Origin of the sequence: Enterococcus sp. DIV0806c, from assembly GCF_051710905.1 — a bacterium.
GTDB classification, from domain to species: domain Bacteria; phylum Bacillota; class Bacilli; order Lactobacillales; family Enterococcaceae; genus Enterococcus_B; species Enterococcus_B mundtii.
The window spans coordinates 1,248,015-1,363,357 of the sequence record NZ_JBIOLO010000001.1; the positions used below are offsets into that span (position 1 = coordinate 1,248,015).

A 115,343-nucleotide genomic window follows, 5' to 3' on the forward strand; every position below is an offset into this window, starting at 1 on the left:
AGGAGCGGCAGGTGCTATATCAATTGTCGAAGAACTAGATGGACCGCCGATTACAGATGAACAAGCTTGGAATAAGATCGCAGAGGCTTATCCGGATTCGCCTCAGTGTTTGAGAAATACTCTAGATAATGCTGTGTTTGGCAAAGCTAGCAAATCGCAGAAGCCAGTGGTGCCGCAGTTCGTGGCGGAATGGTTTGAGGAACGTAAAGGAGAGGCGTTAGAAAATAACTTATTTTATGAAATTGTGTATTTATTCAGCGAGCCTGATAAGAAGTTTACAGATTTCCAAGGCTGGTTATATGGCCATTCCTCCAAGTGTTTAAGCATCATTATTCGTATGAAAGACGGCTACGAGATAGAGAAAGAGCCGTTGTATTATGTGAAGTTGCCAGTTGCGTATCTTAATCATTGTGATTTAGAGACGTATCTAATGAAAGGTGATTGCGGAAATATAACAATTGCAGACAACAATGATTTTGATGATATGAAATTTACGGAATCAGAGATCAAAGCAATTGATGAAAGGTACTGGGCGTTTGCTGTGCCAGTGGAAGAGGTGTCAGAGAATCATGGAATGTAGAAAGAGACCAGCAATTGTAGAAGCAGTGCAGTTCAACTCTAGTTATTCGAAAAATTGGAAAGAGTGTCATGGTTTCATCGGTGGTTTTAGTGGCGAACGTAATTTTATTGATGAAACTTGGCGTGAAAAAAATAGAAGCGAAAGAACACCTTGGGTTTCCACAGATGATGGGATAAAACAACTTACTAATAGAGATTACATTGTAAAAGATGAGTTTGGGAACTTCCATATATATAAACCAGATGTATTTGAAAAAATGTATGAGGTGGTAGAAGGATGAGCAAGGCGTTGAAATGGCTAGAAGCAGAAGCAGATAGACTTGAAAAAGAGTGTAATGAAAACGATGACCCATTTAGAACAGTAAATCATAGTTTTTTAGACGGCTTCAATTATGCATTGGCAAATATTCAGTTGTCCGAAGAAATAGAACTCAATGAAAATCAAAAAATCGTGTTTGATTTTCTAAAAAATGAATTCAAAAGAGATGATCTTCAATATACGTTGTGGAGTTTCACAGAAGATATCTATGAAAGATTAGAAATAGGCGTTAGCTTGTTACCTCATGCAGAAGCATGGGACAAACTGAAAGAAAAACAAAAATTCGAAGTCCTAACTGTATTCGCTCAATGGGGATTGGAACAGGGGGAGAATCCCAATGGAATCAATTGAATTTTTAAAAGGATTACAGCAGAAGTATAAGCGAGGATGGTATAGAAAAGGAAACACTCATAGATTTTTATTGGCAATAGATCCTAGGGGAATGTTGCTCTATCAAACGAAAACAGCAGTGAAAAAGAACCCTAATCAAATTACAGGAGTTCATCCAGATTTTGATAAGTGGTTTGAAAAAGCTGAATATGTTGGGTTGAAGTTGGAGGAGGAAGAGTGATGAATCATATTGTGACTATCATATTTCTAGTATCATTCTTATTCCCGAGCATACGTTGCTATGACAAAAGTGGTAAAAATCGTTTCATGGCTGATGGAATACTAATATGTTTAATCAATTGTTATCTAGATAGTCGTGACAGGGAATGATTCGACGAAATAGCAGAAAGCGAGGAAGTACATGAGAATTGCATTCCATTTTCTTGATTTAACCGATCAATCATTTAAGAAAGTCTATTTTCGTGAATGGAATGGTCGAAACCCTGTATTTTGCGCTAGCAGGAAATTTGCTAAAGAATACTGGTCAGAAAAACTAGCAAATGAAGATATCAAAAAACTAAATAGAGCAGAATCGCCAAGAGCAAGGACTTTGGCGGTTAGATTGGAGGCCTGAATCATGAAAGTCGGAGAACTTAAAGTATTCCTAAAAGAATATCCAGACAATATGGATGTAGCAGTAATTGATTCTGATGGAACAATAGTATCCGCAACAATTGTCGAAGACGGCGATTCAGAATTAGATAATCCATATGGATTTTTAGTAGTGTGTTCTGCAATCGAAGAAGAAAGCGAGGAATGGATGTGAGTGAAATGAATGACTTCAGAGATTACGTTGAGGAACAACAGCATCTTTGCTATGGTGTAGAACTCGGAGGAACACCAGCAGTTGTAGGGAGTTTAGCAAGGCAATATGACTTTTTGCTTGAGACCATTGATACGTATCAAGAAATTAATCAACCGCAACTCAACGATAATCAGCAAAGCTTAATCATCTGGATGCAAGAAAACGAATGTGAAACGAATGATCCGCTAGAGTCGATATCAGATTTGTTTTTGAATGGCACACCAAGTAAGTATTTCCTTGATTTACCATTAAGTTGTTTGGAAGCAGCTTACCAAAGTTTAAACAATCAACAAAAAATGGAATTGGTAAGTGAGTATTTAAAACAGTATTCGGAACAGGAGGAGTAGGAATGGAAAAATATAAAAGTTTAATTATATGGAATAAAGACGGATCAACAATGAAATTTGAGAAAGTAACCAATTTTCGAGATGAATGGCAAAAAGAACAAATTTCTTTTGAATATTTTGGTGTTAGCACCCAAGTCCGTCGGAAGGCAGTATTCTACACTAATAATATTGCTGGCTATGCGTTAGAGCAGGAGGAAATCAAATGAAAGTAAATGAAGCTTTAGACTTATTAGAAGACATGCCAGGAGAAGCAATGTTGTATTTTTGGGTAATTTCAAATGGTAAAAAGTGTTTAATGACTCCATCGAAATTCAAATTAAATCCCGATGGTGATGGAGTTGGAATTGAAAGCGAGATAGTTATTGCGATGGATGCGGAGGAGACGTAATGAAACTAAAAGACGGATTTTACACTGATACTTATGGAATTGGTGGCTTGATGATGGATCTACCAACTAAAAATCCTATTAAGCAAGTGGAATCCGAAATTAAAGTCGGCGATATGGTTCGTTGCAAAGCGGAAGAGTTCATTTATCCAATTAGAGGGTATGTAGAACGTGTGTACAATCATTCAGCAGTTATTCGTATTGAGAATACGATGGACTGTGACAAAGAACTAGCGAAGAGCAAAGCGAATATTGCGGTTACTCGATTAGTGGATATGGAAGTTCTACGATAAATACAATATATAGTATGCGAAAATATGTTCCTACAATATATCGTGGATAAAGCTGTGGATACTGTGGATAACAAAAAAACCAACCCTTTCGGTTGGCTAATTACTTTCTTCTGTAAATGATTAAAAGAACAATTATGTAGAAGATAGATGTGATTATTAAACCTATTAAATAGAAATTGAACAAGTAAATAGGATCTGATAATGAATGATATACAATTTTTAAGATAAAGAAAATCGAAGGTAAAGAAGATAGAAGAACTATGGTGTCATATTTTTTCCAATTATGGAAGAATAGGAAAACAACAATAAAAATAAAAAAAGGAATCAAAAACAAAAACATACTCAAATTTATCAAACAACTCACTCCTGTTCCCCCACGATAAAGATAATAGCATTTTCCTTTTTTAGAAGAATGAAATTATAAGGATAAAACAGGAAAATATTTCAAATAAAACTTTGAAAAGATTTGTAAGCAAAAAAAGCCGGATTCCTCCGACTTTAATTAATAATTCTGACACAATTATTATATCATAAATGGAGGAATCAATGGATGGTACTTTTCGATGTAAAGAAGTATGAGACACCAGAGGCAAAAGATGTGGATATGGATCGCACAAAACATAATGTTGGTGTTTTTCTTTCAGCATATCTGTCAGCTAGATGTAGGATAGGTCAACCTCGGGAGCCTAAAGTAACAGCATCTTACTCCTTGGTTCCACCTTCTACAGCAAATAATACATTTGAAGCAGAACGAATGGTGATTGAAAAAGAGGAAGCGCAAGAAGAATTTGAGTATTTGCATAAACTGTTCATTCGTGGTTATTCCGCGATTCAGCATCCGCATAAACCTGATGTAACGGAAAGACGGAAAAAGATATTCTATGATCGTTATATCTACGGTATGTCGATTTATGTAACTGCTCAAAGAAATAATACGAGCGAGGAATCTGTAAAAGTAGAATCGAACAAAATCATCATTCAATTTGCTTCTTCCTTAGAACTGGTTGCTTTTAAGTAGCCAGTTTTTACACTTTTACTACCCATTTACTACCCAAATGCTTTCCTTTTTATACCTTTTTTATACCAATCAACTACCTAGAAAATGATTTATTATGATAGTGTCGAAAGATTAGGAAACAGGACATCGACAAAAAACTATTTGAAGGGAGGAAATCTCCCTCATCGTTGTATTTAAGCTTCGATAGACAGCAGCAAATAAACTAAAGGATGTGGGGTTCAGCTCCTACAGTTAGTTCATATGTTGTTGTCTATTTAAATTAAATCGTTAGTAAACAGACAACAGTTACAAGCAATTCGAAAACATTTCATTTTCTATATGATTGTCATTTTATCTTTTATATTAGAAAAATTAATTAATAATATTTTTTAATTTTGTAGTTATCTTTTATTTGAAAAAATGATTATTCATGATAGAATAAATAGAACATATGTTCGGTATAGACGTATACCTTTTAATTAAAAATAAGGGGGTTGAAAAGAATGGGGATTTGGCGTCTTCCGTTTGATGGCGTATTAAAACCGTATGAAGAAGGACAGCAATTTGGTCAAACTTCTTATCCCCGTGGACGAGGATATTTCCACGATGGTTATGACTTCGGTTCGGCAAAGTACTCCGGTAATTTTAAAGCAGTAAATGACGGGACAGTTATTTATGCGGGATATTATGGTTCAGGGATAGGATATGCAATCGTATTACAAATCGCCGATTACCAAGTAATGTACCAAGAGTTTGGTAGTACTTATTTTGTAAAAGTTGGTGATAAAGTAACTGCAGGACAGCCTTTAGGAACATTGACTAGTACTCACCTACATTTAGGTATTACGAAAAAGAACTGGCAAACTGCTCTTTCAAGCTGGGATATCGATGATGGAACATGGTTAAATCCAATTCCAATTTTAACGTCTGGTGATTCAACAGATGAAGGTTCGAAAAATAATGATAAAGGAATGATGAAAATGTTCGCATATAAGTTAGAAGGTAGACCAGAAGTTTATGGTGTATGGGGGAATAAAGTTTTCCATTTGACTACTCAGGAAATGTACAATGATTTTCAAAATATTGTTCTTGATCAAACTGGTAAGCCATGTAAAACATATAGTTGGAAATTACCTAATAATCAATCGACTGTAGATTTGATCGGTCTGATGGCTGAAAAGGCAAATCTATAATTATAATCCAAATTTTAGAGACCACTTTCTGAGTGGTCTTTTTATTTTGCACTGAAAGGGGGAACGATAATGTATAGACCACAATACTTAGAACAGAAGTATGAAGTAATCACTGTTTATGGTGGTAGCGACAGGATAGTCTGGGAGCATAGAAGACCATTAAAAACTGATACATATAAACGAAAGGAAAGTAATGAAGTTATTCCCTTTCGCAAAAGGAGAAAGGTCAAATGAGAAATTTTTGGTATGTGTCACTGTCAAATGTCTATCCATATCCGAGTGTAGATGATCCGGTTAGAGTCGTCCAGTCAGTTCAAATCAAAAAGAAGTACTCCATCGTTGAAATGACTAGAGAAGCTACACCGAAAGAAATTGATAAGTGCAAACTTGTTTATTGTGGTCATGGTTATTGGAAAGATGATTATATCCAACAAAATATATGGAGGTATTTATCATGAAGAATTTTTATGAAGCGGTTTTAAAAACTAATGTAAGCAAAGAGCTATCAAAAGCTTATAAGAAAGCATTGGAAATTGAGAATGGGCGTAAGTGGGTAGAAAATCCAATTACTATAAATGGAAAAACTACCACTAACGTGAAACCAGTTTGGGGTGGCTGTTATGCGAATGTAGATATCACAGAAAGCAAAGAAGAAGGTAAAGCGGAATTGATCCTCACTTTAGTATCAAGGACTCTGCCGAATTTAAAAGAGGCTGTCAAAAGCTATGAGCGAGATGGATTCGAAGTTATTCAGACTAATTACTAATTTTCAAACCACATGAATTTGGAAATAGTCATTAAGAAAAAGGCTTTTAGAAAGAAGGTGAGATTGCATGACAAAAAATGACAAATACAAACCTACTCCAGCTGAGAAAAAACTATTAGAAGTCTTATTAAATGCTGAAAATGTTGGCAAGTCTGTTCAAGAGTTATGTAATCTCGCTGGTGTAAGTAGAAATAAGTATTATGATGCGATGAAGAAACAAGAATTTGTTGATTTGGTAAATAAGACGACAATGGATCTTATTAAGGGGAAGGCTGCTAATGTCTTGAATGCGGCATATAACTTCGCGCTTACTGAAAAAGGTCACCAAGACAGAAAAATGATTCTTACAATAGCTGGTATCTATGCTGAGAAACAAGAAACTAAGATTACTGGTGATATGAAAGTCAGCAATCCATTTGCTAATCTTTCCGAAGAAGAATTGCGGAAGTTGGCGAGTCGTGATGGATAAAATCGCTTTAGGCGCCAAACTTGAGTTAGCAAAACGATATTTCTTTGATTATTGCCACTTGATTATGCCATCGTTTTATAAGCTAGACAGAGATTATCTTGTTTCTATATGCGGAGAGTTTCAGTCATTCCTTAATGACGATGAACACGATGTGCTTGTGCTTAATATGCCGCCTAGACACGGTAAGTCCTTAACACTTGGACGGTTTGTTGAATGGGTATTAGGGAATGATCATAGCAAGAAAATCATGACCGGCTCATATAACGAAACACTATCAACAGTGTTTTCCAAGAATGTGAGAAATACAATTCAAGAAGTAAAAGCCGATAAAGATATGATAGTTTACTCCGATATTTTTGATGCGAGAATCAAATATGGTGATGGAGCTATGAATCTTTGGAGTTTGGAAGATGGATACAATAACTATTTGGCTACATCGCCCACAGGTACGGCTACTGGTTTTGGTGCAGATATCATCATCATTGATGACGTTATCAAGAATGCGGATGAAGCTAACAATGCTGCGGTTTTGGATAAGCACTGGGAATGGTTTGTAAACACTATGCTATCCCGTCTTGAGAGCAAAGGTAAAATCATTATTAACATGACTAGATGGCATAGCAATGATTTGGCAGGTAGAGCGTTAAAGGAATTGCCACTTAGCGGGTATAAGGTTAAGCATATTAACTTTCAAGCGTATGATGAAAAAAACGATCGGATGCTTTGCGAAGATGTTCTTTCTTATGAGGATTACCTGCGTAAAGTTAAAACGATGGGTGCGGACATCGCTAGCGCCAACTACCAACAAGAGCCTATCGATATTAAAGGGAGATTGTACGGTGAGTTCAAGACTTATAGCAATAGATCCGCCTATAAGAAGATTTGGCATTATTGCGATACTGCGGATACTGGCAAGGACTACCTTTGTTCGATCGTTTGGGGAGAAACGCTAGATGGCTATCAGGACGTTTTAGACGTCATCTATACTCAACAGCCAATGGAATACACAGAGAGTGCAGTTGCAAATCAGTTGATTAACTTCAAAGTGAATACATCACGTATCGAGCGCAACAACGGCGGTCGGTCTTTTGCTCGTTCTGTAAGAGAGAAAGTAAAAGGAAAATGTGCAACTGCTATTTCCGACTTCTTTCAAAGCACCAATAAAGAAGCGAGAATCTATTCCAATAGCCACTGGATTGAACAATATGTACGAATGCCTAGTGACTGGAGAACAAGATTTCCTGATTACTATAAGGCGATGACTACTTATCAGAAAGAAGGAAAGAACAAACATGATGATGCTCCAGATGCTACAACAGGCATCGCCGAAACAATGAACACGAACACAACAGAAAAAATAGATGTCATGAAGACAATCGACACATTTAAAAAACTAGGATTGTAGAGGTGATACAGTGGGACAGAATATTCAGCTTTTAAGTGGCAAGCGATTTGATGATGAAGCGAACCTTATTTATAAAGTGCCGGTTAACCAATTACCGAAAAGAGAGATGCTGAATCAGCGTACTGGCGAAGTCGAACAGGTAATTGACTTTGAAAATGAAGACGTTTGGAAGATGATCGTTGAGTTCATCAAACACCATCGAGCCAAACAAGTGCCAAGGTTGCAGGAACTGAAACGCTATATGTTAGGAGACAACAACATCAATTATCGTCCGAACAAACCAGAAGGCAGATCGGACAATCGTATAGCAAGTGGCTTTGCAGATTTTATCGTCTCATTTAAGTTAGGCGTATTGCTAGGGAACCCATTGAAATATAGTGGGAACCAGGCGATTGCAGAAAAAATCAACACATTTGCTAGTCAATCGAATGAAGACTACCACAATCAGTTGGTGGGTCGAGATATGATTGGATTAGGTAGAGCGTATGAATGGATTGGGCGTGATGAGTACGGTAAGGAAACACTAGCTAAGTTTGACGCAGAACAAACATTCGTCATCTATGACAACACCAAAGATCGCAACTCATTATGCGGAGTTCATTACTATAAAGAAAAGTACCTAGATGAGTCGTGGACACGAGTTGAACTATATACAAACAGCGGATTCAATTATTATCTCATCGCAGAAAATGATGACTTAGAACATGTCAAAATTGAAGATGGTGAAAGTATTGAAAGTTACTTCGATTCGGTTCAAGTTAATGAATGGATCAACAACGAAGAACGTTTGAGCGACTTTGAGCGTGTACTAGATTCTATTGATGCCTATGATCTTTCACGTTCAGAGATGGCCAACTTCCAACAAGATTCATCAGAAGCTTACTTGGTGATTAAAGGAAACCCTGATACTGCAGATGATGAACAAGGTGAGAACAGCAAGTTAGATGTACTCCAAGCTATGATGCGAGCGAGAATGCTTGTTTTAGGCGATAAGAAGATATATGACGGTAATGTAGCAGGCGCTGAACCTGATGCGTATTATCTAAAGAAAGAGTATGACGTTGCCGGAATGGAAGCTAACGATAGTCGTACGGTTGCAGATATCCTTCGCTTCACATCTCTTATTGACTTTACAGATGAGAACATAGGGTCCAACCAGTCAGGCATCGGATTCCGTTTCAAGGGTTGGGGGTCAGACAACGATCGCAAGAATAAAGAGCGTATGGTCAAGAAAGCTATTATGCGCCGTCTACGATTGCTCACTCACTCATGGAGCATCAAAGATGAATTGAATAAACCTCAAGGCTTGATTGATACAGTCAAAGCCTTTTTTGTTTCTGATGAACAGCAACAAGAGCAACTATACAACAAAGTGAACGAAATCCAAATTCAATTTACACCGAATGTTCCGCAATCAGATGAAGAAATCATGAAAGTTATTGCAGGAATGGTTGGCATCGTATCAGATCAAACGTTGTGCGAAATGGCTGAACGATTGACTGGTGTTCCGTTTGAAGAAGAACTGAAACGATTGAAGGAACAAGCTGGTTCTGGTGTGTTTGATAGTGATAAAGAAACTGATGCGGAGGTTGAAGAAGATGAATCTCAAAGAACAGATGATGAATGAGTACCAAAAAGAAGATATTGAAAAGCTTAAAGAAGATACTGAAACACTTAAAGAGGCTATCGCTGCAACGATGAAAATTGGAAAAACTGAGATGCATTATAGAGCAGATCAAATCAGTGATGAGATTCGAAAAGAATTTCAAGAGGGTGGTTTTACTGTTGAAGACTATTCCGATGTACACTCAGAAAAAGCGGGTTTAAAGCTAGTTAGATTTGCTTGGTAAGGAGTGATTAAGTGAAATCACAAGATTACTTCATTAAGCGTGAAAAAGCTTGGCAAGAACAGCAGATTAAAGATGATAAGAAACGTATGAATGAGATTAAGAAACGCCTACAATACGCTCAGGATGCGATACAGAAAGAGATAGAGGCACAGTGGGACAGTTTTTCCAATGGACAGAAAATCACTCGTAGCGAAGCGATGAAGCGAGCTAACGAAATGGATGTAAAAGCATTTGCTCGAAAGGCTAAGAAGTATGTTAAAGAGAAAGACTTCTCACATACAGCAAACAAGGAATTGAAGCTATACAACCTTACGATGCGTGTCAATCGATTGGAATTGCTAAAGGCGAATATTGGACTTGAGCTGATAGCCACGTTTAACGACATGGATAAGTATTTTTCAGGGGAGCTTACCAGCGCTGGGATGAAAGAATTGCAACGCCAAGCAGGCATCCTAGAAATGACGATTGCTAAAAGTGGTTATGCCAAATTAGTGGAGCAAGTGATAAACAGTTCATTTCGAGCGGATGGATTTGCAACGTTTAGTGAACGGCTATGGATGTATCAAGCAGAATTAAAAGCAGATTTGGATAAGCTGCTTGTTCGAAGTGTGACGATGGGGCGTAATCCAAAGCAGTTAGCGCCAGAATTAAGCAAGTTCCTTACAGAAGAAGGACGAGAGAATACTAAGTTCAATACGCAACGTTTGATGGTAACCGAAACAACAAGAGTTCAAAGTGGTGTGCAGAAGGAAAGTTATCTCGATGCGGATATCGAGAAATATGGATGGGTAACAGAGCCAAACGCTTGTCGGCTATGTAAAAGCATTGCTGCGGGAGGTCCGTATTTAGTAAGCGAAATGGAAATCGGCGTAAACATGATGCCTGTTCATCCTTTCGATCGTTGTTCGACTTATCCAATCGTTGATCGTGCTGTTTTTGAGAAGTCGTTGAAGGAAAGAGGGTTATAGCACATGTGTTATATACATTGGAGCGAAGACGGCAAGACCTGTATTTTTTGTGGAGAACCTACACCAGAGAAGACAAAGAAAAAAGCGATGAATCAAAGGGAAGGGGAGTATAAAATGCATTTGGTCAAATTAAATAATGGGCTTTACATTGACGATAAAAGAATTGATTATTTAACAGATGTAGATATCAAGTCTAATGTAGATAACTTATCAGAGGTGACAATCAAGCTAATTTGTAAAGTTGATGGATTAGATAACATAGTCAATCCTAACCCATATATGTTCGAAGCGAAAGAACCTAAGAAACCTTACAAACCAAGTAGAAAATACCGAAGTCATTAGACGGAAGGAGTAACGAAATGGATAAAAAAACTTATTGTTTAAAAATAAAATTTAAGATCCCTTTTCATCGGTATCTTTTTAAATTTAAATTTCAAAGTCTTTTTAACATGAATCTAGCAACAAGGACGTTAGAATGGTTCAGTTCAGATTTTAAAGAAAACCAGAGTAAGTATGTGAAAGTAGTTCAATCTAAGCCTTAGTCTTCTAGTCAAAGTTTTTTTATTATCGGGGGCTTTGGTAGGTGACAGGCGGCACCTAGGTTCGATTCCTAGCGTTCTCGCCCATGTACACCAGAGATAACCGCCTAATTTTTTGAATATCAGGAAAAAATATATAATTTTAGATTAATTAAAGCCTTAGTTTGTTAACTAAAGGCTTTTTATTATGACCGAGAGGAGATGTGAATATGGAAAACGAAGAAGCAATTGTTAGAGCCGTCGCAAGCTTAAATCATATTCTACAAAACGAAAAAGTGCTAAGAGTATCCCTTGAAACTGATAGCGAATGGGAAGACGATATCAAATCGTTTGATATCAGCGTGAAATTTTTACCTTCAGACGGTGTAGGGGAACAATAACATCTTTTTATTATGCCCTCTACTGCTCGGGGCAATATAAATTGAGCTGTTCCGGCTGACTGGCGTAACTAGTTAAATTATCGGGTAGCGGCGTAACCGTGGAGGACTAAATCATGAAGAAAAAACGTTTATTAATGCCTATGAACCTACAATACTTTGCTGGAGAAGATGGCAATGACGGTGGCGATCAAGGTGCTGCTGATTCTGGACAAGGTCAGCACAAAGAAAATACCGACAATGATAATCAAGATGGAAAAAAAGAAGAAACTGGCAAAACATTTTCTCGTGACGATGTAGCAAAAATGATCGCTGCTGAAACAAAGAAGGCAGTCACTGCTGCTGAAGAAAAATGGCGTGCTGAAAAAGACGAAGCTGCAAAACTTGCCGAAATGGACGACAAGGAAAAAGCAGATTACGAGAAGCAACAACTTGAAGCAAAGTTGGCTGAGTACGAACGTAAAGAAGTGCTATCCAAGATGTCTGAACAAGCAAGTGAGATGCTGTCTGAGAAAGGCGCTAAGCCTACGAAAGAAATGCTTCGACTGATTGTGTCGGAAGACGCTGAAACTACGTCAAGCAACGTGAAGACGTATTTAGCATCTGTTGAAGCAGAACGTGAAGCAATCAAAGCGGAATACGAGCGCAAACTAGGTGGTCGAGTACCTTTAGATGGCGGAACCGGCGGATCGGTACAAGGTGAATACGGCAAGCAATTGGCGAAAAAAGCGACAGTGGAAACGCCAAAGCAAACTTATTTTAAAAATTAGGAGGAACTAACAAATGGAAAAACGAATTTTTGGTTCAAAAAATCAAATTTTAGCTGATGTAAGCAACTACAAGAGCTTATCAGTAGTAGTTGGAGCAACAGGTGTAACAGCAACAAACGGACAGGGTAAAAAGTATATCCCAGCTGGTACGCCAGTAGGCGGTGGCGACCCATTCGCTAACGAACAAGCAGTTGTGACGGTAACCAACACCGCAGAAGCAGCTGAAGGCACTAAAGGCGTGCTATTGCATGACGTCGTATTCGATGTAGACGCTACAACTGCCAACGGTACATTACTATACTTCGGTACGGTCAATGAATTCCGTTTAGAAGATACTTTAACAATTGTTGATGAAGCAAAAGCAGCGTTGGATGGCAAAGTTTACTTTGTTAAACGCAACAAATAAGGGGGAACCGAAGAATGAAAGTGAAAATCCACAAAGAAACATTGATGAAAATGAATTTACAGTACTTTGCAGCGCTTAACATCTTTGATCTAGTTCAGGCGCCAAACATTGCCACTTATTGGGCAGAACGAGTAAATGAGCAACAACCATACCTTGGTGAAGAGTTGTTCCCTGCTGATAAACAACTAGGCATGAAGTTGTCTTGGTTGAAAGGTAAGACTGGCTCTCCAGTAGCGTTGCGTCCTTCTGGATTAGATGCTGATGTTATTCCACGTGGACGTGCCGGATTTGAAGAATTGATTCAAAAAATGATTTTCTTCAAAGAATCTTACTACATTGATGAAGAGTTGCGCCAAGAGTTGAATATGATCAACCAGACAAATAACCCAGCGTATCGTGATGTAGTTGTAAATCGTGTATTTGATGATATTACAGACTTGTTGCGTGGTGCTGCAGTACGTCGTGAGATTATGCGTATGCAACTATTGACCACTGGAGCAATCACAATCCAAGAAAATGGACAAGATCATGTAATCAAATATGACTTACCTGAAAACCACAAGGGAAATGCTGATGTTGCATGGAGTGATGTGGCGAATGCTGATCCAGTAGAAGATATTGAAAAAGCTATTTCTGTATTAAAAGAAGAAGGTGTGAATCCGGCTCGTGCCATTTTAAACAGCAAGACTTTCCGCTATTTACGTCAAAATGCAGCAATCAAAGCGACTATTTTAGGGAACAACGCCAATGCTCAAGCGGCTAAATTATCGAAGCAAGCTTTGTTGGATTACATTTCAGAAGAGTTTAACTTAGAGATCGTTATTTACGATAAAGTGTACACTGATTCAAATGGCACGAATAAATTTATCCCAGATAATACGTTTGTTTTATTGCCAGCTCAAACATTGGGCAAAACATGGTTTGGTACTACTCCAGAAGAGTCCGACTTGATGTCTAGTCCGAATGTAGCAAATGTATCAGTTGTCGATACTGGTGTAGCTGTTACGACTATGAAGAAAGCTGATCCAGTAAATGTTGAGACAAAAGTTTCTATGATCTCTCTTCCTTCTTTTGAGCAAGCAAATGCTGTGTACATTCTTGAAACAATTCCAGAAGGGTGAGGTGATTTTGTATGGCCAAGTATAAAGTAGTTAAAGTTTTCAAAGACGTTCACACGAAAGAAACTTACAGATTGGACCAAGAAGTTGATTTGACGAAAGAGCGATTTGAGGAAATCGAGAAGAATCTTGAAGCTTCTGGCGGTGGATTCTTGGTACCGATTGAAACTGAGGATAAACAAGAAAAGAAATCAACGAAATCATCTAATAAGAAAGGTTAGTCACTTGACTAGCCTTTTTATTGTTGAAAGGAGGCAGTCATGAACGAAACCTTAGAAGAAGTGAAACGGTCGCTCGAAGTTGATAACGAAGAATTGGATGAGCAACTTGCTGACTTTATCAAGCGAATTTCAAGTCAGTTATGTGTGCGTTTGGGCTTCTTAGAGAGTGTTCCTGCAACTTTAAACTATATCGTAGTTGAATGTACGATCAAGCGATTTAACCGCAAAGGTAATGAAGGTATGAGCTCATATGGGCAAGAAGGTGAGTCAATCTCTTACGGAAAGCTTTTAGATGAGTTTGAAGATGATATATCAGCATACAAAGAGAAGCAAAGAGAGAATAGCATTCCTCGTAGAGGGGTGGCTAGGTTCTTATGAGATATGACACAGAAGTAACTTTTGTTATCGAAAAAGGTGGCTATTATGATCCTGAATTGGGCGAACATCTCGAACCGACATTAGCAAAAACAGTGAAACTTGCTAATGTTACTGATTTAGGAACTGATCGATCAAAGACTTTGTTTGGAGATATCAGACAAGGAGCTAAAGTCATTCGCTTGCTTAGACCTTATACAAAAGAATGGGATTACGTTTTAATCTTCAACAAGCTAAGAAGAAAAACGGAGAAATTCGAGATTATCACTGAGCGTAACCTTCGCTTGAAAAATACTTTTATTGTTCAGGAGGTGGCTTTTGGTGGTTAGGAAGAATGTATCTCTTAAAGGTGTTAGCGAGCTAACTAAAAAACTAAAGGCTAATACGAATTTAAAAGATGTAAAGCAGGTTGTTAAGCAGAACACAGCGGAATTGACACAAGGAGCGCAGCGTAAAGCGCCAGTTGATACCGGTAACTTGAGACGATCGATCAACATGGATTTGAGTGATGGTGGTTTAACAGGAAAGGTGAAGCCAACCGCTGATTATGCACCTTATCTGGAATACGGCACAAGGTTTCAGTCGGCTCAACCATTCATGCGACCAGCTTTCAATAAACAGAAGGCGAAGTTTAAATCAGATATGAATAAGTTGGTGGAGTAGATGAAGACAAGGGAACAATCGATCTTTGATGAAATGTTCAAACGCTCACTTGCGTTGGGTTACCCGACCTATGATTACAAGCCAGCAAGCTCTGCAAGCTATCCTTTTGTTGAATTCGAAGATACTCAAACGCTTCACTCTACTACCAAATCTCATGTCTTGGGAAATGTCGTGATTGTCATTTCTGTATGGGGTTTGCACACAAAGCGAAAACAGGTGTCTGAGGTGGCTTCTGCTTTGTTTGAACAAGCGATGCAAGTAAATACATCTGACGTTTATTCTTGGACGTTAGACACCAACGCAAGCGACATACAGACAGTAACAGATACAAGCACAAACACACCGCTCAAACGAGCGATTATTGAATTGAATTTTAGGTTAATAGGAGGAATTTAAATGGCATTAAAAAAAGGTATTGACGTCATTTTGGTCTATCGGGATTTTGAAAAACAAGCTGAAGAAGCTGCCAAAACTGTCACTTATCAAACCGAGCATACATTTGGTATGTCACGCAGTACAGATGCTACTGAAACTAAAGATGGCACTGCACAGACTGTAGGGGCAATTGAATATGATTTCAGTTCTACTGCTTTGTATGAACGTGGTAGCAAAACACTCAAAATGCTTTACGATGCGTTTATGAATAACAAATTAGTAGAAGCGTGGATCATCGACAAACTCGAACCACAAGAAGGAGACACAGGGAAATTTGCAGCTAAGTATATGCAAGTCTACATCTCAAGCTATGAAGAAACGGCTTCTGCTGAAGATAATGTAGAAGTTTCATTGGAATACGCTGTGCAAATGATCCATCAAGATGGTTATGCAACACTAACGACCGAACAACAAAATGAAGTTCAGTATGCATTTACAGACACAACCAAACAAACACCAGAAGGCTAGGCACTCTTAATTGAGTGCTTTTATTTTTAGGAGGATGAATAAATGGAATTAATGATTAACGACAAAGAGTATAGCTTTATTTTTGGATTTGGGTTTATCCGTGAAATGAACCGCAGATATTCCGTTGTAGAACAAGGAATGACAATGAAACTGGGTTTGGATTCAACACTCGTTAATTTCTTTAACGAAGAAATTGAAACATTGATTGAAATGTTAAAAGTAGCAAACGCAACAGAGTCACCACGAGTTGCTGAAAAAGATTTGATTGCCTTGGTTGATGAAATTGGCTCGGATAAACTCTTTGATTTGGTATTGGAAGAATTAAAAAAGTCGGAATTTACAAAGAAAAAAACACTAAAGATCGAAAACAAAATCAAAAACAGCAAATAGAAGAAGATTTTTACACAACTGTCCAAATAAATTGTCTACGTTATCTTGGGATTTCTGACTTTCTAGATATCGAACGAATGACAATGACGGAATATGAAACAAGGCTTATTGCCTATCGTCTTAAGAGGTTAGATGAACAAGAGCTTATACATTACCAAGCATGGGCGAATAGGCAAGTCAAAGCTACTAAAAAAAGGGGTAAATACGAGGTTCCTTTATTTGATACCTTTGAAAAATTCTTTAACAAAGAAAAACTTGAAAACAAAATCTTGGGCAAGGATGAAAAAACACCTAGATTTGTAAACTCCTGAGGAAAGGAGGAAAACTATGGAATCATACAGCCTCGAAGCAATTTTATCCGCTGTCGATAGAAATTTTACATCTACAATGAAGGACGCAGACAACTCGATGGTTGGCCTTAACGACAATACTAAGAAAACGAATACTTCCATCCTCGACATCGCAAAAGGTGTCGGGGTTTTTAAATTGGTCGATTCGGCAATAGGAATGGTTAAAAATTCTACAGATGGAGCCATTAAGCGATTTGATACCTTAAATCAGTACCCAGTCGTTATGAGAGCATTAGGCTATTCTACCGATGAAGTTGACAAATCTATGAACAAGCTTACTGATGGGATTGACGGTCTGCCTACCTCATTAGATGAAATTGTATCAAGCACTCAACAATTAGCAATTTCAACCGGAAGCTTAGATAAAGGAACAGATACTGCAATTGCATTAAATAATGCGATGCTAGCGAGTGGTTCTTCATCTGCTGATGCAGCTCGTGGGATTGAACAATATCGACAGATGCTTGCACGAGGAGAAGTAGATATGCAGTCATGGCGTTCGGTTCAGGATACTATGCCGGTAGCTATGGACAAGGTAGCCAAATCTTTTGAAGATAGAGGTGTAACCTCTGTTAATGAGTTATATGATGCTTTGAAAGCTGGCGAAATCACCTTCGATGAGTTTAATAGTAATTTGGTGGAATTATTTGGTCATATGACTGAAGGAGCCGACTTGGCTAAGAAAAACTCTGAGGGTATTCAAAATTCTTTTGACAATATCAAGACAGCGGTTGTAAAAGGTTTAACAAATGTTATAAGGGCAATTGATGACGGATTACAAAATGCTGGTCTAGGATCGATTGCGGAGAACTTTGACAAAATAAAAGATGCGGTAAATGTAGCTTTCAAAGCTATTACAGATAGCATACCACCAGCGATTGATGTTTTAACCAATCTATGGAACACGCTAGATCCTTTTATACCAACTATTTTGGCACTAATTGGATACTTCACAATATTCTCAACTGTCGTGTCCATTCAAAACAAAATTAATACGGTTGCGGATGCATACAAAAAGTGGACAAAGGCGACTGAAGGAGCTACCATAGCACAAAAAATTCTAAATGCAGTAATGAAAGCTAACTGGATTGCAATAACTATATCAGCTGTAATTGCATTAGTAGGAGCGTTTATTTACCTGTGGAATACGAGTGACGATTTCCGTAATTTTTGGATTGGTTTATGGGAAAGTATAAAGGAAATAGTTAGTTTTTCTGTAAAAGCAATCCAAAATATTTGGAATGGCATTTCAGAATGGTTCAAACAAGCATGGAACGGGACGACTGAATGGTTTAGTGATCTATGGAATGGGATTAAGGATGTTTCAGAAAAAGCATGGGCAACTATACAAAAAGCACCGGAAAACGCCGCAAATTTTGTCCGAGAAAAATGGAGTGAGCTAACTTCCTTTTTCACCAATTTATGGTCAGATATAACTCAATCGGCGTCTGAAGCATGGGAAAACATAAAACAAAGCACCTTAAATATAGTTGATGGGATGATTTCCAGCATCAATAAACAATGGGATAACTTAAAAAATACAGCATCAAGTATTTGGAAAGCAATAGCTGATCAAATTAAAAGCTCACTTGATTTTATATTGAAATATATAGGGCCTTTTGTCTCAAACTTTTCTAAGGTATTTTCTAATATCATCGATGCAGTAAAATCAATTTTTGCCGAAGTGAAAAATATTATCTTAAATGCTTTTGAAATTATCAAAGCATTGATTGCTGCACCATTGCTTTTCATTATCAATTTAATTACTGGTGACTTTCAGCAAATGAAAGATGACTTAGACATGATATGGGGAACACTGGTCGAATCGGTACAAAATATTTGGTTGTCGATAAAAAATATATTCACCGTATATATCGGGACCATCATAAATAGTGCATTACTATTGTGGGATGGATTCAAACAATCGGTGATTAACATCTGGACTGAGGTTTCTAATCAAGCAAATAATATCTGGAATCAAGTAAAGTCATTCTTCGCTAATTTATGGATAACCATAAAAGACAATGCCGTACAAATGTGGACAGGGCTTAAGCAATCGATTGTTCAAACATGGGAAGACACTAAAAATAGTGCAATTGAGATCTGGACAAATCTAAAAATATGGTTCTTTGAAACGATTGATGCAATCGTTCAGACGACTATTGATAGTTGGACAGGATTAAAACAAGGTACGATTGATTTATTCAATAATACAGTCCAAGGAGCAAAAGACATCTGGAGTTCCTTTAAAGAGTGGATAAGTAACTTAGTGACGCAGACAAAAGATGGTGTTGTGCAAGGTTGGGAAAATCTAAAACAAGGGACCATTAACATATTTAATCGTATGGTCAATGGTGCGCAAGAAATATGGGATAGACTTGTAAATGCCGTTAACGATACCGTTGGAAAAGTTACTGGATTGTTTGACACGCTTAAAGAAATTAATCTGTGGGAAGCTGGGAAAGCAATCATGGATAGCTTTCTAGAAGGGTTACAGAATACTTGGAAAGCAGTTCAAGATTTTGTTGGCGGAATTGGTGATTGGATTCGAGAAAACAAAGGACCGATACAGTATGATAGAAAACTTTTGATTCCGGCGGGTAATGCGATTATGGAGGGCTTAAACAAAGGTCTCACATCGGGATTTGATGAAGTTCAAAGTACCGTTGAAAGTATGGCTAGTATCATTACGGACACTTTTGATAATTCACCGGAGATTGACTTAGCTTCCAACTTACAAAAAGCCAATAGCAGTATTTCTACTCAGGTCGAACATAATGTGAATATGGGTGGTTCAACTAAACCGGCGATATTTAATGTTAATGTTGGGAAACAATCATTCCGTCTGCTTATCGATGATATCGCGCAAGCGATGGGCGAAGGTGCAGAAATTAATTTAGAATTTTAGGAGGGAAATATGGAGAAATGGGAGAATAAGATGTATGGATTTAATGATACAACGATTAACCGAGAAAATCCTAACCGCTTCCTTCCTACCTCTGCAATGATGTATGACGGAATGTACTTAGAAGATCTTGTGGAAGGGTATCAAACACTGAAGGTTGAAGGGAGAGAGATGTTGTCTCTAGAAATTGAGCAACAAGGAATCCAAATCGGCTCAATTATAACGAATCAATCATTACCGTCAAGGACAATCTCTGTTACGTATAAGTTAGAAGATAACAACCCAGAAAAGCTTCAATTCAAATTCAAAGATTTATTGAATTTTTTGTATCGAACAGAGGATGTAAAAATCAGATTTCGAGATGAAAGTGATTATTACTACTATGGTCGTTACGCAACGGCAGATAAAGTTGCAGGTGATTCTAATTCCATTATATCTACTTTTACCATCTATTGCGCAGATCCGTTAAAGTACACACGAGAAGTTGTAACGGATGGTTATATTGGAAATACGATGCGATTTCCAATAACGCCAACCAAGATAAAGGTTACTTTAGAAAAGAGTAATGCTATAAGAATTACAAATGGGGAACAAACAATTAGTGTGACTAATGCAGCGATAAAACCAGGAGATCAATTAGTATTTGATTTTGCGGATGAAAAACTAATGGTTAACGATGAAGACTGGACATCTGTCATTGATTTAGAATCTGATTTTGAGAATTTTGTTTTGCGACAAGGTCAAAAAGTTGTCTGCAACAATGGAAAACTTAGTGTTTTTTACAGGGGGGCGACAATTTGAGCGAAACAGTCTATTTTTTTGATCATCTACAAAAAATGATTAAAAGAAAAAACAAAAATAAACTAATTGAAGTCACTCAAGAAAAGGAAATAACGAAGGATCAAAGTGAGCTAATGAAAGACGTTCTATATGTAACAGTGGCTTACGATAAAGAAATTGAAGATGCTCGTTTTATGGCGGTTCGTGAAAGCGAATCGTCATTTTCGTTGTATCGAATAATTAAAACAAATGATCCAAAGGAAATGTTGGAATTTACGGGGATTGGCTTTGCGCCTGATGAGCTAGATGGCTATATTATCAGAGATATTAGGCCAAGTGGACAGCCAGTGTCCTTGTTGCTAAATCGGTTAATGGAATTTACCGATAATAATTGGCGTGTTGAATATGTAGCCCCTACATTACCAGCAATCACTACCAATTTTTATTACGTTTCTGTGCGAGAGGCTTTGAAAGAATTACAAACATTCGGTATGGAGTTTTCTTTTCGTTGTTCTCTAAGCTCAGACGGAATTAAAGATAAATGGATTGAAGCGCATAAACAAATAGGGAAGCATTCGAATATGCGGTTTACTTATGGAAGTAAAGCACTCTCTGTTGTAAAAGAAGTTGACAGAAGCTCAATTGCGACTTCTATTATTGGCAGAGGACGTGGTGAAGAAGTCGGCGATGGTTATGGTCGAAGAATCGAATTTGCGGACATAGAATGGAAAAAATCAAATGGCGCACATAGAATGGAAAAAATCAAATGGCGCACCTTTAGACAAACCGTTAGGAGAAAATTGGCTTGAAGATCCGGAAGCAACAGCAAAATTTGGTATTCCGCAACCTAATGGAACAATGAGGAAACGAGAAACAGTTGTGATTTTCGATGATATTGAAGATCCAACAGAGCTATTACAAAAAACTTATGAGACATTGGTGGATGCTTCCAGACCTTTAGCACAGTTTAAAGCTGAGGTGACAGGAAGTGACGTCATTGGAAATACAGTGACAATTCATAGACATAATCGTAATTATCACTATCGTACTAGAATCTTCAAAGTGAGAATTAACCGTTTAACTGGCCAGACTTCAATCGAGTTAGGTGACAATTTAACCAAAGATGCACGCAGACAATCAGCGCAGATTTCGAACAGTATTTCTAATCTGGAATCAAATAAGATGACCTTCTATGAATCAACCGAAATCGGTAAATTTCAAGATGACATCATGCGTGGCGCAGGAAAAAATGGTGGTTCGATCCTTTTGATGAATGGTCAAGAAACTGGTATTTCTGACGGCAGAGAGCCGTATCAGATGGTTTTTATGAATGGTAAAAGTATTGATACATCTGACCATTTTTTAGTCATGAACTCAGATGGAATTGGTTTTATCGAAGGTGATTTCTGGACTGATGAATTCAAAACTGCATGGACGATTGCGGGTGTGTTTAATGCCAATTTTATTCAAGCTGGAAAGATTAGGGCAGATATCTTTGAAACTTCGTTCAATGGCGCTGGCGATCAATTGAAAATGGCTAATGGCATTATCCAAGCCATCAACAATGGCGCAAAAATTATGGAGTTGACAAAAAATGGGATGGAATATTTTTATGAAGGCTCAAAAGTTGGAGGCATGTCCACTATCGGCAACCCTTTTCCAGAACTTATTCTTCCAGAAGGACAAAAAATTGAAGGGAATTCAATATTTTTAAGAACTGAAGGAAATAACCGATTTATTGGATTATCTGCGAGGAACGGAACAGGAATCATCGTTGGGATGAATCAACTATTTATGATTCAGAGAAGGCTAGATATGATAATCGATCAAGTTCAAGTGACTGGTAGATTAGATGTGAAAGAATTATATGTGAATGGTGTAAAGATAGACAGTAATGGCGGAGGTGGTAGTGGTGGCGGGAATGGCGGTAGTTGGAATGGTCAGTACCCACCAGAAATTACTTCAGATCGTGATAAACGCTATTGGCAAATTTGGGCGATGGCAATCGGCGCAGGTTTCACACAACAAGCGGCTGCTGCCCTTTTAGGAAACGCTCAAGGAGAATCTGATGCAAACCCTACTGCTGATGAAGGAAATGGTGCGCCAGGATTCGGTTATGGTGTATGGCAATGGACAGATAGTACAGGGGCGAGTAGTGGTCGTGTGTATATGATCAATTTAATGACTCAAGCCGGAATTACTGAGAATCCTGATACTATCACAGCGCAATTTCAATTGTTAATGTGGCATGCACCAAATGGCCAATGGATGGCAACCAACGCCTACCCTTATACATGGACACAATTTATGGGACTAACAGATATCGCTACCGCAACAAGAGCGTTCGAAAAGAACTTTGAACGACCATTAAATGATCACCCTGAAAGAGTCGGCTGGTCAACTAATTGGTATAACCGGTTTAAAGATTTATCTATCCCACAATCAGCTGGATATATTACGCCAATTAGCGCACCTGTTCGAGTGACTAGTGAATTTGGTTGGCGGGAAAGCCCTATCACCGGTGCCCAAGAATTCCATAATGGAATTGACTTAGTGAATAACAATCCGAATACGCCTATCTTTGCTTCAAGTGAGGGAGATGTCATTGTTGCAGGGGCAGAATATTTTAGTTGGTACGGTAATTATGTAGTCATCAGACACTCAGATGGTATTTACACGGGTTACGCTCATTTAAGTAGAGTAGACGTTTCTGTGGGGCAAAAGGTTTCGCAAGGGCAACAATTAGGATTGATGGGAACAACTGGTCCATCTACAGGAGAACATCTTCACTTTCAATTTATGGATGAATTTTATCCTTCTTCAAACGCTCGGTTCCATAATCCGCGTAATTATATAAATTTTTAGGAGGTAGGGTATGACACAAACACAACATAAAATTATCTTATCGACAACCGAACCTAATAATGGAATCAATCTAATTCGTATTAGGCAGGGTGATACGATGACGCAGAAATTTATCGTCGAAGTAGTCGAAAACGGCGAATTAAAACCATTTAGTGGGTTAGTTCCATTTTTTATTAACACGACAAAATTTCATGAAAAACAACCAGTCGAACAAAGAGTGCAAGAAGTTTCTCCAAGTCAAGGGAGATTGATCTATACATTAAGCGAACCAGATTGGCAATGGGGCGGTGAAAATACGGCCCATTTTAGCTTCCGATCACTAAACGGTGACGGAACTTGGAGCGAACAGTTCAGCACACAAGATTTTAATTATCGTGTGATTTCAGGGATTACACAAAGTGATATTAGAGATTCAGCTTACGTGTGGACCTTCGAAGATTTATTGCGAAAATTTAGAGAGTATATGACCAGTGGGCAAAACGACTGGGAACAGTGGATAAAAGATAATAAAGAATTATTAGATAGTGTGGACCCAGGTGGTGTGATTCTGAATATACTGAATGATGCGAAAGGAGATCATGCGACCTTAGCAGAGCGATTAAATGAATTTGAGTTTAATGAGTTTGATGTTGCTGTTGAAACGAGTCAGATTCAATATGGACTGACAAATAATTTTTTTGATACAGCAAACAACAGTTACGAAGAAGTAAAACCAAGAGATGCGGAAGCTGTCATTAATTCAATTGATGATAGCAAGTTTAACATGGCATTCATTACTGATATTCACGCTGATTCACATGTACCGACACCGGCAGGCGATTTGTGGGACAACGGACGCACAGAATTCGTTTCTACACGTCGTTGGAAAGCAATCACTCAATTCCAAGAATTAGGAAATGAATGTGACGTAATGGTGTACGGCGGAGATAATGTAGACGGACGAGATTCAGGTATTACCTTTACGCAAGAAGTGCCAGGTAATGGAGTAGTCAACCGATACAAAACGCTAAAAACTGTTGAAAGATTCGCTCGAGCAGCTACTTTTTTACAAAGTAAACCGGTGATGATCTGTTGGGGCAATCACGATCGTGGTGGTGTACCTCACAATGGCAATCGAACACAGTTCAATATGTTAGCACCTGCCGATTTAGCTAAGAACTTTGAAGGTGCTTACGGAGGGATAATTTTTCCTGAAAAGAATGTAGCAGTTTATCGATTAAATACAGATGATTTTAGCTCCCAAGTCGATGAAAATGGCAAATGGTTGGAGGCTTACGGTCAAGGTCCAGCTGGGGCTGGAAAACAAGGTAATTTTAACAAACAACAATTAGTTGATTTTGGTCGTTGGCTAGAAAAGCTCGATCGTAAGTATCATGTAGTGCTTGCAGGTCATTTCCCACTGCACAATGAAGAAACGATAGTTGCAAATAAAACTCAACTACAGATGCTAGTTGACGGTTTCAAACAAGGTGGGAATGTCACAATCGATTTTACAAATTGGGATTCAGTTGATGATTCAAATATTACAGGTGAGTACACGTTTTACATGAGCGCAAAAGGTCCAGGAGTCGTTGTAGGTTACTTCTGCGGACATTATCACGCATTTAGTCTGAGACAAATGGGAACAACAAGAGTTGTGATCGGTAACTGCTCAATGACAACAGAAGTGAATACACCAACTGAGACAGGTTTTTATAAAGTTGAAATTGATGTCACGAAACGTTTAGTTAATGCACGTGGCGTTGGTCGATGCAGTGACTTTACATTTTCTTATTAGGCGGAGGTGAAATGATGAATTTAGAGAAAAAACAAAGGGACAAGTCAATTGACTGGCTTTTGCGACAAGCAGCAATTCATTTTGATGGTGATGATCAAAACCCTCATTTATTAGCTACTGAATTCAATGCGGGACTTGCTACGCCTGAAACTGTTCGCTTGGCAAAAGGTCAATATCTTATAGATAATGACCTAGGTGCAAAGTACCCGAATATGTCAGACATTCCGCCTGGTAAATATTGGACACGTTGGGCTTGGGGAAGCAATGATATGCCGGGTGTAGATAATGGTAGTTTCATCAAGTTGCATATATATGCTGCGACAAGTTTTTACAAGTTGTACGTAGTGATTTCTGGCTATTTTGGGGATACTTACTACAAAAATACACATACTACGCCTAATGAAGGAAATAATGATGGGTACAACCCCCAAGGTTGGCGTAAACTAGTCACTGAGAGAACGTTATTCACTGGTTCTGCCTCAGATCCTGGACGAGTAATCCAGTTAAATGATGAAATCAGATATTATCGGAATTTGGAAATCACTATAAATGGTAATGGCGGACAGATTTTCAAAGTACCTGTTTTAAATCGAATGGCGTTCCAAGGATTGAACTTGAGCGACGGAAATTCTTCAACAACATATTTCTGGGAAATTGAGTTGGAGCAAACGGGATCGAATCAACTAACTATCCGGCGTAATGACGAAACATTCATAAATACTGCTGGCTTACAAGGAAAGGTCCCTGGCAGTGTGTCAATAGGTGTAATCAAAGGAATTAATTAAAAGTTAAAATAGAAAGTGTGAGAGAGGTGCGGAATGAGGAAAATAGCGAATATCGGTGTACCGACCCAACCTTTTAGCAGGGCCACAAAGCTTACTGGTTTCACCTTTAAGTCCTACGATAAGAATTCTGGTGTTTTAAGATTCGAAATTAAAAATCAAGACGGCAGTCCTACTGATTTACTCGGGGCGACTGTACGTCTTTTTATGTACATTTATAAAGGGGAAGAGAAACAACTATTCCCGATTTTTGATAATCAAATCATTACCGAAAGCTACATGCAAGGCATTGTTAAGTATCCTATCCCTGATATGTTATTAGCCTATGAAGGAAAAGTTGATGCTTTTATTTATATTGATTTTCCAGACGGTAGTCATACAGACAATTTAGCCTTCACATTCAACGTCGAAAAATCAGCAATTGATGGCGATGTTCAATTGAACGGTGAATACTATTTCAAAGATTTTCAGCAACTTATTGATACTATGTCGCAAGAAATAGATACAAAAATCGAAGTTATCGAGGACATGGTAAATGATTCAAAAAATCAGATGAATACTGTACAGCAAAATATCAATCGAGTTGAAGGAAAGGTCGACGAAGTCAATAAGCAAATCGGTGATCTTGGAAATCTGAAAAAAATGTACTCAAATAGTATTGATTTTGGGTATTATGACTATTCTGGTAATCCTAATCTGCTACCACCTGTTAGTGCAAACAACTTCACTCTAGGAACAGGTGGTACTGTTAAAGATGGTGAAGATGGAGAGATTATATTCACGTTAGATGGATCAAATACCTTTATCCGACATAACACTACTCTGAGAATGCCCGCGGTTTTACCAGGGGAAACCTATACTATTAGTGCAGAAATCAAGTTTGACTCTGATATCGTAGGTGATGTTAGCAACCTACGATTTACACTTAATTACCTACCTGGCGGAGCAGTGTCTTTAGAAACAGCAAGACCTATTGCAGATACTAGTCATGATAAGTGGATACAAATCTCACGTACTCAGATTCCCAATTTTTCAACAACACCTCCTACCCAATGGTATCTAGCACTGCAAGACGTTGTAACAGCAAATCGGATCACTGGCACGATTTCGCTTAGAAATTTAAAAATAGAAAAAGGTTCTACAGTTACACCGATACAACCTAATTTGTTACTATCACCTTATGAGGTTAGTAAAGTAACACTCAAACCTAATTTAGCAGACAAGTCAAAGATTTTTCCTATTACGAATAGTAACTACCTTATTTACGATAGCAGGCGAGAAGGGCGATGGGAACTTGGAAAAACTTACACAATAAGCATAAAAGGTACGAAACCTAATGTTCAACGTTTTGACATTTATCTTGGAGCTGGGACGATTAGAGTTGGTGATATGAAGCCAGTTGAAGGTTTGCCTGACATATGGCGAATAACATTTACTATAACAGAAGCAAATATCAATGCAGGAGCAGTTGATATTTTACGAGTCTATCAACATCCGTCTGCTTCGGTGGGGAACTGTGTAATTGAATGGCTAAAACTCGAAGAAGGCGCTACAGCAACACCAAATATTTTACAATACAAGTACTTTGGTGAAGGTTTGAAAGGCAGTAATAATCCATACGACTATAGCTGGGATGTTACACCTGAGTACACTGAAAAAAGGTTGAATGACAAAGTAAGTCTGACAAAGCCACAGTCTATTGAAGGAACAAAGGATTTTCTTGAACAGCCTTATATTGAAGGTGAACGTATATCAACTGAAAAGTTTGGAATTTCCTTAACTGGTGGACTTTTGGCAGGTGTCCCAATCGCTGAATGGACTGCACTAAACTGGGGAAGTATCTTTGCTTATGACAACGAGCGCTCTAAAACAAATGATGTATTTACGATATCACAAGACACTAAAACATTAACTATATTAAAAAACTGTACCTTGCAACTTGCGGGTAATTTTACTTGTCAAACCGACAATTCTAATTTCTATGCCTATTTAATTATCTTGGTGAATGGGGCCAATAGATATCGGTTGGCTGGTGTTGCAGGTGGATTGAATTGGCGCAATGATATCGGATGGATTGCAACGAGGCAATTTAAAGCTGGTGATGTTTTAACACTTGTAACATCAACAAATGTCAAGAGTGAGTCAATTTCGGCTTGGGGTGTTGACCAAGTATATATCAGAGAAGTTATTACAGCATAAAGGGATGAAACTATGAAAAAAATTTGGCAATATGGGCGAACAGGTGGCGTAGAACTTGAAGTCTCGGATAATTTTTTAGTACGAGTGCCATTTACGGAAGTTCCACCATTAGAAGGAGAAAGACCAGACGGTGAACCACTATCGATTAACGATCAAATGTTTGATCCTACAGAAAGCCGATGGATCGTTCTAGCGAATGTGTTAGATCACAATGATTTAAATAATCTAAAAGTAATGTATCAAAAGTTAAAGCAAGAAAATAGTGATTTGAAACAGCTCAATTCTAAATTAATGCTAAATGATGTAGCAATCAAACAAGAGAATGCTTCTTTAAAACAAAAAGCAGATAGTTTAGCTCAAATCAACTCAAAGACGATGCTAGTGTCGCTCCAGAACAGTCAAGAGATTGCAAAAATTAAAGAAGAGTTTACTGTGAATGAAGGAGGGGAAGAGAATGTTTAGTTTTTATGATGTAAAAACGATGTACGATTGGGGTTATTTCACCGATGAGCAAGTCCGGCAGTTCGTTCCACTGTGTATTACAGATGAAGAAGCAGACAGAATTGTAAATACAGAAAGTTAGAAAAGCGTACTCAAACGAGTGCGCTTTTTGTGTGTCCAAAAACAGAAAGAAGGGTGGAAACATGGTGATTATCGACAACTTAGTTTTGTTATCAGAGTTCAAAAACCTTGTAAGCAATATTTACATTCAGATTTTTGTTTGGATTGTTATTGCTGACATTGTAACAGGAGTATGTAAAGGGCTAGCTGGGAAAGAAGCGAACAGCACAAAGGGATTAATGGGTGTAGTGAAGCACTTATTAGTGGTTGGGCTTGTTCTGGTTGCTTATCCATATCTAAAAATAATGAATTTCGAAGGTGTCGCAACAGCATTCGTTCTATCTTATATAGCTGTTTATGGCATCTCTGTCATTGAAAACTTGGGGCAGTTAGGAATTCCAGTTCCTGATTTTGTAAAAGATCGATTCAGTAAATTAAAAGATTCTACTGAAAAGCAAGGAGGAAACGACGATGAGAAATAAAGAAAAATTTATTTCTGACTACAACGAAGTAGTTAAACCAGAATTACAAAATAATGAAACGGCGGTCGAAGATGCAGCGCATACGTTGAACCATTCTACTGATTCAATTTATACAGTGCCAGCGGAGTTTACCACAACTAACAAAGATGAAAAATTTGTTTTCGAACAAAAGGAACGAGAAAAAACAGATGATCCGAAAGAGAGTTTACTTGACTGGTTTTATATTGGAAGAGGTGATCAATAATGACTATTCGTTCAAATGGCGGCGGACACGGCGGACGACAAAGTGGAAGCAACTGGATGGACCCAGGAGCAGTTGGAAATGGTAGACGTGAAGCGGATGTAGTTCGTACGATTACACAAAAAATGCAAGCAATAGCATCTGTAGCTAGTACTAGTGACCAATCAGCAACTACTGTGAATCAAAATTTACAGAATCAAGTGAATGCAATGAATTCAGCCGGTAATGGGTGGGCGATCACAAATCATTTAAATGCGTTCAATGGACAAGCAACTGGTGCAGAAGTTTGGTATTGGGCAGGCAATGAAGAAGCTCGCAAGAAAGCCGCAGAAGTATCCGCAGCAATTGCCAAAGCGTTAGGCATTGTGGACAGAGGAGCGAAAGCAACGACTAGCTTATTTGTCCACAGGAACACGAATAGCGGTGTCAATGTACTATTAATCGAGTGGTGCTTTATCGATAATGCGAATGACATGCGCCGATTAGATCAGAACATGGACCAAGCAATTCATGCGGTGATGAATGTGCTTGGCTACAACACAAGCGGAAGTGGTAGTATTCAAGCGACACCACAGACACATGATCAAATTATCTTAGGGAGCCCACCAAAAACTGTTGGTAATTATGTAGGTAAGCTAGAAGTGTTTAATGAGCTATCTCTTGGTATTTTTCGAATTGGTGCTTGGTTAGTGCCAATCAATGGTGCAGCTCATTTAAATCAAGGATATGTCTTCTGGATGGATGCCGACAATCCGGATGTTGAAATTGGTCGTTGTAGGTCAGCGGGCATTATCAGAGATGATGTGAATGCAGCATATGGATTACCTAGTGGCCTACGATTTGGTTTGGATGGCACACTAGATATCCGTAAATTTGCAGGGAAAAGGGTCTTTCCGATGTTACGACGAACAAACGATCCGAACGGAAATACAATCAATGGACAAACAGTGGATATTCGTTTTCCTGAGTATGTTTTGACGATTCCTAAGCGATAAAAAACATAGCCTCTCACCTGATGAACATAACTTTAAATTAGAATTTAATTCTAATTTTTTTGGAATGCATATCAATTGAGGGGTGGTACATAGAAAATATAAATTATCTAAATACTTATTCAAGCTAGAAAATCTATGTTGAGTTTAAACATATGTTCCGTATTGTTAATAATGTTAAACAATATTATAATTTTTAATATAATATTGACAAGATGAAATCGGGTGAGTACAATACGAAAAGTTACGAATTATTTAGGGCGGATTCCAAATGGAGTAACACAACCTGTTCGAGTACAGGCTGATGATGGAAAAGTTTATGTAATGAAATATTTACATGACTTTTGCAGTGCTAAAATTTTATATAATGAGTTGATCGCTTACAGGCTTGGAAAATTGCTTGAAATTCCAATGCCTGATTGTATGGTTGCTGAATTATCTGAAGCCGTCATTTCTAAAACACCGCATTTGTTAGAAACGAATGCCCTCGCTTGTACTTGCTTTCTAAGCGAATATAGAGCTGGTACTCCAAAAATTTCACCTATTTTAGCACGAAACACTATTAATGGAGCAGATATTTCTAAGATTTTAGTTTTTGATCAAATAATTTTGAATAATGATAGAGCTAAAAATGATGGGAATTTGTATTATGATAAAAAAGAGAAAAAAGTTTTGGCAATTGATCATTCTCACATATTTATTAACGGAGAGATTTGGTCTGCAAACGAGCTTAGACAGTTAAAAGGAAAAAGTCCTATGGTGGTAGATAATTTACTTGGGAGAAATTATCGGGCATTTTCTTCACAGCTTACAGGTTACAACTGCTATAATAATACTAAAGATAAAATAAAAAATTTAAATAAAACAGATGTTCAATCTGTATTTCAAGATATTCCCGATGATTGGGGAATAAAACTAGAAGAAATAGAGAGTTCATTTGAGTTAATATGGGAACAAATGAAACAAATTGAAGGTATTACGATCCAGTTACAGAATGCGTACTCAAAAAGAAAAGGAGGGTAATAATTATGAATGACGCAATAAAAATAAATTATTCTATATGTAATTATATTCCCAGTATAATTCGACAAGAATCCGTAATTTTTGGTATTGTTATTCACTGCCCTTCTGAAGAGTATTCTAAATTTCATAGGACTAAGAATATTAATAGGCTTAAATCTTTTGATGACGAATTTGATAAAGATTATATGGAATTAATGAGTGAGACATTCTCTTACTACTTTGATTATCCTTCTTTGGAGTTAGAAGATTATGATGAGGAACGATTCGATAATATACATTCTGATAATTTTATTTCTAATATAACAAAATATTATGTTAATGAATTTAAATTTTCAGAAGTGAGAGAACTCGTTTCCTCTCGGGCTGCTTTATTAGAAGATATTAATGATTTAATAAGGACTTATCTGTATTACGATAGACCTAAGTCAGAGAGGATTACGACACCAGAAGTTAAACGATTATTGAGTAAAGAACTTAGAAACTTGAATTTAAAAGAGCATGTTAAAGTACCGAAGATACACGATTTGGCAGAACGAGAAGTAGTTGATTTTGAGTATAACACTACTTTAGTTAAGGTATTGAGCTTCGATTATAAAAGGAAAACTGATATAATTGATCAAATTAATAAATTTCAAATTGATATGTTAGAAAATCACGATTACTTTTATAAAAAAAACATCAAAGTTGTTATGGGGAATTCTGAATTTTATGATGAAGATTTTATGGACTCTGTTAAAAAAAAATTATGCTGTTTGGCCCCTAATATAGAAATTATTTCAATTGGGGAATATACTAATAATTTAATTTTTCAAGGATTAAATTAGAAATAAAATGTAAATTTGAGACTGTAAAAACTCAAAAATCGTTCTTGGTGTTGATTTTTACGTTATACAATTAATTGTATCAACTCGCCCATATTTCCATTCAAAACCTAACCAATGATAAGGATTTAATCATTTGCCCACTTTTCGAAGTGGGTCTTTTTTTATGTAATAAAAAGTCGGTATATAAAAATAAAAATGATCGTCTTTAATCATATTATTGCTTATAATAATATGGAGGTGATGTTGTGGATAAAATAGTTAGTCTTTTTAAAAATAATAATTTTCAATCTTTTTTATGTGGTATTTTGGGGAGTTTCATAGTTTTTATTCTATTTGGTATTGATTTTAGTCTGTCAGGGTTGCTTGCAGAATGGTTAAGTGCTGTTGGGACAATAGGTGCTGTATGGGTTTCGTTATGGATTGTTTTTGATGAAAAAAAGGTAAAAGTTGCAATAGTAGTTAAAAAATTACGTAAAGAAACAGTATCTCCAGAAGGAATTAATATGTATGGCCAATTTAGTAGTATTGAAGTATATGCGTATAATCATAGCGCAAAACCAATTGCGATTTCGTTTATGGGGATTAGACCTCAAGGTGCTGATAAAGATGATTATATTGAGGAAATTAGCCAACTTGTTGAAAATCCAAAACTTGAATTTATTCAACCTGGGATGGTAGGAAAAAAGTATTGTGAAGATATTAAGTATTTATCTGATGTAAGTAAAAGATATATAAGAGAGGATGGAACTTTACATCTTGAAGCAGTTTTTGTTGATATCAATGGTAAAGAACATTTAAAAGATATCGTAATAACTGATATTTTATAGATAGTAAAAACCTCAACCAATCATTCTTGGTTGAGGTCTTTTTTACGTTCTTCAATTAATTGTAGCAACTCGTTTTATTCCGAATCAAAGCCTAATATTAATAGCAAAAATAGTATACAATATATCATGAATACGCTTCAATTCGATTGATCAACATCAAGTTTTTTCTGATAAATTATCCAATCGGTTGTAAACATCGTGAAAGTTAAAAAAGTATAGAATAAAAATTAAGAAAAAAATCATCTCAAATAATATAACAATATTTTACAATTTATAGTTAAATTATCTCAAATTTCATATAAAATTCTTAAATCTATCATATTATTTGAATGTATAAGAGGAGGTGCGTGCTATTGAGTATTTTGAAATCAGCAGTGAAATATAAAGGTGCAAAAAAAGCTACAGATAAAGTAATGGGCGACGGTTTGTTATCAAGCGTTGTTGCTGCAAAAGCAGTGAAGAAAAGTAATCAGCGTAGTAAGCAAAGAACAAAAAAATAAAAATACTAGAAGTCCAGTCCTTAGTTAGACAGGAAATTTTTGTTTTTTAATCGATTGTAGTAACTCGCTCAAATCTTCAATCGGCACCTAACCATTATAAGAGAACAAGCGATAAGAAAAGCACATGACTTGAACAATAAATAAAATCATAGTAACCTTAAGTTATCCTTAATACTAAGAATTCGTTTTTTAATACCCGCCCACTCTCCGGAGTGGGTCTTTTTTTTATAGAAAAATCTTAAAAACATAAAAACAAAACGCTTGCATTAACATTAGGTTAACCTTAAACTAATTGTAGGCGTAATTATGAAAAGAGAGTATCGATGGCTAAAACTTTTGGGGAAGTCTACAGCGTGCATATCGATACTCTCTTTATTAATTATAACATACGTAATTTAGACAACAAAATGATTATATAAGTTGAATAATTGATAAAAAGATAGTAACCTTATTATATCAACCTAACAACAATGCTTTTTCACAAACCGCTCTTTGGAGCGGAGTACATAAAAGAACATATTATTTGAATCTAAATTAAAATGATAGTAAAGTTTAAGTATCCACATTCAGAACATTCTTTATCCTAAGTTAGCCTGCTCTTTTCGAGTGGGTGTTTTTTTAATTGAACAGGCAGCTACTCATGCCAACTCGACCAGCTCAGGATTTAAAAACAAACGTTTCTTAAAATCATACCTTCGATGCTGCAATTTTGTATTAGGAACATCTGTGACAATATCGAATAAAAAATATACTTTCATATTATTTTTCGTCTTAGAAGCAGGTAGCATAAAATAGTTTTTATCTGATTCGTATAAGTGGATTAACAGCTTATTTTCTACAAGTTTGAAATCAATTTCGGAATTCCAGTATTTATATAGTTCTTTTTCGAATTTTTTCTTTGGATCATGAAAGAACCACAACATTACCTCTTTATGGATTATCATTTCTCTCCCCCTTGTTCGATTTTACGAACTTACGTTCTTTTTGTAAAGCGAACAGAAGGTAAAGAAAAAAGCCTGTTGAACAGGCTCAAAGTTATTAACCTAACAATTCCTTTTTCTTTTCATCAAATTCTTCTTGAGTGATTATTCCGTCGTCAAGAAGGCCTTTGAATTTTCGTAACTCATCGGCATCGCTTCCAGAGGGAAAGGACTCTTTAGTATTTGAAGAAATGATTTGATCTAGTTTAGCTGCTATGTTGTTATAATCTTCCAATGTAGACTTTGTTAAGAAACTGTCTGTTTTAGATTCTGAAATAATAAGCATGTAGTTTTGAGAACGGTTTTCGGTAAGGTGAAGAATAAAACCTAATCGCTTAATAGTATCGAATTCTTTTCCACCAGTCCCAGCTCCAACAACAGCACCAACAGGACCAGCTATAACTCCACCAACTATTGCACGAGTAATGCCGTGATGTTTTTTTATTTTTCCACCTTCAAATATAGGAGTGTAGCTAATTAGTTCATCGTAATTGTATACAGCTTGTGATCTGTTCATTGTAAGAGATTTCTTTATAAAAATTTTACCATGTTTATCATCGAAATACATGTCGCCAACGTTGTAGTCACTATGGTTCTTAAAGTATTCTAGTATTTTTTCGTTTTCAGCTTTGCGATTTTCTTTTTCACGTTTCGCCTTTTCTTTATCTGCCTTGCTGCTAAACAAACCCATATCCATTCCTCTTTTCAATAATTTTATAAATTCATTGTATCAGAAATTAAATTTAGAACCTATCGGTATTGAATAATTTCATTTTTTATAAATAGTTCCAAAAATGATATTCATCTTAAATCAACTATTGTCAAGTGGAAAAAAGGGCAAGGAGTGTAAAAGGTTATACAATCATATTATGGAGATAACATACATAGAAAAAGCTAATTTACTACAGGTTCTATACCCTTATATGATGTTGGATTATTGATATAAACAATGCATATCATATAACAGTAGAAGAAAGTTCTGAGGAAATAAAAAAGTTCGCAAAGTTCGGACACTTTACGAACATAATTATATGCAGATGATGGGACTCGAACCCACACGAGCTTGCGCTCACATGACCCTCAATCATGCTTGTCTGCCAGTTCCAACACATCTGCTTTACAAGCCTACTATAGAATAGTGGCATGTCTGCCGTTCCATCACGTCTGCAAGAAACAACACTTTAATCATAGCGAGTAACGAAATAGATGTCAAGATATGAAAGAGGAAAATCATGAATAAATATGATGGAGAATTTTCCATTTTAGGAATGGTGGCAGGCATGATCATTGGATCAGCATTCGGACAATTGATCATGGGGATATTCTTAGGTGTGATCATTGGGATCGCTATGGATTGGGCAGCAAATCTTTGGAACAATCGACATGAAAGATAAAAGTAAAAAAAGTTGATTTTCATCTAGGATTTTTTTAAAACGGTGGCAAAAACCAGATGAATGGAGTATGATATGGAAATAAATAGGTATAATCAGAAATTTCTAACTTTTTTGAAACGAGGGATTGGATCACTATGAGAGAATTTGAAAAATCCAACAAATTAGAAGGCGTAAGTTACGATGTCCGGGGACCGGTTCTTGAAGAAGCAGAGCGAATGCAAGAAGAGGGCATCAGTATTTTAAAATTGAATACGGGAAATCCAGCACCATTTGGATTTGAGGCACCAAATGAAGTGATCCGTGATTTGATCATGAATGCTAGAGATTCAGAAGGCTATTCGGATTCAAAAGGGATTTTTTCTGCACGAAAAGCGATTGAACAGTATTGTCAATTGAAAAAATTTCCAAATGTGACGATCAATGATATCTATACTGGTAATGGGGTCAGTGAGCTGATCACGATGTGTATGCAAGGGCTACTGGACAATGGCGATGAAGTATTAGTGCCAATGCCAGATTATCCTTTATGGACAGCTTCTGTTTCTTTGGCTGGAGGAAAACCAGTTCATTATGTATGCGATGAACAAGCCGAATGGTATCCAGATATTGAGGATATCAAATCCAAAGTTACTAGCCGAACAAAGGCAATCGTGATCATCAATCCTAATAACCCAACAGGAGCTTTATATCCGAAAGAGTTATTAGAAGAAATCGTGAAAATCGCACGAGAACATCAATTGATCATTTATTCAGACGAAATCTATGATCGTTTAGTGATGGACGGCTTAGAGCATATCCCGATTGCGACTTTAGCACCTGATCTATTCGTTGTCACATTGAATGGCCTATCTAAATCACATCGTGTGGCGGGATTCCGTGTCGGCTGGATGGTGTTGAGTGGTGACAAATCAAATGTAAAAGGCTATATCGAAGGGTTGAATATGCTTTCCTCTATGCGTCTTTGTTCAAATGTCCTGTCACAACAAATCATCCAAACTGCATTAGGTGGCTACCAAAGTGTGGATGAATTGTTATTGCCAGGTGGACGGATCTACGAACAAAGAGAATACATCTATAATGCAATCAACGATATCCCTGGATTATCAGCAGTTAAACCGAAAGCAGCATTTTATATCTTTCCAAAAATCGATACGAAACGCTTTAATATTACCAATGATGAGCAATTCGTATTAGATTTTCTACACGAGCATAAGATTTTACTGGTTCACGGAGGCGGTTTTAACTGGCCTGATCCAGACCACTTTCGAATCGTTTACTTACCAAAATTAGACGATCTAAAAGTAACGGCGAAAAAAATGCGTGAATTCCTGACAACCTACCAACAAAGATAGGAAATGTCATATTTTGGCTGTTGTGCGTGTGTATTAAGTAGGTAGTTTTAAGCGCAAGCGAGTAACTGACGGGACAAATCAAGATTTTATGAAGTAAGTGAATCACTATAAAAATTGGAATCAACGATTCTTATAGGCGTTTGCTTACTTCACTAAATCAACCGTTTTTGTCTGGGGTTTATTCTCACTTAACACCTGCAATAACCATTTTCGAGTAATAGCCAACGAGTAGTAAAAACGATGTGATTGGCAAGTTTTTTTATAAAGTAAATACGACTTCACCTAAAAGCCGTCCGGATACCGAGGCGTTTTTTTAATGTCAATTTTTGAAAAATGATTCGTTGCTATTGGACTTTTCTTGAAGTTTACAAAGTAGTCAAGTACAATACATGTAGTCATGCGAATACGCATATTTTTTTTGAGAGGGGGATACTTATGGAAGCATTAGTCGATTCCTTTGGTACGATCATCAAAGAAATCCGAAAAGAACAAAAAATGACTCAACAAATGCTTTCACAAGGCATTTGTTCTCAAAGTGTGCTAAGTAGAATCGAAAATAACGAAGAGTTACCAAATGTATTAGTGATGGCCCAAATCTGTCACAGGCTTGGTGTAACGATCGATTATGTAATGAACTTATCCAAGGACAAGATGCGAGCAGCAACTAGACAGTTTGATCTTCTGGACCTTTACTTTTTAAAAAGAGATTATCGTAAATTAGAACAAGAACTAAAATCAGCGAAGGTGACAGAGAATCTCTATTCAGCTGAGGATTTTCAACGGTATTATTATTATTTAGGTGTTTGTGAATTTACATTAAGGAAAAACCTAGTAAAGGCACTTAGTTACTTGAAAGAAGCATTGACTTACTCTAGCCAAAAAGATCGGACACATGTCTGTGATATCGAGATCCAATTGATCAGCTGTATTGGTAAAGTCTATGGGGTTGCAGGGAGAAGTACAGAAGCAAGATATTATTTAAGTCGTAGTGTCCAACTCTTGCATGATACGATCAACGAGCACAACAAAAGCGAATTGACGCAGATTTTTTATAATTATGGTAGTTTTCTATTTCATCAAGGAGAACGCCAAGCAGCTCTTGAACAAGTGAATCAAGGGATTCGTTGGGCACAAGAAAAAAATAGCTATTATTATTTAAATGATTTATTTATTCTAAAAAGTTTGATCTACAAACAGCAAAATGAACTATCAAAAGCATTGTTTTATGAAGAATTAGCTCAAGCAGTAAAAAAGATTGCTAAAAGTATATAAATGGTGTAGACCATTCTTGACTTCTTTCGTAAATAAGAGTAATTTAAAGGTAGATCATCAAAGGAGAGAATAGAATGAGAACTTATATCTATGCTGACAAATTCTTTTTAGCATCTGGTGTGAAAAACACTGGATATCTTGAAATCACTGATGGGCTTTTTGGCGAATATCTTTCAGAAAAACCAACAGGTGAAGTAACGATCATTGATCAAAGCGGTAAATGGATCGCCCCTGGACTTGTAGACACACATATTCATGGGTTTATGAATCACGATGTTATGGATAATGACGCAGAAGGAATCAAAGCCATGTCAGAAGGCTTATTATCTTGTGGGGTAACTGCCTTTTTACCTACAACATTAACCTCTAGTAAAGAACGTCTAAAAGATGTGGCAGAGACGATTGGAAAAATGTACCATGAAGCTCCTGGCGCTAAAATCAAAGGGATCTATTTTGAAGGACCATTCTTTACAGAAGAGCATAAAGGCGCGCAAAACCCAAGTTATTTTGGCGACCCCGATCTGGCAGTCTTCAATGAATGGCAAGAAGCTTCAGGCGGATTGATCAAAAAAATCGCATTAGCACCAGAACGCGCGGGTGTGGAAGAATTTGTAAAACAAGTAACAGATGAAGGCGTTGTCGTTGCTTTAGGTCATAGTAATGCAACGATCAATGAAGCACAAGCAGCTGTTGAAGCAGGTGCAAGTGTATTTGTTCATGCGTTTAACGGGATGCGCGGCTTGAACCATCGTGAGCCAGGTATGGTCGGCGCGTTATTATCATTGGATCACGTATTTTCTGAGTTGATTTGTGACGGTCACCATGTCCACCCAAATGCAGCACAGATCCTGATGGAAAAAGCAGGACATGAACATGTGGCTTTGATCACGGATTGCATGATGGCTGGTGGGATGCCTGATGGTAACTACAATTTAGGTGAGTTCCCAGTAGTCGTAAAAGATGGAACGGCTCGCTTAGAATCTGGAAATCTAGCTGGAAGTATCCTAAGATTAAAAGAAGCAATCAAAAATGTCGTAGATTGGGGCTTAGCTACACCAGAACAAGCAATCATGATGGCTACGTACGTTCCTGCAGTTAGCTGTAAGATCGACGATACATGTGGAAAGATTGCTAAAGGAAGAGATGCTGATTTCATCGTCTTGAATCCTGACATGACCTTAGATGCCACCTATTTAGATGGTGTTGAACGTTATCATGCGTAAAAAAGCATAAATGAACAGCCAAAAGGAAGAAGCAACTCGTAGCTTTACTCTCTTTTGGCTGTTTTTTTGTGCTGTTTTTTAGATAAATAGTTGGTTACTGGATCAATACTTCTAAGCGTGTAATAAATTCATTCTGGTCATTGGTTTCATGGAAATCTACGAGATAGAGTTCATAAAATGGACTTTTTAATTCTAATTGATGTGTTTGTGCATATTTTTTTATTTCTTGAATGCCTGTGACTTGTTGCTCGTAGGCTCCTTGGTAAGTGTAGGTCAAGTATTTCCCGGATGGTAACGTGGACACCTCGTTGATCAAAGAGGCAGTTTCTGGATAGAAATAAAAGACTTGATAGGCAAAAGGATCTGACTCTTCATGTAAGATACTTCCAAATAAATTTTGATTGTTGGCACTGAGGTGTTTCTCATGCTTTTTATGCAGCTGTTTCAATGCGTAATCGACATCATCGCTAGTCGTCATTTCATCGTCTTTGATTACTTGACGTAACGGATGTTCCATCACGATCGGTTGATTGAATGGAGTATCTTCTACTTCATAGATCAACTGTAAGCGATCATCTAATAAGGAGATTTTTTCTTTTGATTCTGCAATCAAACGATGCAAGGAGTCAATTTCAAATCGTAAAAGTTTTTTTGTTCGATCGATATTTTTATTATTCAGGTATTCGACAATCTCAGGCAAAGAAACATCAAAATATCGCAGATCGCGAATCGTATTTAGTTGTTCTAATTCTTTGTACGAATAATTTCGATAACCGTTATCGTCATAATCTGGTTGGATCAAACCGATTTTTTCATAGTAACGTAAAGTATGTGGGGTAATATCATATAATTTTGCTAATTCATTGATTTTCAATCGATTCACTCCCGTTTGATTTTATTTATACTTTATATCTGTCCCTCATTTTACTATTAGTTGATTCAAAAAAGCGAGTATTTTTAAATTATTTACACGAAATCCTTGACCTTAGAGTTACTCTAACCTGTAAGCTGATTATAGATTAGTCAGTGTTGGAGGAGAAAAAGTATGGAATGGTATAACAAGTCAACGGAAGAAACAATCAAACAAGTTCAAGTCACAGAATATATCACAGAGAGTGATCGGCTGGAACGTCAACAAAAATATGGAAAAAATAAAATGGAAGAAAAAGATCAAACACCAGAATGGCAAAAATTCTTATCTTATTTCCATGATGCGTTGATGTACATCTTATTAGGGGCAGCGATATTGAAAGTAGCAACTGGTGCATTGATGGAAGGTGGCATGATCTTTTTAGTTGTTTTTCTAAATGCGATGATCGGGTACTTCCAAGAACGAAAAGCAGCTTCTTCTTTAGATAGTATCAAAGGATTATTGAGTGATAAAGCAGTGATTTTAGAAGATGGTAAAAAACGAGAGATCGATCCGGCAGACTTGGTTGTTGGCGATCAAGTCGTCTTGACTGCTGGAGATATCGTCCCAGCAGATGTTCGAATCATCGAGTCATTCAATTTACAAGTGGATGAGGCGATTTTAACAGGAGAAACACATTCTGTCAGCAAAACTGTTGAGAGCTTACCTGAAAATACAGAACTAGCTGAACAAGTAAATATGGCTTTTTCGGGCACAAAAGTTGAATCTGGCAATGGATTAGGTGTAGTTGTTGAAGTAGGTTCGAATACTCAAATCGGTAAAATCAGCCATTCTTTATCTACTGTTGAGGAACAAGAAACCCCATTATTGAAGAAAATCAAGGAAATGAATACAAGTATATTTAAAGGAATCAGTGCATTGATTTTGTTAATTGCTCTTGTTTCGTATTTTTATTACGGTATGACATGGGGCTATATTGCTACGGCGATCATTGCTTTGATCGTTTCTTCGATCCCAGAAGGCCTGCCGTCGATTTTAACGATCATTTTGTCGATCGGCGTGAATCGAATGGCAAAGAAGAATGCCATCGTAAAAACATTGCCTACAGTAGAAACCTTAGGTGCGATGACGGTTATTTGTTCAGATAAGACAGGAACATTGACAAAAAATGAAATGTCTTTAGTTCATATAGCGACATTAAATGATTGGTATACGCCTGAAACATTTGCGAAAGTATCGCATACAAAAGTTGAAGAATATTTGTTACAAGCGATGCATAATTGTCAAGAAACACAATTAGCAGATGGGGCTTGTCCTGCAACAGGAAATGCAACAGAACTTGCATTATTACGTTATACAAATACACAAAATGCGATAATCCATTCACCTATTGCCAAAATCCCTTTTGATTCAGCGTATAAATACATGGGGACTGTTCATGAGATCAATGGGAAGAATATCTTGTTCGTAAAAGGTGCACCGGATGTATTGATCGAAAAAGCGGGGCAACAAATGGACGCTAGAGGTATGAGCCAATCGATCGATAAAAAACGTTGGCATAAGAAAAATGAGGAATTAGCGAGTCAAGGGCAACGTGTGTTAGCTTTTGCGATGAAAGAAATCGGCGATAAAGACTTATCTCATGATTCACTAGATGAAGCATTGACGATGATTGGCTTATGCGGCGTGATCGACCCACCAAAAGAGTCAGCGATTGAAGCAGTGAAATCGATGCAACAGGCAGGAATACGTGTCAAAATGATCACAGGCGATCATCCACTGACAGCGAAAGCCATCGCAAAACAACTAGGATTGCAAAATCATCAAACAGCAATCACAGGAAAAGAGCTGAATCAACTGTCAGAGCAACAATGGCAACGAGCAGTAAGTGAAAACGATGTATTTGCGCGAACGACACCAGAACACAAATTGGCAATCGTTTCTTATCTACAAGCGCAAGGTGAAATTGTTGGGATGACCGGTGATGGTGTGAATGATGCACCAGCTTTGAAAAAAGCTGACGTCGGGATTGCTATGGGAATCAAAGGGAGCGATGTCAGTAAGCAAGCAGCAGATATGGTTTTAGTCGATGATAATTTTGAGACGATCGCTTATGCAGTCAAAGAAGGACGTCGGATATTCGACAACTTGAAGAAAACGATTCTCTTTTATTTACCAACATGTTTGGCGCAAGGATTATTGTTACTTTTCTCATTGATCGGAAACTACCCATTACCTTTGACGACTGTGCAAATCTTATGGTTGAATCTAGTTGCTTCGATCACCTTGTCCTATGCTTTAGGATTTGAACGGGCAGAAAAACAAGTGATGAGTCGACGACCACGACCATTGAATGAACGGATTTTGTCACGATATGCGTTGATGCGCATTTTATATGTAGGGATGATCTTAACGATCTTAGGCTTAACTGCGATGGAATATGTCTCAAACGATGCACGTCAGACCGTGTTGATCAATGCAATGGTGTTTGGTCAAGCCTTCTATATGATCAATTGTCGTAGGATTAGCGAATTTAGTTTAGATAGAGGATTATGGAAAAATACAGCATTGTTTTATTCAATTGGGATCATGATCTTGCTTCAAGCCGCGATGATCTGGTTCCCACCATTACGAATGGCTTTAGGAACAAACCTACTATCAAGTACGGAAGTCGTCATCAGTCTTTTACCTGGATTACTTTTATTCTTCTTAGTAGAAATTGAAAAATATGTTTTATCAGCTAGAAGTTACAGGGTAGGTGCTTGATCATTCATATTATTGAAATGAAACATATAAAGATAGCAAAGTAACTAGGTGCTTTTCATTCACACTAAACCCAAGTAACATTGGAAGAGACTAGTTTATAAAATAAGTTAGTAAAAACGAGAGTGGGACAATAATCAGAAGAAAAGCTGATTATCGTCCTACTTTTTTTGCATATTTTTGAATTTAAGGAACACAAAAAAGCACACAACCTTGTATGATTAAAGTGACTAAACCCAATCAAAAAGGAGTGTGCCTTATGTTCAAAAATTATACCATTAATCAAACCACTTCACCACTAGATATGGAACAGTTTATTCCTGAAACTGATGTTGCGTTTGCCGTCAATTCTTTAGTTGAAGCAATCCCTCCACACCTCTTCGATGAATTAGAACAACAACTTGGGCGTCCTGCCTATCATCCGAAAATGATGTTAAAGATTCTTCTTTATGCCTATACCCAACGTGTTTTTTCTGGTCGAAAGATTGAATTTCTTTTAGACGATAGCTACCGAATGCGTTGGTTAGCCAATCACGAACAAGTTAGCTACCGCACAATCAACCGATTTCGGAGTGATGAGACAACCGCTCAGCTGTTAACTGAAGCCTTTGTTCTATTTCGTCGTCAGTTGATTACGAATCAAGTCATCGATAATGAAGCGATTTTTATTGATGGCACGAAAATTGAAGCGGACGCCAATAAGTTCAGCTTTGTTTGGCGAAAAGCAACTACTCGATACGAATGCGCTTTAGATGAAAAATCTGAAGCATTCTACCAAACCCTCTATCAAGAAGAGATCCTTCCTTGTTTAAAAGAAGAAGGGCAATCCGATGGATTGTCGAGCGACCAACTAGAAGAAGTCGCTCATCATCTCGAAGCTGAACTCCATGAAAAAAATACACAATTAGCTCAAGAACAATCCCCAAAAAAGCAAAGTCAGTTAAAGAGAAAAAAACGAGTCTATAAAAAATACCTTCGACAAGTACAAGCGGATTACCTACCAAGAAAACAAAAATATGAACGATACCGTCGTCTCTTCCAAGAACGAAACAGCTTTTCTAAAACAGATACAGATGCCACTTTTATGCGAATGAAAGACGATTATATGCGTAATGGACAGCTAAAACCAGGGTATAATCTACAAATTGCGACAGAAAACCAGTATATCTTAGCCTATGACTTATTCCCAAACCCAACGGACACTAAAACCTTGGCGCCATTTTTAGACAGTTTTTTAGAACAACATAAAGAGCTACCAGAATATATTGTAGCTGATGCAGGTTATGGGAGCGAACAAAATTATATGTATATCCATGATGTTCTACATAAAACACCCTTGATCACCTACAGTACGTATTACAAAGAAAGCAAAAAGAAGAACAAGGAGAATCCGTTCAACGTAGAAAATTGGCGCTATCTGCAAGAACAAGATGAGTATATTTGCCCAGCAAAGCGACCTGTCCCGTTCAAAGGCTATAGTCGGAGAAAAGATAAAAGGGGCTTTGTCCGAGATTTCAAAGTGTATGAATGCGAGGATTGTCGAGCTTGTCCAGTCCGGAGTCAGTGTACCCGTTCGAAAGGGACACAAAAGCGGCAACTTCTAGTAAATAATTCTTGGCGCTATTTCAAAGCAGAATGCAAAAAGAAGCTTTTGGAGGAAAAAACCGGTTCGATTTATCGTCGGCGAAAAGTCGATGTCGAACCAGTGTTTGGTCATCTAAAGGCTCACTTAGCGTTCCATCGTTTTCACTTACGAGGAAAACAAGGAGCGACGATTGATGTGGGTTTGGCACTTATGGCATTAAATCTGAGAAAATTAGGGAAGTACATGGAGAGAAATGTGCGAATAAAAACAAAAACGAGTCCAATTTTGACAAAACACATCAAAATTGGACTCATTTCTATTTTTGAGAAAGGACTATTGTCCCACTCTCGTTTTTTTGTACGATATTTTGTTTCATAAACCTAAACATGCGCGATACGTTTTTTTGTTAAATGTTCAAATATAAGCCCCAGTCTGTCATTGTTAATGCGAGCAACCTTAGTTAGTAGAAAAGTTGAAAAATTCGACAATTGGTTTCGAAGAGTTTGCGTATCTTATTAGTAGATCGGCTAAACTCCCATTAAATCGCTGGATTTCTTCTTTTTGGTGAGAGCGGGGAAACAAACAAACCGTTTTTTCATTTGCTAAGAGATAATCACCATCGATCGTGCGAGCAACCAAGTGCAAGGATGAAAGGAGATTCGCAACATCCGCTTCATCCAGTGAGGTATAATCGATTGTTCGCAGAATACTAGCTTTGAAATGTTGGTAAGAAGGGAAAAACACAAGTTCCTCATAATCGAACAGCTCGTTTTCTTCCAGCCATGCGAGTGTTTCTTCTAATGTACGATGTTGCTTCAATTGTTCAAACAATCGTTTCACCTACTTTTTATTTGGTATCAATACCGTAAAATCAATCGTTGGATTATTGCCTGTTCCTTTTGCCTCTAACTCGACACTTTCAGGGATGAGTTCATCGCCAACATAATGTGGAGTAACACGATAGCGTACAGTTTCACCATGATTCAACGCCTTACGGATTTTTAGTTCATAGTAGTTCATGTAAGGATCGTTGACTGGAAATTGAAACAAAGTAACTAGATTTCTTTCGTCATCGCCACTACCACCGAACTGTTTAGCAATTAGATGTCCGCGAGAATGATCATATCTGGGTCCAGAAATAAATCCAGGAGGACGGATGTCACGGTTTGCGCTGGTTCCTGTATTGATCATTGATTTTTCCAATAAGGCATCCGCACCAGTGGGGCGTCCTAATCGATCAAGTTCATGATACTCGATCCAACCTTTGTTTGTTGAGAGTTCAGCCAAATCAAAGGAAGCTGTTCCTAATTCTTGTGGCCCAGGATTGTTTCCAGTCGGTGCTAAGTCTTCTTCTTGGGGTAAGCCGTTGTTTCTTGGTTCAGATGAGTCAGGTATACTACTTGTGGTAGTAGCTTCACTTTTGCTTGTACTTTCGACTGGTTTATCAGAAGATTCCATACTATATGTACGCATGTTTGATTGTTGGTCAGTAGAAACTTCCGGTTCACTATCGATTGAAGCAGTATAACTAGATTCACTGTAATCCCTTGAGATCGGTTGTTCTACATTCACTAGATCCATTCCGATAAAGCCAATTGCGCCAAAAACAACTATAGAGATCAATGTACCCCATAGTTTTTTTAAATTTTTCATTCGTTCACCTCCTTTGTTAGTATAATCCAAAACCAAGCGGACTAAAAGTGAAAACTTTATCCAAAGTAGGTTAATTATATAGGTTAGTATGATATGATAATCTTGTACACAAAGGAGGCGAATGAGATGATAGGAGGAATCGCAATCATCACGATTTACTGGTACGTTTTACTCATATGCGCTGGGGTTGCAGTGTTACTTGTTATTTTTGGAGATGTCTTTGATTTCGATGGACCTATTGATCCGATGCTGATCGTTCCCTGGTTGACTTTTACCAGTTTATTAGGTTATTTAGGTGAATCCTTGACCGAACAGTCCTCGTTAGTGATTTTCGTGATCAGCGCGATTATTGCAACCGTTTTAGTTTTTTTGTTGAATTTTTATATCTTGATGCCGATGAAGCACGCAGAATCGACGCTATCAACTTCTGAAAAAACATTAGAAGGTCAAATCGCGACAGTCGTGACCCCGATACCGATCCAAGGAATGGGAGAAATCCAATTAAAAAGTGTTACTGGTTCAATCAGTCGCCCTGCTTGTTTTTATACGCCCCAAGAGAAAATGATCGGACGTGGCGAAAAGGTTTTGATCATTGAAGTAAGAGACCGTGTTTGTTATGTTACACCGTACGAAAGTATGTTGAAAATGTAAAGGAGTGGAAGAAATGGAAATATCTGGAGTGTTTGTTGCAATTGTTTTAGCAGTGTTGATCGTTTTAATGTTATTGATCGTCTTTGTTGCTAAGTACCAAACGGCAAAGCCTGACGAAGCATTGATCATTAGTGGTAGTTACTTAGGAAGTAAAAATGTCCATGCCGACGAGAGTAACAATAAAATCAAAATCGTCCGCGGTGGAGGTGCATTCGTACTACCAGTTTTCCAACGTTCGAATCGTATCAGTTTATTATCAAGTAAATTAGACGTATCTACCCCAGAAGTTTATACAGAGCAGGGCGTGCCGGTGATGTGTGATGGTACTTCGATCATCAAGATCGGTTCTTCTGTCGAAGAAATTGCGACAGCAGCGGAACAATTTCTAGGAAAAACGCGAGAAGAACTTGAAAATGAAGCACGTGAAGTATTAGAAGGTCATTTGCGGTCGATCCTAGGTTCGATGACAGTAGAAGAAATTTACCAGAATCGTGACAAATTCAGCCAAAGTGTGCAAGAAGTTGCTTCGGTGGATCTAGCAAAAATGGGATTGATCATTGTTTCGTTCACGATCAAAGAAGTCCGTGATAAAAATGGTTATTTGGATTCTTTAGGGAAACCACGGATTGCTCAAGTCAAACGTGATGCAGATATTGCAGAAGCAGAAGCACTAAAAGAAACGCGTATCAAAAAAGCGGAAGCAGAGAAAGAATCTCAAGCCGCAGAATTACAACGCCAAACAGAGATCGCCGAATCTTTAAAAGAAAAAGAATTGAAATTAGCTGCCTATAAACAGGAACAAGATGTGGCACGAGCAAAAGCTGACCAAGCGTATAATTTAGAAAGTGCCAGAGAACAACAACAAGTAATCGAACAAGAGATGCAAGTAAAAGTCGTCGAACGTCAAAAACAAATCGAATTAGAAGAAAAAGAAATCATTCGTCGTGAAAAACAATACGATTCTGAAGTGAAGAAAAAAGCCGATGCGGATCGTTACGCCAAAGAACAAGAAGCCCAAGCGCAAAAAGTCAAAGAAGTGACTGAGGCAGAAGCAGAACAATTTAGAATCGAAGCCTTAGCCCAAGCCCAAGCCAACCAAACTCGTTTAGCTGGACAAGCCGAGGCAGAAGCCACCTTAGCAAAAGGGAAAGCGGAAGCAGAAGCAAAACAAAAAATTGCAGATGCGTTCAAAGAATACGGAGAAGCCGCTGTGCTTAGCATGGTGATCGAAATGTTGCCTCAACTGATGCGTGAAGCGGCACAACCGCTAGGCAATATCGAAAAAATCTCTGTTGTTGACACAGGTAATTCCTCAGGTGAAGCAGGTGGCGCCAATCGAGTGACAAGCTATGCGACAAACTTGTTGTCGACGACACAAGAAACGTTGAAAGAAACAACTGGATTGGACATCAAAGATATCATTGAGAATCTTTCCACTCATGGAAATTCTAGACAATTGAATGTCTACGAAGGAACAAATGAACCGAAAGAATAACTTAAGAAAGACTCAAAGGATCATGTCCTTTGAGTCTTTTATTGGTTCGCTATTTATTTTCATTTTGCTCACGGATCTGTGCCTTTACTTCTTCCAGATTTTCAAGTAAAGCCTGCTCTTTTTTTCTTAATTCTTCTAAGTCCTCGACAATCTCTTCTTTTTTTTCAACTTCTGGCGGACGCAAGCAAAAATTGATACCGATAGCAATAAATGTCCCGATAAATGTATCGAAAACCCGCTCAATCGCATAGAAGGCTGACTCTCCTTGAGGGATACTTAAAGAGATCAGCAATAATGTTGCAATAGCAGCTATGATCCCAGAATTATTATTGATACCGTCAGATAAGACAATCACAATGATCACTAAAAGTGGGAGAACGATCAGTTCAACTAAAAAATCATTGTGGAAGTAACTTTTTACAAAAAAATAGAAAATACCTAATCCGCCACCAAGTAGATTGCCAATAATACGCGAGCGACCAAAAGAAAAGGTCGTAGTCAAATCCTGGCGCAAGGAAAAAACAGCAGATAGGGCAGCAATCATTGGAATGCCACGATCAAAGAGATGAAAGATCAAAATACATAAGAAAACGGCTAAAGCACTCTTCATTGTACGCATACCAAGTCGAAAGCGTCCAAATTGCATAGTATACTCTCCTTTACGTTCTTTACAATATCATAACTAAACTTACCTTGGATTGCTAGTTTTTCATGAACGAATTTAGTATAATTCAATAAAAAGAAAGGAGCCGATCATGCGTATTGGAATGAGAACGGTAAAAACGGTCATCAGTGTATTTGCTTCCATGTTGGTTGCAAACTACTTTTCCTTATTATTCTGGCCATCTGCCGGTATTATTGCGTTGTTAAGCGTAGGGAATACTCGTCGCTCCACCTTGATGACTGGGATCTATCGAATCGCTGCATTTATTGTCGCTACACTTATTGCCTATATGTGTTTTACACTTTTGGGCTATCGAATCATCAGTTTCAGTGTCTTTCTATTATTTTTTATTCCAATCGCCGTGCGGTTCAAATTGACAGAAGGAATCGTTGTAAACTCAGTCTTGATCACTCATTATCTTAGTGAACAAAGTATGAGCTGGCAATTGATCACAAACGAAGCAGCCTTGATGATCATTGGTGTAGGCTTTGCTTTGTTATCTAATGTTTACATGCCAGATAGTAAAAAACGTTTAAAGGAAAATCAAATGATCATCGAAGAGCGATTTCGTCTTCTTTTGAAGAACATGGCAGACTTTTTGCTTTCTGGCGAAGCTTACGAAAATCAAGGGTTATGCAAAGAATTACAAGTTTATATTCGAGAAAGCCAAGCATATGCACGGAATCACCAAGAGAATAACTTGCTTAGACAAAATCAATACTATGAAACCTATTTTTCTATGCGACGGGCTCAGATCAATGTGATCCAAGATATGCAAGAAAATTTAGCTTATATCCAGGACCCAGTGCCTTATAGCGACCATATATACGGCTTGTTGATCTATACAGCTGAGACATTTTCTGAATCAAATGATGGCAAAGAAATATTGACACGGATCGAAGAGGTCTATGGGATGTATCGTCAAATGCCATTGCCGACTACTCGAAGTGAATTTGAGGATCGTGCGGAATTGTTTCAGTTTTTACAGTCATTCAAAAGTTTTATTGAAATAAAAGTAGAATTTTCTCAGCAGATGATAGTGGATGCGGAAAAGTGAACAAATAAGACGAAGCGATGAGGAGACCATTCTCGCTTCGTCTTATTTTTGTTTTGTTTATTTGTTATTCTTCCAATGCTCTTGCATATCATCTAAGAGTGCAATCACTTCGGTGGTTAAGTACAGGGAACGGTTTGGAAGTTCTCCTTCGATCATTTTTACCATATTTTCAATTTCATAATTCATTGCTTGCGCACGATGGCCACTTTCGATCAATTCTTTTGTACCGTCAGTATAAATGATTTCGGCTTGGTCAGCTCTAGGATAATCATTGATCGAGATATACCCATTTTCAAAAGCAACGATTCCGACTTTTGGCATTTTTGCTTGGAAGGTCAGGTTGATCGTAGCTAGTTCATTTTCTTTATTTTGCAAGATCGTTACAGATTGTTCATCGACACCTGTTTTAAATGGAATCATACGAGAGGCGATGACTTCCGGTTGTGAGCTCAAAAAGAATCGAGCAAATGAAACAGCATAGGTTCCAATGTCAAGTAATGCTCCACCTGCTAAATCAGGGTTGAAGAAGCGGTTGGTCGGATCAGGTTCTTTGTAACTGCCAAAAGGTGCTTGGATCATCTTTAATGCACCTAACTTGCCTGAATCGATCATTGAACGAAGTTGATGATACAAAGGCATGTTGAAAATCGTCATCGCTTCTGCCAAGATCAGCTGTTTTTGTTCGGCTAATTGGATGGCTTGTTGAAGTTCTGCCTTATTCATCGTGATGGCTTTTTCGCATAAGACATGTTTCCCAGCTTCCAAGGCAGGAAGGATATAGTCGATATGTTGACGATTCGGAACGGCGATATACACGATATCAACTTCAGCATCTTGCAACATTTCATGATAATCGCCATATGCTTTTTTGATAGAATGGCGTGTAGCAAAATCCTGTGCTTTTTCCAAAGTTCGTGATGCAACAGCAACCAATTCACTTGATGTTTGATTGAAGTTTTCTGCAAATTCGTTAGCGATCGATCCTAGACCGACAATGCCCCATTGGTATTTTTTCATTTTTCATCTCTCCTTGACGTGATATATTTAATATAAGGGTATTTAGTTGAATACTCTTGGTTTCGCTATTATTATATCAAAAAAAGGACATCCCATCGTTTTGAAGAATTGCTTTCTAAAAAAAGGTGAAAGAAATGTTCTAATAGATGATTTTTTAACTTAATTTAAGTAGAATAAGAAGGAGGAGGAGATTGCGATGCATCAAGTATACGTTGATCTTATTATGAGTGTTTTACTCGAACAATTTGAAACAGAAGAAAATTTCTTAGATACTTATCTATTGGTGGATGAAACAACTTGGCAAGCTTGGAAGCGTGGTGAACAAAACTTACCATCCGAGGCCATGCAAAAAGTGAAAAATCTTTTTACGGACTATGAATGGATGTTGACGCAAAAAATTCTACGTCAAACCATTATTTTCCCTGAAAAAAGAAACGTTGCAGTAGCCGAATATAAGCAAATCAAAACACGTATTGCTCAGAAATGGGTAAGTAGTGGCAGTGCGAATGTAGAGTTGCTCCCTTTAAAAAATGATCAAATTGTCAATGGATATCTTGACTTGAAATTCAGTATTCAATATGATGAGTGGGGTTATGATGACATTTTGAACTTTCGATTACCAGCAGAAGTTCAAAAGCAAATCGAAGGGGAGAAAATCGAGTTGTTAGATTGGGTAAATGAAAGTCTGGAAGAAACTTACGTGAGTGAGAAAGTGGAACCAGAAAGGGAATGAAAGGATTTTTTACGTGAATAAAATTTTAGGCGTTATCTCAGTCGTGATCATGATTGTTGCGATGGGCTATCTGGTTGTTAGTGAGAGTCGGACGGATACGAAAGCTCAAGCTGATAATTCAAAGACAGAACAAACAAACACGACGAGTGCGACAGAAGAAAGTACAGAAAAAGCAACAAAAAAACCAACCTCTAGTGATTTGCCAGATGTTAAGTTGGATGATTGGTCGCTGGTATTGGTCGGACCTGATCACAAAATCGAGACAGAAATCGATGAAGCTAACCAATTGGCTGCGCTAGATAATGGCTATTTGATCGACAAACGTATTAAGGCTGATTATGAAGAACTGGCTAACGCAGCTAAAGCTGCGGGCTTTCCTTTAGTTATGGTATCGGCTTACCGCTCCGTTGCGACACAACAAGAGGTGTTCGCTCAAAATGTCCAACAGGTGATGAGTAGTCAGGGAGTCACTGAAGAAGAGGCGACCGCGATTACGAAAAAAACTATGACAGAACCGGGTTACAGTGAACACCATACAGGTTTAGCTGTGGATGTGGTCGATGAAACATGGTATAACAATTATCCCAATACTGTATTGGATGAAAAATATGGTGACGAACCAGGTGCGAAATGGCTTGCGGACAATGCCTCTAAATATGGCTTTATTATCCGTTACCCAAAAGGTCGAGAAGATATTACAAAAATCACTTATGAACCTTGGCACTTACGTTATGTAGGCAAAGAAAGTGCAGAATATATCACATCAAACGATTTAACGATGGAGGAGTACTTGGACCAACTAAAAGAAAAGTAGGAATAAGAGATGGCAAAAAACAAATGGAAAAAACAAAGGCGTAAAAATAATCGCTGGTTTGCTGTAGTTTTAGGGAGTATGTTGATCATGATGGCTTTTGTTTTTTCTTTGAGAAGTTTGTCATCGCCCTACTCTACGGAAGCACAGCAACAAGAAACACTGACTCATCAAGAATTTATCAACGCATTAGTTCCACATGCGAAAGAACTACAACAAGGCTATGGCGTTTTGCCAAGTATCATTATCGGGCAAGCCATCCTTGAATCTGATTGGGGCAATAGTACGCTTGCCAGTAAATATAAGAACTTGTTTGGAATCAAAGCGTTCGGGAACGAAGAAAAAGTCAATCTGGAAACAAAAGAATATATCAATGAAGAATGGATCACCATCCAAGGAGACTTTCGAGTCTATTCTTCGTGGGAACAATCAATGGATGACCACACGGCTTTATTTGTCAATGGTGTCGATTGGAATCCTGCATTGTATGCGAATGTGATCACTGCGACCAATTATATTGAAGCAGCTCATGCGTTACAGGCGGCAGGATATGCGACAGATCCGACATATGCTGATAAAATCATACATGTGATTGAAACTTACCAGTTAAATCAATACGATCAATAATCAGAAAAGAACGGAAGTGGACGGATGGCAGATTTATTTGTTCCAGAAATAATGACAGAATTACGTAAGGATATCGTGAGAGTCCCAGAGGTCATTATGGGAGCAAGTGGTATTAAAATTTTTGGCAAGTTGATACGTTCGATTATCTTCACCACGGATATTGCGATCATTAGAAACACCAATGCAAATGCAGTGATCGCAGTTTATCCTTTTACACCCCATCCGGCGATTACGAAAAGCATCATTGAAGCAGCGGATATCCCTGTGTTTTCAGGTGTCGGTGGTGGCTTGACACAAGGGATGCGTTCGGCATATATGAGCCTTTTTGCAGAAGCGCAAGGATCATTAGGCGTAGTCTTGAATGGTCCAACACCAGTAGAGACTGTCCATGATGTCTGTCAAGTGGTTGATATACCGGTAATCAGTACAGTCACGTCTAAATACTCGGAAATCGACGAAAAATTGGCAGCAGGCATTACAATCATCAATATCAGTGCGGGAAAAGATACAGCAGACACTGTTCGCTTTTTCCGAGAAAAGTACCCAGAATTACCGATTATTGCGACTGGAGGTCCCACGGAAGAAAGCATCAAAGAAACGATTGAAGCTGGCGCCAATGCAATCACCTACACACCACCTAGTAGCGGAGAGTTATTCAGTCGTAAAATGGACAAGTATCGAAAAATCGAGAAAACCAATTGAGTACTAAACGAAAATAAATATCATTCAACCAACCATAGATAATAGTTATCGATATAAACTTGGCTTTAGCAACCTTTTCCTTTATGGGATAGGTTGCTTTATTTCATAAATACTATTTTGTTTGCTAGGATGAAACTATGCGGTTTATCAAGTCTAATCCAAAGATAAATCCTTTATGAGAAAAACAAGAAATATAGTTGTAAGTTTCAGAAACAAGTGTTAGACTGTTTTCATCGTTTAAAAATTAAACTATTTTGTTTCTAAAAATATCATTTATCAATCGAATATCGAACAACTTATATATCGTCATAATAAGGATGACAGTTTCTAGCCAGCACCGTAAATGTTGGACTATAAGTGAAAAAGTAGTGAAACATCTTTTTTGCTTATACATGAGCAGTAGAGATGTTTTTTTTCTATTTTGAGTGGCATGAATTTAGCAAGAAAAGGAGTAAATAAAGTGAGAGAATTAGTTGAACGTATCAATAAAGATGGACAAGTCTTGGGTGAAGGCGTGTTGAAAGTAGATAGTTTTGTTACCCATCAGGTAGATCCAGTGTTGATGGAACAAATGGGCCAACGTTTTGCGGAAGTATTTAAAGAACAAGGAATCACTAAAGTGGTGACAATTGAAGCTTCTGGTATCGCCCCTGCTTTATTTGCGGCTAAAGAGCTCGGTGTACCCATGATCTTTGCAAGAAAAGCCAAAAGTTTGACGATGGATGAAGAATTATTGACGGCATCCGTTTATTCATTTACGAAACAAGTAACAAGCACGATATCGATTTCTCGTAAATTCTTGTCTTCTGAAGATAAAGTATTGATCATTGATGACTTTTTAGCGAATGGTCAGGCGGCAAAAGGGTTGATCGAATTGTGCCAACAAGCAGGTGCGAGTGTGGAGGGAATCGGGATCGTCATTGAAAAATCCTTCCAAGACGGTCGTCAACTTCTTGAAGAAATGGGCTTAAAAGTGGTCTCACTTGCCCGCGTAGCATCACTTTCTGATGGTCAAGTAGATTTTCTTGAGGAGGATGCGTAAGCGTGGAGAAAGAAACTCAAAATGGAAAAGCAGCTGTCTTAGGGTTACAGCATTTATTAGCGATGTATGCGGGAGCAGTCGCTGTACCGTTATTGATCGGTACGGGTCTAGGATTTAATCAAGAACAAATGACTTATCTTATCTCAATCGATATTTTCATGTGTGGATTAGCAACGCTCTTGCAATTGACTGTCAACCGTTTTTTCGGGATCGGTTTACCAGTTGTTTTAGGTTGTGCGATCCAAGCAGTTGCGCCGTTGATTTTGATTGGTAGCACAGAAGGTGTCGGTGCGATCTATGGCTCGATCATCGCGTCAGGGATTTTTGTTGTGCTAGTTGCTGGTTTCTTTTCAAAAATCAAAAAACTATTTCCGCCGATTGTTACTGGAACAGTGATTACAGTGATTGGCTTGACGTTGATTCCAGTAGCCATCGAAAAAATGGGTGGCGGCAGTGCAGCTGCTCCAGGCTTTGGTGATTTGACGAATTTATTATTAGCGTTTGTCACGATCCTACTGATCGTTGGTGTGCAATTATTAGGCAAAGGGTTCATTCGATCGATCGCTGTGCTGATCGGTCTGATCGGAGGAAGTGTCTTAGCTGCCTTTTTAGGTAGAATCGATCTAGGAGCAATTGGACAAGCCCCTGTTTTTCACGTACCGCAACCTTTTTACTTTGGAAAACCGACATTTGAAATCTGGTCGATCTTATTGATGATCATCATTTCAATGGTAAGTATGGTAGAATCAACAGGCGTCTATTTTGCCTTAGGAGATATCACTGGAAAAAAAGTCGGGGAAGAGCAATTGAAAAAAGGCTATCGAGCAGAGGGGTTAGCCGTCATCTTAGGTGGTATTTTTAACACATTTCCTTATACAGGCTTTTCACAAAATGTCGGATTGGTACAACTTTCAGGAATCAAAACAAGAAAACCAATTTACTTTTCCGCTTTCTTTTTGATCATCTTGGGTTTATTCCCTAAAATCGGCGCAGTGGCTCAAATCATACCTGAACCAGTCCTTGGTGGCGGGATGTTGGTCATGTTTGGAATGGTGGCGATCCAAGGAATCCGGATGTTGTTAGAAGTAGATTTTACAAATGACAAAAATTTATTGATTGCTGCAGTGTCGATTGGTTTTGGTTTAGGCTTCAATCTGATGCCTGAATTATTCAGCCAGTTACCTGAAACAGTTCAAATGTTCACAGGAAACGGGATCGTTATGAGCAGTATCACAGCAATTGTTTTGAACTTAGTTTTTAACGGACTAAAACAAGACGAGAGAATCATTAAAGAAGCATTGAAGTAATAATATAGATCACTTCTATAAATCATAGCTAGTAACTTAATAGGGTAGAGACTTTTTTAGCTTACAGAAATAAGGCACCATCCACGAGATTTGTTTTTCAAATTTTTGTGGATGGTGCCTTATTTTCGAAAAGATTACTTTTGTTCCTGCCTTTTGTTTGGTTTTAGGTGGTGCGAGAAGACGAATGACCCAGACGAATTTTTTATTTGTAGCATAGTCATGAACAGATTCTCCCTACTTTTGGATACATGAAGAAAAAGTGTGATATCCTTAAAAAAAAACAAATGATTTGGATCAGAAAAACTTGATTTCAACAAGTAAAAGTCAATTTGTTAAAGACGAACAATAAACCTTTTTATCTATTTTTCATTCGAATTTATCTTGATTTACAGAGGGGCGATTGATAAAATATAAGTGAATACGAATCGAGAGGAGAAACGAATGGCTGCAAAAATTTCTGTAATAATGGGGAGTATCTCGGATTGGGAAACAATGAAACATGCGTGTGAGATCATTGAAGAATTTGGCGTTTCTTTTGAAAAGAAAGTAGTTTCAGCACATCGAACACCAGATTTGATGTTTTCATATGCAGAAGAAGCTCGAGAAAAAGGTATAAAAGTGATTATTGCAGGTGCGGGAGGAGCAGCTCATTTACCAGGGATGGTTGCTGCAAAGACGACATTACCGGTTATTGGTGTTCCTGTTCAAAGCCGAACATTGAACGGATTGGATTCTTTGCTATCCATTGTCCAAATGCCAGGCGGCGTGCCTGTGGCGACGACAGCGATTGGAAAAGCAGGCGCAATTAATGCTGGTCTACTTGCGATACAGATGCTTTCAATGTATGATTTAGAGTTGGAGGCTGCATTAGCGAAACGACGCGCAATGACGGTTGAATCTGTAATAGAAAGTAGTGATCAACTTGGTTAAACCATTATTACCAGGCTCGACGATCGGAATCGTCGGTGGTGGACAGTTAGGTCGCATGATGGCGATCAGTGCAAAAGAAATGGGCTTCAAAGTCGGTGTACTTGATCCGATGAATGATTGCCCGGCTGCTCAAGTAGCGGATTGGCACATTGAAAGTTCCTACGATGATACGTTTGCTTTAGAAGAACTTGCAAGACGAACTGAGATCATCACCTACGAATTTGAGAATGTGAGTGTGGAAGCACTGAATGCGATTTTGCCGATGTCATTTATTCCTCAAGGAACAGATTTATTGGCAATCACGCAAGATCGTCTACTAGAGAAATCATTTTTAGAAACAAATAACATCGTGATCGCTCCACATGCAACGATCGTCAGTCCTACAGATATCCAAGATGCAATCGATGGTATCGGTTATCCTTGTGTCTTGAAAACAACTCGAGGCGGGTATGACGGTAAGGGGCAATATGTACTGAAGAGTCGAGCAGACTTAGCTCCTGCGATGGATCTTTTAAGAGAAGGAACTTGCGTATTAGAAGCTTGGATCCCATTTGAAAAAGAACTATCGATCATGGTCGCAGGCAATGGGCAAGGGCAATATACGACATTCCCAGTTGTTGAAAATATCCACCGTAATAATATTCTCCATGAAACGATTGCGCCAGCAACTGTTTCAGCGGATGTGATCGAAGAGGCAGAAAGAATTGCTAAAGTGATTGCTGAAGCAGTGAGTTTGTCCGGTGTACTGGGCGTCGAAATGTTCTTGACGAAGACTGGTGGATTGTATGTGAATGAATTGGCACCACGTCCACACAATTCAGGCCATTACACCTTAGAAGCATGCGGAATGACACAATTCGATGCGCATATCCGTGGGATTTGCGGTTGGCCTTTACCTAAAAAAGTCCCATTGTTAAGTGATGCAGTCATGGTCAACGTTTTAGGTGAACAACTATTAGAAAGTTACAATCTGATTGCGAAAAAACAAGATTGGAAATTTCATTTCTATGGCAAGAAACAAGCGAAAAAAGGTCGTAAGATGGGACACATCACGATTTTGACAGAAGATATCGAGTCGACAGTAAAAGAAATCGAAAAAACGAATATTTGGGATTAAAGGAGAATAGTTGATGTTAGAACGTTATACACGACCTGAAATGGGCAATATTTGGACAGAGCAAAATAAATATCAAGCATGGTTAGAAGTTGAAATACTTGCTGATGAAGCTTGGGCAGAATTAGGAGAAATACCTAAAGAAGATGTAGTGAAAATCCGTGAACACGCGTCTTTTGATATCGCTCGTATTTTAGAGATCGAGCAAGCGACACGCCACGATGTCGTTGCTTTTACTCGAGCAGTTTCGGAAACACTTGGCGACGAAAGTAAATGGGTCCATTATGGATTAACAAGTACAGATGTGGTTGATACAGCTTATGGTTACCAAATCAAACAAGCAAATGACATTTTGCGCGAAGATTTGAAACGTTTCACAGCGATCATTGGTGAAAAAGCCAAAGAGCATAAGTATACAGTCATGATGGGACGCACGCATGGTGTGCATGCTGAGCCAACGACTTTCGGCCTAAAATTAGCTACTTGGTATTCTGAGATGAAACGAAACATCGAACGTTTTGAACATGCAGCAAAAGGCGTAGAAGCAGGAAAAATCTCCGGTGCTGTTGGTACGTTTGCGAATATCCCTCCGTTCATTGAAGAATACGTGTGTGAAAAATTAGGCATCCGTCCGCAAGAAGTATCCACGCAAGTCTTACCACGTGATCTACATGCCGAATATTTTGCGACGATGTCATTGATTGCGACCAGTATCGAACGCTTTGCGACTGAGATTCGTGGACTTCAAAAATCTGAAACACGAGAAGTCGAAGAATTTTTTGCCAAAGGACAAAAAGGCTCATCTGCTATGCCACATAAACGTAATCCGATCGGTTCAGAAAATATGGCTGGCTTAGCGCGAGTGATCCGTGGGCATATGATTACCGCTTATGAAAATGTTTCATTATGGCACGAAAGAGATATCTCCCATTCTTCTGCAGAACGGATCATTCTGCCTGATACAACGATCCTACTTGATTACATGTTGAACCGCTTCGGCAATATCGTTAAAAATCTAACGGTATTCCCAGAAAACATGAAACGTAACATGGATGCGACATTTGGCTTGATCTATAGCCAACGTGTTATGTTGAAATTGATCGATAAAGGGATGACAAGAGAAGAAGCCTATGATCTTGTTCAACCTAAGACAGCGTATGCTTGGGATAACCAAGTGTCCTTCCGTCCGTTACTTGAAGAAGACGAAGCGATCACTTCTGTTTTGACACCAGAAGAAATCGCTGAAGCATTTGATTACAACCACCATATGAAAAATGTGGATGTCATTTTTGAACGTGTCGGTTTAGCATAAACTACTCAGCAAGAATGTCGGTTAACAATGTTTCTCGATTGATCGAGGAAAAGACGAACAATCACTAGCTAGAACTATTTTTTTAATGAAAGAAAAAAAGAACATCCTTCAGACTAACTTCTGAGGGATGTTCTTTTTGGTTTAAGCATAAGCCATTTGATGACCCAAATTGAAATGTTGGGAATGTAGAAGATTCAATAATGTTTCAACAAATGTATAGCCAAATTCTTGTTGATCGAAGGTCACGAGCAAGCGGTAATGATGCTTGAATAGCTTTTGCTCATGGATTTGTTTGATCACTAGTTCATGGTTGTTTTGGGTTAAGTAATGGAATGTTCGTTTTCGACACTCCGATTGTCGTTTTGCTGCACGACGAAGTTTTCTAAATGTATAAAAACTTCGATCCTTCATGCAGGCATCAACATCTTTGATAGCAAGCAGATCATTGTACAAGCGTGATTTTTCTTCAACAGATAAATCGAGTAAAAAGCGTTGGGCAGACATACTTGGATCTTCCATTTAGTTACCTCCTTGAAACCTCTAACTGTTTTCTTTAAATCTACTATATCACCAATTAATAAATGTGTAAACGCTTCTTAGCGAAGAACAACTTTTCTTAATAAAAGTACGAAAGACGAACATTAAGTGTTTTTAATGGTTGAAATGTACACTTTTGTATTGATTTGATTCCTGACCCTTGGTAAAATTTAAAGTGAAAAGACGAACAAATAATGTATGTTTGTAAAAAAACGTTAATAAACAAGGAGTCGTAGACATGGAAAAACAGAATTTGCTCTATGAAGGAAAAGCAAAAAGAATGTTTAACACGAATGATGAAACTGTCTTATGGGTGGAGTATTTAGACCAAGTGACTGCCCTCAACGGTGGAATGAAAGACCAGATGCAAGGAAAAGCAGAATTGAACAATCAAATCACAAGTGCTATTTTTGAATACTTATCGAATCAAGGAATAAAAAATCATTTTCTTGAGAAATTGTCAAAAACCGAACAATTGATAAAAAAACGGTCGATCATTCCCTTAGAAGTGGTCGTCAGAAATATTTCAGCTGGAAGTTTTTCAAAACGCCTAGGAGTAGAAGAAGGGCAAGTGCTACCGTCACCAATCGTTGAATTTTACTACAAAAAAGATGAATTAGATGATCCATTCATCAATGATTCACATATTGCTTTCTTAAAGCTAGCAACTCCAGAAGAGATCGCCGAACTAAAAAAACAAGCGTTACTCATCAATGAACAGCTGATCAAACTATTCAAAAAGATCGATTTACAATTAGTCGATTTTAAAGTGGAATTTGGCCGAACGGATATAGGAGAAATCGAATTAGCAGATGAGATTTCCCCGGATACCTGTCGCTTATGGGATATTGCTACAAACAAACATATGGATAAAGATGTCTACCGGCGAAAGATTGGCAACATCATTCCTGTCTATCAAGAAGTGCTCGATCGTTTAAATCAATTATCACTCGAAAATAAAGGAGAATAAATCATGTATTTTGTAAAAGTGTACGTAACATATAAAGACTCAGTATTAGACCCACAAGGAGAGGCAGTTAAAAATGCGGTACATCGTTTAGGCTACGACAACATTGAAGATATTCGTATCGGAAAGTATTTTGAGATCCAAGTCTCTGCAATTGAAGAAGAAGTAGAAGCAACGATCGAAGCGATTTGCGATCGTTTATTAGCAAATGTCAATATGGAAACGTATCGTTATGAAATCAACAAAATGGAGGAAGTTTAGCATGAAATTTGCCGTGATTGTTTTTCCTGGATCGAATTGTGATGCGGACTTGCTTTGGGCGATCCGTGATGTGATGGGCGCAGAAGCAGACTATGTTCGTTATGACGAATCTTCTCTTGAAGGGTATGACGGAGTATTGATCCCTGGCGGCTTTTCTTACGGGGATTACTTACGTTGTGGAGCGATTGCTCGTTTTTCAACAATCATGGATGAAGTGATTCGTTTTGCGGAAGAAGGAAAACCTGTTTTTGGTACATGTAATGGATTCCAAGTGTTGACGGAGGCTGGATTGTTACCAGGCGTATTAAGAAGAAATGATTCACTGCGTTTCATCTGTAAGTCAGCGTCATTGAAAGTCAACAATCAAACATCTTTTACTTCAGAGTACGACAAAAATGAGGTGATCCAGTTGCCGGTGGCCCATGGAGAAGGCAATTATTTTTGTGACGAAGAGACGCTTCAAGAACTGATTGACAACAACCAAATCGTGTTTACCTACGAGGGAGAAAATATCAACGGCAGTGTGGCCAACATTGCAGGGATTACAAACAAAGAAGGAAATGTGTTAGGGATGATGCCCCACCCAGAACGAGCAATGGAAGCATTACTTGGCTCAGAAGATGGCAAACGTTTCTTCGCTTCGCTATTGAAGAATTTCGGAAAGGTGACTGCATAAATGAAAACAATGATGGAGCCAACTGCATTAGAAATCAAAGAACAAAAGATTTATACGCAATGGGGACTGACGGATGAAGAATACCGGATGATCGAAGAAGACATCTTAGGTAGGATGCCTAATTATACGGAGACCGGTTTGTTCTCAGTCATGTGGAGTGAACACTGTTCTTACAAAAATTCCAAGCCGATCTTGAGAAAATTTCCAACAAGTGGGCCGAATGTCTTACAAGGGCCTGGTGAAGGTGCGGGCATCGTTGACATTGGAGACGGACAAGCAGTGGTTTTTAAAGCAGAAAGCCACAATCATCCTTCGGCAGTCGAACCTTATGAAGGCGCAGCAACAGGTGTTGGGGGCATTATTCGTGATATTTTCAGTATGGGTGCACGTCCGATTGCTCTACTCGATTCACTGCGTTTTGGTGAATTAGATAATCCTCGTACAAAATACCTTTTAGAAGAAGTTGTTGCTGGTATCGGAGGGTATGGTAATTGTATCGGCGTACCAACGGTTGGTGGTGAGATCGCCTTTGATCCTTGTTATGAAGGAAATCCATTGGTCAATGCGATGTGTGTCGGGTTGATCGACCATAAAGATATCCAAAAAGGACAAGCATCAGGTGTGGGCAATTCGATCATGTATGTGGGTGCTAAGACAGGTCGGGATGGTATCCACGGTGCGACATTTGCCTCCGAAGAATTTAGTCAAGAAGAAGAACAACAACGTTCAGCAGTCCAAGTTGGCGATCCTTTTATGGAAAAATTATTGTTAGAAGCTTGTTTGGAATTGATTTTTGACCACTCAGACATTCTTGTCGGTATCCAAGATATGGGTGCGGCAGGACTTGTTTCATCTAGTTCAGAAATGGCTTCAAAAGCAGGCTCTGGTTTGGTATTGACCTTGGACGATGTACCTCAGCGTGAATCACAGATGACCCCTTATGAAATGATGTTGTCTGAATCACAAGAACGGATGTTGATCTGTGTGAAGGCAGGATCAGAAGCGCGCGTCCAAGAACTATTCCAAAAATACGATTTAGATGCGGTGACGATCGGAAAAGTAACAGATGATGGTCAGTACCGTTTGTATCATCATGGAAAAGAAGTAGCTAATCTTCCGGTAGATGCCTTAGCAGAAGATGCGCCTGTCTACCAGAAAGAAATGGTTGAACCAGAACGGATGGCAAAATTCCGTGAATTAGGGCAATATCAACCAGTGATCGATGACCCAAATAACGTGTTGCTAGATTTATTGCAACAACCAACGATTGCTTCAAAACGTTCGATCTATGAAACTTACGATTCTCGTGTCCAAACGAATACAGTCGTTGCTCCGGGTAGTGATGCCGCAGTCTTACGTATTCGTGGCACGAAAAAAGCGTTAGCGATGACGACGGATTGTAATGCTCGTTATATTTATCTAGATCCAGAAATTGGTGGTCAGATCGCTGTTGCGGAAGCAGCAAGAAATATCGTCGCGAGTGGTGGACAACCGTTAGCGATCACGGATTGTTTGAACTATGGTTCTCCAGATAAACCAGAAGTATTCTGGGAATTAGCGTACTCAGCTGATGGGATTGCCAAAGCATGTGAAATGTTGGAAACACCCGTGATCTCAGGAAATGTTTCTTTATATAACGAGACAGATGGCCAAGCGATCTATCCAACGCCGATGATCGGTATGGTCGGATTGATCGAAGCGCACGAACATATCACTACCCAAGAGTTCAAACAAGCGGGAGATTTGATCTATGTGATCGGCCAGACGTTTGCAGACTTTAACGGCAGTGAATTACAAAAGATGCAGCTTGGCAGGATCGAAGGAATGGTGGAGTATTTTGATCTAACCACCGAAAAAGAAAACCAAACCTTGGTGTTAGAAGCAATCAAAGCTGGACTGATCCAAAGTGCGCATGACTGTGCAGAAGGTGGGTTAGCGGTAGCTATCGCTGAATCAGCGTTTACAAATGGATTTGGGATATCAACGACAATTGATCTGCCAGTTGCTCATCTGTTTTCTGAAACACAATCACGTTTTGTCGTATCAGTAACAAGAGAAAACAAACAAGCATTTGAAAAACTAGCTGGTGATCGTGTGACATTTCTTGGTCACGTGACGGAAGAAAAACAATTAGTGGTACAAGCAAATGATGGAAGAGTTGACTTGGCAGTCGCTTCGGCGAAACAGTCTTGGGAGGAAGCAATCGAATGTCTTATGAAGTAAGAAGCATCAATGAAGAATGTGGAGTGTTCGGTGTTTGGGGACATCCTCAAGCTGCCAATGTCACTTACTTTGGTTTGCATAGTTTGCAGCATCGTGGGCAAGAAGGCGCTGGCATCGTATCTAATGATGATGGGAAATTATATGGTCACCGTGATCTTGGGCTTCTTTCGGAGGTATTCAAAGATCCAAGAAAACTAGCAGCTTTATCTGGACAAGCAGCGATCGGTCACGTTCGCTATGCTACTGCGGGCAATGGCAGTGTAGATAATATCCAACCTTTTTTATTCAAATTTTACGATCAATCGATTGGGTTGGCTCATAACGGCAATCTGACGAATGCTCGCTCTTTGCGGACGTCTTTAGAAAAAGATGGTGCTATCTTTCATTCAAATTCAGATACAGAGATCTTGATGCATTTGATCCGTCGTAGTAATGAAGAAACATTTTTAGACAGATTAAAAGAAGCCTTAGCTGAGGTGAAAGGCGGATTTGCCTACTTATTACTGACAGAAGACGCCATGGTTGCGGCACTGGACCCTAATGGTTTTCGCCCATTAGCCATTGGTCAAATGAAAAATGGCGCATATGTCATTACTTCTGAAACCTGTGCGCTGGAAGGAATCGGTGCGCGCTTCGTACGTGATGTCTTGCCAGGAGAAATCGTCATCATCAATGATGATGGCTATACGATCGAGCAATACACGACAGATACTCAACTGGCGATTTGTTCGATGGAATATATTTACTTTGCACGTCCGGATTCTGATATTGCAGGGATCAATGTGCATACAGCACGCAAAAATATGGGGAGACGTTTAGCGGCTGAAGCGCCGATCGAAGCAGATATGGTGGTTGGTGTGCCGAATTCTTCGTTGTCAGCAGCCAGTGGGTATGCGGAAGCAAGTGGAATCCCTTATGAGATCGGCTTGGTGAAAAATCAATACGTGGCGCGTACGTTCATTCAACCAACGCCAGAATTAAGAGAACAAGGTGTGCGAATGAAACTTTCAGCGGTTCGAGGAGTTGTTGAAGGAAAAAAAATCATTATGGTCGATGATTCGATTGTTCGCGGCACTACTAGCCGAAGAATCGTCAATCTATTAAAAGAAGCCGGAGCAAAGGAAGTCCATGTACGAATTGCATCTCCACCATTGAAATATCCATGTTTTTATGGGATCGACATCCAAACGAGGAAAGAACTGATCGCAGCGAATCATTCAATCGAAGAAATCAGAGAATGTATCGGTGCAGATTCGTTGGATTTCTTGAGTGAAGAAGGTTTGATTGGCGCAATCGGCCTACAAAAAGATGCCCCTTATTCAGGGTTATGTATGGCTTATTTCAACGGCGATTATCCGACACCGCTATATGACTACGAAGAAAAATACCAAGAATCTTTAAAAGAAAAAGTATCATTTTTTTAAACGGAGCAAATGAAAGGAGCAAGTAATCAAATGAGTAATGCTTATGCAAAAGCGGGTGTGGACGTAGAAGCGGGTTATGAAGTCGTGGATCGCATCAAAAAACATGTGAAGAAAACAGAAAGAATCGGTGTGATGGGGGCATTAGGAGGATTTGGTGGTTGCTTTGACCTTAGTGGATTCCAATTAAAAGAACCTGTCTTAGTTTCCGGAACAGACGGTGTGGGTACTAAGTTAGCTGTAGCTATTGCTGCAGATCGCCATGAAACGATCGGTATCGATTGTGTCGCAATGTGTGTCAATGATATTTTGGCACAAGGGGCAGAACCTTTATACTTTTTAGATTATTTGGCAACAGGTAAAAATGATCCAGAACGTTTAGAAAAAGTCGTAGCAGGCGTTGCCGCTGGCTGTGTTTCAGCAAACATGGCATTGATCGGTGGCGAAACAGCAGAAATGCCAGGCATGTATCAAGGGGACGATTATGATCTGGCAGGCTTTGCGGTAGGGATCGCGGAAAAAGCGCAATTGATTACTGGTCAATCGATCACAACAGGTGATATCTTGCTAGGTTTGCCTTCTAGTGGCATCCATTCCAATGGGTACTCTTTGGTTCGTAAAATCTTTTTTGACCAGCATGGTTTTTCATTAGAAGAAACGATCGAAGGGTTGGATTCCTCTTTGGCAGATGTGTTGCTTGAACCAACAAAAATCTATGTTTCGACTTTATTGCCATTAGTCAAAGAAGAGAAGATCAAAGGTGCCGCACATATTACAGGTGGTGGATTTATTGAGAATATTCCACGGATGTTGCCAGAAAACGTTGCTGCCAGCATCGATCTAGGCACTTGGCCAGTTTTACCGGTCTTCGATTGTTTACAAAAGTATGGTGAGATCCCTGCACATGAAATGTATGAGATCTTTAACATGGGCATTGGAATGGTCATTGCAGTTGCTCCTGAACATGCGAGTGAAATCATTGATCAAATCCGTAAATCTGGCGAAGAAGTCTATCAAATCGGGCAAGTCGTACCTTTTGAGGAGCAAAAAGTCGTGATCGCAGAGGGGAAAAAATGAAGATTGCCGTCTTTGCTTCAGGAAATGGCAGTAACTTTCAAGCGCTGGTCGATTATTTTAAAAAGAACCGACTTTCTGCGACAATCGAGTGGTTGTTTTGTGATCAGCCACATGCCTATGTTTTACAACGGGCAAAAAAAGCGCAAGTTCCGAGCACCTGTTTTTCACCGAAAGAGTTTGCATCAAAAGCGGACTATGAACAAGCGATCCTTGAAGAATTAGCAAACCGAGAGATTGATCTGATTGTATTGGCTGGCTATATGCGAATCGTTGGTGAAGGTTTATTGTCTATTTACGAAAATAAAATGATCAATATCCACCCTTCGTTATTACCAAATTTTCCAGGTCTTCATGGGATTCGCGATGCTTTTGAAGCAGGCGTGGCAGAAACAGGTGTGACTGTCCATTATATCGATCGTGGTGTGGATACTGGACCGATCATTCGTCAGGAAAAAGTAGTAATCGAAAAAGAAGATACATTAGCTACATTGGAACAAAAAATCCATCAAATCGAACATCAGATCTTTCCAGAAGTAATCGCAAAAATAGTAAATATGGGAGATGTAAACAAATGACAAGAGCGTTAATAAGTGTTTCAGATAAGACTGGGGTCATTGACTTTGCGAAAGGACTGCGTGCTGCCGGTATAGAGATCATTTCCACAGGCGGAACAAAAACTGCTTTAGAAGAAGCGGGAATCGAAACTATCTCCATTGAAGAAGTAACTGGTTTTCCTGAAATGATGGATGGTCGAGTAAAAACCTTACATCCGAAAATCCACGGAGGATTATTAGGACGTCGAGATAGTGAAAGCCATATGGCGGCGATGGAAAAAGAAGCTATCCAACCGATCGATATTGTCTGTGTCAATCTTTATCCGTTTAAAGAAACGATTCTAAAACCCGAAACGACTGAAGCAGATGCAATCGAAAATATTGATATCGGTGGGCCGAGTATGTTGCGAAGTGCTGCAAAAAACCATGCCTTCGTAACAGCCATCGTTGATCCCCTTGATTATGCGATCGTCTTAGCAGAAATCCAGCAAGAAGGTTACACGACTCTTGCGACGCGCAGAAAACTAGCAGCAAAAGTTTTCCGTCATACGGCGGCTTATGATGCCTTGATCGGACAATATCTCACAGAGGCAGTGGGTGAGAAAGAACCTGAGAATCTAACACTTACCTACACGCGTAAACAAGACCTTCGTTATGGTGAGAATAGCCATCAAGAAGCAGCGTTTTATCAAGCGGCATTACCATCGAGCTACTCGATTGCAAGTGCAGTACAATTGCACGGTAAGGAACTTTCTTTCAATAATATCCGTGATGCGGATGCTGCGTTACGTATCATGAGAGAGTTCACGGAACCAACGGTCGTTGCGCTAAAACATATGAACCCATGTGGTATCGGAAGTGGCGAGACGATTTTCTCTGCGTGGGAAGCAGCTTATGCTGCTGATCCGGTATCGATCTTTGGCGGTATTATCGTATTGAATCGGGAAGTCGATTTGGTTAGTGCACAAGCAATGACCCAATTATTTTTAGAAATCATTATCGCTCCTAGTTACAGTGAAGAGGCGCTAGCTGTACTGAAAACAAAGAAAAATCTCCGTCTGTTGCAAGTCGATTTCTCAAATGTGGAGGGAAATGCTAATGAAATGGTCTCTGTCTTAGGAGGTTTACTGATCCAACAAGATGATCGTGCAATGGAAGAACCCGAAAGTTGGACCGTAGTCACCGATCGTCAACCCACAAAAGAAGAGCAAGCAGCGATGGCTTTTGCTTGGAAAGCAGTCAAACATGTGAAATCAAATGCGATCGTCGTTGCAAATCAACAGCAAACCCTCGGTATTGGTGCCGGTCAAATGAATCGTGTGGGTTCGGTCAAGCTTGCAATCGAACAAGCTGGTGCTAAAGCCGGAACAGCTGCGCTTGCAAGTGATGCTTACTTCCCGATGGATGACTCTGTCGAATACGCTGCGAAGCATGGCATCAAAGCAATCATCCAGCCGGGAGGAAGTATCAAAGATCAAGCCTCAATCGATATGGCAAATAAGCATGGTATCGCAATGGTATTTACCGGCGTGCGTCATTTTAGACATTAAGAAGGAGCGAATAAAATGAAATGTTTAGTGATTGGCTCGGGCGGGCGAGAACATGCAATCAGTAAAAAACTTGCAGCTAGTCCGTTAGTCGAAGCGGTGTATTGCGCACCTGGAAATGCAGGGATGAAAAAAGATGGGATTCGTTTGGTAAATCTTGCTGAAACAGAACATGAAGGATTGATCGAGTTTGTTCAATCTGAAGGAATCGCCTGGACATTTGTAGGTCCAGAGATCCCTCTACTCAATGGGATCGTTGATGATTTTCAAGCGGAAGGATTAGCGATTTTTGGTCCAACTAAAGCAGCTGCCTTGATTGAAGGTTCAAAAAGCTTTGCCAAAGAGTTAATGGCACGTCAAGGTATTCCTACGGCAGAGTCACAAACGTTTAGCCGTTTTGCTGAAGCAAGAAAATATATTGAAGCGAAAGGCGCACCGATCGTTATCAAAGCAGACGGATTAGCTGCTGGTAAAGGGGTCGTTGTGGCAGAAACCCTCGAAGCCGCTGTCGAAGCCGCTTCAGAGATGCTAGAACATAATCGATTTGGTGCTAGTGGGCAACAAATCGTTGTGGAAGAGTTCTTGTCTGGTGAAGAGTTCTCTTTACTTGCTTTTGTCCGAGATACAGAAGTTTATCCCATGGTGATCTCGCAAGATCACAAACGAGCGTATAATGGTGATAGAGGTCCAAATACCGGTGGAATGGGTGCCTATACACCTGTACCACAAATCCCTCAAACCATGGTTGATCAAGCTGTCGAAGAGGTGCTGAAACCCGCAGTGCGAGGAATGAAGGAACTAGGACGTCCGTTTACTGGTATTTTATATGCAGGGTTAATTGCCACAGCAGAAGGACCAAAAGTAATCGAGTTCAATGCTCGGTTTGGTGACCCTGAAACGCAAGTCGTCTTGCCGCAACTCAAAAGTGATCTAGCAGAAATCATTGACCGTCTATTATCAGGAAAGGCAGTCGAGTTATCATGGGAGTCAGAAGGGTTTTGCTTAGGGGTAGTCGTTGCTGCGGAAGGTTATCCAGAAAACTACCAAAAAGGCGCCTTACTTCCAGATTTTTCAACTGATCCAGATGTGTCCATCTATTATGCTGGAGTAGAGGAACGAGCAGAAGAATTGGTAGGTGCAGGAGGACGGATCTATTTGGTGGAGGCTAGTGGTCAGACAATCGAGGAAGCGCAAGAAAAAATATACTCGGTTTTAAAAGTCAAGAATACTGATCATACATTCTATCGGACGGATGTCGGCTCAAAAGCCTTGGTACAAAAGTAAAATCTAAATAAAGAAATAAAACTATTTTTTGCTGAATAGGAAAAATAGTTTTATTTTTTTTGAAGCCTTTTCATGGTGATTATGGTAAAATCGAGTTGGTAAGAAAGGATGAGATTTGATGAAAAAGATTCGTTTAGGGACTTCTGACCAGCTCGTATCCTCCGTCATTTTAGGTTGTATGCGGTTGAATGGTTCTGAGCAACCTGAAAAAGTGATTGAAACAGCTTTTGAAAATGGCATCAACTTTTTTGACCATGCGGATATTTACGGTGGTGGGGACTGTGAAACAATTTTTGCTCAAGCGTTAGCAAAAACTTCGCTAAAACGTGATGAATTATTTATCCAAACGAAATGCGGGATCGTACCAGGAAAGATGTTTGATTTCTCAAAAAAACACATCATTCAATCGGTTGAAGATAGCTTGCGTCGATTAGATATGGAATACGTTGATGCCTTGTTACTTCATCGTCCAGACACGCTCGTTGAACCCGAAGAAGTGGCGGAAGCGTTTGATGAGTTGGAACAATCTGGCAAGGTTCGTTTCTTTGGTGTGAGCAATCAAAAGCCAATGCAGATCGAGTTATTGAAAAAATATGTGAAACAGCCGTTACTGGCAAATCAATTACAGTTTGGTCTGAAACATTCCGAAATGATCGATCAGGGAATCCATGTGAACATGACGGATCAAGCAAGTATTGACCATGATGGCAGTATCCTAGATTATTCTCGTTTGCATGAGATGACAATCCAAGCGTGGTCGCCTTATCAATATGGCTTCTTTGAAGGTGTATTCATTGGAAATGAAAAATTTCCGGAATTGAATCAGTCGTTAAACGAACTGGCAGAAAAATATCAGACGACACCAACCGGTTTAGCTTCAGCATGGATCTTACGTCATCCTGCAAATATGCAAGTGATCGCTGGAACGATGAATCTGACAAGGATTGAAGAAATCGCGAAAGCATCAATGATCGATATGACACGAGAAGATTGGTATGCATTGTATCGTGCTGCTGGCAACATTTTGCCATAAAATAAAAGATATCGTTAGCCGACTCTCTGTTTTTTATGAGAAAGAGAGTCGGTTTTTACAAAAATAGAAAAACGATGAACAGTATCGAAGAAAAGAGGAGAATCAATGGATAAACAGTTAAGGAAACTATTACAAGATGAGAGAAAATACTTATACGCCGATTTTAGTACATTACATAAAACGCAACAAAAACTATATAATGAAATCATCAAAGAACAAAATAACTTATTGAATAAATTTCCTGAAAATGGAACACAAGCAAAAAAACTTATCGACCCAATCAATTCTTATGAAAATAAGATCGAAATGTGGGTAGCCAACGCCATGCGGATGGAAAAAATGGAGAAGCATATCCAATCTATTCGATTAAAACTACATGCGGGCTTTTCTCAGCCAAGCAAGGCTTTCGAAAGAATGGGCTATCAGGAAAATTCGGCAAGAATCATGCTTGAAAAACGAAATGAACAGTTTTATCCCAAGGTGTTTCAACAATTGATTTCAAATATTACTTCCTTCCTTGGTCAGAATGTCACTTTCGCCCGTGGTGAAGCAAAGATTCCGCAATCGGTTGATCTAAACCTAAGTAAAAAAACGTTACAAACACGTAAAGATCGTTTGTCAGCTGAATTTAAAGTACTACATAAAGAATCAAATGAATGGAAAAATGATTTGAAAACTTTAACGAAACAAGTGTTGAAGCATCGTGAAGATTTAGAAAATCCTGATTTTCGAATGGATTTTAAAAGAGGCTTGGAATCGCATCATTCCATTGAACATATTGCAGGACCCGTCATCAATTCGATCGAATCACTACATTCAAGTATGTTGAATTACGCAGAAAGTTTGATCCATTTAAATAAAAAAGAGGGAGAACTTTTTGAGACCAGAGCGCAAATCAACGGGAAAGAGCAGTATGTCAATGGGAGTCATACGCTGAAAAGCTTGAATTACCAGCGTGGTCAGGCACTAACTGATCTAAAAGCAATAAGCAAAGAATATTATACTCCTAAAGTGCTGTCAGCGATCGATTATGTACGTGGTCTAGGTGCAGGAGTACTAAGAACAGTTGATGTAGATAAGCATGTACAGACGGACAGAAAACTCCAACAAGTATCTCAGCTAAAAGCACAAGGCTCTTTCGCCGACCGTGCGAATCGTGCGAAAAAAATGGCGGGAGATTTCCAACAAAATCGCCCAACAACAAGCAACCACGAAAAAAGTCGTTAGGAATCATTGTGATTTCACAAACAAATAAGTAAAGTAAAATCAAAAAAAGCGAACATTTTTTTAACGTTCGCTTTTTTTGTACGAAAACTTAATTAAAGGTAAAGTGAAACTTTTTTATAACAAAAAAGCTTGATTTTTTATTGAAATTACGTTAAATTACTTGAGGTGCTAAAAATAAGCACGTAAAAAGCAGATAATGTTCGTGTTTTTTGCGAATATGAAATCGAGAGGACGATATGATGAAAGTATTTGATTACGAAGATATTCAACTGATTCCTAATAAATGTATCGTAAACAGCCGTTCAGAATGTGATACAACTGTGACATTAGGTTCACATACATTTAAAATGCCGGTTGTACCAGCAAATATGCAAACGATCATTGATGAAACGATTGCGGAATTTTTAGCTGAAAATGGTTATTTCTATATCATGCATCGTTTTGAAGAAAAAGCACGAATCCCATTTATCGAAAAAATGAAAGCAAGAAATTTAATTTCTTCTATTAGTGTAGGCGTGAAAAAGGACGAGTATGCTTTTGTAGAAGAATTAGCAGAAAAATCGCTTGTACCAGATTATATTACAATTGATATTGCCCATGGACATTCAAATGCTGTGATCGCGATGATCCAGCATATCAAAAAGCATTTACCAGATACGTTTGTCATTGCGGGGAACGTAGGGACGCCAGAAGCCGTTCGAGAATTGGAAAACGCTGGAGCAGATGCAACGAAAGTCGGCATTGGCCCAGGAAAAGTATGTATCACAAAAATCAAAACTGGTTTTGGTACTGGTGGTTGGCAATTAGCTGCACTAAGATGGTGCGCGAAAGCTGCCCGTAAACCCATCATTGCTGATGGTGGCATCCGTACGCCTGGAGATGTCGCGAAATCAGTGCGTTTTGGCGCGACGATGGTGATGATCGGCTCATTGTTTGCAGGGCACGAAGAATCACCAGGAGAAACAAAAGTAGAGAACGGCGTCGTTTACAAAGAATATTTTGGATCAGCCTCTGAATTCCAAAAAGGCGAAAAGAAAAATGTTGAAGGTAAGAAAATCTGGATCCAACACAAAGGATCTCTGAAAGATACGTTAGTTGAAATGCAACAAGACTTACAATCTTCGATTTCTTATGCCGGTGGTCGTGACTTAGAATCAATTCGTAAAGTCGATTATGTCATCGTTAAAAACTCTATTTTCAACGGAGATACGATTTAATTTAAAAGATTAGAAGATTGGTAGGAGAAATCTTGCCAATCTTTTTTTGGCATTTTCCTTTCTGTAAAAACTACGTTACAATAGTAGAAAGTAAACAATTGGAGAATCGTTATGTGGACGAAAATAAATAAAGAAAAAGGTTCTGTTTACCAACAAGTTATGGACCAAATCTTGAAGAACATCGAAAATGGACAATTGCAACCAGGAGATAAACTACCCTCGGAAAGACTATTTGCGGATTATTTTGGAGTGAATCGTACGACTGTTGTGCATGCGTTAGATGAATTGCGTGGACTAGGGATATTGGAAAGTCGTCAAGGGAGTGGTCGGTTTATTTCTTCGGTGACTTGGGGTGATTTTTCAGAGCCACGGATCGATTGGCGTCAATTGATCTCTGCAAGATACGATAAGATCGTTGATAGTTACGGAGAAAAAGTCAAAGATGCAAGTCGGAAATCCGATTTTTTAGATTTATATTCAAGTGAAATGCCGCTTGATGTATTACCTAATGTGAAGATGCCCAATTATACATTAGAAGGTATCTTAAAAGAAGAACAAGCCGTTTCCGTGTTTGGGTATCAACCGTTGATGGCGCAGATCAGAGAACGCTTGATCAGAAATAACGGATTTTCGTTTAAAAAAAGTCAATTGCTGATCACGGGTGGGGGACAACAAGCAATCTTCCTGATTTTACAAACGATTTTGTCCGTAGGAGATGCCGTTGCGGTGGAATCCCCAACCTTTTTCTACCGCTTGCCATTGTTTAAAGCACTTGGTACCCGCTTATTCGGTATTCCAATGGATGATCAAGGGATTGATTTAGGGAAATTGGAAGAAGCCGTTCATAAGCATAAGATCAAAGCGGTCTTAGTCAATCCAAATTTTCAAAATCCGACAGGTACAGTGATGGCAGCTGAACGCCGCCAACGTTTAGTCGCGCTGTGCCGCAAATACCAATTGCCGATCATAGAAGATGATGTGTTTGCAGATCTAGCCTTTTCTCCAGAAAAAAAAGCTTCGATCGCTCCGATCCATGTAATTGATCCGGAAAATGTGCTGTATGTCGGTTCGTTATCGCGCTTGTTAGGGGAAACGACTAAAATTGGTTGGATCGTCGGTCCAGCGATTTTGATCCAACGATTGTCTGAGGCACAAAAAATGATGGATGTCTCTTTGAGTATCTTTACACAAATGGCCGCAACTGCTGTTTTTGAATCTTCTTTTGACCAAAACATGGCAAGTCTGTGTCAACGACTAGAAAAGAACAGTCAGCTTTTACGTAGTTGGGTCGATTCGCAAGACTTCTTTCATTTAGCCCCTCTTGCAGGTGGATACTATGGCTGGCTGACTTGGGAGGGTGAAAAGTTCACGAAGGTATTAGCAGAAAGATTATTGCGTGAGGGGTTAGGTGTGGCGCCAGGTTATCTTTTTGGCGAAGACATCGGTTTAAGAATCAACTATAGCCGTATGAGCCCTGATGACCTGCCACTATTCGCTTCACGAATGGACAAATTACAAACATGGTTGGAAGAGAAAGAGAAGCAATAGCAAGAAAAGAAAGAGTAACTTTTGTTATTTTTTCTTTTCTTTTTTATTTTGTGAAGAAATTTCTGGAAAAGTTGACGTATTGCCTGTCAATCAAAAGAAATATGTAGTTGTACAGGCTTATTGTTTGTAAAAAAGCCTATGTTAAGGATAAAATTAAGATAAGTGATTTGTGTAATCACTCACTATCGAGAAAAAAATTAATACAGTGACTGGTAAAAGGTTGTAACAACTTGAATACAGAAAAGAAACGATTGTTATAAAAGGGGAGAAACATCTCTATGTTTTTTTAGAAAAAATGTAAACCGCTTACTATCTTGTGATTACCTTCACTATTTTAACAGAGATAGGGATTGTTATAATTTTTTTTAATGGTGAAAATTTATGCTTAAAGCTTGTATTTCGGAGGAATACGTGATAATTTATTAGTGAAGCCGGAGAAATAGTGATACAGATATCGTCGCTGTTTCAACCGCGGAATGAAGAGAGTTTCTTATAGATGAGAGAGGAATGTGTGATAAATGGCAAACAAGAAAACACCTATCGACTTCCAAGCGTTGCTTGAAGAAGTCAATTCAGATTTTCCGGTATACCAAGCACTTGATCAAGATGGGAAAGTAGTAAACCCTGATCTTGTTCCAGATTTGACAGATGAAGAGTTAGTAGAATTGATGACTAGCATGGTTTGGTCTCGTGTATTGGATCAACGCTCAACAGCATTGAACCGTCAAGGACGTTTAGGATTTTTTGCTCCTACTGCTGGACAAGAAGCAAGTCAATTAGCTAGTGCATTCGCTTTTGACAAAGAAGATGTACTATTACCAGGTTACCGTGATGTTCCACAATTGATCAAACACGGCTTACCTTTATCTCAAGCATTTCTATGGTCTCGTGGACATGCAGCTGGAAACTTCTACCCAGAAGAATTGAAAGCTCTACCACCACAAATCATCATTGGTGCACAATACGTCCAAGCAGCAGGTGTTGCATTAGGACTTAAAAAACGTAACAAGAAAAATGTTGTTTTCACTTATACAGGTGATGGCGGTTCTTCTCAAGGTGACTTCTATGAAGCAATCAACTTTGCTGGAGCTTACCATGCGAATGCTGTATTCTACATCCAAAACAATGGATTTGCGATTTCAACACCTCGTGAAAAACAAACAGCAGCAAAAACATTAGCGCAAAAAGCAGTAGCAGCTGGTATCCCAGGTATCCAAGTGGATGGTATGGACCCATTAGCTGTATATACTGTTTCAAAAATGGCACGTGACTGGGCAGTTTCTGGTAACGGACCTGTATTGATCGAAACATTGACTTACCGTTACGGTCCACATACATTATCTGGCGATGACCCAACGCGTTACCGTGAAAAAGACGTTGATGATGAATGGCAATTAAAAGATCCATTGATCCGTTTCCGTAAATACCTAACTGAAAAAGGATTATGGAGCGAAGAAAAAGAAGAAGCAGTCATTGAACAAACAAAAGAAGAAATCAAAGCAGCAATTGCTGAAGCAGATAAAGTTCCAAAACAAAAAGTTTCAGATTTCTTGAAAAATATGTTTGAAGAAACACCACAAACAATCAAAGAACAAATTGCAATCTATGAAGCGAAGGAGTCGAAATAACCATGGCACAAAAAACAATGATTCAAGCAATCACAGATGCCTTAGCACTTGAACTTGAAAACGACGAAAACGTACTCGTTTTTGGTGAAGATGTCGGCAAAAACGGAGGCGTATTCCGTGCAACTGAAGGATTGCAAGAAAAGTTCGGTGAAGACCGCGTATTTGACACTCCTTTAGCAGAATCAGGTATTGCCGGATTAGGTTTCGGTTTAGCACTTGAAGGATTTCGTCCTGTCCCTGAAATCCAATTCTTTGGCTTTATTTTTGAAGCAATGGATGAAGTTGTAGCACAAATGGCTCGTACAAGATACCGTATGGGTGGAACAAGAAATATTCCAGTAACGATCCGTTCACCATTTGGTGGTGGTGTTCATACACCTGAATTACACTCAGATAACTTAGAAGGATTGATTGCTCAATCTCCTGGTATCCGTGTAGTGATTCCATCAAACCCATATGATGCAAAAGGATTATTGATTGCTTCTATTAGAAGTAATGACCCTGTTGTTTTCTTGGAGCATATGAAACTTTACCGTTCATTCCGTGAGGAAGTGCCAGATGAAGCGTACGAAGTGCCTTTAGACAAAGCCGCAGTGACTCGTGAAGGAACAGATGTATCGATCATCACTTACGGTGCAATGGTACGTGAAGCCATTAAGGCAGCAGATAATCTTGAAAAAGAAGGTATCTCTGTTGAGATCGTTGACCTACGAACAGTTGCTCCATTAGATGTTGAAACAATCATCAAATCTGTTGAAAAAACAGGACGTGTCGTTGTTGTTCAAGAAGCACAACGTCAAGCAGGCGTAAGCACTCAAGTAATCTCTGAAATCTCTGAACGTGCAATTCTTTCATTAGAAGCACCAATCGGACGCGTTTCTGCACCAGATACTGTTTTCCCATTCGGTCAAGCAGAAAACATCTGGTTGCCAAATGCTTCTGACATCGAAGCAAAAGTAAAAGAAATCGCAGAATTTTAAGGAAAGAAAGGACGTTAAAAACCCATGGCTTACCAATTTAAATTACCTGATATCGGTGAAGGTATCGCAGAAGGTGAAATCGTTAAATGGTTCGTTCAACCAGGCGATACGATCAATGAAGACGATACATTATTAGAAGTACAAAATGACAAATCAGTGGAAGAAATTCCATCTCCAGTGACAGGAACAGTGAAAAGCATCGTTGTTCCAGAAGGTACAGTCGCAAATGTTGGTGACGTATTAGTTGAGATCGATGCACCAGGACATGAAGGAAACGAAGACAGCGGAAGCGAAGGCGTGGCAGCTACTGAGCAAACACCTGAAGCACCTGCTGCTGAACCAACAACAGAAAGTTCATCTGCATCAGCAGAAGCTTCTGAAGGTGGCGTATTCCAATTCAAATTACCTGATATCGGTGAAGGTATCGCAGAAGGTGAAATCGTTAAATGGTTTGTTAAAGCCGGTGACACGATTAATGAAGACGATACATTATTAGAAGTGCAAAATGACAAATCAGTGGAAGAAATTCCATCTCCAGTAACAGGGACTGTGAAAACAATCGTTGTTTCTGAAGGTACAGTCGCAAATGTTGGTGACGTATTGGTTGAGATCGACGCGCCAGGACACAATAGTGCACCTGCAAGCAAACCAGCGGCAGCAACTTCTGATGCAAAAGTGGAAACTTCAGGTTCTTCAAGTATCCCTGAAGCTGCAAACCCAGATAAACGCGTATTAGCAATGCCATCTGTTCGTCAATTCGCTCGCGAAAAAGACGTGGATATCAGCCAAGTTTCTGCAACTGGAAAAGGCGGACGTGTGACAAAAGAAGATATTGAAAACTTCTTATCTGGCGGAGGCGCTCCAGCAGCTGCAAGCAAACCTGCTGAATCAGCTGCACCGACAGAAGCATCTGCTGAAAAACCAGCTGAAACAAAAGCTGCTCCAGCAAAAGCATTCAAATCAAACTTAGGCGATCTAGAAGAACGTGTGGCATTGACACCAACACGTAAAGCAATTGCCAAAGCGATGGTCAACAGCAAACAAACAGCACCTCATGTCACTTTACATGATGAAGTTGAAGTAACAAATCTTTGGGATAACCGTAAGAAATTCAAAGAAGTGGCAGCTGCTAACGGCACGAAATTAACGTTCTTGCCTTACGTTGTCAAAGCATTGACTGCAACAGTCAAAAAATTCCCAATCTTGAATGCGTCAATCGATGATGCAAAACAAGAAATCGTTTATAAAAACTATTACAATATCGGTATCGCAACAGATACAGACCATGGTTTGTATGTGCCAAACGTGAAAGATGCTGACCGTAAAGGAATGTTTGCGATCGCAGACGAAATCAACGAGAAAGCAAAACTTGCACATGATGGCAAACTAGCGGCAGACGATATGCGTAATGGAACGATCACGATCAGTAACATTGGTTCAGTTGGCGGCGGCTGGTTCACACCAGTAATCAACTACCCTGAAGTAGCAATCCTAGGTGTAGGAACAATTGCCCAACAACCAATCGTCAATGCTGAAGGAGAAATCGTTGTTGGCCGTGTGATGAAATTATCATTGAGTTTCGATCACCGAATCGTCGATGGTGCGACAGCACAACAAGCAATGAATAACATCAAACGTTTATTAGCTGATCCAGAGCTATTAATGATGGAAGGATGAGAAACAAATGGTAGTTGGAGATTTTGCTGTTGAATTAGATACAGTTGTAATCGGTGCGGGACCTGGCGGCTATGTCGCTGCCATCCGCGCTGCTGAAATGGGCCAAAAAGTAGCGATCATTGAAAGAGAATATATCGGCGGCGTTTGTTTGAACGTTGGTTGTATTCCTTCTAAAGCGTTGATCGCAGCAGGTCATCATTATCAAGAATCACTTGATTCATCGATGTTTGGTGTAACAAGTGAAAATGTCTCACTTGATTTTACAAAAACACAAGAGTGGAAAGACAACAAAGTAGTGAAAACATTGACTTCAGGTGTCGGCTACTTGTTGAAAAAACACAAAGTTGAAACGATCGAAGGCGAAGCATTCTTCGTAGATGATCATACATTACGTGTGATCCATCCGGATTCTGCTCAAACGTATTCATTCAACCATGCTATCGTTGCAACAGGTTCTCGTCCAATTGAAATCCCTGGATTCAAATTTGGTGGTCGTGTCTTAGATTCTACAGGTGGATTGAGCCTAACAGAAGTTCCTAAGAAATTCGTCATCATCGGCGGCGGGGTAATCGGTGCTGAACTTGGTGCGGCTTACGCAAACTTAGGTTCTGAAGTAACGATCCTTGAAGGTTCACCACAAATTTTACCTACGTATGAAAAAGACTTGGTGAAATTAGTGGAAGATGACTTCAAGAAAAAAGGCGTAACAGTCATTACAAATGCCATGGCTAAAGAATCAATCGACAATGGTGATAGCGTAACTGTAAAATATGCAGTAGACGGAAAAGAAGAATCAGTAACAGCTGACTACGTGATGGTCACTGTTGGACGTCGTCCGAATACTGAAGACATGGGCTTAGAACAAGCTGGTGTTGAAATCGGTGAACGTGGCTTGATCCCAGTTGATAATCAAGGACGTACAAACGTACCTAACATCTTTGCAATCGGCGACATCGTTCCAGGCGCTGCTTTAGCACATAAAGCAAGCTATGAAGCAAAAATCGCCGCAGAAGCAATCTCTGGCAAAAAAGTAGCCGTTGATTACAAAGCTATGCCAGCTGTTGCCTTTACTGATCCTGAATTAGCATCAGTAGGGATGACGATCAAAGAAGCAAAAGAAGCCGGACTAGAAGCAACTGCTTATAAATTCCCATTCTCTGGGAATGGTCGTGCATTATCATTAGGTAAAACAGAAGGCTTTATCCGGTTAGTGACAACCAATGAAGACAATGTCATCATCGGTGCGCAAATCGGTGGAGTTGGAGCGAGTGATATGGTTTCTGAACTTGCTTTGGCAATCGAATCAGGTATGAACGCTGAAGATATCGCGTTGACGATCCATCCACATCCATCTTTAGGTGAGATCACAATGGACGCAGCTGAATTAGCTTTAGGCTTACCGATTCATATTTAATCATTCAACTAAATGCAACTTTCTCTGAGAAGAGAGAGTTGTGTTTTTTTATACTCTAAATAGCGACTATAAAATTATTATGTAAACTAAAATAGAGCAAAACCACTTGGAAGAAGTCTTATTTCTATGATAAACTGAAAGGGATGAATAGAATAGGAGATAATATCTATGAATGAGTATCAATATCCATTAGACTTGGACTGGACCACTGAAGAAATGGTCATCGTGATGAACATGTGGGAGGCCCTCGAAAAAGCGAATGAACAAGGGATCAATAATCAGGAATTTCTAACAACCTATCAACAATTCAAAACAGTGATCAAATCGATCGGAGAAGAAAAACGATTAGGACGCGAATTTGAAAAAGCTTCTGGCTATTCGCTATACCGTACTATTCAAGAGGCAAAGAAGAACTCCAACAAAATGCTAAAAATGAATGGGTGAGACGATGGAGAAAATGATTGAGGAAATAATTGGCTGGTTGGTAGCAGCAAAAGAAAAGATCCTTCATGCACAAAATGATCAACTAACAGTCGCAGAAAAAACAAATCGTAAAGATCTAGTGACAAACATGGATCGAGAAATTCAAGCATTTCTGATCAATAAAATCCATTCTGCCTATCCTCAAGCAAAAATTTTGGCAGAAGAAGAAGGATACAACAACTTATCTGATTTGAGTGGTCAAGTCTTTATTATTGATCCCATCGATGGTACGTTGAACTTCGTGGTACAAGGAGAAAATTTTTGTATCATGCTTGCTTATTACGAAGATGGAGTGGGACAGCTAGGATTCATTTATGATGTCATGCGAGATGAATTATACTGGGGCGGTAAAACGATCGGTGTTTACAAAAATGATGTGAAATTACCACAACCGCAAGACCTTCCATTAGATAAAGGATTAATAGCAATCAATAGCTATCTCTTCGGTCACGATCGATTCAATATCCATGCGATTGGTGAACAAAGTATCGGCGTTCGGATGTGTGGCTGTGCAGGCTTAGAATTGATTGCGATGTTAAAAGGAAACCACATCGGCTATATCTCTAATCTAAGTCCCTGGGATTACGCAGCTGGCAATGTTCTTTTGGAAGAGTTCGGTATGCGATATAGTGGGTTTTCCGGTGCGCCATTGACTTTCAGTGGCAGAGAATATTATTTAGCCGCAACGCCAACAGCCTATGAGACCATACTAGACATGCTTCAACTGGACTGATTATTTTTCTGAGTTTGAGATATGCCTATCAAATAGCTCTTATAAAATAAGTGGAGGACGATAAAATTGCTTTTTAAGCAACCTAGTCCTTCGCTTATTTGTTTAGTCAAATATAGTATCGGAATATTCATTTGTAGAATATGCTAGTGGAAGAGTTTTGTAATAGCTCTTTTTTTACATAAATTCGGATTTTTCGTGCTGTTTTGATTAGAAAAAGGGCGAATTATTAATTTTCTCGAAAAAATGAAAACATTTCACTATATTTCATGAAAAAAGTTTGGTATAATAAACAGTCGAGTAAAATTGCCCTGTGATAAAGAATCGATAAAAAAGGAGTTACTTAAATTGAATAAAAGAAATGACATCCGTAACGTAGCGATCATCGCCCACGTTGACCACGGAAAAACAACATTAGTTGATGAACTATTAAAACAATCTGACACATTAGACGCCCACACTCAATTACAAGAACGTGCGATGGACTCAAACGCACTTGAACAAGAACGTGGAATCACAATCTTAGCGAAAAATACAGCTGTTGATTATAAAGGGATTCGCGTCAATATCATGGATACACCTGGACACGCGGACTTCGGTGGTGAAGTAGAGCGTATCATGAAAATGGTAGATGGTGTTGTCTTAGTTGTAGATGCTTATGAAGGCACCATGCCTCAAACACGTTTCGTATTGAAAAAGGCTTTAGAGCAGCATATCACACCGATCGTAGTTGTAAACAAGATTGACAAACCATCCGCTCGTCCTGAGTATGTGGTAGATGAAGTCTTAGAATTATTTATCGAATTAGGCGCAGACGATGATCAATTGGATTTCCCAGTGATCTACGCATCTGCTTTGAACGGAACATCAAGCTTATCCGATGATCCAGCGGACCAAGAACCAACAATGGCACCGATCTTTGATACAATTGTCGAAGCTATCCCTGCACCAGTTGACAATAGCGATGAACCTTTACAATTCCAAGTATCATTACTTGATTACAACGATTATGTTGGACGTATCGGTATCGGCCGTGTCTTCAGAGGAAAAATCAAAGTTGGTGACCAAGTATCACTGATCAAACTTGATGGCACAGTGAAGAAATTCCGTGTGACAAAATTATTTGGTTTCTTTGGCTTACAACGTTTAGAAATCCAAGAAGCTAAAGCTGGTGACTTGATCGCTGTCTCAGGAATGGAAGATATCTTCGTTGGGGAAACCGTTACACCAGTCGATCATCAAGAAGCATTACCGATTTTGCATATCGATGAACCAACATTACAAATGACTTTCTTAGTCAATAACTCTCCATTTGCTGGACGCGAAGGAAAATACGTGACATCACGTAAAATCGAAGAACGTTTGATGGCAGAATTACAAACAGACGTTTCACTTCGTGTTGAACCAACGAATTCACCAGATGCTTGGACAGTTTCAGGTCGTGGTGAACTTCACTTATCGATCTTGATCGAGAACATGCGTCGTGAAGGTTATGAATTACAAGTATCACGTCCAGAAGTTATCGAAAGAGAAATCGATGGCGTAAAATGTGAACCATTTGAACGTGTTCAAATCGACACACCAGAAGAATACATGGGTAGTGTCATCGAATCATTGAGCCAACGTAAAGGTGAAATGCAAGACATGGTCCATACAGGAAATGGTCAAATTCGTTTGACATTCTTGACACCTGCTCGTGGATTGATCGGTTACTCAACAGAGTTCTTATCAATGACTCGTGGTTACGGAATCATGAACCACACATTTGATCAATACTTGCCAATGCTTCCTGGCCAAATCGGCGGACGTCACCAAGGTGCGTTAGTATCCATCGATACAGGTAAAGCAACCACGTATTCAATCATGAGTATCGAAGAACGTGGTACTGTATTTGTTGAACCAGGAACAGAAGTATACGAAGGTATGATCATCGGTGAAAACAGCCGTGAGAATGACTTGACAGTCAATATCACAAAAGCAAAACAAATGACCAACGTTCGTTCTGCTAACAAAGATCAAACATCAGTCATCAAAAAACCAAAACAATTAACACTTGAAGAATCATTAGAATTCTTGAATGACGATGAATACTGTGAAGTAACTCCAGAAAACATCCGTCTAAGAAAACAAATCTTAGAAAAAAATGCACGTGAAAAAGCATCTAAAAAGAAAAAATAATTATTTTGACCGAATCTTAGAGAGAAATCTCTGAGGTACGGTTTTTTTTGTAACTTTTAAACCGATCAAAGATTATTCTTTTTCCTTGATAAGTAAAGTTAAATAACGCTGTTCTTTCAATTTTTACAAGTTAATATAGAAAAAATGGCGTTATCAAAAAATGATTTTAGTTTTAAACTTAACAAAGTAAAGTTTACCTATATTTATAGACATGGATGGAAGGTGAGACAAAAAAATAAAACAACGCTTCTGATTGAAAGATAAGAAAATAGCCATAACATTTTGAGAAGGAGGAGCGATGTCTTTAGATGAGAGAAATAGATACCATATAAGTAGCAACGCTCCTCCTGACGGGTAAGATCGAAGGAGGAACGTAAGGTGAGTATACGGAGAAAGATAATACATAGTGTTTTAGTGGGTGGTATGTTGTTAGGGAACTTGAATGGAGTGATTGTTCAAAGTGTATCGGCAGTTACTCAAAGAAACAATGAACAAGTAATTAGTAATAAAAAATCTCTAACTAACAATGTGATGGGAACGAAAGAAAATAATACGGTAAGTTCAAACAAAGCTAAAAAAGTAAATGAAAATAATTTGAATACAAGATATTCTGAAGAAGAAGTGAAAAAGATAATTGCAGAAGCTATAGATGATCGATTTGGTTATCTATATTCAGAAGCAATGAAATCCTTTGATCATAATTTTAAAATTGGTGAAGCAATTAAAGTAGAGGGAGATTATAGAACTTGGAATTTTCCAACTGAAGAGCCCTCAATACCTATTCCAGAAAGCTATTTAGTTGGTCAGATTTATTTAATAAACAGGATGACACTGAATCCGGAGTGGACTAGTGAAGGAATTACCAAAAGTGGTAATTGGCATGTCCGTTTTGAATTGAAAGATCGTGGGCAAACTCTTGATAATGCTGGAGCTACGATAACTATGACTAGATTAGCTAATAATCCAGTAAACGGAAATGAGATTCTTGAAAATGTTAGACTTGATCATTTATATTCACTTAGAAGTAATGGCTTTGGTATAGAATTATATAGAATGAATGGTAACGTTTCATTTCTATCTGCTGAACAAGCAATAGGTGATATTAAAGTAACAGTAAAAAATGGACCTCACAATTTAGATGAGGGACAAGACGTTGCAAATTTAAAATTGCTAGATTATCTAGATGTTAGCAATGCGAAAGGAACCGTTTCTGCTAGTTGGGTAGAAAAACCAGACACATCAAAAGTCGGCGAGCAAAAAGGGAAAGTCAAAGTTACTGATTCAGTCACTTCCAGAGAGACAATCGTTGATGTGCCATTCAATGTCAAACCTGGTCCATTACGAATGACAGCTAAATCAGGAAACTTTGAAGTTTATCAATATGATCGCTTACCAGATCCTAAAGACTATTTCGAGGTTCCAAATGCGAACGGAACTTATATCGTCGAATGGTTAAGCAATGTAAATACAAATGTTTCGGGAGTACAAAATTGGCAAGCAAAAGCTACTGCGGAAGATGGGCGAACTGCTGAAGCTTCTGTAACAATCAATGTCAAACCTCATGAAGGTCTGAAGGTCCAATTGAAACCCATTGAAGATCGAGTAATGGGGAATGAGTATCCATCCTTTGCTTCTAATTTTAAGGATTATATTGATTCTGTGACCATGAACGGTGTACCAGTTGCAGTCGATGATTTGGAGTTTGTTGAGGCAGAATCAAGTGAACCCAATTTCACATATACAGGCACGCAGCCAGTTAAGTTGACGGTACAAACACGGCATTCAAACAGTGGTGTGATGATCAAAGGAACCGGAGAAACGACCGTCAATGTTCTTTGGGGACATACGATTTATATGCGATCGGCAACCGGAGCTTCAGCGGGATCATTTTCTTTAAAAACGGATAATTCAGGAAATCCAACAGCCAAAATCGTTTTTGGTACAGGAATTCCTTCAGCAATGAATGTTGCAGTTGGACCTCTATCCTCACCATTTTCATTGTATTACTCATTTGAAGTTTTAAGAGGAAATACAGTTGTTTATAGTCAGGACGTCTCCAATCGTGCCACATTACAACAAATCATGGATCAATTTGGAAACACCTCATCAACGATCGATGTCCGTTACGATGATGTCATTAAGATCTATCATCCAGAACGAACGCCGAATAGTTCAGTCGTGATGATCGATGAAAAAGAAGAGGATTATACCTATGATTCTGAGTATGCATACTATAAGATCACACCGTATGGATTTGATCCGTTTCCGGTATTAGATGCAGAATCTTCGCAAAAAAGCTTTGTACTTGGAGAAAATACCTCTATGATTGAACCAGCCTCTTTATTGAAAAATGTAACCATCAATGGTCGTACAATCGATAGTAAGGATTATACCGTAGAAGCTCTTGTTGATTTTGATACTCATGCGATTGGTGCGAGAAAAATGAATCTAAATGTCACAACGAATGATGGTCTAGCAACGAAAGAATTCGAAGTCGATTATCAAGTCAAATGGGGTAGTACATTCGTATTGAAAGGCTTGGATAATGCAACCGTTGGAGCATTTAGTCTACTGAAAGAAAACGATCAATGGGCATTGCATGCTAGTCCAGGTGTAAGTGGGACGGACTTGAGTCAACCGGTCAATAATCATTTTGGACGAGACACCTACTATGGCATTGAAGTGATCGAAAATATTACCACCAAGTATCAATATAACGTACTAGGGAATCAATCGATTAGAGAAGGAATCGAAGGGTTCAATCAAGGGAAACCTTTGAATGTCAAACAAGGCGACGTCATCAAAGTGTATCATGCAGAACCAACAGGTAATAGTTTATTGATGCAAGATGAATTAGCAAAAGACTTTACGATGGGTTCAAATGATGCCTATTACGAAGTCACAGAACATGGGTTAGAACCGATCCTCGCGATTTCTACGGATACCAAACCACAAGAATTTAGCTTAGGTGATGATGCCACGGGGATTGATGGAACGCAACTGATCAATCAGGTAACGATCAACGGTACCGAGCTAACACCGGATCTATATACAGTGAAACAATTAGGAAACTTCGATACAACCACAGTCGGTCAAAAAGAACTTGCTATCCAATTTGACACGAAAGATGGGGTAGTATCAAAAGTCATCACAGTGCCTTATGAAGTGAAATGGGGCAGAACGATTGTGATGAAATCTAGCACTGGTGGTTCAGCAGGTGTTTTCTCACTGCAAACTACTAATACGACCAGACAATTGAAAATCCATCATGGGTTTGACTCGCCATTAGATGAGCGCTTAGGAAACGATCAAGACCTCTATTATTCAATTGAAGTCTTACGTGGCGAAAGAGTCCAGTATAGTCAAGAAGTCCCAGGTCGTGTCACGCTACAAGACGTCATCAACGGTTTTGGAACTAATGGTACTCAAGCTGTCACTGTCCAGTTAGATGATGTGATCAAAATTTATCACCCGCAAAAATCTCCTGGTAGCTCGGTACTGATGGTCGATGAACTAGAAGAGGACTTCACGTATGGTTCAGATTATGCGTATTACAAAGTAACGACTTATGGTTTTGAAGCAATGCCAGTCATGGAAGTCCATACAGCTAATAAAGCATTTTATCTCGCGCAAGATGTGACTACTGCAGCTGATGCTGAATTAATTGATCGTGTGACGATCAACGGCAAAACAGTTGATCCAGAGGAATACACAATCGAAAGACGTTCAGAAATCGATACGACGACGGTAGGAAATAAAAACGTCGCTATGCGTGTGAAAATGAACGATGGTTTAACTAGTGTACAAGTTGAACTTCCTTATCAAGTCAAATGGGGAAGTACATTTATTCTGAAAGGTGAAGAAAAAGAAGGGAAAAAAGGTATCGTCGGTTCTTTTAGTCTGCTTGATCAAAATGACCAGTTGGCTATCTATGCCACAAAAGGTGAAGATGAAACAGAACTTAATGCGCCAGTCAATTCTGCTTATGGTCGTAATGCCTATTATCGAATCGATATCCTAGCAGATCCTAAAAATAAAGCCAATAGTTTATTTCCCGATAACATCAAATATACTTATGAAGTGGCAGGTAATCAAACGGTTCGTCAAGCAATCGAAGGGTTCAATAATGGGCAATCATTACCTGTGGAAGAAGGAGACATTTTCCGTGTCTACCATGCAGAAACAGATAACCAGAACTTACTGATGTGGGATGATATCGTCAAAAACTATACAGCTGGGTTGAATTACGCTTATTATGAAGTCAAGAATGGAGAGTTTGAGCCAATTACGATGATCCACGCAGATGTTGCTAGTCAGGAACTTGTCTTAGGTGAAGATACCAGTGAAGTAGACGTGACAACGTTGATTGACAATGTTGCATTTAACGGACAGAGTTTGAACACAGAGCTTTATAAAGTAGAACAAACGGGAGCGTTTGATACGCATACGACAGGAGAAAAAACAGTAACGGTAAAAGTATCAACGGCAGATGGTGTTTCTTCGACTGACATCGAAGTGCCATATGAAGTGAAATGGGGCAGCACGATCCATTTAAAAAATCGTAAAGGTGAAACGGTTGGATCATTTGGACTACTTAAAAACAGCAAACAAATCGAGATCCAATCTGTCCAAGGAACCGATCAAACAGTGTTGAAGAATCGAGTGAATGAATACGATGACACCGAAGTATATTATGGAATCGAAATTCTCAACGAACGTAAGCAAAGCAAATATCAATACGAGGTTCGTGGTACACAAACGATCGAGCAAGCAATTTCACGTTTTAATACTGGTAAATCACTGGCGGTGACCCCAGGTGATATCGTGAAGGTTTATCACGTAGATACTAGTAACAATTTATTGATGGCAGAAGAGAACGAACGAAACTACACCTATGGCAGTAATTACGCTTATTATAAGGTAACAGATTATGGTTTTGAGCCTACAGGTGAGTTAACAGTTGAACCTGCTCAGCCTTCTTTTGCACAAGGCACTGAAAGAGTTGACCTGAAATCGTTAGTAAAAGAAGTTAAAGTCAATGGACGTGTAATACCTAAAAATGTCTATACTGTTTCTTTAGATGGGTCATCTGAAATCGATACAGAAACTATGGGAAGTCGCTTTGTTTCTCTCGATGTCAAAGTGGACCGGAGTTATGGGAGTTTATCTACTCGTACAGAATCTTCCTATGAAATCGTTGAACCTGGCCAAGAAACAACGCCAGGAGAAGAGGACGCTAGTGCAGAAGATGGTACTGGCACATCCAACGACCCAAATGCAGATGGAATTTCAGCAGAGACTGGTTTAGGTGAGGGTTCCGCAGCAGAAGGTGATGAGAGCAAATTGCCACAAACCAATCAAACCATCAATCGAGTACTGCCATATATTGGTGCATGTTTCGTACTAGTAGTAGGATTTGTTTTATGGAAACGAAAAATGTCTAAAAAATCGTTTGATAAACAGTAACCGATAGTTAAAATGACAACGAAGCAGTTGAAAGAGCGAAAGTGATAATTACTTTGGCATCCTTTCAACTGTTTTTTTATGATCACTAAAGGAGTCACGGACAAGAAATATAAAAATAAATCCTATGAGCAAAAAACAAAATTCTCATAATAGGAAGTCAATCATTAGCTGTGGAGAACTTAAAGAAACAAAAAATGAAAGCAAGAATGGCAAGATGAATTTTTTAAAGAACTTTTAAAAGACTCGAAATGCTCTATTTTTAGTTTCACAAACGGTATTTTGTTTCACGGAGTGAGACTTGCTCTTATGAGCAGACAGAAGTAGAATAGATAGTACATGTCAAATGAATCATTGGAGAAAATGCGTAATTAATAGTTAGATGAAAGAAGTAAAACTTGAAAGTGTAAAAACAAACAGAAATCGAGGAGGGCGCATGTGGAGCAGTTATTAAAAAAATATTTTGGATATGAGCTTTTCCGCCCAGGCCAAAAAGAAATCATTGAAAAAATTATGGCTCAAGAAGATGTCTTGGGTATCATGCCGACTGGAAGCGGAAAATCAATATGTTATCAGCTACCTGCGCTAGCCTTGGAAGGGTTGACGATCGTCGTTTCTCCCTTGATCTCTTTGATGAAAGATCAAGTGGATGCTGCGAATCAACTGGGGATTGCTGCTACGTTTATCAATAGTTCATTAGAAGGATATGAAGTGGCACAACGTTTTCGTTCATTAGATGAGGGAAAGTATCAATTGTTATATGTTGCACCAGAACGTTTTATCATGCCTGATTTTATCCAAGCGATGAATCGTTGGTCCGTTCGCTTGATTGCCATTGATGAAGCCCACTGTATCTCGCAATGGGGGCATGATTTTAGACCCAGTTATTTGCAGATGGCGAATATTTTAGAAGGTATTCCTCAGCGTCCGCCCATCGTGGCCTTGACAGCAACTGCTACTGTCCCTGTAGCAACAGATATCAAAAGACTTTTAAAAATCCCTGAAAAGAACCATATTCAAACTGGATTTGCACGAGAAAATCTAAGGTTGCAGGTTATCAAAGATCAAAAAAAAGAACAATATTTGGTCGAGTATTTAAAAGTGAATCAAAATCAATCAGGCATCATTTATGCCGCGACTAGAAAAGAAGTGGATCGACTATATCAGTTGTTGGCGAAATTTGGTTTTTCCGTTGGCAGATACCACGGCGGTATTTCAGAAAGGGAACGGACGGAAATGCAAGAAGCTTTCCTCTATGATCGTATCCAACTATTAGTAGCAACCAACGCTTTTGGAATGGGAATCAATAAAAGTAATATTCGGTTTGTCATTCACTACCAAATACCAGGTTCATTAGAAGCATATTATCAGGAAGCTGGTCGTGCCGGAAGAGATGGCTTACCTAGTGAAGCCATTTTGCTATTTGCGCCACAAGATGTGCAAGTCCAAAAGTTTTTTGTTCAACAATCGCAACGTGAGGAAGCACAAAAACATAAGGAATACGACAAGATCCGAGCCATGACTGAATACGTCCATATCGAATCCTGTCTGCAACAATATATTCTTTCTTACTTTGGAGAAGCAAGCGAGCCTTGTCAGCGTTGTGGCAACTGTCTTGATGATCGTGAACTGGTCGATGTGACCACAGAAACGCAAATGGTTTTGTCTTGTTTGAAACGAATGGGTGAAAACTACGGAAAACAATTACTAATGAAAGTCCTTGCCGGATCAAAAGATCAGAAAATCAAACAGTTTCAGTTTGATCGATTGTCTACGTATGGTCTACTAAGGAATCTGTCACAAAAAAATATATTGCAGTTGATCGACTATCTGATTTCAAGTGGCTACTTACTTGCGGCTAGTGGTGAATACCCTGTTTTAAAAGTCAGCGATCTTGGGGTGCAAGTGCTTATGGGAAAAGTAACTGTACACAAAAAGGAACCCAAAAAAGTGCAACAATTGTCGCATGATGAAACAGATGGTCTATTTGAAGTATTACGCCAGTTACGGACCGATTTAGCTGCTGACGCGGGCGTTCCACCATACGTTGTTTTTTCAGATGCAACACTCAAAGAAATGAGTCGTAATCGTCCAAAAGACCGATTGGCACTTCTCCAAATCAAAGGGGTAGGACAAAGCAAGCTCGATAAGTATGGTGAAATGTTCTTGCAATCAATCCAAAATTTCCAAGAAAGCGCTACGCAAAGTGATAGTGAAAAAACATAAAAAAAAGCCTAGATAAATCTAGGTTCTTGCTCAGTTATTGCGTAAAATATGCTATAATGAATGAACTTAGAAATGGAGGGAAAGGCAAATGGATTCTCTTTCAAAAGAGACGGCACTTAATGTGTTGATTGATGAGGCAGATCGCATCAAGCGTTTGATCCAAAATCAAACAAACAGTCTTTGTATCTCACAATGTAAAGCCTTTGAAGAGGTAGTCGATACACAAATGTATGGATTTTCTCAACAAGTGAGTTTTGCAATACGTGTAGGGATCATTGAAAAAAAAGAAGGGCAACTGATGCTCAGTGAGTTAGAACGTCAATTGAATCACTTATACAATGAAGTTTACCGAGAAAATTATGATAAAAAAGAAAGTGGCAAGGGGGAATAAGCTTGCCGAATAAAGTAAAAAAAAGGCATCTGTTGGATTACAGTATTTTAATTCCATATTTGATTTTATGTATCATCGGATTGATCATGGTTTACAGTTCTACGTCCTACTTGTTATTAGCAAATGGGAGCAATCCAGCGTCATCGGTCATCAATCAGAGTATTTTTTGGGTGCTTAGCTTGATCGTTATTGCACTCCTATACAAAATGAAAATCGGTGTATTGAAAAATCAGCGATTGATCATGGCGGCTATCGCAGTCTTGACGATTTTATTATTGATCGTCTTATTTTTTGGGGAAGAACGAAATGGGGCAAAAGGTTGGCTTGAGATTGCCGGATTTTCTATCCAGCCCGCCGAATACCTAAAAATCATTGCCATCTGGTATCTTTCCTTTACTTTGTCACAGAGACAAATGAGTGTGCAAAAAAACTTCATTGCAACGGTCAAACGACCTTTATTGTTAGTTCTTGCCTTGACTGTGTTAGTGGCAAGTCTACCCGATTTTGGGAATGCAACGGTTATTTTTTTGATCATCATCGTGTTACTCTTAGCTAGCGGCGTCAATTATTTTTACACCTTGATCGTTGGTGTCGGAGGAATCATTTTTAGTGTGATAACAATTTGGTTGATCAACGTGACCCAAGGGAAACTTTTCCCAGGTCGCTTACAATATATCTATCATCGTTTTGAGATTTTTCAAAACCCTTTTTCTGATGAATTGAATAACGGACACCAAATGGTGAATGGTTATTATGCGATGTTCAACGGTGGTCTATTCGGTCGCGGATTAGGGAATAGTATCCAGAAAAAAGGATTTCTACAAGAAGCGCAAACCGACTTTATCTATGCCATCGTAGTAGAAGAATTAGGCGTGATCATGGGTATTTTGATCTTAGCTTTATTGATGTTCATGATCGCCCGTATCATCTTAGTGGGGATCCGCTCAAAAGATCCATTCAATTCTTTGCTATGTATCGGAATCGGTTCGATGTTTCTGATCCAAGTATTTGTCAACCTTGGCGGGATCACTGGGATCATCCCACTGACAGGGATCACATTCCCATTCTTGAGTCAAGGTGGTTCGAGTTTACTGATGCTTTCGATCTGCGTAGGTTTCGTCCTGAATATCAGCGCAGATGAGAAACGTAAGAGTTTAGGTATTTACTAAAATTGACGTAGGAGTGATTCGATGAGAAAAGTTTTGGTAGCTAACAGAGGAGAAATTGCTGTACGGGTATTTCGTGCGTGTACAGAATTAGGGATCCAAACTGTAGGTGTCTATGCAGAAGAAGATGAATATTCCGTGCATCGCTTTAAAGCGGATGAGGCATATCTGGTTGGTAAAGGAAAAAGACCGATAGATGCGTATCTTGATATTGAAGGGATTCTTGAGATTGCTAAAGCTAGTGGAGCGGACGCGATCCATCCCGGTTACGGATTATTATCTGAAAACTTACACTTTGCCACACGGTGCAAAGAAGAAGGCATCACTTTTGTTGGGCCAGAACTTCATCATCTTGATATTTTTGGCGATAAGATCAAAGCGAAAACAGCAGCAATCGAAGCTGGTATCGCATCGATCCCTGGGACAGATGGTCCAGTAGAGTCAATTGAAGAAGTTTTATCATTTGCTGAACGTCATGGCTATCCAGTGATGATCAAAGCAGCATTAGGCGGTGGCGGTCGTGGGATGCGTGTAGCATATGACGAAAAAGGCGCTCGCGAAGGATATGAACGTGCAAAAAGCGAAGCGAAAGCTGCTTTTGGTAGTGATGAAGTCTATGTTGAAAAGTATATCGCTGATCCGAAACACATCGAGGTCCAGATCTTAGGGGATACCCATGGAAACATCATCCATCTCTTTGAACGTGATTGTTCAGTCCAACGCCGTCATCAAAAAGTCGTAGAAGTTGCTCCTTGTGTTTCGATGAATGACCAACAGCGTCAACGTATTTGCGATGCCGCTGTCCAGTTGATGAAGCATGTGGGATATGTCAATGCAGGGACAGTCGAATTTTTAGTGGAAAATGACGAATTTTACTTTATCGAAGTCAACCCACGTGTCCAAGTGGAGCATACGATCACTGAGATGATCACGGATGTCGATATCGTAACGACCCAATTATTGATCGCACAAGGAAAAGATCTGCATAAAGAAATCGGATTGCCACAGCAAAGTGAAATAAAAATCAAAGGTTCAGCCATCCAATGTCGGATCACAACGGAAGACCCATTGAGTAACTTCTTACCAGATACTGGTAAGATCGATACGTATCGCTCACCAGGGGGCATGGGCGTCCGTTTAGATGTAGGGAATGCCTATGCAGGCTACATCGTTACCCCATATTTTGATTCACTTTTAGTAAAAGTTTGTACCCATGCGGCTGATTTTGCAACAGCGATCCAAAAAATGGAACGTTGTTTGAGAGAATTCCGTATCCGTGGAGTGAAAACAAATATTCCATTTATGTTGAATGTCATCTTGCACCCAGAATTTCAATCAGGACAAGCCAAAACAACGTTCATCGATAGTACCAATGAATTATTTGACTTCCCACGCTTACGTGACCGTGGAAATAAAACGATGAAATACATCGGAGAAATCACGGTAAATGGTTTCCCTGGCATCGAACGTGGTGAAAAACCATATTACGATGCACCACGTATGCCAAAAGAGCTGATCACTCGTCCGGATTACATCACAGCTAAAAATGTCTTAGACAAAGACGGCGCTTCTGCATTAGTGGATTGGGTCAAACAACAAGAAAATGTGTTATTGACAGATACCACGTTTAGAGATGCCCATCAAAGCTTATTGGCTACTCGTGTGCGTACAAAAGATTTTAAAGAAATCGCACGTTTGACTGGTGAAGGACTTCCAGAGCTGTTTTCAAGTGAAATGTGGGGTGGCGCGACGTTTGACGTCGCCTATCGTTTCTTGAATGAGGACCCATGGAAACGCCTGAGAAAGATTCGCTCATTGATGCCGAATACTTTATTGCAAATGCTCTTTAGAGGATCGAATGCTGTCGGTTACTCCAACTATCCAGACAATGTGATCGCTGAATTTATCAAAGAAGCAGCGACACAAGGGATCGATGTCTTCCGGATCTTTGACAGTTTGAACTGGGTACCGCAAATGGAAAAGAGTATCCAAGCCGTTCGTGATACAGGGAAAATTGCAGAAGCGACGATTTGCTACACAGGTGATATCAATGATCCAAGTCGTGCGAAATACAATGTGCAATATTACAAGGACATGGCAAAAGAGCTGGAACAGTTAGGCGCTCATATGATCGCCATCAAAGATATGGCAGGACTGTTGAAACCGCAAGCTGCTTATCGCTTGATCAGTGAATTGAAGGCGACAACGGATCTACCAATCCATTTACACACACATGATACGAGTGGCAATGGCATCATCACTTACTCAGCAGCAACCAAAGCGGGTGTCGATATTGTCGATGTAGCGATGAGTGCGATGAGTGGAAATACTAGCCAACCAAGTATGAGCAGTTTGTATTACGCTTTGGTCAATGGGCCACGTGTACCAGAAATCAATATTGAAAATGCGCAACAGTTGAATCACTACTGGGAAGATGTTCGCATGTATTACAAACCATTTGAGAATGGCTTGAATGCACCTGAAACTGAAGTTTATATGCACGAGATGCCAGGTGGACAATACTCGAACTTACAACAACAAGCCAAAGCAGTTGGTTTAGGTCATCGTTGGGATGACATCAAAAAAATGTACCACACGGTGAACCTGATGTTTGGCGATATCGTCAAAGTCACGCCTTCTTCTAAAGTTGTAGGCGATATGGCTTTGTTCATGGTCCAAAATGAATTGAGCGAAGAAGACATTTATGAAAAAGGCGAGACCTTGAGTTTTCCGGAATCAGTCGTTACCTTCTTCCAAGGTGAATTAGGCCAACCAGTTGGCGGATTCCCAGAAAAACTCCAAAAGATCATTTTGAAAGGTCGTCCAGCAATCACTGAACGTCCAGGATTGTTCGCTGAAACAGTGGACTTCGAAAAAGTCAAAGCAGAATTAGCTAAAAAGATCGGCTATGAACCAAAACAAGAAGAAGTCTTGAGTTACTTGATGTATCCACAAGTCTTCTTGGATTATCAAACCGCTTATAATCAATTTGGCGATGTCACATTACTGGATACACCGACTTTCTTCCAAGGGATTCGTTTAGGGGAAACGGTCAACGTTCAAATCGAAAAAGGCAAGATCCTGATCATTCGCTTAGACGAGATCGGTGAACCTGATATTGAAGGGAATCGTGTGTTATTCTTTAATTTGAACGGTCAACGAAGAGAAATCACCGTCAAAGATACATCGATCGTCAGTGCGGTAAAAACTAGACGAAAAGCAGAACCAACAAATCGCGAACAAATCGGTGCGACGATGTCCGGTTCAGTTTTAGACGTCTTGGTGAAAAAAGGCGATACGGTCAAAAGAGGCGATACATTGATGGTCACTGAAGCAATGAAGATGGAAACAGCCATTGAAGCACCATTCGATGGAGAAATAGCACATCTCTATGTTGTTGCTGGCGACCCCATTTCCTCAGGAGATCTATTAATCGAAGTTACAGAAAAATAAGAAAGGAGAGGGAACATTTGAAACGACTAGGTCTATTTATAGCAACACTACTATTCGTCACGTCGGCTTTATATTTGGAGCCAGTAGTGTTCCCTCCCAAACTTGAAACATCCACGCAAGACCAACAACTGATAGGAAATCAAAATCAGGTAACGTCTTGGAAATACCAGGAGCTAAATGCGACTGGCTTTTCTACATATATTGGTCGATCAGTCACCGAATTAGAAGCAGAGATTGGTTCACCTAAAGATCGTTTGACGAGCGGATTCGGCTTTGAGATTAGATATTATCAAGATCCAATTCAACAAATCGTACTTGAAGCAAATATACAAAATGACCGAGTGGAGGCTATCAAAGTTTTAAATGCGAACGCAACTAGTTTGACCCCATTTGCCGTTGGCATGACTATGCAGGATCTGACAGAGATTACAACGATTTTTCCGAACTTCACATTCGAGTATGAAGAGACAGAAGTCGGAATCGAGTTAACTGAAGAAGACATGAATTATCGTCCCTTGATTGCTTTTGACAACGGTACATTTGCGATGCTTTTCTTTGATCAAGACACAGGTGGATTATTTTCAACAGTTTATTTAAACAAGAAAAGCTTATTGAAATTAATGCCTTACCAGGTCTTTGGAGAAGGATTGCCCCACTACGAAATGGAGAGTTCAGCAGACTGGGAAAGTATCAATCAGTCAAGAGAGCGTGTAATCACTCGAGTATTGACGAGATTACGCCAAGAAGCTGAACTGCCTGATTATCATTACTCTCCAGATTTTATGATCCAAACGAATGTACTGTTAACAGACTTTATCGACCAGCCAGAAGAATGGTTGGCAGAAAATCGTTTGGCAGAGTGGCAGATGGCAACACAGACTTCCCAAACGACAGTTAAATTTACGTTGTCAAATGATGAAATCAATCGCTTAGTGGAAAAACGACAATTAGATCAAACAACTGGAATTTTCATGCATCCAATCATTGATCCGACTTTTTCAGTTTTATTGTTATATACTGATCCTTATTATCATGATCGATTCTTGGAAAAAGAACCAACACAGTTAGGCGTTGCGTTTTCGAAAGAAAACATGTTAGTCTTAATGAAGGAAAAAGAGGAGACTAGTGAAAGCAGTGATAATCAATGAGGAGTTGTTTGAACTGGAGGACCAGTGTCATCAGCTTGTTCAAACGATTGTAACAAGTGAAATGATGGAACAATATCTCAAAACTAAAAAAGAGATGGAAACTTCTATCAACGTCAACCAGTTAAAAAATGATTTTATTGTAAGCAGACAAGCATTTGAAGAAATTTCACCTTATGGAAAGTACGTTCCAGAGTTTCGTGAAAAACAACGAACTGTACGACAAGCCAAAAGGCAGTTGGATCTAAATGAAGAAGTAGCTGCTTTTCGAATAAGTGAAACAGAATTACAAAAGATACTAGATTCCATTGGAAAACAACTTGCACATACGATTTCGACGGAGATCAAAATCAGTGCAGGTAGTCCATTTTTTGAAAAAAGTGAAGGGTGCGGAGGAAACTGCCATGGACATAGAAAATAAAGAATTTGAACAAACACATCGGCGAGGGTTAGTCGTGTGGGTATATAGTTTAAAACAATTGAAAAATCTTCGCAAATTTGGTTTAGTGCATTATGTCTCTCGTAAAATGAAGTATGTGATCATGTATTTAAATGAAGACAACTATGAACAAACGGAAGAAAGGATCAAGAAATTACATTTCGTACGAAATGTCGAACGTTCTTATCGACCAGATATCGAAATGAATTTTGCTGAAAAAATCGGTAAAAAGGCGGACACAAAAGAAGAAGGCTTCGAGATCGAAGAATTAAACACAAAGATCCGCTTAGCTGAACACGTTTTCTAGTAAAGAGAGTCTAGCGTTATAGTTAATAAAATCGACGAAAATGAAGAAAATGTGATAAAAAGATTTTGAATAGTTATAAAAAGTTAAATTAAGAAAAAATAGACTTGAGAATTGACGATTTTAGTCGGAATCAAGTCTATTTTTTTGGTATACTAATAACAGTATGTTTCAAGGAGTGAGTAGATGCGAGTAATTTCAGGAGATTACGGCGGTCGCCGTTTAAAAAGTTTAGCAGGGCCAAATACTCGACCGACGTCTGATAAAGTCAAAGAGTCGATATTCAACATGATCGGTCCTTATTTTAATGGAGAGGTCGTTTTGGATCTTTACTCAGGAAGCGGGGGTCTAGCGATCGAAGCTGTTTCCAGAGGCTGTAGCTACGCAATCTGCGTGGAGAAAAACTATCAAGCACTAAAAATAATCAAAGAAAATATTGAAATCACAAAAGAACCGAACAAATTCAATACAATGAAATTAGATGCTGATAAAGCGATTGAGTCACTGGCGAAAGAAGATCAAAAGATTGATATTCTATTTTTAGATCCACCTTATGCCAAACAAAAAATCGTCGATCAAATTGAACGTATGGAAGAATTGGCTCTTTTTCAGGACGCTGCCTTGATCGTATGCGAAACAGATAAGTCAGTGGAGCTTCCTGAGACAATAGGAAATTTTCAACAAATCAAACAGCAGACCTATGGCATCTCTGCGGTGACCATTTATAGAAAAGAGGAAATATAAATGAGAAGAGCGTTATTTCCAGGGAGTTTCGACCCATTGACTATGGGTCATTTAGACACGATCGAACGAGCTGCGAAGTTGTTTGATGAAGTGATCATCGGTATCTTTATCAATACATCAAAAAAAACATTGTTCACGGCTGAGGAACGCTTGGAATTGATCACACAAGCAGTCGCACACTTAGAAAATGTCCGAGTGATCCACCAAGAGACACAGTTGACAGTGACGACGGCAAAAGAACTAGGTGTTCAAGCGTTGGTTCGAGGTGTTCGTAGCTTCAAAGATTTTGAATATGAACGTGACATTGCGCAAATGAATCATCATTTGAGTCATGAATTGGAGACGGTGCTTTTTATGGCAAAACCAGAGTATAGCCATATCAGCTCAAGTATGCTTAAAGAGGTTCTTTATTTTGGTGGGGACGTGAGCACCTATTTACCTACTGTGATCAACGAAGCATTAGCTAGAAAGCGTGAAAGTGATGCAGAATAAGAAATGGTGGAAAACGTTATCCGTAATCCTTTTAGGCACATTATTAGCAGGCTTTGTCATTGTGCCTTTACCCTATTACGTGGAAGCTCCAGGTGCCACGATCGATCTTAAAGATATGATCACAGTCAATGATCAAGAAGATAAAGAATCAGGCTCTTTCTCTCTCACTTCTGTAGGAATCAGAAGAGCAACAGGATTTGGTGTCGTCTCCGCACTAATGTCAGATTTCAAAGATGTTATCAGTGAAGAAGAGTTGACTGGTGGAGCGACAAATGAAGAATATAATCAGATGCAAAAATATTATATGGAATCCTCACAAAATGCCGCCATTGAGCAAGCCTTGAAACTAGCGAATATTCCTTATACGATGGAATTTAAAGGTGTCTATGTCATGGGCGTCGAAAAAAATTCGAGCTTTTACAAGAAACTATCTGTTGGCGATACAGTCACAAAAGTAGATGGGATAAGTTTCAAGAGTGCAGAAGAATTTATGGAGTACGTGAAAGGACAAGAAGTAGGACAGGTTGTCACAATCACCTTCATCCACGATGGCAAAGAAGAAGAAGCTTCAGGTAAACTGATCGAGTTATCGACAGATAAAAAACCAGGAATCGGGATCACGTTGACCGATCATACAGAAATCGCCACAGACACAGAAGTGGCAATCAATTCTGGTTCAATCGGTGGCCCTTCAGCAGGCTTGATGTTTACTTTGGAGATCTATGAACAGTTGACCCATCAAAACATCCGTAAAGGGAAAAAAATAGCCGGTACAGGTACGATCAATAGTGCAGGTGAAGTGGGACGGATCGGTGGAATCGATAAAAAAGTGGCAAGTGCAGACGAAGCAGGAATGAATATCTTTTTTGCGCCAGATGATACGATTTCTGATGAAGTGAAAAAAGAAAATCCTGATATCAAAACGAATTATGAAGAAGCCAAAGCTGCGGCTAAAAAACTCAATACATCGATGAAGATCGTTCCGGTCAAAACAGTGCAAGATGCCTTAGAGTATCTTGAGAACATGAAATAAACGGTTTCGACTTGAACGTTTTGTACTCATATTTTAAAGCGAGGACAAGACATGTTTAGCCTCAAGAAATAATGCGCCATCCACGAAAATTGTTTTTCAAATTTTTGTGGGTGGCGTATTATTTTTCGAAGAGGTTCCATCTGTTCCCGCCGTTTATTCGGTTTAGGTGGTGCGAAAGGGCTAATGTCTCCCTCTTTTTCTTTTTTTTCAATAATTACAAAAAAACGTTTTGTTATTTTGTAGGTAATTTTAAGTAAGTTTGCTACCATATTAGAAAAAGAGTTAGAAAGGGGCAAGAAAAACATGGAACAATCAAGCAATCGCCAATCATCATTCGATATCGGAGAATATTACTCCGAAAAAAAGTATAAAAAAAATTTTGGGCACTTGCGGAAAACAGCAGACTTTAAACGTGTATTAACTGATTTTGACAAACAATTGGAAGAAACGAAAGATCAACTGTCAAAACATCGAAACGGTGTGTTGTGGACCAGGCGCTTACTTGCAGATTTTCGACAGAAAAAGTTGAGTAAAACGGATAGAGTTTTCAATTTTATCCTTAGGCGTAAGAATAAAGAGCCTGAAAAATATGAGATTACACTAAAGGATTTGAACAGTAAATATTTTAAATCAGAATATATTCAATCGATTGTTGATAAAGATGTATGGATTGATCCAAAAGAAATCGTTGATGAAATCAAGCACTTAGCTTCAAGAGCGAAATCTATCCCTACGGCTCGCGGATTAGAACTAAGGGAGCAGCTTCGTGCACAACCTTTAGAGCAAAAAAAATGGCGTCAACCTGAAACAGAAGATGAATTACATTACAGTACCCTATCTTTCCTAGAGGAAGGCAGAGAAAGCGAGAAGTCTCGCAAGGTAATTATCAATAGAAAAGATGACCCTGTCATTTACGCAGTGATTCGACGAGCGAACAATGGGGAGAAAATTTCATTAAATATAGAGGTGTCCCATAATAAAGAGAAACTTATCGAAAAACCTATAGTGGGACACCACAGAAATCCTTCCGTTCATGGCGAGGTAGCATTTACTGGTCATCATGAGCAACAAATCAAACAACCAAGACGGTTATCACCAATTTCAGAGTTGCAAGAAAATAATGGGAGAAAAAATTCATTGAAAGATGAGTTTGAACGACGTGATTCGAAACTTCGAGAAGTAAAATCTGCGATCAATCAAGGCCTTATTTCGTCAAAAGCAATATCTGGAGAGAGCCCTGTGCAATCGGTGAAACAACGAATCTGGGAAATAGAGAACGGATCTGGGAAGTCCGACCGCATGGTTTTTAACAGTCATATTGCATCGGACAAACGTTCATTTGGCATGACCAAACAAGCAGCAATGAGTAAGTCTGGGGGAAATCGACCACCAGCTCCGCCTTCTCCAAGTTTGAAGCCGAAACCAAGGATAGAACCAACTAGGTAAATCGTGAATATAAAAATAAAAGAAATAATCATTTGAGGCGTATCTAATAGTGAAGGAACATCGCAGTGTAGATGTTTTTTCACTATTTTTTAGAAAGGAAAATGAAATAGAAAGAATACCAATGAAGAAAATAGTTCAAGAAATCTTTGATTCGCCAAAACGCCTCCTTCTATTTTTTATATGCAGTGTATCAGTTAGTATGCTAATAGGAGTGGTCATATACCGTCAGATCGGTCCAACTAAGATCAATGAATCTAGTAACATATCGTTGATAACCGCTTCAAGCTCGGATAGTTACCAAAAGACTGCGACAACCGGAACGACGACAAAAGACCCTATCATGTATGTAGACGTGAAAGGCAATGTCAATCGACCTGGAATATACGCCTTTACAGACGAGGAACGTGTCTTTGATATCATTGAAAAAGCAGGAGGACTGACTGCACAAGCTGATGAAAAACAGATCAATTTTGCTGCAAAAGTTTCGGACCAACAAGTGCTTTATATTCCCCAAGTTGGCGAAGAGATGCCTCAGTTCGTAGAGGAAGTAAAGGAAAAAGAGCAGACAGAGGAAAAGAAAGTCAATCTTAATACTGCCAGCCTTGCTGAATTACAGGAGCTTCCGGGAATCGGGGCAATGAAAGCACAAGAGATCATCAACTATCGCGAAGCCAACGGTTCCTTCCAAACAATTGAAAGTTTGAAAGAAATATCGGGATTTGGCGAAAAGACAGTTGAAAAACTGAAAAACTTCGTTACAATTACAATAGAATAAACCAATGAGGTGACAAATTATGAGCAATGAACGAATTCCTTGGGATCAGTATTTTATGGCACAAGCCGTATTATTATCATTAAGAAGTACATGTACACGATTAGAAGTAGGTGCCACATTAGTTAGAGAGAAACGAATCATTGCGGGTGGTTATAACGGCGCAGTGAGTGGGGATGTTCATTGTATCGACGAAGGTTGCTATGTCGTGAATGGTCACTGTTTACGAACGATCCATGCAGAAATGAATGCGTTACTCCAATGTGCAAAACTCGGAGTCCCTACAGAAGGGGCAGAGATCTATGTCACCCATTTTCCATGTTTGGCCTGTACAAAAGCATTGCTTCAAGCTGGAATCAGGAAAATCCATTACTTGCATGATTATCGCAATGACCCTTATGCACAGTCATTGATTACCCAATTAGGTGCATCCGTCCATCAAGTCAATTTAGATATGAAATATTTTGCTAAACTTCAACAAGAATCAACAGGAGAACTTGATTAAACAATTTGGCGAACAAGTTCGTAATTACTTGATTTTACCAGTAATGTCTTCGGTCATTTTATGTTTCGTTTACTATAAGGAGCATGATCTGTCTCGCTTGATCGTTGCTGGTCTTTTTCTTCTGGTTCTATTCAAACACAAGCAAGCGGTGATCTATCTTTGTTGTTTTTGCAGTCTGGCAGTTTGGTTTGCTTGTCTTCGTTCAGAGCTTCCCTCGATTGATCACACAAGAACAACTGAAGAGTTTCTATTGATGACCGATACGATTCAACGTAATGGCGACTGGTTGACTGTAGAAGCACGCAGAATCTCAACGAAACAAAAAGTCCAGCTAAGTTATCAAGCCAAAACAAAAGCAGAAGCACAACAATGGGAGGACTTTCGAGGGTATCCGATCGAACTTCGAGTAACTGGCAGTTATCAGACACCCGGATCGTTGCGCAATCGTTATGCATTTGATACGGTCAATTATCTGAAGGGATCACGAATCAGTGGTCAGTTCCATGGAAAGGATTTTCAAGTCCTGCCTTCTACAAGGGGAGGGGTGACTCGATTTCGTGACCTCCGTGGAAAAGCAATCAATTATGTAAAAAAACGATATCCTAAAAAAATAGGGATGTATATGAACGCGTTGCTTTTCGGTTATCGTGATGCTTCTTTTCGCGAAGCCGAAACAATTTTTAAAGCAACTGGACTACTGCATCTATTCGCAGTTTCTGGGATGCATGTCCATTTTTATTTAGGTTTTTTATATTATGTTTTTCGACGAAGTGGCTGTCCTTTGTCTGTTACGATTCTTCCGCTGACATTGCTTACGGGGATTTATATCCTATTAGCTGGCGGCTCATTTTCAGTGGTTAGAGCAGGCAGTTTCTTTATTTTGAAGCTTGTACTCAAATTGACATCAATCAAACTATCTACGCTGGATTGTTTTTCTTTGAATCTATGGTTGCTTTTATTGTTCGATCCGTTGATCCTGCTTCAAATGGGTGCGCAATTAAGTATATGGATGAGTTTATTATTTATGACATTTTCTCACGCATCAAAAGGTTGGAGCAATCGTTTATTCTACCTATTCCAAACAAGTGCAATCCAATTACCTTTAAGTGCTTGGTATTTCTATGAATGGTCGTTTTTAGGTGGCTTATTCACAACACTAGGCATTCCATTATTCCAATACGTCCTTCTTCCAGGGATGATCATTCTCTTTTTAGCAGGCAGCATCATTCCACAGGCCTTATTTGAAATCCTCGAATCTTGTTTGGTTCACTTTGAAGACTTCCTCTCTTATTTTGATTTCTCCACACTGACCATCGGGCAACCCGCTTTTTATTTTGTTATATTGAGTATCATCGTCTTCTTACTCTTGTTTGAGAGCAAAACGATTCTGCCATGGAAAAAAATCATTTATTCATCACTAATCCTCATCAGTTATTTCTTGATACCATTACTTGATGCTTCGACTACGATCACCTTTATCGATGTCGGACAAGGCGATAGTATCCTACTAAAAAGTCCGATGAAACAAGATGTGATTTTAATCGATACTGGGGGCAGATTAAATGTTGAAACAGAAGCGTGGCAGCAACGTATTACTCGTCCTTATGCAGAAAATAATATCGTTCCATATTTAAAAGGACAAGGGATCACCACGATCACAAAACTATTTCTCACACATAACGACACTGATCATATCGGGGAATTGGAAACACTCTCGTCACATTTTACCATCGAAGAAATATACATTGGTTGGGGAGCTGCCACAGAGCCAAAGTTTCGCGAACGATTGATAAAAATTAGTCAGTTAGGAACCAAGATCATAGAAGTCAGGCAAGGGGATCGAATATCTGCCTACTTTGACTTGTACGTCTTGATGCCAAGTAAAAAAGGGCAAGGGAAAAATGAAGATTCAGTGGTTCTTTGGTTCACCTATAAGAAGCAGCGCTTTTTGTTACTGGGTGATTTGGATCAAGAAGGGGAAATCGAGATGTTGAATGCTTACCCAAGGCTAAGGGCGGAGGTCGTGAAACTAGGACATCATGGGAGTCGTAGTTCGAGTCATCCAATGTTCTTGGCTGCTTTACAACCGAAGATGGGAATTTTATCTAACGGGCTTGACAATCGCTATGGGCATCCACATCCTGAAGTCCTCAACACGTTGGAAAATTTAGAGAGTACTATTTATCGGACAGATAAAAATGGAGCGATCACTTTTTATTGGCATCCTGTTTGGACAAAAAATGGCCGACTTCAGAAAATGATAGACTAGTAATTTTTGTTTTCTCGTGATAGGATAAATTGGAAAGTGGTGAGAGATGTGAGTATCCAAGTTGAACTACAAAAAATTCGTAAAGAAAAGCTCGCACCTTGTTATCTCGTTTTAGGAACGGAGAAGTTTTTACAAGACCAAGTGCGTACAGAAATCCTTAAGAAAATACAAATATCAGGAGAAGATGATCTCAATTTTCTGAAATTTGATATGACCCAAGCAACGATCGATGACGTAATCGCTGAAGCAGAAACCTTACCGTTTTTCGGTGATCAACGAGTAGTGTTTGTCGAAAACCCTTATTTTTTGACGGGTGAAAAAAACAACAACAGTCTCGAACAAAACACAGATCTTTTAGTAGACTATTTAAAAGAACCACTCGAATCAACCGTTCTCGTCTTCTTTGCGCCTTATGAAAAACTAGATGAACGAAAAAAAGTCACGAAACAATTGAAGAAAACAGCGATATCGATCAATGTTCAGCAATTGAATGAAAAAGAAGTGCGACAGTATTTATTGAATACATTAGAAAATACACCGCTTACTCTAGATCGTAAAGCAATCGATCTTTTTTTACGATTGACTGATTTAGACTTATCAAAAATGATGGCAGAATTAGATAAATTGATGTTATATGGGCAGAATCAATCAGCCATCTCTGCGAAAGAAATCGAACAATTAGTGCCTAAGACGTTGGAACATAATATCTTTGACATGACACAATATATGCTTTCTGGAGATACGGAACATACCCTGCGATTATTTGAAGATTTAGTCACACAAGGGGAAGAGATCATCAAGATCAATGCGATTTTACTCTCCCAACTACGATTGTATCTCCAAACGAAATTTTTAGTCAAAATCGGGTATCAACAAGCAAATATTGCGGAAACTTTGAAAATCCATCCTTATCGGGTAAAATTGGCGATGCAAGAAGTCAGAAAGTTCGATGAACAAATATTAGTCCAATTGTTCGACCAATTAGTCGAGATGGACTATCAAGTAAAAAGTGGGCAGATCGAAAAGAAATTGAGTTTTCAATTATTTGTGTTTCAGGCAGCCGAAAGATTAAAAAATAAGTAAAAACAATAGCAACTCAAATACACACAGTTTGGTTGGTCATCAGAAGGATCAGCCAAACTGTGTGTATTTGTGTATAGAAAAAGCAAATAAAAAAACCGGCCGTAGCCGATTTCCTTATTTAGCGATTTTTTTGCTTAAACGAGATTTGTCGCGGTTTGCTTTGTTTTTGTGGATAAGACCTTTAGTTTCAGCCATATCGATCGCTTTAACAGCGTCTTTATATAACGCATCTACGTTGTCAGCACCTGAAGCTACAGCATCCTCAAATTTTTTGATTGCAGTACGCATAGCACTAGTTTGAGATGAATTTTTTACATTCGCGTTTTCGCTTGTGCGAACACGTTTGATTGCAGATTCAATGTTTGGCATTTGTTTCACCTCCGATAAGTAAAGTTCTTACGCGTGTTACCGCATAATTCAACATTCATTATTATACCTAATGCGAGCGCGCATTGCAATATCAACATGACAAGTTTTTTTCCTTAACACGTAAGAAATATCAGAGAGAGTGGATTTATGAGAGGTAGAAGAACAAGAAAACAAAAGAAAAAGCGCTGTTGTGGGAGACAACAAGCGCTTAACCAAACGTGGTTTAATTTATCTTGGTAAATAAATAATTGAATGGGATGTTTGGTACTGAAATAGTATATAACAAAGTCAACCGTTTGCAAAGTTTTTTTTGAAAAGGGATACGATTGCTTCAAATCAACGAATCATACCGTTAACATAGATTAGTTATTTTATAACTAATTCGAATGCATGAAAATGAGCTATTCAGGTGTTCCAATGATTTTGATGTATTCGTCGATGTTTTTGATCATCATTCGTTTGATGACTAATTGATTTCGGCGATTCCATTTCCCACTAACTTCCAATACATATTTGTTTAAAGGTAAACGTAAAACATATTTTGCCAAGTAGCGATCTTTAATTAGACAATTGATTACCCGGTCTTCAAGTTGGAGATTCAAACCAGTCAACATCATTGGTTGTTCTTGTAAAACATACGTATCAATCAAAAGACCTTCAAAAGTTTCCACGAGCGTCTTCCTTTCTTCTAAATCAAACATTTCGCACTTCTTATAAAATTTCCTGCATAAAAGAGGTGCACTCACACCTAGTATAACAAAAAAGATGCACCAAGCCAAAAAAAAGCCGAAAGAACTTGAATAATCCAACGATCTGTCAAGTTTTCCGCCTTTTTTTATAAATAGTTGAAAAAATAGTTACGTATATTAAAAATTGGCATCAAAGACGTTTTGGATCAAATCAGGAAATAGTAAGTAGGTCAATCCAATAATCAATAGAACAGCCAATAAAAACCATCCAACAGTCCCAAAGAAATATTTTAGTTTTTGCATATGCGATCACCTCAAAACTAGTATACCACGAACAAAAAAATTATCCTTTTCTCAACCACTAGATGCATCATTATTTATTAAAAGAAAACAATTGGAGAATGCAATAGGCAATCCCAGAAGCAATCACAGGGCCTGCTGCGATCCCTTTTAAGAAAACAACGCCTAAGATCGTTCCAAAAACTAGAGCTACAGTGATTTGTGGATCTGTAGCAATCAAGCCAACGCCTTTAGACGATAAAACAGCAACTAAGCCACCACAGAAGATCGCTACCCAACCCATAGGTGATTTGAACGCATCAAGCAAATCTTTTAGACCAATATCACCTGTAGCAATAGGCACTAAAATCGCCGCAGTAATGATCGTCACGCCAATATTGATTCCTTTCCCTTGGAGCCATGTCAAAAAATCTTTCGATGCAGGAATAAACTTAACAAGTAAAATAAAACCAGTCGCTAACATCAGACTTTGATTTTTAGCAAGGACGGCAACCAGCATGATCAACCCAAGAAATAACCAACTTTCCATCAAAAAACCTCACTTTCTAATTATTCATCATACCATTTTTTTTATATGATGCAAAAGAGTCATTAGCAAAATGTTTGATAGAGCATAGAAGGAACAAAAGGGTGTGAAGAATTAGACGAAAAGATAAAAATGAGAAAAATAGCTACGTTGATGATGTCAAAACATGTTTTTATGAGGTGAAGAATAGAGGGTCTGATTTCTCATATATACTTGATGTGAAAAAGTAACAGATCAACAATATATAAAAAAGAAAGGGTGAATATTTGTAAGACTCAGCAGAAATGGCGTAATTAAATAAGAGGAGATGGGAAAAAGAGAAGAAGATTATGTGGCATGTCATTCCATACATTGATTGATCAATTAAACATACATAAAAACTGTGACGTACTGCTTACAACAAAATTATGATAGACATAATAAAAAAGGAGGTCATTTATGAAACGAAAACCGATCAAGAAGAGCCAAATCGTACTGATCATCACTGGCATATGCCTATTATGGATTGGAGGAACAATGTATATGGACCATTTGAAGTTAGAAGAAGAAATGATTCAAGTTGTGAATAGTGAAGAAGCAAAAAAAGTTTTGGAAACAGGGCTAAAAAATCTAGATCCTAATGCGTTGACATCTGAAGGAGTAATAAAAAATTATAAAATTGATTATGAAAATATCAAGAGAAATCCAATGGGTGGGATTAGTGTACCCCTAATTATTAATGATAATGATAAGCTACTTATTTCCAACCTCCTAAGTCGCAATTTGGCAAATGGCAAGCTAGGTGAGCTAAAAATTGGTAGCTCAAATACTACCTATGAACTACATGAATTATTGAAAAAAGGAGCGGAAGATAGTGAAGAATAGTGATGAAGAAAAGGTTGAAATAGCCAAGCAACAATACGAAGCTTTACATCTAAAAGGAGAACTCTTTATAAATACTAATAAAGAGTTCATCGGTTACGTCTCCCACATCAACAGTAAAATCACCGGCGAACAATCCTTTATCATCACCGACAAATATGTTCCGTTGTCAGCACCGCTTAGCGAAAGGGAAAGCGTAAAAGAAGTCACGGTTTTATATCGTGGTTCGTCGTTTGATTCTTCATTGGATGCCAAATTAGATTGGCAGTACAATAATATTTTTACAGCTTTTCAGGTAATCAATGGTGGTGGGGCAGCAGCGATGCCTCAGCTTCAATCTTCTGCGACAACATTACAACAAACATTGGAAGCTTATCCAAATGCTGAATTTAATGTATATGGTCATTCTTTAGGATCAATGAATGCGCAATATGCGTTAGCGAGTATTTCTTCAAGTGATGCGGATCGTGTTTATGGCTATGTGTATCAGGGACCGAATATCTATGAGGTATTAACGCCTGAGCAAAAACGGCAAGCGGATTATTTGACCGAAGAGTATCGTCTTTTGAATTACATTGACTCAAAAGACTTAGTTGCGATTGGTTATGGGGAAGGCAAAAAGGCCGTTGGGCAGATCGTTTATCCACTATCTGAACGGCTGGGCTTGAGACGCACGATCGATCAACATATGTGGGGAGGTTACCAATTTGAGGAAGATGGTGCTTTATTAACAACGAATGGCAGTGGCACCGTATTAGCAGAGTATCAAAGACGATTGAAAAAAAGATCAATTGCTAGTATTAAAGGTGAATGGAGTGGACAAACAGGTGGAATGTCGGCAGCTAAAGAAGTTTACCTGGATGCAGTTCAAGCGAAAAGCATTGTTTCAGGAATGAAGACAGTGATTGATGAAAAAATCACTGAACTGATGACGGTCTATCAAACAGGCATCGATCAGGCGAATCAACTGTGGCAAGATACAATCGCTAATGCGCGTTCATATGGAAGCAATCTTACAGAGATGGAACAGCTAGAGGCGTTAGAGCAAGGAGGGGTGACTCGACAACACGTACTAATCGAACCAGTCATCGACTATGAAGCGGCGTTGAATCAACTTCGCTCGATCAAATCAAGTTACGAAGATCTGATCTACCAAATCAATCAGACGATCGATCAGCAAATACAATTGGATAGTGAATTAGCGAGCCAATTCAAGAAAGGAACATTTTAGTGATGGCTAATAATGAGTCGAAAGAAATGAAAAAAATCGAAGAAGATTATTGGCACAAGAAAGATGAATTAGAGAATAAAATAGCGGATCTTGAAGCAGAAAAACGTTCATTTACACGCTACTTAGATCAATTAGGAGAAAAAATCCCTTTGACACAACGAACATTTTCAGACGGAGGAACGATTGATCCTCGTATCGCGTATCGTTTGATCAATGATGCAAGCGAAGAAGGGCAATATCTTGTACGTAAAGCATTATATAGGATTGAAGATGAATTAGCAGAAAATCAGCAAAACTATCAGTCAGCTAAATTAAATCATAAAAATCAATAAATGGAAGGGAAAGATAGCAATGTTTGATGAGCAAATAAAGGGACTAGAAAAAGCATTGATTTCTTGGTTTATTGCTAGTCATAGCCGTGCCAGTTCAGATACAAAAAAGAAAACGATCCAAGTCACGCGAGATCTCACGAACCAAGAGTTAAAAGATAGAACAAAACAGTATACCGATCGTTTAACTGATGCGGCAAAAGGAGAATGGGTCGATCAGGCAATGAGCGTGGTGAAAGACATAACAAAAGCTTTTAGTTAGAAAATTTAAAAGTCTCTGGGACATTCGACCTCTCGCACCACATAAAAAATGCTTAAAAGGTTGGAGCAAAAGCAACCTTTTCGAAAAATAAGGCGCAATCCATAAAAATATGAAAAACAATTTTCGTGGATTGCGCCTTATTTCTTGAGGCTAAACACTTCTGTCCCGACCGCGATTGAGAAGTTATTTACGTTTCAATCTTTCAAGGAAAAAGTCTTCCAATACACCGCCTAGCACAAAGATGAGCCAAGAGTAAGCCCAGCTTCGGGTCATAAAGGACCAAACCATGTAAACGATGAAGATGCCCGGCCAGTATAAACGTTCAAATAAACGAATCGTTTCCGCTGAGTCGCCATACATATGTTGAGACGCACGTGGTCCTGGCTCGTCTTCATCTGAGATAAAGAACGTGCCTTCTGCCACTTTTGAAAACCAAGTATAGATGATGCTGACATAGACGATAAAGAAGACGCCGAGTGCCACGGAAGCAAAGAAAAGTAATAAAGCGAATCCAATCGGTAAGCCAAAGGCTCTATTCGTCAAGATAGGTGTGACCGAAAGAATACATAAAATGATACCGAAAACTAATCCTACTCGAAAACTTTTCGCATAGGCTTCTGTTTGTTGTCTTGCTTCGATTTTTACTTGCTGTGAATAGGGACGATCATTTAGTTTCTTCTTACTAGCTGAATAGCTCAAACTTGTAGTAATAATCAAACCAACGCCTAAAGCAATCAGAAGAAACATTGCCAGAAAACCGAGAATCTCACTAATACTATTAGCAAAAAATACGAGCATTCCCACAGCTAAGATACAACTAGCAATTCCAGTTGAAAGAAAAAGGGAGAAACGACGGACTTGGTTCCAAAATGAAATCACTTCATCGAGTTCAATCTCGTTTTCCCAGACTTCTTCGCCAAAAGAGGACCGAGAAAGTTCCAATTCTTGGAGGATCTCATCAATAGAACCAAATTCACTGATGACTGCGCCAATGGCTTCATGCTCTGATTTTCCTTCTTCTAATAATCCGTGATACTGATCTTCCATGATTGCCAATAGGTCTTCTTTGGCTTTTTTTGTTTCAGGTGTATTCGGTACATTTAAAAATAAACTATCTAGATAATCCTTAATGGTTTTCATGTTTCTCCTCCTTGTAGAAAACGGTCAACAACGATTTTTGTTTGCTGCCACTCGTCTTTTTTTTCTTCTAATAATTTCTTCCCAGCACTACTGATTCGGTAATACGTTCGTTTCTTGCCATGGGTGACTTCGCCAGGATAAGAAAGGATCAGCCCTTGCTTTTCTAGGCGTGTAAACGCGGAGTATAAGGTTGTTTCCTTGATGATATACATTGAATCAGTTCCCTCGCGAATCTGTTTAGAGATTTCGTACCCGTAGGAATCTTCTTTGGAAAGAATCGATAAGATGATGGCATCATTATACCCACGAATTGCATCACTTGATATCACTCGATCGCCTCCTTCATAATTACTACATCTGTCGTAATAATTATAAAACAATTACTACGACAGGTAAAGTAAATAAAATGAATTACTTAGAATTCAGTCTTAGGTCTGAGTCTTTTTGGTAGAAATCGATCACTAGAGACAATACATGTAGAAATGTAGCAATGTTCAGTCTAGATGTTTATTTCTTTTAGTCTCATTTGAGCTTTTATGAGTGATTTGGTACAATTGATATAAATATAGTGAAAAGGAGGGACATATGTAATGGACAGCTTGACTAAAATAACAGAAGCAGATAATTATTCTAGATATCATATTAGCTTTAGTCATGCAATTATTTTTGTATTTTCTATGCAAGGCATCAGTGCGCTTAAAAATAGAAAAATCAATCAAAAATAAATGACCATTCAATATGTTTATTCCATTTTTAGCTAAGTACCAAATAAATGAAATAACAACAGGTCATGAATTTTTTCATGGCTTTTTTGATTGGTCTTAAGGAGCGAGAAAATGTATATTCAAGCCAATAAGATCAGTAAAAATTATAGTGGAGTACCTCTTTTTGAAAATTTGAGTTGCACACTCAATAAGCAAGACAAAATCGGATTGATCGGACAAAATGGAACTGGGAAAACAACTCTTCTTCAAATGTTGATCGGGTCTGAAGGTGTTGATGAAGGGACAGTTAGTAGGAAAAAAGGGCTGTCGATTGGTTACATTCCACAGAAAATGGAAAATGGCTCAATCGCTACTTTTGACTATGTGTATCAGAGCTTCAAAGACATCCAAGAATTGCAAACACAACTCAATTACTATGAAGAAAAAATGTGTATCGCAACGGAAGATCTGGACCATATCATGAAAGTATATGGTGACTTGCAGCAACGATTTGAGATGATGGGCGGATATGGATTAGAAGATCGGATCACGAGTGTTTTGAAAGGATTAGATCTTGCAGAACAAATTGAAACACCCCTTGATCAATTAAGTGGAGGCGAACGTATTCGAGTAGAATTAGCCAAAGTATTATTACAAGAAAATGATGTCCTTCTATTAGATGAGCCAACCAATCATCTTGATCTCGACTCCGTACAATGGTTAGAAGAATATCTGAGATTGACAAATTGTGCGTTCCTCGTGATTTCCCATGATCGTGCGTTCCTTGACAATGTAGTCAAAAAAATCATAGAGATCGAGGATGGTCAGATCATCGAATATTCGGGAAATTATAGTCGTTACATGATGTTGAAGAAACGACGGATACAGGAACTTCAAAAAAATCATGAACTTCAGCAAAAAGAAATCAAACGATTGAAAGTAATGATACGACGCTATCGCCAATGGGGGAATGAAGGAGACAACGAAGCATTCTTTAAAAAAGCAAAAGAAATCGAGCGTAGATTAGAAAAAATGATACTGATAAATGCGCCTAAGGACCCCCGCAAAAAACTAACTACAATCAGTCAAGAAGATCTGTCGGGGAAAGAAGTGTTGGTTGCCAAAAATATAAAGAAAACAGTAGGTAA

At 38.7% G+C, this 115,343-nt stretch carries 120 protein-coding genes, 1 tRNA gene, 1 pseudogene and 1 riboswitch (2 of these 123 cut by a window edge); of the genes and pseudogenes, 107 read left to right on the forward strand and 15 right to left on the reverse strand.

Annotated features, from left to right (window positions below; translation table 11 throughout):
* The 47 genes and pseudogenes from IGK77_RS05970 to IGK77_RS06200 form a co-directional block, all read left to right on the forward strand.
* Window positions 1–580 carry the 3' portion of a DUF1642 domain-containing protein gene (locus IGK77_RS05970; protein WP_438713070.1) on the forward strand. Its footprint begins 116 nt before the window's first position, so 580 of the gene's 696 nt are visible here — the last part of the coding sequence; its start codon lies beyond the left edge, outside the window; its stop codon occupies window positions 578–580.
* Window positions 570–860, forward strand: a complete 291-nt coding sequence (locus tag IGK77_RS05975; RefSeq protein ID WP_438713071.1) for a hypothetical protein — start codon at window positions 570–572, stop codon at window positions 858–860. Before IGK77_RS05970 ends, IGK77_RS05975 begins: the two co-directional genes overlap by 11 nt.
* Complete coding sequence (locus tag IGK77_RS05980; protein WP_438713072.1) at window positions 857–1,249, forward strand: hypothetical protein; 393 nt, start codon at window positions 857–859, stop codon at window positions 1,247–1,249. Before IGK77_RS05975 ends, IGK77_RS05980 begins: the two co-directional genes overlap by 4 nt.
* Window positions 1,236–1,469 (forward strand): hypothetical protein, encoded by a 234-nt coding sequence (locus tag IGK77_RS05985; RefSeq protein ID WP_438713073.1) that lies wholly within the window; start codon window positions 1,236–1,238, stop codon window positions 1,467–1,469. Before IGK77_RS05980 ends, IGK77_RS05985 begins: the two co-directional genes overlap by 14 nt.
* 180 nt (window positions 1,470–1,649) lie before the next feature.
* Window positions 1,650–1,862 carry a hypothetical protein gene (locus IGK77_RS05990; RefSeq protein ID WP_301360220.1) on the forward strand — a complete coding sequence of 71 codons (213 nt, stop codon included), beginning with the start codon at window positions 1,650–1,652 and terminating at the stop codon, window positions 1,860–1,862.
* Window positions 1,863–1,865: 3 nt separating this feature from the next.
* Window positions 1,866–2,054 carry a hypothetical protein gene (locus IGK77_RS05995; RefSeq protein ID WP_238046381.1) on the forward strand — a complete coding sequence of 63 codons (189 nt, stop codon included), beginning with the start codon at window positions 1,866–1,868 and terminating at the stop codon, window positions 2,052–2,054.
* A gap of 5 nt (window positions 2,055–2,059) precedes the next feature.
* Window positions 2,060–2,440, forward strand: a complete 381-nt coding sequence (locus IGK77_RS06000; RefSeq protein WP_438713074.1) for a hypothetical protein — start codon at window positions 2,060–2,062, stop codon at window positions 2,438–2,440.
* A gap of 2 nt (window positions 2,441–2,442) precedes the next feature.
* Window positions 2,443–2,646, forward strand: a complete 204-nt coding sequence (locus IGK77_RS06005; protein WP_108173730.1) for a hypothetical protein — start codon at window positions 2,443–2,445, stop codon at window positions 2,644–2,646.
* Window positions 2,643–2,828, forward strand: a complete 186-nt coding sequence (locus IGK77_RS06010; RefSeq protein WP_077152181.1) for a hypothetical protein — start codon at window positions 2,643–2,645, stop codon at window positions 2,826–2,828. The genes IGK77_RS06005 and IGK77_RS06010 overlap by 4 nt, the downstream gene beginning before the upstream one ends.
* The gene (locus IGK77_RS06015) at window positions 2,828–3,118 is read left to right on the forward strand and encodes a hypothetical protein (protein ID WP_108173731.1); all 291 of its coding nucleotides are present in this window, start codon (window positions 2,828–2,830) and stop codon (window positions 3,116–3,118) included. The genes IGK77_RS06010 and IGK77_RS06015 overlap by 1 nt, the downstream gene beginning before the upstream one ends.
* Window positions 3,119–3,668: 550 nt before the next feature.
* Window positions 3,669–4,136 (forward strand): ArpU family phage packaging/lysis transcriptional regulator, encoded by a 468-nt coding sequence (locus IGK77_RS06020; protein WP_108173819.1) that lies wholly within the window; start codon window positions 3,669–3,671, stop codon window positions 4,134–4,136.
* A 482-nt stretch (window positions 4,137–4,618) separates the two neighbouring features.
* A complete protein-coding gene (locus tag IGK77_RS06025; RefSeq protein WP_438713075.1) occupies window positions 4,619–5,308 on the forward strand; it encodes a M23 family metallopeptidase in 690 nt (229 codons plus the stop codon).
* A 230-nt stretch (window positions 5,309–5,538) separates the two neighbouring features.
* Window positions 5,539–5,766 (forward strand): hypothetical protein, encoded by a 228-nt coding sequence (locus IGK77_RS06030; protein ID WP_438713076.1) that lies wholly within the window; start codon window positions 5,539–5,541, stop codon window positions 5,764–5,766.
* The gene (locus IGK77_RS06035; RefSeq protein WP_438713077.1) at window positions 5,763–6,074 is read left to right on the forward strand and encodes a hypothetical protein; all 312 of its coding nucleotides are present in this window, start codon (window positions 5,763–5,765) and stop codon (window positions 6,072–6,074) included. The genes IGK77_RS06030 and IGK77_RS06035 overlap by 4 nt, the downstream gene beginning before the upstream one ends.
* 67 nt (window positions 6,075–6,141) lie before the next feature.
* A complete protein-coding gene (locus tag IGK77_RS06040) occupies window positions 6,142–6,543 on the forward strand; it encodes a phBC6A51 family helix-turn-helix protein (protein ID WP_086334541.1) in 402 nt (133 codons plus the stop codon).
* On the forward strand, window positions 6,536–7,948 hold the full coding sequence (terL, locus tag IGK77_RS06045) for a phage terminase large subunit (RefSeq protein WP_438713078.1): 1,413 nt from the start codon (window positions 6,536–6,538) through the stop codon (window positions 7,946–7,948). Before IGK77_RS06040 ends, terL begins: the two co-directional genes overlap by 8 nt.
* 10 nt (window positions 7,949–7,958) lie before the next feature.
* The gene (locus IGK77_RS06050; protein WP_438713079.1) at window positions 7,959–9,575 is read left to right on the forward strand and encodes a phage portal protein; all 1,617 of its coding nucleotides are present in this window, start codon (window positions 7,959–7,961) and stop codon (window positions 9,573–9,575) included.
* Window positions 9,547–9,798, forward strand: a complete 252-nt coding sequence (locus IGK77_RS06055) for a hypothetical protein (RefSeq protein ID WP_438713080.1) — start codon at window positions 9,547–9,549, stop codon at window positions 9,796–9,798. Before IGK77_RS06050 ends, IGK77_RS06055 begins: the two co-directional genes overlap by 29 nt.
* Window positions 9,799–9,809: 11 nt before the next feature.
* Complete coding sequence (locus IGK77_RS06060) at window positions 9,810–10,766, forward strand: minor capsid protein (protein WP_438713081.1); 957 nt, start codon at window positions 9,810–9,812, stop codon at window positions 10,764–10,766.
* 3 nt (window positions 10,767–10,769) lie between these two features.
* On the forward strand, window positions 10,770–11,108 hold the full coding sequence (locus tag IGK77_RS06065; protein ID WP_438713083.1) for a hypothetical protein: 339 nt from the start codon (window positions 10,770–10,772) through the stop codon (window positions 11,106–11,108).
* Between the two features lie 406 nt (window positions 11,109–11,514).
* The gene (locus tag IGK77_RS06070) at window positions 11,515–11,685 is read left to right on the forward strand and encodes a hypothetical protein (protein ID WP_438713084.1); all 171 of its coding nucleotides are present in this window, start codon (window positions 11,515–11,517) and stop codon (window positions 11,683–11,685) included.
* 113 nt (window positions 11,686–11,798) lie between these two features.
* Window positions 11,799–12,452: a DUF4355 domain-containing protein gene (locus tag IGK77_RS06075; protein ID WP_438713085.1), complete on the forward strand. Its 654-nt coding sequence runs from the start codon at window positions 11,799–11,801 to the stop codon at window positions 12,450–12,452.
* A gap of 13 nt (window positions 12,453–12,465) precedes the next feature.
* Window positions 12,466–12,858 (forward strand): hypothetical protein, encoded by a 393-nt coding sequence (locus IGK77_RS06080; protein ID WP_438713086.1) that lies wholly within the window; start codon window positions 12,466–12,468, stop codon window positions 12,856–12,858.
* Window positions 12,859–12,872: 14 nt separating this feature from the next.
* Complete coding sequence (locus IGK77_RS06085; protein WP_438713087.1) at window positions 12,873–13,979, forward strand: major capsid protein; 1,107 nt, start codon at window positions 12,873–12,875, stop codon at window positions 13,977–13,979.
* 11 nt (window positions 13,980–13,990) lie between these two features.
* Window positions 13,991–14,197 carry a hypothetical protein gene (locus IGK77_RS06090; RefSeq protein ID WP_438713088.1) on the forward strand — a complete coding sequence of 69 codons (207 nt, stop codon included), beginning with the start codon at window positions 13,991–13,993 and terminating at the stop codon, window positions 14,195–14,197.
* 39 nt (window positions 14,198–14,236) lie between these two features.
* Window positions 14,237–14,575, forward strand: coding sequence for a phage head-tail connector protein (locus IGK77_RS06095; protein ID WP_438713089.1), 339 nt, complete (start codon window positions 14,237–14,239; stop codon window positions 14,573–14,575).
* On the forward strand, window positions 14,572–14,901 hold the full coding sequence (locus tag IGK77_RS06100) for a hypothetical protein (protein ID WP_438713090.1): 330 nt from the start codon (window positions 14,572–14,574) through the stop codon (window positions 14,899–14,901). The genes IGK77_RS06095 and IGK77_RS06100 overlap by 4 nt, the downstream gene beginning before the upstream one ends.
* Window positions 14,894–15,235, forward strand: coding sequence for an HK97-gp10 family putative phage morphogenesis protein (locus tag IGK77_RS06105; protein ID WP_438713232.1), 342 nt, complete (start codon window positions 14,894–14,896; stop codon window positions 15,233–15,235). Before IGK77_RS06100 ends, IGK77_RS06105 begins: the two co-directional genes overlap by 8 nt.
* A complete protein-coding gene (locus IGK77_RS06110) occupies window positions 15,236–15,631 on the forward strand; it encodes a phage capsid protein (protein ID WP_438713091.1) in 396 nt (131 codons plus the stop codon).
* Window positions 15,632–16,138, forward strand: coding sequence for a phage major tail protein, TP901-1 family (locus IGK77_RS06115; protein ID WP_438713092.1), 507 nt, complete (start codon window positions 15,632–15,634; stop codon window positions 16,136–16,138). It abuts the gene before it with no gap.
* A 42-nt stretch (window positions 16,139–16,180) separates the two neighbouring features.
* A complete protein-coding gene (locus tag IGK77_RS06120) occupies window positions 16,181–16,528 on the forward strand; it encodes a tail assembly chaperone (protein WP_100495084.1) in 348 nt (115 codons plus the stop codon).
* Between the two features lie 77 nt (window positions 16,529–16,605).
* A complete protein-coding gene (locus IGK77_RS06125) occupies window positions 16,606–16,839 on the forward strand; it encodes a hypothetical protein (protein ID WP_438713093.1) in 234 nt (77 codons plus the stop codon).
* Window positions 16,840–16,855: 16 nt separating this feature from the next.
* Entirely contained in the window at window positions 16,856–19,786 is a 2,931-nt protein-coding gene (locus IGK77_RS06130; RefSeq protein ID WP_438713094.1) for a tape measure protein, read from the forward strand.
* A gap of 9 nt (window positions 19,787–19,795) precedes the next feature.
* Window positions 19,796–20,584 (forward strand): distal tail protein Dit, encoded by a 789-nt coding sequence (locus tag IGK77_RS06135; RefSeq protein WP_438713095.1) that lies wholly within the window; start codon window positions 19,796–19,798, stop codon window positions 20,582–20,584.
* Window positions 20,581–23,428 (forward strand): annotated as a pseudogene (locus tag IGK77_RS06140) (phage tail spike protein). Before IGK77_RS06135 ends, IGK77_RS06140 begins: the two are co-directional and overlap by 4 nt.
* A 10-nt stretch (window positions 23,429–23,438) precedes the next feature.
* Window positions 23,439–25,205 carry a BppU family phage baseplate upper protein gene (locus IGK77_RS06145; protein WP_438713097.1) on the forward strand — a complete coding sequence of 589 codons (1,767 nt, stop codon included), beginning with the start codon at window positions 23,439–23,441 and terminating at the stop codon, window positions 25,203–25,205.
* Window positions 25,206–25,219: 14 nt separating this feature from the next.
* Entirely contained in the window at window positions 25,220–25,990 is a 771-nt protein-coding gene (locus tag IGK77_RS06150; protein WP_438713098.1) for a hypothetical protein, read from the forward strand.
* 33 nt (window positions 25,991–26,023) lie between these two features.
* A complete protein-coding gene (locus IGK77_RS06155) occupies window positions 26,024–28,186 on the forward strand; it encodes a BppU family phage baseplate upper protein (RefSeq protein WP_438713099.1) in 2,163 nt (720 codons plus the stop codon).
* Between the two features lie 12 nt (window positions 28,187–28,198).
* Complete coding sequence (locus tag IGK77_RS06160) at window positions 28,199–28,648, forward strand: hypothetical protein (RefSeq protein ID WP_438713101.1); 450 nt, start codon at window positions 28,199–28,201, stop codon at window positions 28,646–28,648.
* Complete coding sequence (locus IGK77_RS06165; RefSeq protein WP_438713102.1) at window positions 28,641–28,769, forward strand: XkdX family protein; 129 nt, start codon at window positions 28,641–28,643, stop codon at window positions 28,767–28,769. Before IGK77_RS06160 ends, IGK77_RS06165 begins: the two co-directional genes overlap by 8 nt.
* 61 nt (window positions 28,770–28,830) lie before the next feature.
* Window positions 28,831–29,229 (forward strand): phage holin family protein, encoded by a 399-nt coding sequence (locus tag IGK77_RS06170; RefSeq protein ID WP_438713103.1) that lies wholly within the window; start codon window positions 28,831–28,833, stop codon window positions 29,227–29,229.
* Window positions 29,219–29,473 carry a DUF5960 family protein gene (locus IGK77_RS06175; RefSeq protein WP_438713104.1) on the forward strand — a complete coding sequence of 85 codons (255 nt, stop codon included), beginning with the start codon at window positions 29,219–29,221 and terminating at the stop codon, window positions 29,471–29,473. Before IGK77_RS06170 ends, IGK77_RS06175 begins: the two co-directional genes overlap by 11 nt.
* Window positions 29,473–30,465, forward strand: coding sequence for an N-acetylmuramoyl-L-alanine amidase (locus IGK77_RS06180; protein ID WP_438713105.1), 993 nt, complete (start codon window positions 29,473–29,475; stop codon window positions 30,463–30,465). Before IGK77_RS06175 ends, IGK77_RS06180 begins: the two co-directional genes overlap by 1 nt.
* A 222-nt stretch (window positions 30,466–30,687) precedes the next feature.
* On the forward strand, window positions 30,688–31,485 hold the full coding sequence (locus IGK77_RS06185) for a HipA family kinase (protein ID WP_071866054.1): 798 nt from the start codon (window positions 30,688–30,690) through the stop codon (window positions 31,483–31,485).
* Window positions 31,486–31,490: 5 nt separating this feature from the next.
* On the forward strand, window positions 31,491–32,309 hold the full coding sequence (locus tag IGK77_RS06190) for a DUF3037 domain-containing protein (protein ID WP_071866055.1): 819 nt from the start codon (window positions 31,491–31,493) through the stop codon (window positions 32,307–32,309).
* Between the two features lie 245 nt (window positions 32,310–32,554).
* On the forward strand, window positions 32,555–33,136 hold the full coding sequence (locus tag IGK77_RS06195; RefSeq protein ID WP_071866056.1) for a hypothetical protein: 582 nt from the start codon (window positions 32,555–32,557) through the stop codon (window positions 33,134–33,136).
* A 353-nt stretch (window positions 33,137–33,489) separates the two neighbouring features.
* The gene (locus tag IGK77_RS06200; RefSeq protein WP_169823211.1) at window positions 33,490–33,636 is read left to right on the forward strand and encodes a hypothetical protein; all 147 of its coding nucleotides are present in this window, start codon (window positions 33,490–33,492) and stop codon (window positions 33,634–33,636) included.
* A gap of 638 nt (window positions 33,637–34,274) precedes the next feature.
* Here the strand turns inward: IGK77_RS06200 and IGK77_RS06205 are convergent.
* From IGK77_RS06205 to IGK77_RS06215, 3 genes are all read right to left on the reverse strand, one after another.
* The gene (locus IGK77_RS06205) at window positions 34,275–34,580 is read right to left on the reverse strand and encodes a DUF5960 family protein (protein WP_438713106.1); all 306 of its coding nucleotides are present in this window, start codon (window positions 34,578–34,580) and stop codon (window positions 34,275–34,277) included.
* A 94-nt stretch (window positions 34,581–34,674) separates the two neighbouring features.
* Window positions 34,675–35,313: an SHOCT domain-containing protein gene (locus IGK77_RS06210; RefSeq protein ID WP_175401336.1), complete on the reverse strand. Its 639-nt coding sequence runs from the start codon at window positions 35,311–35,313 to the stop codon at window positions 34,675–34,677.
* A gap of 335 nt (window positions 35,314–35,648) precedes the next feature.
* Window positions 35,649–35,732 (reverse strand) — tRNA-Leu (locus tag IGK77_RS06215).
* 116 nt (window positions 35,733–35,848) lie between these two features.
* Here IGK77_RS06215 and IGK77_RS06220 point away from each other — a divergent pair.
* The 4 genes from IGK77_RS06220 (at window position 35,849) to nagA (ending at window position 39,857) form a co-directional block, all read left to right on the forward strand.
* Window positions 35,849–36,010 (forward strand): hypothetical protein, encoded by a 162-nt coding sequence (locus IGK77_RS06220; protein ID WP_176285276.1) that lies wholly within the window; start codon window positions 35,849–35,851, stop codon window positions 36,008–36,010.
* A 134-nt stretch (window positions 36,011–36,144) separates the two neighbouring features.
* The gene (locus IGK77_RS06225; RefSeq protein ID WP_019724414.1) at window positions 36,145–37,362 is read left to right on the forward strand and encodes a pyridoxal phosphate-dependent aminotransferase; all 1,218 of its coding nucleotides are present in this window, start codon (window positions 36,145–36,147) and stop codon (window positions 37,360–37,362) included.
* 435 nt (window positions 37,363–37,797) lie between these two features.
* Window positions 37,798–38,634 (forward strand): helix-turn-helix domain-containing protein, encoded by an 837-nt coding sequence (locus IGK77_RS06230; protein WP_071867154.1) that lies wholly within the window; start codon window positions 37,798–37,800, stop codon window positions 38,632–38,634.
* Window positions 38,635–38,708: 74 nt separating this feature from the next.
* Entirely contained in the window at window positions 38,709–39,857 is a 1,149-nt protein-coding gene (nagA, locus tag IGK77_RS06235; RefSeq protein WP_071867153.1) for an N-acetylglucosamine-6-phosphate deacetylase, read from the forward strand.
* A 94-nt stretch (window positions 39,858–39,951) separates the two neighbouring features.
* Here the strand turns inward: nagA and IGK77_RS06240 are convergent, their stop codons facing one another.
* A complete protein-coding gene (locus IGK77_RS06240; RefSeq protein WP_254905407.1) occupies window positions 39,952–40,740 on the reverse strand; it encodes a MerR family transcriptional regulator in 789 nt (262 codons plus the stop codon).
* Between the two features lie 162 nt (window positions 40,741–40,902).
* On the opposite strand from IGK77_RS06240, the gene IGK77_RS06245 reads away from it, so the two are divergent.
* Together IGK77_RS06245 and IGK77_RS06250 are read left to right on the forward strand one after the other, a co-directional pair.
* Complete coding sequence (locus IGK77_RS06245) at window positions 40,903–43,494, forward strand: HAD-IC family P-type ATPase (RefSeq protein ID WP_115357526.1); 2,592 nt, start codon at window positions 40,903–40,905, stop codon at window positions 43,492–43,494.
* Window positions 43,495–43,750: 256 nt separating this feature from the next.
* On the forward strand, window positions 43,751–45,454 hold the full coding sequence (locus IGK77_RS06250) for an IS1182 family transposase (RefSeq protein WP_143073236.1): 1,704 nt from the start codon (window positions 43,751–43,753) through the stop codon (window positions 45,452–45,454).
* A 78-nt stretch (window positions 45,455–45,532) separates the two neighbouring features.
* Here the strand turns inward: IGK77_RS06250 and IGK77_RS06255 are convergent, their stop codons facing one another.
* The gene (locus tag IGK77_RS06255) at window positions 45,533–45,907 is read right to left on the reverse strand and encodes a hypothetical protein (protein ID WP_074799723.1); all 375 of its coding nucleotides are present in this window, start codon (window positions 45,905–45,907) and stop codon (window positions 45,533–45,535) included.
* Window positions 45,908–45,916: 9 nt separating this feature from the next.
* Entirely contained in the window at window positions 45,917–46,729 is an 813-nt protein-coding gene (locus IGK77_RS06260) for a DNA/RNA non-specific endonuclease (protein ID WP_074799722.1), read from the reverse strand.
* A 126-nt stretch (window positions 46,730–46,855) separates the two neighbouring features.
* Here IGK77_RS06260 and IGK77_RS06265 point away from each other — a divergent pair, with 126 nt between their 5' ends.
* Both IGK77_RS06265 and IGK77_RS06270 read left to right on the forward strand, forming a co-directional pair.
* Window positions 46,856–47,380 (forward strand): NfeD family protein, encoded by a 525-nt coding sequence (locus IGK77_RS06265; RefSeq protein WP_074799721.1) that lies wholly within the window; start codon window positions 46,856–46,858, stop codon window positions 47,378–47,380.
* A 13-nt stretch (window positions 47,381–47,393) separates the two neighbouring features.
* Entirely contained in the window at window positions 47,394–48,875 is a 1,482-nt protein-coding gene (locus IGK77_RS06270; RefSeq protein ID WP_074799720.1) for a flotillin family protein, read from the forward strand.
* A gap of 49 nt (window positions 48,876–48,924) precedes the next feature.
* Here IGK77_RS06270 and IGK77_RS06275 read toward each other — a convergent pair whose 3' ends face one another.
* Window positions 48,925–49,521, reverse strand: coding sequence for an FUSC family protein (locus IGK77_RS06275; RefSeq protein WP_071867146.1), 597 nt, complete (start codon window positions 49,519–49,521; stop codon window positions 48,925–48,927).
* A 109-nt stretch (window positions 49,522–49,630) separates the two neighbouring features.
* On the opposite strand from IGK77_RS06275, the gene IGK77_RS06280 reads away from it, so the two are divergent.
* Entirely contained in the window at window positions 49,631–50,596 is a 966-nt protein-coding gene (locus IGK77_RS06280) for an aromatic acid exporter family protein (RefSeq protein WP_062805369.1), read from the forward strand.
* Between the two features lie 57 nt (window positions 50,597–50,653).
* On the opposite strand, the gene IGK77_RS06285 is transcribed toward IGK77_RS06280, so the two are convergent.
* Window positions 50,654–51,613, reverse strand: coding sequence for a Gfo/Idh/MocA family protein (locus IGK77_RS06285; RefSeq protein WP_074799719.1), 960 nt, complete (start codon window positions 51,611–51,613; stop codon window positions 50,654–50,656).
* A 196-nt stretch (window positions 51,614–51,809) separates the two neighbouring features.
* On the opposite strand from IGK77_RS06285, the gene IGK77_RS06290 reads away from it, so the two are divergent.
* The 9 genes from IGK77_RS06290 (at window position 51,810) to purB (ending at window position 60,191) form a co-directional block, all read left to right on the forward strand.
* Window positions 51,810–52,346 carry a hypothetical protein gene (locus tag IGK77_RS06290; RefSeq protein WP_438713107.1) on the forward strand — a complete coding sequence of 179 codons (537 nt, stop codon included), beginning with the start codon at window positions 51,810–51,812 and terminating at the stop codon, window positions 52,344–52,346.
* Between the two features lie 13 nt (window positions 52,347–52,359).
* The gene (locus tag IGK77_RS06295; protein WP_071867142.1) at window positions 52,360–53,160 is read left to right on the forward strand and encodes a M15 family metallopeptidase; all 801 of its coding nucleotides are present in this window, start codon (window positions 52,360–52,362) and stop codon (window positions 53,158–53,160) included.
* A 9-nt stretch (window positions 53,161–53,169) separates the two neighbouring features.
* Complete coding sequence (locus tag IGK77_RS06300) at window positions 53,170–53,784, forward strand: glycoside hydrolase family 73 protein (protein ID WP_071867141.1); 615 nt, start codon at window positions 53,170–53,172, stop codon at window positions 53,782–53,784.
* 24 nt (window positions 53,785–53,808) lie between these two features.
* Entirely contained in the window at window positions 53,809–54,486 is a 678-nt protein-coding gene (locus IGK77_RS06305; protein WP_438713108.1) for a hydrolase, read from the forward strand.
* Window positions 54,487–54,762: 276 nt separating this feature from the next.
* Window positions 54,763–54,860, forward strand: a riboswitch (purine riboswitch).
* An 86-nt stretch (window positions 54,861–54,946) separates the two neighbouring features.
* Window positions 54,947–55,528, forward strand: coding sequence for a xanthine phosphoribosyltransferase (locus IGK77_RS06310; protein WP_019723458.1), 582 nt, complete (start codon window positions 54,947–54,949; stop codon window positions 55,526–55,528).
* Between the two features lie 2 nt (window positions 55,529–55,530).
* A complete protein-coding gene (locus IGK77_RS06315; RefSeq protein WP_074799716.1) occupies window positions 55,531–56,835 on the forward strand; it encodes a nucleobase:cation symporter-2 family protein in 1,305 nt (434 codons plus the stop codon).
* A gap of 441 nt (window positions 56,836–57,276) precedes the next feature.
* Window positions 57,277–57,765 carry a 5-(carboxyamino)imidazole ribonucleotide mutase gene (purE, locus tag IGK77_RS06320; protein WP_438713109.1) on the forward strand — a complete coding sequence of 163 codons (489 nt, stop codon included), beginning with the start codon at window positions 57,277–57,279 and terminating at the stop codon, window positions 57,763–57,765.
* The gene (purK, locus tag IGK77_RS06325; protein ID WP_177187667.1) at window positions 57,758–58,882 is read left to right on the forward strand and encodes a 5-(carboxyamino)imidazole ribonucleotide synthase; all 1,125 of its coding nucleotides are present in this window, start codon (window positions 57,758–57,760) and stop codon (window positions 58,880–58,882) included. The genes purE and purK overlap by 8 nt, the downstream gene beginning before the upstream one ends.
* Before the next feature lie 13 nt (window positions 58,883–58,895).
* Window positions 58,896–60,191: an adenylosuccinate lyase gene (gene purB / locus IGK77_RS06330; protein ID WP_074799714.1), complete on the forward strand. Its 1,296-nt coding sequence runs from the start codon at window positions 58,896–58,898 to the stop codon at window positions 60,189–60,191.
* Window positions 60,192–60,332: 141 nt separating this feature from the next.
* Here the strand turns inward: purB and IGK77_RS06335 are convergent, their stop codons facing one another.
* A complete protein-coding gene (locus IGK77_RS06335; RefSeq protein ID WP_071867138.1) occupies window positions 60,333–60,710 on the reverse strand; it encodes a hypothetical protein in 378 nt (125 codons plus the stop codon).
* A gap of 256 nt (window positions 60,711–60,966) precedes the next feature.
* Between IGK77_RS06335 and purC the strand changes: the two genes are divergently transcribed.
* From purC to holA, 36 genes are all read left to right on the forward strand, one after another.
* Entirely contained in the window at window positions 60,967–61,698 is a 732-nt protein-coding gene (purC, locus tag IGK77_RS06340; protein ID WP_071867137.1) for a phosphoribosylaminoimidazolesuccinocarboxamide synthase, read from the forward strand.
* Window positions 61,699–61,701: 3 nt separating this feature from the next.
* Window positions 61,702–61,956 carry a phosphoribosylformylglycinamidine synthase subunit PurS gene (gene purS, locus IGK77_RS06345; protein ID WP_074799713.1) on the forward strand — a complete coding sequence of 85 codons (255 nt, stop codon included), beginning with the start codon at window positions 61,702–61,704 and terminating at the stop codon, window positions 61,954–61,956.
* Window position 61,957: 1 nt separating this feature from the next.
* Complete coding sequence (purQ, locus tag IGK77_RS06350) at window positions 61,958–62,632, forward strand: phosphoribosylformylglycinamidine synthase subunit PurQ (RefSeq protein ID WP_074799712.1); 675 nt, start codon at window positions 61,958–61,960, stop codon at window positions 62,630–62,632.
* Window positions 62,633–64,855, forward strand: coding sequence for a phosphoribosylformylglycinamidine synthase subunit PurL (gene purL / locus IGK77_RS06355; RefSeq protein ID WP_074799711.1), 2,223 nt, complete (start codon window positions 62,633–62,635; stop codon window positions 64,853–64,855).
* The gene (gene purF / locus IGK77_RS06360) at window positions 64,840–66,279 is read left to right on the forward strand and encodes an amidophosphoribosyltransferase (RefSeq protein ID WP_071867134.1); all 1,440 of its coding nucleotides are present in this window, start codon (window positions 64,840–64,842) and stop codon (window positions 66,277–66,279) included. The genes purL and purF overlap by 16 nt, the downstream gene beginning before the upstream one ends.
* A gap of 30 nt (window positions 66,280–66,309) precedes the next feature.
* The gene (gene purM, locus IGK77_RS06365; RefSeq protein ID WP_074799710.1) at window positions 66,310–67,353 is read left to right on the forward strand and encodes a phosphoribosylformylglycinamidine cyclo-ligase; all 1,044 of its coding nucleotides are present in this window, start codon (window positions 66,310–66,312) and stop codon (window positions 67,351–67,353) included.
* Entirely contained in the window at window positions 67,350–67,928 is a 579-nt protein-coding gene (purN, locus tag IGK77_RS06370; RefSeq protein WP_074799709.1) for a phosphoribosylglycinamide formyltransferase, read from the forward strand. Before purM ends, purN begins: the two co-directional genes overlap by 4 nt.
* Window positions 67,925–69,457 (forward strand): bifunctional phosphoribosylaminoimidazolecarboxamide formyltransferase/IMP cyclohydrolase, encoded by a 1,533-nt coding sequence (gene purH / locus IGK77_RS06375; protein WP_074799708.1) that lies wholly within the window; start codon window positions 67,925–67,927, stop codon window positions 69,455–69,457. Before purN ends, purH begins: the two co-directional genes overlap by 4 nt.
* 15 nt (window positions 69,458–69,472) lie before the next feature.
* On the forward strand, window positions 69,473–70,738 hold the full coding sequence (gene purD / locus IGK77_RS06380) for a phosphoribosylamine--glycine ligase (RefSeq protein WP_074799707.1): 1,266 nt from the start codon (window positions 69,473–69,475) through the stop codon (window positions 70,736–70,738).
* Between the two features lie 118 nt (window positions 70,739–70,856).
* Window positions 70,857–71,771, forward strand: a complete 915-nt coding sequence (locus IGK77_RS06385) for an aldo/keto reductase (RefSeq protein ID WP_071867129.1) — start codon at window positions 70,857–70,859, stop codon at window positions 71,769–71,771.
* A gap of 105 nt (window positions 71,772–71,876) precedes the next feature.
* A complete protein-coding gene (locus IGK77_RS06390; protein WP_074799706.1) occupies window positions 71,877–72,998 on the forward strand; it encodes a hypothetical protein in 1,122 nt (373 codons plus the stop codon).
* Window positions 72,999–73,237: 239 nt separating this feature from the next.
* Window positions 73,238–74,215 (forward strand): GMP reductase, encoded by a 978-nt coding sequence (guaC, locus tag IGK77_RS06395; RefSeq protein WP_074799705.1) that lies wholly within the window; start codon window positions 73,238–73,240, stop codon window positions 74,213–74,215.
* A gap of 111 nt (window positions 74,216–74,326) precedes the next feature.
* Window positions 74,327–75,763, forward strand: coding sequence for a PLP-dependent aminotransferase family protein (locus tag IGK77_RS06400; RefSeq protein WP_074799704.1), 1,437 nt, complete (start codon window positions 74,327–74,329; stop codon window positions 75,761–75,763).
* 518 nt (window positions 75,764–76,281) lie between these two features.
* A complete protein-coding gene (pdhA, locus tag IGK77_RS06405) occupies window positions 76,282–77,391 on the forward strand; it encodes a pyruvate dehydrogenase (acetyl-transferring) E1 component subunit alpha (RefSeq protein ID WP_010735671.1) in 1,110 nt (369 codons plus the stop codon).
* A 2-nt stretch (window positions 77,392–77,393) separates the two neighbouring features.
* The gene (locus IGK77_RS06410; protein ID WP_010735670.1) at window positions 77,394–78,371 is read left to right on the forward strand and encodes an alpha-ketoacid dehydrogenase subunit beta; all 978 of its coding nucleotides are present in this window, start codon (window positions 77,394–77,396) and stop codon (window positions 78,369–78,371) included.
* A 24-nt stretch (window positions 78,372–78,395) separates the two neighbouring features.
* The gene (locus IGK77_RS06415; protein ID WP_074799703.1) at window positions 78,396–80,048 is read left to right on the forward strand and encodes a dihydrolipoyllysine-residue acetyltransferase; all 1,653 of its coding nucleotides are present in this window, start codon (window positions 78,396–78,398) and stop codon (window positions 80,046–80,048) included.
* A gap of 7 nt (window positions 80,049–80,055) precedes the next feature.
* Entirely contained in the window at window positions 80,056–81,462 is a 1,407-nt protein-coding gene (gene lpdA / locus IGK77_RS06420; protein ID WP_010735668.1) for a dihydrolipoyl dehydrogenase, read from the forward strand.
* A gap of 168 nt (window positions 81,463–81,630) precedes the next feature.
* The gene (locus IGK77_RS06425) at window positions 81,631–81,906 is read left to right on the forward strand and encodes a UPF0223 family protein (RefSeq protein WP_074799702.1); all 276 of its coding nucleotides are present in this window, start codon (window positions 81,631–81,633) and stop codon (window positions 81,904–81,906) included.
* 4 nt (window positions 81,907–81,910) lie between these two features.
* Window positions 81,911–82,678 (forward strand): inositol monophosphatase family protein, encoded by a 768-nt coding sequence (locus IGK77_RS06430; protein WP_074799747.1) that lies wholly within the window; start codon window positions 81,911–81,913, stop codon window positions 82,676–82,678.
* A gap of 345 nt (window positions 82,679–83,023) precedes the next feature.
* Window positions 83,024–84,853, forward strand: a complete 1,830-nt coding sequence (typA, locus tag IGK77_RS06435) for a translational GTPase TypA (RefSeq protein WP_010735665.1) — start codon at window positions 83,024–83,026, stop codon at window positions 84,851–84,853.
* Window positions 84,854–85,231: 378 nt separating this feature from the next.
* On the forward strand, window positions 85,232–90,319 hold the full coding sequence (locus IGK77_RS06440; RefSeq protein WP_086334590.1) for an LPXTG cell wall anchor domain-containing protein: 5,088 nt from the start codon (window positions 85,232–85,234) through the stop codon (window positions 90,317–90,319).
* Between the two features lie 435 nt (window positions 90,320–90,754).
* Entirely contained in the window at window positions 90,755–92,542 is a 1,788-nt protein-coding gene (recQ, locus tag IGK77_RS06445) for a DNA helicase RecQ (RefSeq protein WP_071867120.1), read from the forward strand.
* Between the two features lie 88 nt (window positions 92,543–92,630).
* On the forward strand, window positions 92,631–92,933 hold the full coding sequence (locus IGK77_RS06450; RefSeq protein WP_010735661.1) for a YlaN family protein: 303 nt from the start codon (window positions 92,631–92,633) through the stop codon (window positions 92,931–92,933).
* 2 nt (window positions 92,934–92,935) lie between these two features.
* Window positions 92,936–94,102, forward strand: coding sequence for an FtsW/RodA/SpoVE family cell cycle protein (locus tag IGK77_RS06455; RefSeq protein ID WP_071867119.1), 1,167 nt, complete (start codon window positions 92,936–92,938; stop codon window positions 94,100–94,102).
* Between the two features lie 21 nt (window positions 94,103–94,123).
* Window positions 94,124–97,552: a pyruvate carboxylase gene (locus IGK77_RS06460; RefSeq protein WP_074799701.1), complete on the forward strand. Its 3,429-nt coding sequence runs from the start codon at window positions 94,124–94,126 to the stop codon at window positions 97,550–97,552.
* Between the two features lie 17 nt (window positions 97,553–97,569).
* Window positions 97,570–98,700, forward strand: a complete 1,131-nt coding sequence (locus tag IGK77_RS06465) for a CAP-associated domain-containing protein (RefSeq protein ID WP_074799700.1) — start codon at window positions 97,570–97,572, stop codon at window positions 98,698–98,700.
* A complete protein-coding gene (locus tag IGK77_RS06470; protein WP_071867161.1) occupies window positions 98,687–99,118 on the forward strand; it encodes a YlbF family regulator in 432 nt (143 codons plus the stop codon). Before IGK77_RS06465 ends, IGK77_RS06470 begins: the two co-directional genes overlap by 14 nt.
* The gene (locus IGK77_RS06475) at window positions 99,102–99,443 is read left to right on the forward strand and encodes a YlbG family protein (protein ID WP_074799699.1); all 342 of its coding nucleotides are present in this window, start codon (window positions 99,102–99,104) and stop codon (window positions 99,441–99,443) included. Before IGK77_RS06470 ends, IGK77_RS06475 begins: the two co-directional genes overlap by 17 nt.
* Window positions 99,444–99,626: 183 nt before the next feature.
* Window positions 99,627–100,184: a 16S rRNA (guanine(966)-N(2))-methyltransferase RsmD gene (gene rsmD / locus IGK77_RS06480; protein ID WP_019723134.1), complete on the forward strand. Its 558-nt coding sequence runs from the start codon at window positions 99,627–99,629 to the stop codon at window positions 100,182–100,184.
* On the forward strand, window positions 100,185–100,676 hold the full coding sequence (gene coaD / locus IGK77_RS06485) for a pantetheine-phosphate adenylyltransferase (protein ID WP_071867116.1): 492 nt from the start codon (window positions 100,185–100,187) through the stop codon (window positions 100,674–100,676).
* Window positions 100,666–101,709 carry a SepM family pheromone-processing serine protease gene (locus IGK77_RS06490; RefSeq protein ID WP_074799698.1) on the forward strand — a complete coding sequence of 348 codons (1,044 nt, stop codon included), beginning with the start codon at window positions 100,666–100,668 and terminating at the stop codon, window positions 101,707–101,709. Before coaD ends, IGK77_RS06490 begins: the two co-directional genes overlap by 11 nt.
* Before the next feature lie 303 nt (window positions 101,710–102,012).
* Window positions 102,013–103,155, forward strand: coding sequence for a hypothetical protein (locus tag IGK77_RS06495; RefSeq protein ID WP_256209266.1), 1,143 nt, complete (start codon window positions 102,013–102,015; stop codon window positions 103,153–103,155).
* A gap of 121 nt (window positions 103,156–103,276) precedes the next feature.
* Window positions 103,277–103,930 carry a helix-hairpin-helix domain-containing protein gene (locus IGK77_RS06500; protein ID WP_074799744.1) on the forward strand — a complete coding sequence of 218 codons (654 nt, stop codon included), beginning with the start codon at window positions 103,277–103,279 and terminating at the stop codon, window positions 103,928–103,930.
* 19 nt (window positions 103,931–103,949) lie between these two features.
* Window positions 103,950–104,432 carry a ComE operon protein 2 gene (locus IGK77_RS06505; RefSeq protein ID WP_034689319.1) on the forward strand — a complete coding sequence of 161 codons (483 nt, stop codon included), beginning with the start codon at window positions 103,950–103,952 and terminating at the stop codon, window positions 104,430–104,432.
* The gene (locus tag IGK77_RS06510) at window positions 104,425–106,701 is read left to right on the forward strand and encodes a DNA internalization-related competence protein ComEC/Rec2 (RefSeq protein ID WP_074799697.1); all 2,277 of its coding nucleotides are present in this window, start codon (window positions 104,425–104,427) and stop codon (window positions 106,699–106,701) included. The genes IGK77_RS06505 and IGK77_RS06510 overlap by 8 nt, the downstream gene beginning before the upstream one ends.
* Before the next feature lie 36 nt (window positions 106,702–106,737).
* Window positions 106,738–107,784, forward strand: coding sequence for a DNA polymerase III subunit delta (holA, locus tag IGK77_RS06515; protein ID WP_074799696.1), 1,047 nt, complete (start codon window positions 106,738–106,740; stop codon window positions 107,782–107,784).
* A 114-nt stretch (window positions 107,785–107,898) separates the two neighbouring features.
* On the opposite strand, the gene rpsT is transcribed toward holA, so the two are convergent.
* From rpsT to IGK77_RS06535, 4 genes are all read right to left on the reverse strand, one after another.
* Window positions 107,899–108,153, reverse strand: coding sequence for a 30S ribosomal protein S20 (gene rpsT / locus IGK77_RS06520; RefSeq protein ID WP_010735647.1), 255 nt, complete (start codon window positions 108,151–108,153; stop codon window positions 107,899–107,901).
* A 401-nt stretch (window positions 108,154–108,554) separates the two neighbouring features.
* Window positions 108,555–108,824, reverse strand: coding sequence for a hypothetical protein (locus IGK77_RS06525; protein WP_010735646.1), 270 nt, complete (start codon window positions 108,822–108,824; stop codon window positions 108,555–108,557).
* Window positions 108,825–109,019: 195 nt separating this feature from the next.
* A complete protein-coding gene (locus IGK77_RS06530) occupies window positions 109,020–109,145 on the reverse strand; it encodes a hypothetical protein (protein WP_010735645.1) in 126 nt (41 codons plus the stop codon).
* Window positions 109,146–109,215: 70 nt separating this feature from the next.
* Window positions 109,216–109,671 (reverse strand): DUF441 domain-containing protein, encoded by a 456-nt coding sequence (locus tag IGK77_RS06535; protein WP_010735644.1) that lies wholly within the window; start codon window positions 109,669–109,671, stop codon window positions 109,216–109,218.
* A 435-nt stretch (window positions 109,672–110,106) separates the two neighbouring features.
* On the opposite strand from IGK77_RS06535, the gene IGK77_RS06540 reads away from it, so the two are divergent.
* The 4 genes from IGK77_RS06540 to IGK77_RS06555 are packed head-to-tail and all read left to right on the forward strand — an operon-like array spanning window position 110,107 to window position 112,351.
* On the forward strand, window positions 110,107–110,532 hold the full coding sequence (locus IGK77_RS06540; RefSeq protein ID WP_074799695.1) for a DUF1310 family protein: 426 nt from the start codon (window positions 110,107–110,109) through the stop codon (window positions 110,530–110,532).
* Window positions 110,522–111,760, forward strand: coding sequence for a hypothetical protein (locus IGK77_RS06545; protein WP_081355921.1), 1,239 nt, complete (start codon window positions 110,522–110,524; stop codon window positions 111,758–111,760). Before IGK77_RS06540 ends, IGK77_RS06545 begins: the two co-directional genes overlap by 11 nt.
* Window positions 111,761–111,762: 2 nt before the next feature.
* Window positions 111,763–112,092: a hypothetical protein gene (locus tag IGK77_RS06550; RefSeq protein WP_074799693.1), complete on the forward strand. Its 330-nt coding sequence runs from the start codon at window positions 111,763–111,765 to the stop codon at window positions 112,090–112,092.
* Between the two features lie 19 nt (window positions 112,093–112,111).
* Window positions 112,112–112,351, forward strand: a complete 240-nt coding sequence (locus tag IGK77_RS06555; protein WP_071867109.1) for a hypothetical protein — start codon at window positions 112,112–112,114, stop codon at window positions 112,349–112,351.
* A gap of 183 nt (window positions 112,352–112,534) precedes the next feature.
* Here the strand turns inward: IGK77_RS06555 and IGK77_RS06560 are convergent, their stop codons facing one another.
* Both IGK77_RS06560 and IGK77_RS06565 read right to left on the reverse strand, forming a co-directional pair.
* A complete protein-coding gene (locus tag IGK77_RS06560) occupies window positions 112,535–113,491 on the reverse strand; it encodes a permease prefix domain 1-containing protein (protein ID WP_071867108.1) in 957 nt (318 codons plus the stop codon).
* Window positions 113,488–113,820 (reverse strand): PadR family transcriptional regulator, encoded by a 333-nt coding sequence (locus tag IGK77_RS06565; protein ID WP_019723123.1) that lies wholly within the window; start codon window positions 113,818–113,820, stop codon window positions 113,488–113,490. The genes IGK77_RS06560 and IGK77_RS06565 overlap by 4 nt, the downstream gene beginning before the upstream one ends.
* 261 nt (window positions 113,821–114,081) lie before the next feature.
* On the opposite strand from IGK77_RS06565, the gene IGK77_RS06570 reads away from it, so the two are divergent.
* Complete coding sequence (locus IGK77_RS06570) at window positions 114,082–114,216, forward strand: hypothetical protein (protein WP_256209265.1); 135 nt, start codon at window positions 114,082–114,084, stop codon at window positions 114,214–114,216.
* Window positions 114,217–114,327: 111 nt separating this feature from the next.
* On the forward strand, window positions 114,328–115,343 hold the 5' portion of the coding sequence (gene abc-f, locus IGK77_RS06575; RefSeq protein WP_074799692.1) for a ribosomal protection-like ABC-F family protein. 568 nt of this gene lie beyond the right edge of the window; 1,016 of the gene's 1,584 nt are visible here — the first part of the coding sequence; it begins with the start codon at window positions 114,328–114,330; the stop codon falls past the right edge of the window.

Coding starts and splice junctions, on each gene's coding strand:
- IGK77_RS05975 (WP_438713071.1), top strand. CDS start 570: ATGGAATGTAGAAAGAGACCAGCAATTGTAGAAGCAGTGCAGTTCAAC.
- IGK77_RS05980 (WP_438713072.1), top strand. CDS start 857: ATGAGCAAGGCGTTGAAATGGCTAGAAGCAGAAGCAGATAGACTTGAA.
- IGK77_RS05985 (WP_438713073.1), top strand. CDS start 1,236: ATGGAATCAATTGAATTTTTAAAAGGATTACAGCAGAAGTATAAGCGA.
- IGK77_RS05990 (WP_301360220.1), top strand. CDS start 1,650: ATGAGAATTGCATTCCATTTTCTTGATTTAACCGATCAATCATTTAAG.
- IGK77_RS05995 (WP_238046381.1), top strand. CDS start 1,866: ATGAAAGTCGGAGAACTTAAAGTATTCCTAAAAGAATATCCAGACAAT.
- IGK77_RS06000 (WP_438713074.1), top strand. CDS start 2,060: ATGAATGACTTCAGAGATTACGTTGAGGAACAACAGCATCTTTGCTAT.
- IGK77_RS06005 (WP_108173730.1), top strand. CDS start 2,443: ATGGAAAAATATAAAAGTTTAATTATATGGAATAAAGACGGATCAACA.
- IGK77_RS06010 (WP_077152181.1), top strand. CDS start 2,643: ATGAAAGTAAATGAAGCTTTAGACTTATTAGAAGACATGCCAGGAGAA.
- IGK77_RS06015 (WP_108173731.1), top strand. CDS start 2,828: ATGAAACTAAAAGACGGATTTTACACTGATACTTATGGAATTGGTGGC.
- IGK77_RS06020 (WP_108173819.1), top strand. CDS start 3,669: ATGGTACTTTTCGATGTAAAGAAGTATGAGACACCAGAGGCAAAAGAT.
- IGK77_RS06025 (WP_438713075.1), top strand. CDS start 4,619: ATGGGGATTTGGCGTCTTCCGTTTGATGGCGTATTAAAACCGTATGAA.
- IGK77_RS06030 (WP_438713076.1), top strand. CDS start 5,539: ATGAGAAATTTTTGGTATGTGTCACTGTCAAATGTCTATCCATATCCG.
- IGK77_RS06035 (WP_438713077.1), top strand. CDS start 5,763: ATGAAGAATTTTTATGAAGCGGTTTTAAAAACTAATGTAAGCAAAGAG.
- IGK77_RS06040 (WP_086334541.1), top strand. CDS start 6,142: ATGACAAAAAATGACAAATACAAACCTACTCCAGCTGAGAAAAAACTA.
- terL (WP_438713078.1), top strand. CDS start 6,536: ATGGATAAAATCGCTTTAGGCGCCAAACTTGAGTTAGCAAAACGATAT.
- IGK77_RS06055 (WP_438713080.1), top strand. CDS start 9,547: ATGAATCTCAAAGAACAGATGATGAATGAGTACCAAAAAGAAGATATT.
- IGK77_RS06065 (WP_438713083.1), top strand. CDS start 10,770: ATGTGTTATATACATTGGAGCGAAGACGGCAAGACCTGTATTTTTTGT.
- IGK77_RS06070 (WP_438713084.1), top strand. CDS start 11,515: ATGGAAAACGAAGAAGCAATTGTTAGAGCCGTCGCAAGCTTAAATCAT.
- IGK77_RS06075 (WP_438713085.1), top strand. CDS start 11,799: ATGAAGAAAAAACGTTTATTAATGCCTATGAACCTACAATACTTTGCT.
- IGK77_RS06080 (WP_438713086.1), top strand. CDS start 12,466: ATGGAAAAACGAATTTTTGGTTCAAAAAATCAAATTTTAGCTGATGTA.
- IGK77_RS06085 (WP_438713087.1), top strand. CDS start 12,873: ATGAAAGTGAAAATCCACAAAGAAACATTGATGAAAATGAATTTACAG.
- IGK77_RS06090 (WP_438713088.1), top strand. CDS start 13,991: ATGGCCAAGTATAAAGTAGTTAAAGTTTTCAAAGACGTTCACACGAAA.
- IGK77_RS06095 (WP_438713089.1), top strand. CDS start 14,237: ATGAACGAAACCTTAGAAGAAGTGAAACGGTCGCTCGAAGTTGATAAC.
- IGK77_RS06100 (WP_438713090.1), top strand. CDS start 14,572: ATGAGATATGACACAGAAGTAACTTTTGTTATCGAAAAAGGTGGCTAT.
- IGK77_RS06110 (WP_438713091.1), top strand. CDS start 15,236: ATGAAGACAAGGGAACAATCGATCTTTGATGAAATGTTCAAACGCTCA.
- IGK77_RS06115 (WP_438713092.1), top strand. CDS start 15,632: ATGGCATTAAAAAAAGGTATTGACGTCATTTTGGTCTATCGGGATTTT.
- IGK77_RS06120 (WP_100495084.1), top strand. CDS start 16,181: ATGGAATTAATGATTAACGACAAAGAGTATAGCTTTATTTTTGGATTT.
- IGK77_RS06125 (WP_438713093.1), top strand. CDS start 16,606: ATGACAATGACGGAATATGAAACAAGGCTTATTGCCTATCGTCTTAAG.
- IGK77_RS06130 (WP_438713094.1), top strand. CDS start 16,856: ATGGAATCATACAGCCTCGAAGCAATTTTATCCGCTGTCGATAGAAAT.
- IGK77_RS06135 (WP_438713095.1), top strand. CDS start 19,796: ATGGAGAAATGGGAGAATAAGATGTATGGATTTAATGATACAACGATT.
- IGK77_RS06145 (WP_438713097.1), top strand. CDS start 23,439: ATGACACAAACACAACATAAAATTATCTTATCGACAACCGAACCTAAT.
- IGK77_RS06150 (WP_438713098.1), top strand. CDS start 25,220: ATGAATTTAGAGAAAAAACAAAGGGACAAGTCAATTGACTGGCTTTTG.
- IGK77_RS06155 (WP_438713099.1), top strand. CDS start 26,024: ATGAGGAAAATAGCGAATATCGGTGTACCGACCCAACCTTTTAGCAGG.
- IGK77_RS06160 (WP_438713101.1), top strand. CDS start 28,199: ATGAAAAAAATTTGGCAATATGGGCGAACAGGTGGCGTAGAACTTGAA.
- IGK77_RS06165 (WP_438713102.1), top strand. CDS start 28,641: ATGTTTAGTTTTTATGATGTAAAAACGATGTACGATTGGGGTTATTTC.
- IGK77_RS06170 (WP_438713103.1), top strand. CDS start 28,831: ATGGTGATTATCGACAACTTAGTTTTGTTATCAGAGTTCAAAAACCTT.
- IGK77_RS06175 (WP_438713104.1), top strand. CDS start 29,219: ATGAGAAATAAAGAAAAATTTATTTCTGACTACAACGAAGTAGTTAAA.
- IGK77_RS06180 (WP_438713105.1), top strand. CDS start 29,473: ATGACTATTCGTTCAAATGGCGGCGGACACGGCGGACGACAAAGTGGA.
- IGK77_RS06190 (WP_071866055.1), top strand. CDS start 31,491: ATGAATGACGCAATAAAAATAAATTATTCTATATGTAATTATATTCCC.
- IGK77_RS06205 (WP_438713106.1), bottom strand. CDS start 34,580: ATGATAATCCATAAAGAGGTAATGTTGTGGTTCTTTCATGATCCAAAG.
- IGK77_RS06210 (WP_175401336.1), bottom strand. CDS start 35,313: ATGGATATGGGTTTGTTTAGCAGCAAGGCAGATAAAGAAAAGGCGAAA.
- IGK77_RS06220 (WP_176285276.1), top strand. CDS start 35,849: ATGAATAAATATGATGGAGAATTTTCCATTTTAGGAATGGTGGCAGGC.
- IGK77_RS06225 (WP_019724414.1), top strand. CDS start 36,145: ATGAGAGAATTTGAAAAATCCAACAAATTAGAAGGCGTAAGTTACGAT.
- IGK77_RS06230 (WP_071867154.1), top strand. CDS start 37,798: ATGGAAGCATTAGTCGATTCCTTTGGTACGATCATCAAAGAAATCCGA.
- nagA (WP_071867153.1), top strand. CDS start 38,709: ATGAGAACTTATATCTATGCTGACAAATTCTTTTTAGCATCTGGTGTG.
- IGK77_RS06245 (WP_115357526.1), top strand. CDS start 40,903: ATGGAATGGTATAACAAGTCAACGGAAGAAACAATCAAACAAGTTCAA.
- IGK77_RS06250 (WP_143073236.1), top strand. CDS start 43,751: ATGTTCAAAAATTATACCATTAATCAAACCACTTCACCACTAGATATG.
- IGK77_RS06260 (WP_074799722.1), bottom strand. CDS start 46,729: ATGAAAAATTTAAAAAAACTATGGGGTACATTGATCTCTATAGTTGTT.
- IGK77_RS06265 (WP_074799721.1), top strand. CDS start 46,856: ATGATAGGAGGAATCGCAATCATCACGATTTACTGGTACGTTTTACTC.
- IGK77_RS06270 (WP_074799720.1), top strand. CDS start 47,394: ATGGAAATATCTGGAGTGTTTGTTGCAATTGTTTTAGCAGTGTTGATC.
- IGK77_RS06275 (WP_071867146.1), bottom strand. CDS start 49,521: ATGCAATTTGGACGCTTTCGACTTGGTATGCGTACAATGAAGAGTGCT.
- IGK77_RS06280 (WP_062805369.1), top strand. CDS start 49,631: ATGCGTATTGGAATGAGAACGGTAAAAACGGTCATCAGTGTATTTGCT.
- IGK77_RS06285 (WP_074799719.1), bottom strand. CDS start 51,613: ATGAAAAAATACCAATGGGGCATTGTCGGTCTAGGATCGATCGCTAAC.
- IGK77_RS06290 (WP_438713107.1), top strand. CDS start 51,810: ATGCATCAAGTATACGTTGATCTTATTATGAGTGTTTTACTCGAACAA.
- IGK77_RS06300 (WP_071867141.1), top strand. CDS start 53,170: ATGGCAAAAAACAAATGGAAAAAACAAAGGCGTAAAAATAATCGCTGG.
- IGK77_RS06305 (WP_438713108.1), top strand. CDS start 53,809: ATGGCAGATTTATTTGTTCCAGAAATAATGACAGAATTACGTAAGGAT.
- purE (WP_438713109.1), top strand. CDS start 57,277: ATGGCTGCAAAAATTTCTGTAATAATGGGGAGTATCTCGGATTGGGAA.
- purB (WP_074799714.1), top strand. CDS start 58,896: ATGTTAGAACGTTATACACGACCTGAAATGGGCAATATTTGGACAGAG.
- IGK77_RS06335 (WP_071867138.1), bottom strand. CDS start 60,710: ATGGAAGATCCAAGTATGTCTGCCCAACGCTTTTTACTCGATTTATCT.
- purC (WP_071867137.1), top strand. CDS start 60,967: ATGGAAAAACAGAATTTGCTCTATGAAGGAAAAGCAAAAAGAATGTTT.
- purS (WP_074799713.1), top strand. CDS start 61,702: ATGTATTTTGTAAAAGTGTACGTAACATATAAAGACTCAGTATTAGAC.
- purQ (WP_074799712.1), top strand. CDS start 61,958: ATGAAATTTGCCGTGATTGTTTTTCCTGGATCGAATTGTGATGCGGAC.
- purL (WP_074799711.1), top strand. CDS start 62,633: ATGAAAACAATGATGGAGCCAACTGCATTAGAAATCAAAGAACAAAAG.
- purF (WP_071867134.1), top strand. CDS start 64,840: ATGTCTTATGAAGTAAGAAGCATCAATGAAGAATGTGGAGTGTTCGGT.
- purM (WP_074799710.1), top strand. CDS start 66,310: ATGAGTAATGCTTATGCAAAAGCGGGTGTGGACGTAGAAGCGGGTTAT.
- purN (WP_074799709.1), top strand. CDS start 67,350: ATGAAGATTGCCGTCTTTGCTTCAGGAAATGGCAGTAACTTTCAAGCG.
- purH (WP_074799708.1), top strand. CDS start 67,925: ATGACAAGAGCGTTAATAAGTGTTTCAGATAAGACTGGGGTCATTGAC.
- purD (WP_074799707.1), top strand. CDS start 69,473: ATGAAATGTTTAGTGATTGGCTCGGGCGGGCGAGAACATGCAATCAGT.
- IGK77_RS06385 (WP_071867129.1), top strand. CDS start 70,857: ATGAAAAAGATTCGTTTAGGGACTTCTGACCAGCTCGTATCCTCCGTC.
- IGK77_RS06390 (WP_074799706.1), top strand. CDS start 71,877: ATGGATAAACAGTTAAGGAAACTATTACAAGATGAGAGAAAATACTTA.
- guaC (WP_074799705.1), top strand. CDS start 73,238: ATGAAAGTATTTGATTACGAAGATATTCAACTGATTCCTAATAAATGT.
- IGK77_RS06400 (WP_074799704.1), top strand. CDS start 74,327: ATGTGGACGAAAATAAATAAAGAAAAAGGTTCTGTTTACCAACAAGTT.
- pdhA (WP_010735671.1), top strand. CDS start 76,282: ATGGCAAACAAGAAAACACCTATCGACTTCCAAGCGTTGCTTGAAGAA.
- IGK77_RS06410 (WP_010735670.1), top strand. CDS start 77,394: ATGGCACAAAAAACAATGATTCAAGCAATCACAGATGCCTTAGCACTT.
- IGK77_RS06415 (WP_074799703.1), top strand. CDS start 78,396: ATGGCTTACCAATTTAAATTACCTGATATCGGTGAAGGTATCGCAGAA.
- lpdA (WP_010735668.1), top strand. CDS start 80,056: ATGGTAGTTGGAGATTTTGCTGTTGAATTAGATACAGTTGTAATCGGT.
- IGK77_RS06425 (WP_074799702.1), top strand. CDS start 81,631: ATGAATGAGTATCAATATCCATTAGACTTGGACTGGACCACTGAAGAA.
- IGK77_RS06430 (WP_074799747.1), top strand. CDS start 81,911: ATGGAGAAAATGATTGAGGAAATAATTGGCTGGTTGGTAGCAGCAAAA.
- IGK77_RS06450 (WP_010735661.1), top strand. CDS start 92,631: ATGGATTCTCTTTCAAAAGAGACGGCACTTAATGTGTTGATTGATGAG.
- IGK77_RS06460 (WP_074799701.1), top strand. CDS start 94,124: ATGAGAAAAGTTTTGGTAGCTAACAGAGGAGAAATTGCTGTACGGGTA.
- IGK77_RS06475 (WP_074799699.1), top strand. CDS start 99,102: ATGGACATAGAAAATAAAGAATTTGAACAAACACATCGGCGAGGGTTA.
- rsmD (WP_019723134.1), top strand. CDS start 99,627: ATGCGAGTAATTTCAGGAGATTACGGCGGTCGCCGTTTAAAAAGTTTA.
- coaD (WP_071867116.1), top strand. CDS start 100,185: ATGAGAAGAGCGTTATTTCCAGGGAGTTTCGACCCATTGACTATGGGT.
- IGK77_RS06490 (WP_074799698.1), top strand. CDS start 100,666: ATGCAGAATAAGAAATGGTGGAAAACGTTATCCGTAATCCTTTTAGGC.
- IGK77_RS06495 (WP_256209266.1), top strand. CDS start 102,013: ATGGAACAATCAAGCAATCGCCAATCATCATTCGATATCGGAGAATAT.
- IGK77_RS06500 (WP_074799744.1), top strand. CDS start 103,277: ATGAAGAAAATAGTTCAAGAAATCTTTGATTCGCCAAAACGCCTCCTT.
- IGK77_RS06505 (WP_034689319.1), top strand. CDS start 103,950: ATGAGCAATGAACGAATTCCTTGGGATCAGTATTTTATGGCACAAGCC.
- rpsT (WP_010735647.1), bottom strand. CDS start 108,153: ATGCCAAACATTGAATCTGCAATCAAACGTGTTCGCACAAGCGAAAAC.
- IGK77_RS06530 (WP_010735645.1), bottom strand. CDS start 109,145: ATGCAAAAACTAAAATATTTCTTTGGGACTGTTGGATGGTTTTTATTG.
- IGK77_RS06535 (WP_010735644.1), bottom strand. CDS start 109,671: ATGGAAAGTTGGTTATTTCTTGGGTTGATCATGCTGGTTGCCGTCCTT.
- IGK77_RS06540 (WP_074799695.1), top strand. CDS start 110,107: ATGAAACGAAAACCGATCAAGAAGAGCCAAATCGTACTGATCATCACT.
- IGK77_RS06550 (WP_074799693.1), top strand. CDS start 111,763: ATGGCTAATAATGAGTCGAAAGAAATGAAAAAAATCGAAGAAGATTAT.
- IGK77_RS06555 (WP_071867109.1), top strand. CDS start 112,112: ATGTTTGATGAGCAAATAAAGGGACTAGAAAAAGCATTGATTTCTTGG.
- IGK77_RS06560 (WP_071867108.1), bottom strand. CDS start 113,491: ATGAAAACCATTAAGGATTATCTAGATAGTTTATTTTTAAATGTACCG.
- IGK77_RS06570 (WP_256209265.1), top strand. CDS start 114,082: ATGGACAGCTTGACTAAAATAACAGAAGCAGATAATTATTCTAGATAT.